Origin of the sequence: Novosphingobium malaysiense (assembly GCF_000802225.1) — a bacterium.
GTDB classification, from domain to species: Bacteria; Pseudomonadota; Alphaproteobacteria; order Sphingomonadales; family Sphingomonadaceae; genus Novosphingobium; species Novosphingobium malaysiense.
The window spans coordinates 55539-170881 of the sequence record NZ_JTDI01000004.1 but is presented as its reverse complement, the minus strand read 5'-3'; the positions used below and the strand labels follow the sequence as shown (position 1 = coordinate 170881).

102 protein-coding genes and 1 tRNA gene (1 of these 103 only partly in view) are annotated in these 115343 nt (G+C 64.4%); 75 read left to right on the top strand and 28 right to left on the bottom strand.

The features are described from left to right. Positions 1-535, bottom strand: partial view of a glucose-6-phosphate dehydrogenase gene (gene zwf / locus LK12_RS15095; protein WP_039285794.1) — the beginning only. Its footprint begins 908 nt before the window's first position; 535 of the gene's 1443 nt are visible here — the first part of the coding sequence; the start codon lies at positions 533-535; the stop codon falls past the left edge of the window. A 297-nt stretch (positions 536-832) separates the two neighbouring features. Here zwf and LK12_RS15090 point away from each other — a divergent pair, with 297 nt between their 5' ends. From LK12_RS15090 to LK12_RS15040, 11 genes are all read left to right on the top strand, one after another. Beyond that, a complete protein-coding gene (locus tag LK12_RS15090) occupies positions 833-1819 on the top strand; it encodes a sensor histidine kinase (protein ID WP_039285793.1) in 987 nt (328 codons plus the stop codon). 164 nt (positions 1820-1983) lie between these two features. Then, positions 1984-3387 carry a porin gene (locus LK12_RS15085; RefSeq protein ID WP_039285790.1) on the top strand — a complete coding sequence of 468 codons (1404 nt, stop codon included), beginning with the start codon at positions 1984-1986 and terminating at the stop codon, positions 3385-3387. Positions 3388-3732: 345 nt separating this feature from the next. After that, complete coding sequence (locus LK12_RS15080; protein WP_039285787.1) at positions 3733-5118, top strand: OprO/OprP family phosphate-selective porin; 1386 nt, start codon at positions 3733-3735, stop codon at positions 5116-5118. A gap of 238 nt (positions 5119-5356) precedes the next feature. After that, on the top strand, positions 5357-6403 hold the full coding sequence (locus LK12_RS15075; RefSeq protein ID WP_039285784.1) for a substrate-binding domain-containing protein: 1047 nt from the start codon (positions 5357-5359) through the stop codon (positions 6401-6403). A gap of 20 nt (positions 6404-6423) precedes the next feature. Continuing rightward, positions 6424-7797, top strand: coding sequence for a phosphate ABC transporter permease subunit PstC (gene pstC, locus LK12_RS15070; RefSeq protein WP_039285782.1), 1374 nt, complete (start codon positions 6424-6426; stop codon positions 7795-7797). Then, positions 7790-8677, top strand: a complete 888-nt coding sequence (gene pstA / locus LK12_RS15065; protein ID WP_039285780.1) for a phosphate ABC transporter permease PstA — start codon at positions 7790-7792, stop codon at positions 8675-8677. Before pstC ends, pstA begins: the two co-directional genes overlap by 8 nt. Positions 8678-8681: 4 nt before the next feature. Next, positions 8682-9443: a phosphate ABC transporter ATP-binding protein PstB gene (pstB, locus tag LK12_RS15060; RefSeq protein WP_039285778.1), complete on the top strand. Its 762-nt coding sequence runs from the start codon at positions 8682-8684 to the stop codon at positions 9441-9443. 13 nt (positions 9444-9456) lie between these two features. Then, positions 9457-10152 (top strand): phosphate signaling complex protein PhoU, encoded by a 696-nt coding sequence (phoU, locus tag LK12_RS15055; RefSeq protein ID WP_039285776.1) that lies wholly within the window; start codon positions 9457-9459, stop codon positions 10150-10152. Next, positions 10149-10835, top strand: a complete 687-nt coding sequence (phoB, locus tag LK12_RS15050; protein WP_039285775.1) for a phosphate regulon transcriptional regulator PhoB — start codon at positions 10149-10151, stop codon at positions 10833-10835. Before phoU ends, phoB begins: the two co-directional genes overlap by 4 nt. A 143-nt stretch (positions 10836-10978) precedes the next feature. After that, entirely contained in the window at positions 10979-11989 is a 1011-nt protein-coding gene (locus LK12_RS15045; protein WP_039285773.1) for an LLM class flavin-dependent oxidoreductase, read from the top strand. Between the two features lie 6 nt (positions 11990-11995). Continuing rightward, a complete protein-coding gene (locus LK12_RS15040) occupies positions 11996-12802 on the top strand; it encodes an IclR family transcriptional regulator (RefSeq protein WP_039285771.1) in 807 nt (268 codons plus the stop codon). Here LK12_RS15040 and LK12_RS15035 read toward each other — a convergent pair. From LK12_RS15035 to LK12_RS15020, 4 genes are all read right to left on the bottom strand, one after another. Further along, positions 12799-14082, bottom strand: a complete 1284-nt coding sequence (locus LK12_RS15035; protein ID WP_039285768.1) for a hypothetical protein — start codon at positions 14080-14082, stop codon at positions 12799-12801. The two genes, LK12_RS15040 and LK12_RS15035, sit on opposite strands and share 4 nt — an antisense overlap. Continuing rightward, positions 14079-15977 carry an outer membrane protein assembly factor BamB family protein gene (locus LK12_RS15030; protein ID WP_039285766.1) on the bottom strand — a complete coding sequence of 633 codons (1899 nt, stop codon included), beginning with the start codon at positions 15975-15977 and terminating at the stop codon, positions 14079-14081. The genes LK12_RS15035 and LK12_RS15030 overlap by 4 nt, the downstream gene beginning before the upstream one ends. 82 nt (positions 15978-16059) lie before the next feature. Beyond that, positions 16060-17130: a glycosyltransferase family 4 protein gene (locus tag LK12_RS15025; protein WP_039285764.1), complete on the bottom strand. Its 1071-nt coding sequence runs from the start codon at positions 17128-17130 to the stop codon at positions 16060-16062. Further along, positions 17127-18017, bottom strand: coding sequence for a UDP-2,3-diacylglucosamine diphosphatase (locus LK12_RS15020; protein WP_039285762.1), 891 nt, complete (start codon positions 18015-18017; stop codon positions 17127-17129). Before LK12_RS15020 ends, LK12_RS15025 begins: the two co-directional genes overlap by 4 nt. A 187-nt stretch (positions 18018-18204) precedes the next feature. Between LK12_RS15020 and LK12_RS15015 the strand changes: the two genes are divergently transcribed. Next, entirely contained in the window at positions 18205-18879 is a 675-nt protein-coding gene (locus LK12_RS15015; RefSeq protein ID WP_039285759.1) for a response regulator transcription factor, read from the top strand. Positions 18880-18888: 9 nt separating this feature from the next. On the opposite strand, the gene LK12_RS15010 is transcribed toward LK12_RS15015, so the two are convergent. The 4 genes from LK12_RS15010 to LK12_RS14995 all read right to left on the bottom strand — a co-directional run bounded on the left by LK12_RS15010 (position 18889) and on the right by LK12_RS14995 (position 24433). After that, positions 18889-19341: a YaiI/YqxD family protein gene (locus LK12_RS15010; protein WP_039285758.1), complete on the bottom strand. Its 453-nt coding sequence runs from the start codon at positions 19339-19341 to the stop codon at positions 18889-18891. 43 nt (positions 19342-19384) lie between these two features. Beyond that, complete coding sequence (locus LK12_RS15005; protein ID WP_039285756.1) at positions 19385-19957, bottom strand: TMEM165/GDT1 family protein; 573 nt, start codon at positions 19955-19957, stop codon at positions 19385-19387. 126 nt (positions 19958-20083) lie between these two features. Next, positions 20084-22762 carry a TonB-dependent receptor domain-containing protein gene (locus LK12_RS15000; RefSeq protein WP_039285753.1) on the bottom strand — a complete coding sequence of 893 codons (2679 nt, stop codon included), beginning with the start codon at positions 22760-22762 and terminating at the stop codon, positions 20084-20086. Positions 22763-22849: 87 nt separating this feature from the next. Then, positions 22850-24433: a hypothetical protein gene (locus LK12_RS14995; RefSeq protein WP_039285750.1), complete on the bottom strand. Its 1584-nt coding sequence runs from the start codon at positions 24431-24433 to the stop codon at positions 22850-22852. 294 nt (positions 24434-24727) lie between these two features. Here LK12_RS14995 and LK12_RS14990 point away from each other — a divergent pair, with 294 nt between their 5' ends. The 8 genes from LK12_RS14990 (at position 24728) to virB11 (ending at position 32645) form a co-directional block, all read left to right on the top strand. Continuing rightward, positions 24728-25105 carry a tetratricopeptide repeat protein gene (locus LK12_RS14990; RefSeq protein WP_039285748.1) on the top strand — a complete coding sequence of 126 codons (378 nt, stop codon included), beginning with the start codon at positions 24728-24730 and terminating at the stop codon, positions 25103-25105. 245 nt (positions 25106-25350) lie between these two features. Further along, complete coding sequence (locus LK12_RS14985) at positions 25351-25695, top strand: TrbC/VirB2 family protein (RefSeq protein WP_197063540.1); 345 nt, start codon at positions 25351-25353, stop codon at positions 25693-25695. Further along, positions 25695-25976 (top strand): type IV secretion system protein VirB3, encoded by a 282-nt coding sequence (locus LK12_RS14980; protein WP_039285746.1) that lies wholly within the window; start codon positions 25695-25697, stop codon positions 25974-25976. Before LK12_RS14985 ends, LK12_RS14980 begins: the two co-directional genes overlap by 1 nt. 23 nt (positions 25977-25999) lie before the next feature. Beyond that, a complete protein-coding gene (locus LK12_RS14975) occupies positions 26000-28420 on the top strand; it encodes a VirB4 family type IV secretion/conjugal transfer ATPase (RefSeq protein WP_039285743.1) in 2421 nt (806 codons plus the stop codon). Between the two features lie 5 nt (positions 28421-28425). Then, the gene (locus LK12_RS14970; protein ID WP_039285740.1) at positions 28426-29652 is read left to right on the top strand and encodes a type IV secretion system protein; all 1227 of its coding nucleotides are present in this window, start codon (positions 28426-28428) and stop codon (positions 29650-29652) included. Continuing rightward, positions 29649-30500, top strand: a complete 852-nt coding sequence (locus LK12_RS14965; RefSeq protein ID WP_039285738.1) for a TrbG/VirB9 family P-type conjugative transfer protein — start codon at positions 29649-29651, stop codon at positions 30498-30500. The genes LK12_RS14970 and LK12_RS14965 overlap by 4 nt, the downstream gene beginning before the upstream one ends. 3 nt (positions 30501-30503) lie before the next feature. Next, the gene (locus tag LK12_RS14960) at positions 30504-31592 is read left to right on the top strand and encodes a TrbI/VirB10 family protein (protein WP_039285736.1); all 1089 of its coding nucleotides are present in this window, start codon (positions 30504-30506) and stop codon (positions 31590-31592) included. A gap of 6 nt (positions 31593-31598) precedes the next feature. Continuing rightward, positions 31599-32645, top strand: a complete 1047-nt coding sequence (gene virB11 / locus LK12_RS14955; protein WP_039285734.1) for a P-type DNA transfer ATPase VirB11 — start codon at positions 31599-31601, stop codon at positions 32643-32645. Positions 32646-32707: 62 nt separating this feature from the next. Here the strand turns inward: virB11 and LK12_RS14950 are convergent, their stop codons facing one another. Next, on the bottom strand, positions 32708-34189 hold the full coding sequence (locus LK12_RS14950) for a Ppx/GppA family phosphatase (protein ID WP_039285732.1): 1482 nt from the start codon (positions 34187-34189) through the stop codon (positions 32708-32710). Between the two features lie 54 nt (positions 34190-34243). Continuing rightward, a complete protein-coding gene (locus LK12_RS14945; RefSeq protein ID WP_407938167.1) occupies positions 34244-36439 on the bottom strand; it encodes an RNA degradosome polyphosphate kinase in 2196 nt (731 codons plus the stop codon). Between the two features lie 133 nt (positions 36440-36572). Here LK12_RS14945 and LK12_RS14940 point away from each other — a divergent pair, with 133 nt between their 5' ends. The 3 genes from LK12_RS14940 to LK12_RS14930 are packed head-to-tail and all read left to right on the top strand — an operon-like array spanning position 36573 to position 43312. Further along, positions 36573-39941 (top strand): transglutaminase family protein, encoded by a 3369-nt coding sequence (locus LK12_RS14940; protein ID WP_039286095.1) that lies wholly within the window; start codon positions 36573-36575, stop codon positions 39939-39941. A gap of 3 nt (positions 39942-39944) precedes the next feature. Next, a complete protein-coding gene (locus LK12_RS14935; RefSeq protein WP_197063539.1) occupies positions 39945-42431 on the top strand; it encodes a circularly permuted type 2 ATP-grasp protein in 2487 nt (828 codons plus the stop codon). Continuing rightward, a complete protein-coding gene (locus LK12_RS14930) occupies positions 42431-43312 on the top strand; it encodes a transglutaminase family protein (protein WP_039285729.1) in 882 nt (293 codons plus the stop codon). Before LK12_RS14935 ends, LK12_RS14930 begins: the two co-directional genes overlap by 1 nt. Before the next feature lie 13 nt (positions 43313-43325). On the opposite strand, the gene LK12_RS14925 is transcribed toward LK12_RS14930, so the two are convergent. Further along, the gene (locus LK12_RS14925; protein ID WP_039285728.1) at positions 43326-43772 is read right to left on the bottom strand and encodes a hypothetical protein; all 447 of its coding nucleotides are present in this window, start codon (positions 43770-43772) and stop codon (positions 43326-43328) included. Between the two features lie 283 nt (positions 43773-44055). Here LK12_RS14925 and LK12_RS14920 point away from each other — a divergent pair, with 283 nt between their 5' ends. Continuing rightward, positions 44056-46536 carry an EAL domain-containing protein gene (locus tag LK12_RS14920; protein ID WP_039285726.1) on the top strand — a complete coding sequence of 827 codons (2481 nt, stop codon included), beginning with the start codon at positions 44056-44058 and terminating at the stop codon, positions 46534-46536. 172 nt (positions 46537-46708) lie between these two features. Here the strand turns inward: LK12_RS14920 and LK12_RS14915 are convergent, their stop codons facing one another. The 4 genes from LK12_RS14915 to ccmA form a co-directional block, all read right to left on the bottom strand. Continuing rightward, entirely contained in the window at positions 46709-47335 is a 627-nt protein-coding gene (locus LK12_RS14915; RefSeq protein WP_039285724.1) for a carboxymuconolactone decarboxylase family protein, read from the bottom strand. Between the two features lie 35 nt (positions 47336-47370). Next, positions 47371-48516 (bottom strand): sulfotransferase family protein, encoded by a 1146-nt coding sequence (locus tag LK12_RS14910; RefSeq protein ID WP_039285721.1) that lies wholly within the window; start codon positions 48514-48516, stop codon positions 47371-47373. A gap of 99 nt (positions 48517-48615) precedes the next feature. Continuing rightward, on the bottom strand, positions 48616-49275 hold the full coding sequence (locus LK12_RS14905; RefSeq protein WP_039285718.1) for a heme exporter protein CcmB: 660 nt from the start codon (positions 49273-49275) through the stop codon (positions 48616-48618). Then, entirely contained in the window at positions 49272-49850 is a 579-nt protein-coding gene (gene ccmA / locus LK12_RS14900) for a heme ABC exporter ATP-binding protein CcmA (protein ID WP_039285715.1), read from the bottom strand. The genes LK12_RS14905 and ccmA overlap by 4 nt, the downstream gene beginning before the upstream one ends. 47 nt (positions 49851-49897) lie before the next feature. On the opposite strand from ccmA, the gene LK12_RS14895 reads away from it, so the two are divergent. From LK12_RS14895 to LK12_RS14870, 6 genes are all read left to right on the top strand, one after another. Continuing rightward, a complete protein-coding gene (locus LK12_RS14895; RefSeq protein WP_039285714.1) occupies positions 49898-50188 on the top strand; it encodes a 4a-hydroxytetrahydrobiopterin dehydratase in 291 nt (96 codons plus the stop codon). Positions 50189-50293: 105 nt separating this feature from the next. Beyond that, positions 50294-50815, top strand: coding sequence for a DUF305 domain-containing protein (locus LK12_RS14890; protein WP_052223441.1), 522 nt, complete (start codon positions 50294-50296; stop codon positions 50813-50815). Then, entirely contained in the window at positions 50812-51306 is a 495-nt protein-coding gene (locus tag LK12_RS14885; RefSeq protein WP_039285712.1) for a DUF6692 family protein, read from the top strand. Before LK12_RS14890 ends, LK12_RS14885 begins: the two co-directional genes overlap by 4 nt. Continuing rightward, complete coding sequence (locus LK12_RS14880) at positions 51303-51908, top strand: c-type cytochrome (RefSeq protein ID WP_082010528.1); 606 nt, start codon at positions 51303-51305, stop codon at positions 51906-51908. Before LK12_RS14885 ends, LK12_RS14880 begins: the two co-directional genes overlap by 4 nt. A gap of 156 nt (positions 51909-52064) precedes the next feature. Further along, a complete protein-coding gene (gene katG / locus LK12_RS14875) occupies positions 52065-54326 on the top strand; it encodes a catalase/peroxidase HPI (RefSeq protein WP_231568371.1) in 2262 nt (753 codons plus the stop codon). 112 nt (positions 54327-54438) lie between these two features. Continuing rightward, positions 54439-54807, top strand: coding sequence for a c-type cytochrome (locus tag LK12_RS14870; RefSeq protein ID WP_231568370.1), 369 nt, complete (start codon positions 54439-54441; stop codon positions 54805-54807). Positions 54808-54845: 38 nt separating this feature from the next. On the opposite strand, the gene LK12_RS14865 is transcribed toward LK12_RS14870, so the two are convergent. Then, positions 54846-56060 carry an acyltransferase family protein gene (locus LK12_RS14865; protein WP_052223440.1) on the bottom strand — a complete coding sequence of 405 codons (1215 nt, stop codon included), beginning with the start codon at positions 56058-56060 and terminating at the stop codon, positions 54846-54848. 235 nt (positions 56061-56295) lie between these two features. Here LK12_RS14865 and LK12_RS23840 point away from each other — a divergent pair, with 235 nt between their 5' ends. Beyond that, a complete protein-coding gene (locus LK12_RS23840; RefSeq protein ID WP_052223439.1) occupies positions 56296-57195 on the top strand; it encodes a LytTR family DNA-binding domain-containing protein in 900 nt (299 codons plus the stop codon). Positions 57196-57394: 199 nt separating this feature from the next. Here the strand turns inward: LK12_RS23840 and LK12_RS14855 are convergent, their stop codons facing one another. Beyond that, on the bottom strand, positions 57395-58012 hold the full coding sequence (locus LK12_RS14855) for a DNA-3-methyladenine glycosylase family protein (protein ID WP_039286073.1): 618 nt from the start codon (positions 58010-58012) through the stop codon (positions 57395-57397). 107 nt (positions 58013-58119) lie between these two features. Here LK12_RS14855 and LK12_RS14850 point away from each other — a divergent pair, with 107 nt between their 5' ends. From LK12_RS14850 to LK12_RS14705, 30 genes are all read left to right on the top strand, one after another. Continuing rightward, on the top strand, positions 58120-58437 hold the full coding sequence (locus tag LK12_RS14850) for a 2Fe-2S iron-sulfur cluster-binding protein (RefSeq protein WP_039285709.1): 318 nt from the start codon (positions 58120-58122) through the stop codon (positions 58435-58437). Positions 58438-58538: 101 nt separating this feature from the next. After that, the gene (locus tag LK12_RS14845) at positions 58539-59537 is read left to right on the top strand and encodes a cysteine synthase A (protein ID WP_039285706.1); all 999 of its coding nucleotides are present in this window, start codon (positions 58539-58541) and stop codon (positions 59535-59537) included. Between the two features lie 14 nt (positions 59538-59551). After that, positions 59552-59920: a hypothetical protein gene (locus LK12_RS14840; protein ID WP_231568369.1), complete on the top strand. Its 369-nt coding sequence runs from the start codon at positions 59552-59554 to the stop codon at positions 59918-59920. A 16-nt stretch (positions 59921-59936) separates the two neighbouring features. Further along, positions 59937-60701, top strand: coding sequence for a DUF4350 domain-containing protein (locus LK12_RS14835; protein ID WP_231568368.1), 765 nt, complete (start codon positions 59937-59939; stop codon positions 60699-60701). Between the two features lie 335 nt (positions 60702-61036). Continuing rightward, positions 61037-61540 (top strand): division/cell wall cluster transcriptional repressor MraZ, encoded by a 504-nt coding sequence (locus tag LK12_RS14830; protein ID WP_039285703.1) that lies wholly within the window; start codon positions 61037-61039, stop codon positions 61538-61540. Next, the gene (gene rsmH / locus LK12_RS14825) at positions 61537-62526 is read left to right on the top strand and encodes a 16S rRNA (cytosine(1402)-N(4))-methyltransferase RsmH (protein ID WP_082010526.1); all 990 of its coding nucleotides are present in this window, start codon (positions 61537-61539) and stop codon (positions 62524-62526) included. The genes LK12_RS14830 and rsmH overlap by 4 nt, the downstream gene beginning before the upstream one ends. Next, the gene (locus LK12_RS14820) at positions 62523-63065 is read left to right on the top strand and encodes a hypothetical protein (RefSeq protein WP_039285701.1); all 543 of its coding nucleotides are present in this window, start codon (positions 62523-62525) and stop codon (positions 63063-63065) included. The genes rsmH and LK12_RS14820 overlap by 4 nt, the downstream gene beginning before the upstream one ends. Continuing rightward, positions 63062-64837: a peptidoglycan D,D-transpeptidase FtsI family protein gene (locus tag LK12_RS14815; RefSeq protein WP_039285700.1), complete on the top strand. Its 1776-nt coding sequence runs from the start codon at positions 63062-63064 to the stop codon at positions 64835-64837. The genes LK12_RS14820 and LK12_RS14815 overlap by 4 nt, the downstream gene beginning before the upstream one ends. Then, the gene (locus tag LK12_RS14810; RefSeq protein WP_039285697.1) at positions 64834-66312 is read left to right on the top strand and encodes a UDP-N-acetylmuramoyl-L-alanyl-D-glutamate--2,6-diaminopimelate ligase; all 1479 of its coding nucleotides are present in this window, start codon (positions 64834-64836) and stop codon (positions 66310-66312) included. The genes LK12_RS14815 and LK12_RS14810 overlap by 4 nt, the downstream gene beginning before the upstream one ends. Positions 66313-66314: 2 nt before the next feature. Beyond that, complete coding sequence (locus tag LK12_RS14805; RefSeq protein WP_039285694.1) at positions 66315-67796, top strand: UDP-N-acetylmuramoyl-tripeptide--D-alanyl-D-alanine ligase; 1482 nt, start codon at positions 66315-66317, stop codon at positions 67794-67796. A 16-nt stretch (positions 67797-67812) separates the two neighbouring features. Continuing rightward, positions 67813-68883, top strand: coding sequence for a phospho-N-acetylmuramoyl-pentapeptide-transferase (gene mraY / locus LK12_RS14800; protein ID WP_039285691.1), 1071 nt, complete (start codon positions 67813-67815; stop codon positions 68881-68883). Between the two features lie 14 nt (positions 68884-68897). Then, positions 68898-70253 carry a UDP-N-acetylmuramoyl-L-alanine--D-glutamate ligase gene (gene murD, locus LK12_RS14795; RefSeq protein ID WP_039285688.1) on the top strand — a complete coding sequence of 452 codons (1356 nt, stop codon included), beginning with the start codon at positions 68898-68900 and terminating at the stop codon, positions 70251-70253. Next, on the top strand, positions 70253-71449 hold the full coding sequence (locus LK12_RS14790; protein WP_039285684.1) for an FtsW/RodA/SpoVE family cell cycle protein: 1197 nt from the start codon (positions 70253-70255) through the stop codon (positions 71447-71449). The genes murD and LK12_RS14790 overlap by 1 nt, the downstream gene beginning before the upstream one ends. Beyond that, positions 71446-72705: an undecaprenyldiphospho-muramoylpentapeptide beta-N-acetylglucosaminyltransferase gene (gene murG, locus LK12_RS14785; protein ID WP_039285682.1), complete on the top strand. Its 1260-nt coding sequence runs from the start codon at positions 71446-71448 to the stop codon at positions 72703-72705. Before LK12_RS14790 ends, murG begins: the two co-directional genes overlap by 4 nt. A gap of 85 nt (positions 72706-72790) precedes the next feature. After that, complete coding sequence (murC, locus tag LK12_RS14780; RefSeq protein WP_039285679.1) at positions 72791-74212, top strand: UDP-N-acetylmuramate--L-alanine ligase; 1422 nt, start codon at positions 72791-72793, stop codon at positions 74210-74212. Continuing rightward, the gene (gene murB / locus LK12_RS14775; RefSeq protein ID WP_039285676.1) at positions 74209-75108 is read left to right on the top strand and encodes a UDP-N-acetylmuramate dehydrogenase; all 900 of its coding nucleotides are present in this window, start codon (positions 74209-74211) and stop codon (positions 75106-75108) included. The genes murC and murB overlap by 4 nt, the downstream gene beginning before the upstream one ends. Next, a complete protein-coding gene (locus LK12_RS14770; RefSeq protein ID WP_039285675.1) occupies positions 75105-76058 on the top strand; it encodes a D-alanine--D-alanine ligase in 954 nt (317 codons plus the stop codon). Before murB ends, LK12_RS14770 begins: the two co-directional genes overlap by 4 nt. After that, a complete protein-coding gene (locus LK12_RS14765; RefSeq protein ID WP_039285672.1) occupies positions 76055-76993 on the top strand; it encodes a cell division protein FtsQ/DivIB in 939 nt (312 codons plus the stop codon). The genes LK12_RS14770 and LK12_RS14765 overlap by 4 nt, the downstream gene beginning before the upstream one ends. Positions 76994-77021: 28 nt before the next feature. Next, positions 77022-78302: a cell division protein FtsA gene (ftsA, locus tag LK12_RS14760; protein WP_039285670.1), complete on the top strand. Its 1281-nt coding sequence runs from the start codon at positions 77022-77024 to the stop codon at positions 78300-78302. 190 nt (positions 78303-78492) lie between these two features. Then, positions 78493-80094 (top strand): cell division protein FtsZ, encoded by a 1602-nt coding sequence (ftsZ, locus tag LK12_RS14755; protein ID WP_039285667.1) that lies wholly within the window; start codon positions 78493-78495, stop codon positions 80092-80094. 171 nt (positions 80095-80265) lie between these two features. Beyond that, positions 80266-81990 (top strand): SPOR domain-containing protein, encoded by a 1725-nt coding sequence (locus tag LK12_RS14750; protein WP_039285664.1) that lies wholly within the window; start codon positions 80266-80268, stop codon positions 81988-81990. 195 nt (positions 81991-82185) lie between these two features. Continuing rightward, on the top strand, positions 82186-82692 hold the full coding sequence (locus LK12_RS14745; RefSeq protein ID WP_039285662.1) for a type III secretion system chaperone family protein: 507 nt from the start codon (positions 82186-82188) through the stop codon (positions 82690-82692). 47 nt (positions 82693-82739) lie between these two features. After that, entirely contained in the window at positions 82740-83561 is an 822-nt protein-coding gene (locus LK12_RS14740; RefSeq protein ID WP_039285659.1) for a pyrroline-5-carboxylate reductase family protein, read from the top strand. A 127-nt stretch (positions 83562-83688) separates the two neighbouring features. Next, positions 83689-84429 (top strand): Bax inhibitor-1/YccA family protein, encoded by a 741-nt coding sequence (locus tag LK12_RS14735; RefSeq protein ID WP_039285656.1) that lies wholly within the window; start codon positions 83689-83691, stop codon positions 84427-84429. A 160-nt stretch (positions 84430-84589) separates the two neighbouring features. Continuing rightward, a complete protein-coding gene (locus LK12_RS14730; RefSeq protein WP_231568367.1) occupies positions 84590-85333 on the top strand; it encodes a hypothetical protein in 744 nt (247 codons plus the stop codon). A gap of 127 nt (positions 85334-85460) precedes the next feature. Then, positions 85461-85536 (top strand) — tRNA-Ala (locus LK12_RS14725). Between the two features lie 98 nt (positions 85537-85634). Continuing rightward, on the top strand, positions 85635-86690 hold the full coding sequence (obgE, locus tag LK12_RS14720) for a GTPase ObgE (protein WP_039285651.1): 1056 nt from the start codon (positions 85635-85637) through the stop codon (positions 86688-86690). 121 nt (positions 86691-86811) lie between these two features. Next, positions 86812-87942, top strand: coding sequence for a glutamate 5-kinase (proB, locus tag LK12_RS14715; protein WP_039285648.1), 1131 nt, complete (start codon positions 86812-86814; stop codon positions 87940-87942). Next, positions 87939-88865 carry an NAD-dependent epimerase/dehydratase family protein gene (locus LK12_RS14710; protein WP_039285645.1) on the top strand — a complete coding sequence of 309 codons (927 nt, stop codon included), beginning with the start codon at positions 87939-87941 and terminating at the stop codon, positions 88863-88865. The genes proB and LK12_RS14710 overlap by 4 nt, the downstream gene beginning before the upstream one ends. 19 nt (positions 88866-88884) lie before the next feature. Continuing rightward, positions 88885-89850: a bile acid:sodium symporter family protein gene (locus LK12_RS14705; RefSeq protein ID WP_039285641.1), complete on the top strand. Its 966-nt coding sequence runs from the start codon at positions 88885-88887 to the stop codon at positions 89848-89850. Here the strand turns inward: LK12_RS14705 and LK12_RS14700 are convergent. After that, positions 89847-90449, bottom strand: a complete 603-nt coding sequence (locus LK12_RS14700; RefSeq protein WP_039285639.1) for a TetR/AcrR family transcriptional regulator — start codon at positions 90447-90449, stop codon at positions 89847-89849. The two genes, LK12_RS14705 and LK12_RS14700, sit on opposite strands and share 4 nt — an antisense overlap. Beyond that, a complete protein-coding gene (locus LK12_RS14695) occupies positions 90446-91681 on the bottom strand; it encodes a cytochrome P450 (RefSeq protein WP_039285637.1) in 1236 nt (411 codons plus the stop codon). Before LK12_RS14695 ends, LK12_RS14700 begins: the two co-directional genes overlap by 4 nt. A 394-nt stretch (positions 91682-92075) precedes the next feature. Between LK12_RS14695 and LK12_RS14690 the strand changes: the two genes are divergently transcribed. From LK12_RS14690 to LK12_RS14655, 8 genes are all read left to right on the top strand, one after another. After that, on the top strand, positions 92076-93836 hold the full coding sequence (locus tag LK12_RS14690) for a methyl-accepting chemotaxis protein (protein WP_231568366.1): 1761 nt from the start codon (positions 92076-92078) through the stop codon (positions 93834-93836). Between the two features lie 208 nt (positions 93837-94044). Beyond that, positions 94045-94884, top strand: coding sequence for an SDR family oxidoreductase (locus LK12_RS14685; protein WP_039285630.1), 840 nt, complete (start codon positions 94045-94047; stop codon positions 94882-94884). Positions 94885-94888: 4 nt separating this feature from the next. Beyond that, a complete protein-coding gene (locus tag LK12_RS14680; RefSeq protein ID WP_039285627.1) occupies positions 94889-96061 on the top strand; it encodes a hypothetical protein in 1173 nt (390 codons plus the stop codon). A gap of 13 nt (positions 96062-96074) precedes the next feature. After that, positions 96075-97265: a sulfotransferase family protein gene (locus tag LK12_RS14675; RefSeq protein ID WP_039285626.1), complete on the top strand. Its 1191-nt coding sequence runs from the start codon at positions 96075-96077 to the stop codon at positions 97263-97265. Continuing rightward, the gene (locus tag LK12_RS14670; RefSeq protein WP_039285622.1) at positions 97262-98290 is read left to right on the top strand and encodes an alcohol dehydrogenase catalytic domain-containing protein; all 1029 of its coding nucleotides are present in this window, start codon (positions 97262-97264) and stop codon (positions 98288-98290) included. The genes LK12_RS14675 and LK12_RS14670 overlap by 4 nt, the downstream gene beginning before the upstream one ends. Before the next feature lie 11 nt (positions 98291-98301). Then, positions 98302-98718 carry a carboxymuconolactone decarboxylase family protein gene (locus tag LK12_RS14665; protein WP_039285619.1) on the top strand — a complete coding sequence of 139 codons (417 nt, stop codon included), beginning with the start codon at positions 98302-98304 and terminating at the stop codon, positions 98716-98718. 325 nt (positions 98719-99043) lie between these two features. Continuing rightward, the gene (locus LK12_RS14660) at positions 99044-101626 is read left to right on the top strand and encodes a TonB-dependent receptor (RefSeq protein WP_039285616.1); all 2583 of its coding nucleotides are present in this window, start codon (positions 99044-99046) and stop codon (positions 101624-101626) included. A 182-nt stretch (positions 101627-101808) separates the two neighbouring features. After that, positions 101809-103032, top strand: coding sequence for a CaiB/BaiF CoA transferase family protein (locus LK12_RS14655; RefSeq protein WP_039285613.1), 1224 nt, complete (start codon positions 101809-101811; stop codon positions 103030-103032). A 6-nt stretch (positions 103033-103038) separates the two neighbouring features. Here the strand turns inward: LK12_RS14655 and fahA are convergent, their stop codons facing one another. Continuing rightward, positions 103039-104346, bottom strand: coding sequence for a fumarylacetoacetase (gene fahA / locus LK12_RS14650; protein ID WP_039285611.1), 1308 nt, complete (start codon positions 104344-104346; stop codon positions 103039-103041). 125 nt (positions 104347-104471) lie between these two features. On the opposite strand from fahA, the gene LK12_RS14645 reads away from it, so the two are divergent. Together LK12_RS14645 and LK12_RS14640 are read left to right on the top strand one after the other, a co-directional pair. Next, positions 104472-105116 (top strand): TetR/AcrR family transcriptional regulator, encoded by a 645-nt coding sequence (locus LK12_RS14645; RefSeq protein ID WP_039285609.1) that lies wholly within the window; start codon positions 104472-104474, stop codon positions 105114-105116. Positions 105117-105184: 68 nt separating this feature from the next. After that, entirely contained in the window at positions 105185-105961 is a 777-nt protein-coding gene (locus LK12_RS14640) for an SDR family NAD(P)-dependent oxidoreductase (protein WP_039285607.1), read from the top strand. A gap of 1 nt (position 105962) precedes the next feature. Here LK12_RS14640 and LK12_RS14635 read toward each other — a convergent pair whose 3' ends face one another. The 5 genes from LK12_RS14635 to LK12_RS14615 form a co-directional block, all read right to left on the bottom strand. After that, positions 105963-106418 carry an RrF2 family transcriptional regulator gene (locus tag LK12_RS14635; RefSeq protein ID WP_039286065.1) on the bottom strand — a complete coding sequence of 152 codons (456 nt, stop codon included), beginning with the start codon at positions 106416-106418 and terminating at the stop codon, positions 105963-105965. 81 nt (positions 106419-106499) lie between these two features. Next, positions 106500-107387 carry a TauD/TfdA dioxygenase family protein gene (locus LK12_RS14630; RefSeq protein WP_039285603.1) on the bottom strand — a complete coding sequence of 296 codons (888 nt, stop codon included), beginning with the start codon at positions 107385-107387 and terminating at the stop codon, positions 106500-106502. A gap of 113 nt (positions 107388-107500) precedes the next feature. Then, complete coding sequence (locus LK12_RS14625; RefSeq protein WP_039285600.1) at positions 107501-108268, bottom strand: energy transducer TonB; 768 nt, start codon at positions 108266-108268, stop codon at positions 107501-107503. 58 nt (positions 108269-108326) lie between these two features. Further along, positions 108327-108866, bottom strand: a complete 540-nt coding sequence (locus LK12_RS24950) for a CoxG family protein (protein WP_039285598.1) — start codon at positions 108864-108866, stop codon at positions 108327-108329. Then, positions 108863-110560: an FAD-binding protein gene (locus LK12_RS14615; protein WP_039285596.1), complete on the bottom strand. Its 1698-nt coding sequence runs from the start codon at positions 110558-110560 to the stop codon at positions 108863-108865. The genes LK12_RS24950 and LK12_RS14615 overlap by 4 nt, the downstream gene beginning before the upstream one ends. Positions 110561-110863: 303 nt before the next feature. Between LK12_RS14615 and LK12_RS14610 the strand changes: the two genes are divergently transcribed. The 3 genes from LK12_RS14610 (at position 110864) to LK12_RS14600 (ending at position 112389) form a co-directional block, all read left to right on the top strand. Further along, positions 110864-111133 (top strand): GlsB/YeaQ/YmgE family stress response membrane protein, encoded by a 270-nt coding sequence (locus LK12_RS14610; RefSeq protein WP_039285592.1) that lies wholly within the window; start codon positions 110864-110866, stop codon positions 111131-111133. 95 nt (positions 111134-111228) lie between these two features. Next, positions 111229-111513, top strand: a complete 285-nt coding sequence (locus LK12_RS14605; RefSeq protein WP_039285589.1) for a hypothetical protein — start codon at positions 111229-111231, stop codon at positions 111511-111513. 273 nt (positions 111514-111786) lie between these two features. After that, positions 111787-112389 carry a superoxide dismutase gene (locus LK12_RS14600; RefSeq protein WP_039285585.1) on the top strand — a complete coding sequence of 201 codons (603 nt, stop codon included), beginning with the start codon at positions 111787-111789 and terminating at the stop codon, positions 112387-112389. Between the two features lie 142 nt (positions 112390-112531). Here LK12_RS14600 and LK12_RS14595 read toward each other — a convergent pair whose 3' ends face one another. Together LK12_RS14595 and LK12_RS24670 are read right to left on the bottom strand one after the other, a co-directional pair. Beyond that, entirely contained in the window at positions 112532-113068 is a 537-nt protein-coding gene (locus tag LK12_RS14595) for a sigma-70 family RNA polymerase sigma factor (protein WP_039285582.1), read from the bottom strand. Beyond that, a complete protein-coding gene (locus LK12_RS24670) occupies positions 113061-113258 on the bottom strand; it encodes a NepR family anti-sigma factor (RefSeq protein ID WP_407938168.1) in 198 nt (65 codons plus the stop codon). The genes LK12_RS14595 and LK12_RS24670 overlap by 8 nt, the downstream gene beginning before the upstream one ends. Positions 113259-113489: 231 nt before the next feature. Between LK12_RS24670 and LK12_RS14590 the strand changes: the two genes are divergently transcribed. After that, positions 113490-115172: a CHASE domain-containing protein gene (locus LK12_RS14590; protein ID WP_039285579.1), complete on the top strand. Its 1683-nt coding sequence runs from the start codon at positions 113490-113492 to the stop codon at positions 115170-115172. Positions 115173-115343: the final 171 nt, after the last annotated feature.

The window sequence follows — 115343 nt, the reverse complement described above, 5'->3', positions numbered from 1 at the left end:
TTTCCTTGCCCAGGTAATGATCGATGCGGAAGATCCGGTCTTCGGGAAAGGCAGAGGCTACAGCATCGTTGATGACCTTGCTCGATTCCAGATCGATGCCGAGCGGCTTTTCCAGGCCGATGCGAACGTTTTCTCCGGCCAGTCCGCTTTGCTGCAGCCCGCGGATGGTGGGCTCGAACAGGCTCGGCGCGGTGGAAAGGAAGATCGAGAGACCTTCCTGCGGGGTCCCGACCTTGGCAGCGAGATCCGTAAATCCTTCGATCGTGTTGGCATCGAGCGGCTGGTAGCAAAGGCGGTTGAGAAACGTCGCCATGCCGCCGCGGCGGTTGGCCGGCAGGAACTGCTCGAGCGCCTCGCGTGCGAAGTTGCGGAACCCCTGGTCGTCGATTTCGGAGCGCGCGGTCCCCACGATCTCGATACGCGGGTCGAGCAGGCCTTCTGCGTCCAGCGCGCAGAGCGACGGCAGGAGCATCCTGCGGGACAGATCGCCTGTGGCGCCGAAGAGGAGCAGGCGATCGGAAGTGAATTTGGTCACAGAAACCTTTCCATCCGGAAGCCGCGCTCCTCCTCGCGGCTTGGTGAACGCTGACGGGACGCCCGGACGTTGCCGTCCATCTGCCCCTCGCGGTTGCAGCATAACGAGAGTGTGGGCGGAAGGCCAGCGGTCAACAGTGATCGCTGGCGCTTCGCTGCATATGTTCGTCGGCATTCCCTGCAAGACGGAATAATGAACGGGACTGCCACTGGATTGTCTCTTGAAAACCCTATGGCCGCGCTAGCAACGATCACGAAAGCGTAGCATTACGGTTGGAAACCGGGAGGAATTTTGCGCATGACTGTCGAGGGCGTCCATCTCCTCGAGCTATTGCAGACACCGGCGCTGGTCGTTTCGCGCGGGCTGGTGCGGTTCGCCAATAGCGCTGCGCAGGGACTGCTGGGCGCGCATATCGTCGGCCAGGACGTGCGCATCGCCATTCGCGATCCTCGCGCGGTGGCGGCGATTCTCAGCGAGAAGGGCGGTTCTGCCCAGGTGACGGGCCTGTCGACGGGCGGATCGGTCTGGGAAGTGGACTGCCGCGTCATCGGCCCGAACGAGCGGCTGGTCAGTCTCTATGACCTGTCCGAGCGCGTGAGCGTGGCGAAATCCCACGCCGATTTCGTGGCCAATGCCAGCCATGAACTGCGCACGCCGTTGGCCAATGTCCTCGGCTACGTCGAGACGCTGCTCAACCCCAAGGCGGGCGGAAACGAGGAAGTGCGCAATCGCTTCCTTGGCACCATCCGTCACGAGGCGCAGCGCATGCAGGCGCTGATTTCGGACCTGATGTCGCTGTCGCGGATCGAGGCCGTCAAGCACGAGGTGCCCTCTGACCGCATCGATCTGGTTGCCCTGGCGCAGGAAGTGGTCGGCGAGTTTCGCGACGGCGCGCAGGTCACGGTAACCGCCAATTGCGCCGATGCCGTGATTGCCGGCGACCGCGGCCAGCTTTCGCAGGTCCTGCGCAATCTCATCGACAATGCGCTCAAGTACGGCAAGCCGGGCGGGCCGGTGGAAGTCTCGGTCGAAGCTGCGAACACCGGCTGGGTGCTGGTGATGGTGCGCGATCACGGCGAGGGGATACCGCCCGAACATCTGCCCCGGATCACCGAGCGCTTCTATCGCGCCGACACGAGTCGCAGCCGTGCGGCGGGCGGCACCGGACTGGGCCTGTCCATCGTCAAGCACATCGTCGAGCGCCACCGGGGGCGCTTCGATGTCGAAAGTCGTTTAGGCTCGGGTACGACAGCTTCCCTTATGTTGCCGCTTAAGGAAGCTTAGCTTCTTTCTGTCAGGGTCGCCCTAATCCGTTGTCACAGCGTACGACAGCGGGACGGGGTCGGCACTTAATTTTCCTCAGTGGTGGAAGGTCTTGATCTGCGTCAGCCGCGCATGCGCGGCCCGGTGCGCTGGAAAAAACAAGGTTCACGGAAGGAACCAGACTAGTGAGGAAAACCCTTCGCATTTCAGCGGTCGCGCTGGCGGTATCTGCCGGATGGGCCCTGCCGACTCAGGCGAGTGCCACCGATGCGGCCTCGGTTCAGGAAGAACTGGCCGCCATGCGCGCGCAGATGCAGGTCATGGCACAGCGGATCGATACGCTCGAGAGCGAACTGGCCGTCGCCAACGCCAAAGCCGACGCTGCCAGTGAAGTCGCCCTGACCGCGACCGAAACCGCCTCTGCCGCCAAGGTGGCCGCCGAAAAGGCGCCGCCGGTCAAGGTGGCCTGGAAGGGCGCGCCGCAGATCGAGGGCGAGGGCGGCTGGAGCTTCAAGCCGCGCGGACGCATCCAGATCGATGCGGCCAGCTACAACGGCCCTTCGGGGCTTTCGGGCGGTGGCAACGATCATCTCGGCACGATCACCGAAATGCGCCGCGCCTGGATCGGTGCGCAAGGCACCATGGCCGGCAATGTCGGCTACCGGCTGGACGTGAGCGTCGGCGGTTCGTCGGTTTCGCTGGCCGATGCCATTATTACCTACAAGGCCGGGCGCAAGGTGAAGATCATGCTGGGCAACCAGCGTCCCTTCACCGGCTTCGAGGACATGACCGCGAACCTCTATTCCGCCTTCATGGAGCGCAGCTCGGTGAGCGAGGCCTTCGTGTTCGAGCGCCGACTCGGCCTCGCCGCGCAGTACAGCGACAAGATCCTCACCGTGCAGGGCGGCGTGTTCAGCGATACGCTCTCGACGATCAGCGACGATGCCGCGCGCAGTTGGAGCATGGATGCCCGTGTGGTCGCATCGCCGCGCGTCGCCGGCGGTATCCTGCATATCGGCGGGTCGGCGCATTACCGCGAGCAGGGTGGCTCCGTCGTCACGTCCCGCTATCGCGCCCGTCCGTTCGTTCATCCGACCAACCTGCGGCTGATAGACACGGGCAGTCTGGCATCCGACGGCGAAACCCAGCTCATGCTCGAAGCCGGCTGGATTTCCGATCGCTTCTATGCGGTCGCGGAATCGCGCTGGATGAAGGTCAGCCGACCCGGCATGTCCAATCCGACGTTCAACGGCGGCTATGTCGAGAGCGGCTATATGCTCACCGACGACAAGATCGCCTATTCGAATGCCGCCTTTGGCCGCATCAAGCCGCGCAAGGGCATCGACAAGGGCGGCATCGGCGCCATCCAGCTCAATACGCGCTACGAATGGCTCGATCTCGCCGATGCCGGCGTGATGGGCGGGCACCAGCAGACAGCCGGCCTGTCGCTGGTGTGGATGCCGACTTCGCACCTGCGCTTCTATGCGAACTATGGCCATACCTGGGTCGACGACGCCGTCGTTACCGCCAACGGCGACGGGTCCTACTCGCTGGATACGATGGCCATGCGCGCCCAGATCGATTTCTAGGCGTCTCGACGCCTGAAGGCCGTCCTGGATCGCATTCCGGAACGGCTACGTGACATCGCCCTTGGCTGGGAACCTCGGAGGAAGGGGGATTGGCTCCCTCTCCTCCGGGGGACCGCGGCCAGGGGCGATTTTGTGTTGCAGCGCCTTTCCCGCGGCCCGCGCTGCCCCTTGCCGCCATCACTGTGAAGCCGGACGCATTTAATCGTGTGCGGGCGCAGACATTGGCAATACTATATTCCGCGATATACAGTTTATTTGGGCCGGCGGAGTGTCATGTACTCGTAACAATGCAGTCATATCGGCGTCAGCGAAATGTAACCGAAGGTTCACGAAAGGACCCGAAAAGTGAGGAAAAGCATACGTATTTCGGCTGTGGCGCTGGCTGTTTCGGCCGGTTGGGCATTGCCGACTCAGGCGAGCGCGGCCGACGCCGCGTCCGTGCAGGAAGAACTGGCCGCCATGCGTGCCCAGATGCAGGCGATGGCGCAGCGGATCGATTCGCTGCAGGCTGAGCTTGCGACGGCGCAGGCCCAGGCCGAATCGGCCAATCAGGTCGCGCAGGCGGCCACCGAAACTGCAACGGCAGCCAAGACCGCCGCCGAAAAGGCACCGCCGGTCAAGGTGGCGTGGAAGGGCGCGCCGCAGTTCGAAGGCGAAGGCGGCTGGTCGTTCAAGGTGCGCGGGCGCCTGAACATCGATGCCGGCTTCAGCGACTATCCCGACTCGACCGGCCGCCAGGACGGATTCGGCAGCGAGATGCGCCGCGCACGCCTTGGTGTGCAGGGCGAAATCCCCGGCGGGTTCGGTTACAAGGTCGAAGCCGATTTCGCGGGTGGTGACGCGGAAATGGCCGATGCCTATGTCAGCTACGAGGATGGCGGTCTGGAACTGGTGGTTGGTCACCAGAACAATTTCCAGTCGTTGGAGGAACTGACCAGCAGTCTCAACACCTCGTTCATCGAACGCGCGGCGTTCACCGATGCCTTCAACTTCGAAAGGCGTCTCGGCGTGTCCGCGCAGTACAAGACCGGCGACTTCCTAGTGCAGGGCGGCGCGTTCTCGGACAACATGAACGACCTGCCGAGCCGCGATTTCAGCGTCGACGGCCGCGTGGTCTACATGCCCAAGCTCGGTAATACGCAGCTGCACTTCGGCGGCTCGGTGCATTATGCCAAGCTCGTCGAGGATGGCTCGACCGTCCGGTATCGCCAGCGTCCGTTCGAGCACTTTACCGGCGAACGCTTCATCAACACCGGCTCTTTCGGCGCGGATTCGGAGCGCGGCCTCGGCCTCGAATCGGCCGTCATTGCCGGTCCTTTCCATGCCGCGGGCGAGGCCTACTGGCAGAAGGTGTCGCGCAGCGGCTTTGCCGATCCCACCTTCTTCGGCGGCTATGTCGAAATGGGCTATTTCCTGACCCAGGGCGACTCGCGCGGTTACAAGAACGGCAAGTTCGATCGCGTCAAGCCGACCCATCCGGTCGGCAAGGGCGGTATCGGTGCCATCCAGGTCAATGCGCGTTACGACTATCTCGATCTGACCGATGCAGGCATCGTCGGCGGAACCCAGAACGGATACGAGTTCTCGGTTATCTGGACCCAGACCGCCTACACCCGCCTGATGCTCAACTATGCCCGCCTGCAGTACGACGACGCCGTCTATCCGACTGCGAGCGGCGACACGTCCTACGGCGCCAACGTCGTGGCCATGCGCGCGCAGATCGATTTCTGAACGCGTCGTTGCGGGCGGCGTCTTGCATCGCGTCCGCCCCGCGCCTAGACCCCCCGGGAAACGGCACGATCGTGCCGCTCCCCGGGGCGCTCTGGCGCCTGTCTCTGATGTGAAAATGACCGAAAACCGAGGTTTAGCCGTCAAATTCGATTCGCTCCGACAATGTCACGTCTTCGTCATGGAAGTGTCATTGTAGCCCAATAGGGGCGTACCAGAATGAAGCCCGAGGGGTATTACTATGCGATCCACCAAGACCATCATCTTCGCTGCCGTTTCCGCGCTTGCGCTCAGTGCCTGCGGCGGCTCGGGCGGGGCCGGCTCCGGCGCGCGTGACTATGTCACCGCAGTCGGTTCCTCGACCGTCTATCCGTTCGCCACGGCCGTGGCCGAGCAATACGCCAAGACCACCGGCAACAAGTCGCCGGTCATCGAATCGACCGGCACGGGCGCGGGCATGAAGCTGTTCTGCGCCGGCGTCGGCGCGCAGCACCCGGACGTCGAGGACGCCTCGCGCCGCATGAAGAAGTCCGAATACGAGCTGTGCCAGAAGAACGGTGTCACCGACATCGTCGAGATCCAGGTCGGCATCGACGGCATTGCCTTCGCGGAATCGAAGGACGGCCCGAACATGATGCTCACCCCGACCGACATCTACAAGGCGCTGGCGGCCAACCCCTACGGCGAGCCGAACACGGCGAAGACCTGGAAGGACGTGAACCCGTCGCTGCCGGCCGAGCCCATCCTCGTCTATGGTCCGCCGTCGACGTCCGGCACGCGTGACGCTCTCAAGGAACTGATCCTCGAGGCCGGCTGCAAGACCGACGACGCAATGAAGGCGCTCAAGGAGAGCGACAAGGACAAGTACGAAGAGGTCTGCCACCAGATCCGCGAGGACGGTCCCTATGTCGACGCCGGCGAGAACGACAACCTGATCGTCCAGAAGATCTCGCAGAACCCCAAGGCCATCGGCATCTTCGGCTACTCGTTCCTCGAAGAGAACGCCGACAAGCTCAAGGGCGTGCCGCTCTCGGACGTCGAGCCGACCTACGCGTCGATCTCGGACTTCAGCTATCCCGGTGCACGTCCGCTCTACATCTACGTGAAGAAGCAGCACCTCGCGCCGATCCCGGGCCTGAAGGAGTACGTCAACGAGTGGCCGAAGCTCTGGGGACCGGACGGTCTGCTCAAGAAGAAGGGCATGGTCATCTCGCCCGACGACGTTCGCGCGAAGAATGCGGAGGTCATCGCCAACATGACCCCGCTCGATCCGTCCGTACTCAAGTAAGAAGGACCTGACGGCCAGTTATGATTCTTACGGGGGTTTTCCTGGCCGTCATCGGCTTGGGTCTCGTCGGCTGGTTTGCCGCACGGGCCCGGGCACGGCTGCTGTATACCGGTCGGGGCTCGATGCATTCGATGCCCAACTACCACGGCTGGCATATGGCGCTCTGGATCATCGTTCCGGCATTGATCGCATGGGCCGCCTGGTCCGCGATCATGCCGGGACTGGTCGATTCGGTCGTCATGGCCGATCCGGCCGCGGCCTCTTTGCCGCCAGATGCCATGCACCGCGACGCGATCATGGCCGAGGCGCGCACCCTGGCGGCCAATCCCAACGCGCCCGTATTCAACGCCGAAGCACAGACCATTGCCGAACCGCTCCGCGCGGCACAGACGCGCTACGGTCTGATCGGGGCCTTGATCATCGCTATCGTCGCCTTTGCGGGCGGCGCTTTCGGCTTTACCCGCATACGTCCGGATTTCCGGGCTCGCACCCATGTCGAACGTGCCGTGCTGGGCCTGCTCCTGCTCGCCTCGCTGATGGCAATCCTGACCACGTTCGGCATTGTCGCCTCGCTGCTGTTCGAGGCTGGGATGTTCTTCAAGGACGTTTCGCCGATTGCCTTCCTCACCGGCACCCACTGGTCGCCGGGCAATGCCATCGGCACCGACATCGACGACAATTTCGGCGCGGTTCCGCTGTTCTGGGGCACGATCTACATCGGCGCGATCATCGCCATGATCGTCGCCATCCCGCTCGGCCTGATGAGCGCGATCTTCCTGACGCAGTATGCCTCGCACCGGGTTCGCCGCTGGGTGAAGCCGATCCTCGAGATCCTCGCGGGCATCCCCACCGTGGTCTACGGCTATTTCGCTGCGCTCACCGTGGCGCCGATCATCCGCGATTTCGGCGCGACGCTGGGCATGGCCAACCCCTCGACCGAGAGCGCGCTTGCCGCCGGTCTCGTCATGGGCGTGATGATCATCCCGTTCGTCTCCTCGATGGCCGACGATGCGCTGGCCGCAGTGCCGCGTTCGATGAGCGACGGCTCGCTGGCGCTGGGCGCGACGCGATCAGAGACGATCAAGAAGGTGCTGCTGCCGGCCGCGCTGCCCGGCATCGTCGCCGGTGTCATGCTGGCGATCAGCCGCGCCATCGGCGAGACCATGATCGTGGTCATGGCCGCCGGCGCCGCCGCGCGCCTTTCGGCCAATCCCTTCGCCTCGATGACGACGGTGACCTACCAGATCGTGCAGATGCTGACCGGCGACCAGGAGTTCAACAGCCCCAAGACGCTTTCGGCCTTCGCGCTGGGCTTGGTGCTGTTCATCGTCACGCTGGTGCTCAACATCATCGCCCTGCGGGTGGTGAAGAAGTTCCGGGAAGCTTATGACTAATCCGCACTGGCAATCGGACGCGGCCGCCAAGCGCATTAGCCGCCGCAACGCCGCAGAGCGCCGCTTCAAGCTGCTCGGGCTGGGGGCGATCGTACTGTCGCTCTCGTTCCTCGCGCTGCTGCTGTTCATCATGCTCAAGAACGGCCTGGGCGGTCTCGACTGGAGCTTCCTGTCGGGAACCGATTCGACCGATCCGGATACGGCTGGCGTCTGGGGCGCGACCAAGGGCTCGCTGCTGACGATGTTCGTCACGCTGCTGCTCTCGTTCCCGATGGGCGTGCTCGCCGCGATCTACCTGGAAGAATTCGCGCCGAAGAACCGCTGGATCGACCTCGTGGAGGTGTCGATCAACAACCTCGCCGCGGTGCCTTCGATCATCTTCGGCCTGCTGGGCCTGGCGGTGTTCATCAACACGCTGGACATGCCGCGCTCCTCGCCGCTGGTCGGCGGTCTGACGCTGGCGCTGATGACGATGCCGGTGATCGTCATTTCCGGCCGCAACGCGATCAAGGCGGTGCCGCCCTCGATCCGCGACGCCGCGCTGGCCGTGGGCGCGAGCAAGGTGCAGACGGTGTTCCACCATGTCCTGCCGCTCGCGCTACCTGGCATTCTTACCGGCACCATCATCGGCATGGCCCGCGCTCTGGGCGAAACCGCGCCGCTGCTGATGATCGGCATGCGCGCCTTCGTCGTTACGCCGCCGGGCGGGGTCACCGATCCTTCCAGCGTGCTGCCGATGCAGATTTTCCTGTGGTCGGACGAAATCGATACCGGCTTCGTCCAGAACACATCCGCCGCCATCATCGTCCTGCTGGTCTTCCTGCTGGCGATGAACGGCCTTGCGATCTACCTTCGAAACAAGTTCGAAGTACGCTGGTAGGGACATGACCGAAACCAAGCTTACAGCCAGAAACGTCGACGTTTACTATGGTCCGAAGAAGGCGATCGACAACGTCTCGATCGACATCGACAACGGTATCGTCACGGCTTTCATCGGTCCGTCGGGCTGCGGCAAGTCGACCTTCCTGCGTTCCCTGAACCGGATGAACGACACCATCGCCGATGCCCGCGTGACCGGCGAGATCCTGCTCGATGGCGAGGACATCTATGCCGCCTCGATGGACCCGGTAGCCTTGCGCGCGCGGGTCGGGATGGTGTTCCAGAAACCCAACCCGTTCCCGAAGTCGATCTACGAGAACGTGGCCTACGGGCCGCGCATCCACGGCCTTGCCGCAAGCAAGGCGGACATGGACGCCATCGTCGAGAGCGCGCTCACCAAGGCCGGTTTGTGGGAAGAGGTGAAGGATCGCCTGTCGGACGCCGGCACCGCCCTGTCGGGCGGTCAGCAGCAGCGCTTGTGCATTGCCCGTGCCATCGCCGTGAGCCCGGAAGTGATCCTGATGGACGAACCGTGCTCGGCGCTCGACCCGATCGCGACCGCGAAGATCGAGGAGCTGATCGACGAGCTCAAGGAAAACTACGCCATCGTCATCGTCACGCACTCGATGCAGCAGGCCGCGCGCGTTTCCCAGCGCACGGCCTTCTTCCACCTTGGCAACCTCGTGGAATATGGTGAGACCAGCGAAATCTTCACCAATCCGCGCGAGGTTAAGACCAAGGACTACATCACCGGCCGCTACGGCTGAGAAGGAAAACGCCATGGTCGATCATACCGTAAAGGCATTCGATTCAGAGATCGGTCAGCTTCGCGGCCTCGTTGCCGAAATGGGCGGGCTCGCCGAAGTCGCCATTCGCGATGCCATTACCGCGCTCACCCAGCATGACGAGACCCTGGCCAACCAGGTCGTCGCCGCCGACGCCAAGCTCGATGCGCTCGAGGCCGAGGTGGACCGCCTTGCCGTGCGCACCATCGCCCTGCGCGCGCCGATGGCCGACGACCTTCGCGACGTCATCGCCGCGCTCAAGATCTCCGGCGTGATCGAGCGCATCGGCGACTATGCCAAGAACATTGCCAAGCGCGTGAATGCTCTCGAAGGCCGCAACAAGATCGAACCCGTCACGCTGGTCCCGGCGATGGCCGACATTGCCGAGAGCATGGTGCGCGATGTCCTCAATGCCTACGGCTCGCGCGATGCCACGCTGGCAGTGGAAGTGATCCGCCGCGACCAGAAGCTGGACCAGTTCTACAACACACTGTTCCGCTCGCTGCTGACACACATGATGGAAAATCCGGCGACGATCACCAGCGCCGCGCAGCTCCTCTTCATTGCCCGCAATCTGGAACGCATCGGCGACCACGCAACCAACGTCGCCGAAATGGTCTACTATGCCGCGACCGGCGAGTATTGCACCGAACGCGATTCCCAGACCGACGATACCGGGAGTATAGCATGAACGGCACTGTGCTCGTCGTCGAGGACGACACCGCGCTTTGCGAATTGCTGACGTGGAATTTGAGCGCAGAAGGATACGAGGTCCGCTCGACCGGTGATGGCGAGGAAGCCTTGCTGATGGTGCGCGAGCAGACACCCGATGCCATCGTTCTCGACTGGATGATCGAGCAGGTTCCCGGGATCGAAGTGTGCCGCCAGATCCGCAAGGACAAGGAAACGGCGCAGGTTCCCATCATCATGCTCACAGCGCGCGGTGAGGAAGAGGACATGATCCGCGGCCTCAAGACCGGTGCCGACGATTATGTCACCAAGCCGTTCTCCCCGCGCGAGTTGCTGGCCCGCATAGAGGCGTTGCTGCGCCGTTCGCGCCCGTCGCTGGCGGGCAACGTGCTGCAGTGGGGGGATATCGAACTCGATGCGACCTCGCACCGGGTGCGCCGCGGTGGCGAGCCGCTCCATCTCGGCCCCACCGAATTCCGCCTGCTGCGCTATTTCATGGAGCGTCCCAACCGCGTCGTGTCGCGCCAGCAGATCCTCGACGGCGTGTGGGGCATGGACTCCGACATCGACGAGCGCACCGTGGACGTCCACATCCGCCGTCTGCGCAAGGCGATCAACCGTGCCGGGGACACCGACCCGATCCGCACCGTGCGGGCCGCCGGATATGCGATGGACGTGAGCTGAGGGAGGTACCCCCCTCTTTCCAACAAGCCAGATTCCCGAACGGATGGCTGGGATCGGCATTCCACTGATCGCTCCCGCGCCTTGCGGGGCGTTGACAGCACACTAAGGTCGCGCCCGAAACTACAATCGCGGGAAGAGCGTCCATGACTGGCAAACTCGGCTTCGGCTACCTCTACGATTTCCGCAATCCGGGGCCATGGCGGCGTGCGCCCGAAGAGCTCTATCGTGACGTGCTCGATGCCGTGGTGGAAACCGAGGCGCTCGGCTTCGACGGCGCCTGGGTGCCCGAGCATCACCTGGCGAGCGACGGTTACATGCCTTCGCCGATGGTGGCGCTGTCGGCGATCGCCGCGCGGACCAGCCGCATGCGTCTGGGATCGGGCATTGCGCTGGGGCCGCTCTACGAGCCGGTACGCTTCGCCGAAGACTGCGCCGTGCTGGACATCCTCTCGGGCGGCCGCCTCGCGATGGGCATGGCAATCGGGTACCGGGCCCGCGAATATGCCGCCCACGGCCTCGACTTCAAGAAGCGCGGCGCCCGCTTCGACGAGTTCCTGCACGTCGTGCGCCGGCTCTGGGATGGCGAGACCGTCGACTTCGAAGGCAAGTTCTTCAACGTGCGGGGCGCGCAGGTCAGCCCGTTATCCAGTCGCGGCCAGATACCGCTCTACATCGGCGGTTTCGCGCCCAAGGCGATGGAACGCGTCGCGAAATACGGCGACGGATATTTCGGCAATGCCGATATCTGGCCGCTCTATCGCGAGAAGCTGGAAGGCCAGGGCAAGGACCCGGCGCAGGCAAAAATCTGGATTCAGGGCCTGATGATGGTCGTCGCGCACGACAAGCAGGCCGCGCTGGACGAACTCGCCCCCTATTACCTCCACGTCAACAATTCCTACGGCGCGTGGATGAACGAGGACAAGGCGTTCGGCATCGAAGATGCTGGCATGAAGCCGATGGACCTCGATGCCTTCAAGGCCAGCGGGATCATGCAGGTCTTCACGCCGGATGAGGCGATCGCCTATTTCAACCGGCTGCTCGAAAAGGCTCCGGTGGAGCATTTCACCATGATGATGCCGCCCGGGCTTCCTGCGGAGCGCTTCCTCGAATATGCGGGCATCTTCGCAAGGGACGTGATACCGGCATTCCGGTGAGGGCAAATGAGCGACGGGGTACAGGAACCAGCGGCAATCGAGGAACGCCGGGCAGGTAGCCCGCAGTCGGTGACCCGCGTCATCCGCCTGCTCGAGGCCCTGTGTGCCAGCAATGAACCCGTTTCGCTCGCCGACCTGAGCCGCCGGCTGGGCACGCCCAAGAGCAGCCTTGCCGCCCTGCTGCGGGGTCTTGCCGACGAAGACCTCGTGGTGGCGTCGGACGGCGCCTGGCGGCTCGGCCCCGGCGCTTTCGGCCTCGGCAGCGCGCTCACCGAAGCACGCCGGCGCCTGCACAGTTCCGACCTGATCCGCGAAGGCATGCGCCGCCTGTGCGAGACCACCGGCGAGACCGTGCTGCTGGCGGTGGGCGACCACGAGGGCGACATGGTGACCTATGTCGATCTCGTCGAAAGCCGCAATGTCGTGCGCTATTCGGTGACGATCGGCGATCGCCGTCCCTTCTATGCAACGGCGGGTGGGCGCGCGCTGCTGTCGACGTGCTCGCCCGAGGCCGTTTCCTCCTATCTCAAGCGGGTGGCGCCTGAGCGTCTTGCCGAGACGACGGAAATCGATCTTGAGGCGCTGGAGCAAGCCGTCGAGCGGGCGCGCAAGGATGGCTACGCCCAGACCGTCGACCAGGCCGCGCAAGGCGTCACCGGGACCGCCAGCGTGATCCGCGATGCGGCCGGCGGCGTGGTCGGCGCGCTGGTTGTCGCGGCCCCCAGCGAACGCGCGCAGGGCCGGCTGGACCAGCTGGCACGCCAGACGCTCGAGGAAGCGGCTGCGATCTCGCGCAGCCTCGGCTTCCGCTAGAGCGCCAGCATCCTTTCCAGGCTCCGGCCAAAGCCCCGGTCCGACCACAGCGTCAGGAAATTGGTCGATACCAGCAGGAAGCCCTCGACCACCTTGTCCCGCCGGATCAGCGGATCGAACGGACCGCTCGCCTTGCCGAGATCGGGCATGCGGGCGGCCACGAGCGCGGGCAGGTCCATCATCAGGGCCAGGCCCGTCAGTGCCAGCGACAGGTCGAAGTGCAGGTCCATCAGGTCGCCGGCCAGGGCAGGGCCGTCATGCGCCGTGAACTCATCGCGGTAGTGGTCGAGCAAGCCGCCCAGTTCCGCGCGCAGGAACGCTGTGGGCGCCGCGGATAGACCGCCCCAGAGCCCCGTCGTCACGTTCATCGGCCGCACCATGCCCCAGTCGAGCAGACCGCAATGCAATGTGCCATCGGCCTCGCGCCAGAACCACGCATTGTCGATGTTGGCGTTCCAGTGGCAGACGGCGATGAAGCGGGGATCGGCCTGCAGGAACCGGCGAACGGCCTTTTCGTGCTTCAGAAAGTCACAGGCTTCTGTCTCGAGCCGGGCAAGGAAGGCGGGGGCGGCAAGCTCGGCAGGAAAGAGCTGCTCATGGCCGGCGATGAATTCGCCCAGCGCCGCTACCTTGCGTTGCAGATCGTCTTGCCCGTAGCCGATCGGCAGGTCTGCCTCGGCCACTGCCCGATCATAGGGAAACAGCGCTTCCAGCTGCGGGGAGAGCGCACCACGATGCTGGGCAGCGGCCAGCCTGCCCTGCGCCGAGACGAGGACCCGGTAGTATTCCAGGGGATCGGGAAGAAGGTGATCCATGCACTTTTCGTGCAGCGGCTCGACGGCGCCTTCGCCGAATGCGACGCGTTCGGTAACCAGCAGGCCGGTGCCGCTCTCCGCCTCGAAATCGCCGAATACCGGGCGTGGGACCGCCACGGGAAAGGCGGGCAAGCGCGACAAGGCGGCAAGGCGCACTTCGCCGTCGATCTCGGTGCGCCGGCGGTCGCGGAAGGGATCGTCGAAATCGCGCGAGAACTTGGCGAACAGCCGGCGCGGCAAATCGTCGCCCGGCTGCGCATAGCTTACGTCGAGCAGCGCCTTCTGGCCGGAGTTCCCGCCGGAGAACAGCTCCAGCCGGTCGACGGAGCGAACCCGGTTGTCCGGCGCCAGCGTGCCGTAGGCGTGCATCGCCCGCGTCAGGAATTCCTCGGGCGCCTCGCGCAGGGCCTCGACGCTTGCAGGCATGACGACGCCGGTGGCATCGCCGATGGCGGCTTGCGTCATTCCGGCTCGAACACCATCAGCACGTTGCCGGGCATCTTCGAGACGAATCCGTAGCCGGACGAAACGATCAACTGGCCGCTGTCGACGATCGGGGCTGCGCCGCCGCTCATGGCGCCGCCCTTTGCGGGCACGCCATTGACGGTCGGGACGTCCTGCACGGCATCGAAGACCCAGAGCTGCTGGCCGGTCGCGGCATCGAGCGCGCGGACGTACCCGTCGTCACCGCCGGCCAGCACCAGTTCCGGCGTAACCGTGATCGCGCCGCTGTTGCCCGGGAGGCAGAGCGGCCGGCCTTTGCAGACATCTTCGGGAGCAGGGGCATTCCACAGGACTTCGCCGGTCTTGAGGTCGAGCGCATGGATGCCGGGCGCTGCCGGGAAGGGACGCTCCACGAAGTCGGGCATGTCGCTGATGGCGACATAGACGCGGCCGCTATCCTCGGCGATGCCGAAGTGTACGCCGCCGGCCATGCCGCCGCGGCCGACCTGCCGTTTCCAGATGAGGTCGCCATTTTCTGCATCGACGGCCCAGGCAATGCCCGATTTCTGCCCGCCGATCACGTAGTCGCGGCCCTCGGCATCGGTGGCAAGGATCGGGATCGCGCCGAAATCGTAATCCGGTCCGGCATCTTCCGGGCAGTTGTCGGGATCGGGCGTGACGCAGTCGACATTCCAGGCATCGCCTGCGAGCGCCTGGAAGTGCCACTTGATGGCGCCGGTCTTGAGGTCCATCGCGACGAACGCGTCGGATAGCTCCGTTGCCGGATGCGTATAGTTGTCGCCGGTCGCGACGATGAGGTTGCCGCGCTTGGTATCGATGGCAATGCCTGCCCAGACCGGGACGCCGGATGGCCCGAGGGACTTGCCGCCGGACTGCGGCTCTGGCTTGTCGACCAGCCACTTGCGCCACTTTTCCTCGCCGGTACGGGCATCAAGTGCGAGAATGGATCCGCGGAACGAGCAGCAGACGTAGCCGGGCGTGGCTGCAGAGGCTTCCTCCAGCGACGAGATCGGGACGTAGAGCGTGCCCTCGTACAGGGCGGGGCTGGCGGTTATGACCGCAGCGGGATGCTCGTCCGCATGGACTTTCCAGACCAGCTTTCCGGTGAAGGCCTCGACCGCGTAGGCATTGCCCCGCCAATCGCCGAAAAAGGCCAGCGGCACGGAATCCGTGTCGTCTGCCGTCCATGGGGACAGGACTATGGCAGTGCGCACTTCCGATCCCGCTTCGAACGTCCAGCGCGTGCAGCCGGTTTCCCGGTCGAGCGCATAGACCTTGCCGCCATGGCTGCCGACGAAAATGGCGCCGCCGCCCAGGGCGGGCTGCGAGCGGGCGCGGTTGGCGAGAGGGAAGCCGAAGGCCCACTTGAGCTTGAGGCGGCCGATATTGCTGCGATCCAGCCCGGCCTGCTGCGTCGGGACCGAATGGGTCGCGGCAAGATCGAGGCCGGCACCGGCAAAAGCGGGCACCTGCTTGCGGTCGAAAACGGCGTGGTCGGGCGTACAGGGCGGCGGTTCGGGCAGGTCGGCCTTTGCGCTGCCCAGTTCCTGGCCGGAAAGGAACTGCGCGACCTGCTCCTTCTGTTCCTGGCTGAGAATCGATCCCTGCGCCTGCATGGCGCCATTGGTGAGCGTCGCGACAATTGCATCCGGTGTCATGTAACCTAGGATGATCCGGGCAGGGGCGCGGCCGGCGCCGGTGTTGTGGCAGGCCGCGCAGTTCGCCTTGTAGATTGCTTCGCCCTCGGGAAATTTATCCCGCTTGGGCATGACGCCCGGCGTATTGTCGACGGTCTCGCCCGAAAGCGAAGCGGGCAGGGCCACGGCCAAGGCGAGCAACAAGAACGCCAGCGCCAGTATCAGCCTGGCCGGACGCAGCGCCGGATGCGTGTGCATGAAACCCCTCTCCCGAATCCTTGTTCGGCAGATGGAACAGCAATTGCCGCGAAGCGTCAAACGATAGGGCGGCCTGCGGCCTTCAGGCCGCTTCCTTCAGGCGGTCGGAGCCGCCATTGACCGCCGAGGCGATGGCCCGCAGGAACTGGTCGGTGGCACGTTCCCACGAATAGAGCCTGCCAAGCGCGGCGGCGTCCGCGCGCTTTACTGTCAGGGCGGCGGCGATGGCGTGTTCCAGGCTGTCGTTCAGGGCGCCGCCCGGCTGCGGCATCGGGCTCTCGACACCGCGGCCATCGGTGCCGAGGATGTCCCTGGGACCTGTCACCGGATAGGCCGCGACCGGGGTTCCGCAGGCGAGCGCCTCGATGACGACGAGACCGAACGTGTCGGTCAGGCTCGGAAAGACGAAGCAGTCGGCGGCGCGATAGGCCGAGGCCAGTTCTTCGCCCGAGAGCGCACCGAGGAACAGGACGTCGGGATAGCGGCGCTGCAGGCTTTCGAGCGCCGGCCCGTCACCGACCACGACCTTGCTGCCGGGAACTTCGGCAGAGAGGAAGGCTTCGAGGTTCTTCTCCGGCGCGACGCGGCCGACGTTCAGCAGGACCGGGCCGGGCAGGGCGGCCATCGCCGGGTGCCGTTCGCCTTCGGGGCGGAAAAGCGCATGGTCGATGCCGCGGCTCCAGGGTCGGGTATGGCCGATGCCGCGCCCGCCAAGTTCCACGGCCAGGCTTCGCGTGGAAACCAGCACGGCGCTGCTCGGCGCGTGGAAGCGCTGCAGGATCGGCCAGAAGTACTCGGCGCTCAGGCCCGTGCGCACGGCGGCGTATTCGGGAAAGCGCGTATGGAACGCCGAAGTGAAGGGGATTCCGCGCGACAGGCACCATCCGCGTGCGGCCCAGCCTATGGGGCCTTCGGTGGCGATATGGACGATTTCCGGCTGCGCCTTGTCCAGCATCCGCCGGACGCCGAAACGCGGCGCCATGGCGAGGCGGATCGAGGCATAGCCGGGCATCGGCACGGTCAGGAAACGGTCGGGCGTGATCGTCTCGACGTCGTGGCCGCGCCGGGTGAGTTCATCCAGTGTCGCCGTCAGCGAGCGGACGACACCGTTGACCTGCGGGAGCCAGGCGTCGGTCGCCAGTGCCAGCTTCACGTGGCCGGCTCGACCGGTGCGCCGAGAGCAGGGACCGTCGTCGCCAGCCCGCCGGTTTCGGCGACCCAGTCGATGATGGCGACATGACCCGTGGCATCCTCGGCGAGCGCAGTGCAGCTTTCCACCCAGTCGCCGTCGTTGTAGTAGGTAATGCCGCTGAATTCGCGGATCTCGGCGCAGTGGATATGGCCGCACACGACCCCGTCGAAGCCGCGGTTGATCGCTTCGCTGGCCACGGCTTCCTCGTAGCTGCACACATACTGGACCGCGTTCTTGACCTTCTTCTTCATGAAGGCCGAAAGCGACCAGTACGGCATCTTCAGCCGGCGGCGCACGGCGTTGAAGGCGATGTTGGCGCGCAGCAGCAGCGAGTAGGCCTTGTCCCCCAGGAACGCGAGCCACTTGTGGTAGAGCACCACGCCGTCGAAGGCGTCACCGTGCGTGACCAGCAACTTACGCCCGTCGGCCGTCTCGTGGACCGCTTCCAGGGCGAGTTCGACGCCGCCGAAGGTCAGCCCCGCATAGTCGCGCAGCATTTCGTCGTGGTTGCCGGCGACGAACACCACGCGGGTGCCGCGATGCGCCATCTTGAGGATGCGGCGGACCACTTCGTTGTGGGCGTCGGGCCAGTACCAGCCCTTGCGCAGCCGCCAGCCATCGACGATATCTCCGACGAGATAGAGGGTCTGGCACTCCACCGAGCGCAGGAAGTCCACCAGCATCGTCGCATTGCAGCCCCGCGTGCCCAGGTGGACGTCTGATATCCAGATCGTGCGGTACTTGCGCTTGGGGCGAAAGCCCTTGGGATCGGGAAGGTCGAGCCACTCGGGAATGCGGTTTCCGGTGCTCGTGTGCTCTTCGAGAAGGGTATCCATTTCCGTACGCATCGCTCGGTAGCCCCCGTTGCTAGCGCTCTTCCCTATCGCATCGCGGCGTTGCGTCGGCGTGACGGTTGCGGGTCAGAATTGTGACACTGTGTTCAACAGTGAGACTTTCACAGTCCCGTCACCGATATGTCACCTATTCGTCACACTGGAAGGGCAGACAGCCTGCCGTACCAACCGGGCAGGGGCGATGCGGCGGATAGACATATTGCTGGCTACTGAGCTTTCCGGCGGGCTTGCGCCCTTCCGGCATGACGATTTCGACGTCGTCCTGCACCGCTGGACCGACTTTTCCGAACTGCCGCTGATCGAAGGCGCGCTGTGGGTCTTCATCGACTGGGTTCTGCCCGAGATGTCCGGGCTCGAACTGTGCCGCCGCCTGCGCGCCGATCCGCTGACCTCGCATGCCCATGTCACCATGGTGCTCGAGGAAGACAACATCGAGGACCGCAAGCGCGCGCTGCGCATGGGCGCGGACGACTACATGGTCGGCCCCCTGGCGCGCAACGCCCTGCTCGATCGCGTGCTGGGCGCCAATATCGGTGAATCTGAAGGCAACGGGCTGCGTGTCGTGGAGCACGGGGAACTCGCCGTCGACGTCGCCGCCTTCCAGGCGCGTTGGCGCGGCAAGCCGATCCCGCTGATGCCCAATGAACTGCGGCTCCTGCGCTATTTCATCGAGCATCCCGGTCGCGTCTTCAGCCGTGCCCAGCTCATCGCCGCGCTCGGCAAGCAGGAGCCTCCCGTGGACGAACGTACCGTGGACGTATGGATCGGCCGTCTGCGCCGCGCCCTCAAGACTGCAGGGGCGGGCAATCCGCTGCGTACCGTGCGTTCGCTGGGATACGTCTTCGACACCGTTTGAAAGCCCGCTTCAAAGCTGCCGTCGCAAGCGCACCAGCGTATCGTCGAGGCTCGACAGGAAGCGCGAGCGGTCGGCCTTGCTGAACGGCGGTGGCCCGCCGACCACATCGCCGCCCGCCCGCAGGTCCGCCATGATCGCCCGCGTGGCAATGGCGCCGCCGATGGATGCCTCGGTGAAGGGCTTGCCGGTCGGGGCGATCACGGTCGCGCCGGCCTTGAGGCAGCGGTCCGCCAGCAGGATGTCCGCGGTGATCACCACGCTCGCCCGCGAGGCTTCATCCGCGATCCAGTCGTCCGCGGCATCGAAGGCGTCGCTCACGATCTTGCGCGTGACCAGCGGATCGCGCGGGATACGCATGGCGCTGTTGCTGACGACGACCACGGGCACCTTGTAGCGCGCGGCCACCTTGTAGATCTCGTCCTTTACAGGGCAGGCGTCGGCATCGATGAGTATTCGGATCATGCGGCCCCCATAGCGGGGCCGGGCGCACTTGGCGAACCCGCGATCAGATCCACCCGGCGGTCTGCGCCAGCAGCCACAGGCCGATAGCAAGGAACAGCAGCGCCGCGATCACGCGCACGGTGGCGAGCGGCACGCGCTTGATGATCTCGTGCCCCAGGAACACGGCGGGCACGTTGGCGATCATCATGCCCAGAGTCGTGCCCGTCATCACCGGGATCACGCTCTGGAAGCGGGCGCCGAGAGCAATGGTGGCAAGCTGGGTCTTGTCGCCCATCTCGACGAGGAAAAAGGCGATGGCCGTCGCAAGGAACGGCCCGAAGCGGCTGGGCTTGGCTTCCTCGTCCTCGTCGAAGCTGTCGGGGATCAGGGTCCATCCGGCCATCACGATGAAGCTGGCGGCCACGAGATAGCGGAACCACAGCCCGTCGAGAAACGATGCCGCCTGCTCGCCTACCAGGGCCGCCAGGTAGTGGTTGGCAAGGGTCGCCACGAGGATACCGGCGATGATCGGCCAGGGGCGGCGGAACCGCGTGGCCAGAACGATGGCGAGCAGCTGCGTCTTGTCGCCGATTTCGGCGAGCGCGACGACTGCGGTGGAGGTGAGGAGGGCTTCCATGGTGATCGGGCGCCTACGCGAAACGTCTACCGTCTGCAAAGCACCAAAAAATAGCCCGACCGCATTGCTGCAGCCGGGCTGTAAAGGTGCCGTCGGGAGGGCAGGGGCCTCCCGGTGAGGAACGGATCAGAAGTTAACGGAAGCCGAGAGCGAGAACATGCGGCCCACGTCGTAGGTGTTGACGTCGATGCGTCCGGTCTCGAACTGCTGGTATTCTTCGTGCTTGCGGCCGGTGATGTTGCGAGCCTCGAACTTGAGTTCGAGTTCGGTCCCGGCCAGTTCGATGCCCTGCCGCGCCACGAAGTCGAGCGTGAAGCCCGGCTTCTCGACGACGTCGGGCTGGCCGACACCGCTGAGGCCGCGGCTGATCGCACGTTCGCTGGCGTAGTTGATCAGGAACGTCTGCTGCGACAAGCCGCCCTGCTGTTCGAGGCCGATCTGGATATTGGCGATATGCTCCGACTGACCGGTGAGCGGCGCGCCGTTGCGGAAGTAGTCGGAAGCCAGGGCCGTACCCGAAGCGCCGTAGACCTCGGTCGTGTCGGTCGGGCCGACTTTGATCTTGGACTTCGTGTACGTGTAGTTCGCACCGACGAGCAGCCGGCGGTCGGCAAACAGATCGAAATACTTCTGCAGCTCGAGTTCGGCGCCGTAGAGGTCCGCCTTGGGCGCGTTGGCGAAGCTGGTGACGAGCACGTTGCTGCCGGTCAGGAAGGATTCGATCGGGTTGTCGAGCCGCTTGAAGAAGCCGCCGATGGACAGCTTCTGCTGGGGCGCGAAGTACCATTCGAAGCGGGCTTCCGCATTGTACAGCTGGCTGTCCGTCAGCAGCGGGTTGCCGCGATAGGTGCGGTTGCCGTCCGGATCGAAGAACGTCTGGTAAAGCAGCTCGCGGAACTGCGGACGTGCGATCGTCTTCGAAGCGTTCAGGCGGACCTGCATGCCCGGCTCAAGTTCGTAGGTGAGCGTGACGGCCGGCAGGAAGTACTCGTTCTTCAACCGGGTGTCGGGAATCGCGTTGATGATGTCGGCAATCGGGACCACCCGCGATTCTTCGTTCGCCCACTCCCAGCGGACGCCCAGATCGATCGAGAGCGCATTGGTCAGCGAGCCCGAAAGCTTGGCGTACCAGGCGTGGTTGTTCAGCTTGGCGGCAAACTTGGCGCTGGTGACGTCGGTTTCGGTCACGAGGATCGAGTAGTCGACAGGCGGGTTTACCACGTTGGGATCGCTCAGGTAGAACGTGCCCGGCTGAAACAGCACATCGGGGCGCAGCAGGCCGAAGGCCGCCACGTAGGCGTTGCTGCCTTCGGCGCGGAACTGGAAGTTGCGGCGCGAGCTGACCCGGTCGTTGAGCTGGTAAGCATAGCCGACCGTGCCCGACCAGTTCAGTCCGAACTTGTGGGTCAGGTCGATGCCGGCAGACCATACGTCCTCGTCCAGCTTGGAGAAGGCCACCGTGGCATCGCCGGTCTGTCCGCCGTCGAGGTAGTTGACGTACTGATCGCCATACTCGCCCGACCCGAGACGCGAGTAGAGCAGCGAGATCTCGTACGGCGCATCGCGCTTGGAGTTCGCATAGCTGCCGCGCACGTTCAGCTCGGTGTCGGGATCGAGCTTGAACTCGCCCACGAGCTGCGTGTTCATCAGCTGCCGTTCGTACCAGGAGGTGTCCTGATACATGTAGCTGATGTTGGTATTGCCTTCCTGTTCGCCCACTTTCAGGGCGGCGCGCTTCAGGGTGTCGTGGATGTAGACGTTGGTCCAGCGAATGCGGTTCTCGCCCCACTCCACGCCCAGGCCGACCAGCGCGTTGGTGACGATGCGCTGGTTGGTGATCACCGAGCGGAAGTCACGGTCCGGCTGGTCCGGGTCAAGGCCCAGCGTACGCTGCTGGATGACGTCGCGGGTCTGCCACTTGTTGGAGTAGCCACCGGCGGCAATCACGCCGACGCGGGCAGCACCCATGTCGAAGGCCGTGCCGGCTGACACATTGCCGGAGAAGTTGATCGGCAGGTTGTTCTCGGTCTGGACAACGGCGTTACGGCCGGTGATCAGCTGGCCGCCGATAGCGCGCGCGAGGTCGCTCGAACCGTCGGACAGGATGGTACCGCTGTTGAAGTAGTCCTTGACCTCGACCGGCAGGTTGCGGTTGCCGTTGTCGTAGCCCGTCCAGTCGGTCTTGCTGCCGTAATAGGTGTAGCCGAGCTCGTTGGTGGTCTCGGTATCCCAGGTGACGCCACCGCCGATCTTGAGGAAGCTCTCATCGGGTATCGCCTTGGTGGTGAGGTTGATCACACCACCGCCGAATTCTCCGGGGAAGTTCACCGAGTAGCTCTTCTGCACCAGCGAGGAGGCCACGATGCTCGTCGGGAAGAGATCGAGAGGAACGACGCGCTTGAGCGGTTCGGGGCTCGGCAGCGGCGATCCGTTGAGCAGGGCGAGGGAGTAGCGGTCGCCGAGGCCGCGCACGAAGACGTAGCCGTTGCCGACGACCGAAAGGCCGGTGACGCGGCCAAGGGCGCCGGCGATGTCGCCTTCGCCGGTGCGAGCGATCTGCTCGGTGGACAGGACCGTAAGAACCTGCGGCGCATACTGCTGGATGTTGCGGTCGCGTTGACCCGTGACGATGATTTCGCCGCCCGGCAGAGAAACCTCGGGGGCGTCGCTTTCGTCAGAGTACTGGTCTGCGTCCTGCGCAGAGGCATCGGCGTTCTGCGTGGTGCTGTCCTGCGCCCATGCGACCGAAGGCATGGCCATGGCGGTGGAAAGCAGCAGCAGCGATACAAGCCGCGGCTTGGTCATTTGTCGTCCCCCTGGAACAATTTAGGATGCAATGAAGGGGCGGCCTGAATGGACCGCCCCTTCCGATATTGATTAAGGGCGGCCTTCTCAGGTCGTGGGAAGGGCCGTGCAGGCCGAGCCCGAACCGAAATCGGCAGTCGCGTTGTCGCAGGTCCAGCCGCGGTACCAGGTATCCGCAGCGTCCTTCACCGCACCGATGTAGTCGGTGGTGTCGAAGAAGCTGTCCAGCGTGTTGGCATCGAACGCCGGCACGCCGCTCTCGTTGCTGCCGTTCACAAAGGTGCTGGTCAGCGTTGAGGTGAACGTGTCGTCGTTGTTGGTGCCTGCGGTGAACTGGGCCTCCGTGTCGGCGGCGGTGTATGTGCCGGTGCCGAGGTAGATGGCCGAGTTACAGGTCATGACCACCGAGTCGGCGGTGATGGTGGCCGGGACCGTGCCCGAACCGTTGAGACGCAGACATTCGTTGTTGGGAACGTTGATGATGCCGTTGGCCCAGGTGATGTCCGAGTTGCCGCGGATCAGGACAGCCGCATCGTCGCTGTTCGCGTTGTCCGAGGGCTGCACGCCGGTGAAGTTGGCGAGGATGGTCTTCTGACGCGGGGTGTCGCTTTCGGCACCGTTCGAGTCGATTTCCATCAGGGCGTCGCCGTCACCGTCGCGCTGCAGCAGCAGCAGGTACTGGAAGTAGCCTTCCAGGCCGGTGTCGAGGTCGATGCTGTCGTCGTCTGCGTTGACGGCGATGTAGTGCTTGAACTTGACCTTGCCGCCGAAGAATTCGGCGCCGTCGTCCGAGCTGTTGACGCTCTGGAAGTATTCCAGCGTGGTGCCGTCGCCGATTCCCTCGGCGGTCAGCGACTGCAGTTCCGAGTTCGCACCGAGCACGAAGCCGGAGTAGCGGACCTGGAAGTACTTCATGGTACCGGCGTTGTAGCTGTTGTCGTTGCCGCCGAAGATGGCCGGGTTGGCCGAACCTTCGGTGTCACGCTCGCAGGTGCCGGCAGCGGTCGAGCCGTAGGCGCAGTCGGTGACGATGCCGCGGCCCATGAGGACGACGCCGCCCCACTGGCCCTGCGACGAGTCGTCGTTGGTCCCGACGACGTTCTGGCGGCTGGTGAAGATGATCGGCTGGCTGGCCGTGCCGACGGCGTTGATCTTGTTGCCGCGGTTGACGGCAAGCCACGCCGGCTCGGCGCCGTTTTCACCGTAGACGATCACGCCCGGATCGATCGTGAGGGTCACGTCGGTATCGGCCGTTAGCGAGCGGCCACCGCAGCTCGCGGTCGTGGTGGCGAACGGTGCTGCGGCGGTCGGAGCCGAGAAGCCGCCGTCGCAGCCCACGTCGACGCGGCCGTTGAGGCGATAGAGAACGCCGGAAACCTTCGGAAGGCTCGAGCTGACGTCCACGAGCGACGGCAGGGTGCAGACACGCCATTCGCCTTCTGGGCCCGTGATCGTGCCGCTGTCGGTCAGGCCACCGGTGGCGTTGAAGGACGGACAGCTGGCAGCCGGCGTCACGACGCCGGAAGTCGGGGTCGGCGTGGGAGTCGGCGTGGGAGTCGGATTGTTGATGGTGATGCTGCCGGCGCCCGGCGAAGAGATGTCGTCAGCGCCACAGCCGGCGAGAGCGAGTGCACTGCAGCCAACAAGCAGCAGACCGGAAATTTTCTTCACGTTGATTCCCCCGTGTTCTGGTCGGACGAGGCGGCGACTCCGCCGTCGTTGACAGCGGCATCTAGGCCGGGGGGGTGACAGTTTGTTGGCGATACGGTGACAGTAATCTTCACTTATGCGACCGAAATATGACTGCCGTGTCACAGGCGCCGATCGGCGCGCACCGACTCGCCGTTGCAGGCGGCCTTCACGCTTAAATTGCAGTTTTATGACACTTGCGTCATTTTGTTGCGAAATGCCCTGCGGTGGCGGATATTCGGTCTGCAATCGATAATCGCAAACGGGAGAGTTGCAATGTCCCTTTCAGTCCTCATGACCGCCGCGCTGCTTGGTCAGTCGGCCTTTTCGCTTGGAGTGGAAACGCCGGCCGTCGAGAAGGCGCCCGATGTCGCCTATCAGGAACTGTCCGAGGGCCAGCCCGATGCCGCGCTGCGCAAGCTGGAAGTCAGTTCCGCCGTCAGTGCGGGCGATCCTGCTGCCCTCATCAATCTCGGCTCGGCCTATGCCGCGTCCGGCAGGACGGACAAGGCCATCGCCTCCTACCGTGCCGCCATCGCGAGCCACGACCGCTATAGCCTGGAACTGGCCGACGGCTCGTGGGTCGATTCGCGGCTCGCTGCGCGCACCGCCCTGAAGCGTCTTTTGACGGCCACGGCGCGGGCTTCGCGCTGAACCTTCCGGGGACTGGCTTCGCTTGGAGTTCGAAGCATCGCGTTTCGGGCGCTTCGGTTCGCTGCCTATATAATAAAGTGAAATAGGCCTCGTGATGGGGGAAGGGCGCCGGTCGGGACCGGCGCCTTTTTCCTGCACCGGGAGCCGCGTAAAAAATTTTCAACCATAAACGGAGCGTAAATTAGCCCGTGTTATCGTCACATAGTTGTCATTACCATGGCGCAAGTGGCGATCATACGGAGGGCATGGTGATTCGTTACGCTCAGATTTCGCGCCGCAGGATTGGCGGCGCCTTCAATGTATTTCTCGCTGTTTTTGCAGCACTTTTTCCAACCTTGGCGCAAGCTCAGGCAGTTGCGCGCGATCCTGCCGGTAGCGGCCCGATCGTTGCCGCGCTGGGATGGCTGCAGGGGACACTGCTCGGCAACGTGGCGACGGCAGTGGCCGTCATGGCCGTGGCGGCCGTCGGTTTCATGATGTTGACGGGCCGGATGAACTGGCGCTTCGGCGCCACCGTGATCATCGGCGTGTTCATCCTGTTCGGCGCCGGCGCGATCGTTTCGGGTATCCAGCAGGCGGCCGTCGGCTGATGGCGCTGGCACGCTTTCCCGTGCACCGCGCTTTGACCCGCCCGCAGATGTTCGCGGGCGTGACATACAGCTATTTCATAATCAACGCGGCGGTGACGACGGAAATATTCCTCATCACCAAGAGCTTCTGGGCGCTTCCGGCGGCTCTGGCGATTCACGGCGTGGGCTACATGGCATGTCTGCGCGAACCACGGGTGTTCGACCTGTGGATCGCGAAAGTCAGCAAGTGCCCGCGCGTCGCCAACTGGCAGCGGTGGGGCTGCAACAGCTACGCGCCCTGAGCGCTGGGGCGGGAAGGACGATAATGGCCACGAGCAAGAAATCGCCGTTCAAGGGGTGGGGAGCGAAGGAAGTGCTTGTCGGCGACCGGCTGCCCTATTCGGCGCTGGTCGACGAGAACGTGCTGCTGCTGCGCGACGGCTCGGTGATGCTCTCGCTGATGGTGCCGGGGCTCGCGTTCGAGACCGCCGACACCGACGAGCTCAATGCCCACGTGGCCACGCGCGAAGTGCTGCTGCGCTCGACGCTCGATGCGCGCTTCGTGATGTACCACCACGTGATCCGCCGCCGGGTGGAGATCGAGCTCGACGGCCATTTCGAGGATCCGCTCGCCGGTCACATCGATTCGCGCTGGCGGGCCCGTACCGGTTCGGGGGCGCTCTTCGTCAACGACCAGTTCATCACCCTGGTGCGCCGCCCGGCGCGCGGCAAGGCGGGGTGGGCGGACAAGCTCTCGCGCCTGATGAAGAACAAGGGCAATGCCCCGGTCGAGGCCGATCCTGCCGACGTGCGCGCACTGCGCGCCGCCGCCAATGCCATGGTCGCCTCGCTCGGTGCCTACGGCGCGCGGCTTCTGGGCGAATACGAGGGTCAGGCCGGTCCCTGCTCGGAAGTGCTCGAACTGCTGAGCGCGCTCTACAATGGCGAAATGCGCCCGGTGCGCCGCCCGTCCGAAGGCACGGACATCGGCCACATGCTGCCCTATCGCCGGGTCAATTTCGGCATGGACGCGCTGGAACTGCGCGGCGCCAATGGCCGGGGGAGCGTCGGCTCGATCGTGAGCCTGAAGGACTATCCCGATTCGACTGCACCGGGCCTCACCGATGCCCTGCTGCGCCTGCCCTGCGAACTGGTGCTGACCGAGACCTATGCGCCTTGCGATCGACAGATCGCGCGCGAACGCATCGATCTCGCTATCCGGCGCCTGCGCTCGGCGGACGAGGAAGCCGTGGCGGAACGCCGCGAAATGACTTCGGCGCGCGATTCGCTGGGCACCGGGGCGGTCGCTTTCGGCGATCATCACCTCTCGGTGCTGGTTCGCGCCGATTCGCTGGAAGCGCTCGACGAAGTGACGGCCTCCTGCGCCGCCGCTTTGGCCGATGCCGGTGCCGTTGCAGTGCGCGAGGATGTGAACCTGGAGCCCGCGTTCTGGGGCCAGATGCCCGGCAACGAGAGTTTCCTGGTGCGCCGGGCGCTGATTTCGAGCGCGAACATGGCCTGTTTCGGCAGCCTGCACGGCTTTGCCATGGGGCAGGCAAGCGGCAACCACTGGGGCGATGCGGTCACGCTGCTGTCCACCACCAGCTCGACGCCGTTCTTCTTCAACTTCCACCAGGGCGACCTTGGTAATTTCACCGTCATCGGTCCGTCGGGGTCCGGTAAGACGGTGGTCATGAACTTCCTCGCCGCACAGGCGCAGAAGTTCGCGCCGCGCACGATCCTGTTCGACAAGGACCGCGGCGCCGAAGTCTTCCTGCGCGGGATCGGCGGCACCTACAGCCGCATCGCGGCGGGCCATCCGACCGGCTTCAATCCCCTTGCCCTGCCGGATACCGCCGCGAACCGTGCCTTCCTGCGCGACTGGCTGGGCGTGCTGCTCGACGCCAAGGGCCCCGAGGAACTGGCGACGCTCGCCAATGCCGTGGACGCGGCCTACCACAACGATCCCTCGCTGCGCCGGCTCTCGCACTTCCGCGAGCTGCTGGCCGGCGCCCGCCGGCCCGAGCCGGGCGACCTCGCTTCGCGACTCGACGCATGGATTGAAGGCGGCGAGCATGGCTGGCTGTTCGACAACCAGCAGGACCGGCTCGACCTTTCCGAGCGCGTGCTCGGCTTCGACATGACCGCGCTGCTCGAAAGCCCGCGTCTGCGCACCCCGGTGATGATGTACCTGTTCCACCGCATCGAGGAGCGCCTCGACGGTGAACCGACGATGATCCTGATCGACGAGGGCTGGAAGGCGCTCGACGACGAGGTTTTCGCCGCGCGCATCCGCGACTGGCTCAAGACGCTGCGCAAGCGCAATGCGCTGGTCGGCTTCGCCACCCAGTCGGCGCGCGATGCGCTCGACAGCAAGATTGCCACCGCGCTGGTCGAACAGACCGCGACGATGCTGTTCATGCCCAATGCCCGCGCGCGCTACGAGGACTATTGCGAGGGCTTCGGCCTCACGCAGCACGAGCTCGACGTGATCCGCACGCTGCCGGCGCATTCGCGCTGCTTCCTGATCCGCCAGTCGGACGCCTCGGTCGTGGTCCGCCTCGACCTTGCCGGCATGCCCGAAGTGCTCACGGTCCTCTCGGGCCGCGAAAGCACGGTCCGCAAGCTCGACCACCTGCGCGAGCGTTATGGCGACGAGCCCTCGGCCTGGTATCCGGTCCTCACCGGCATGCAGTGGCCGGGTGACGCCGAAGACGGCGAACTCTGGATCCAGGCGGCCGAGTAAGCGTCATGTCCAGCGCCTGCAACCAACTCACCGAAGTCGCTTCCGCCGGGGTCGCCCCGGCGTTGCGCGCTGTCGATTGCGTCGCCAACGAGATGGCGGCCAGTGCCTTCGGCCGGCTGTTCGGTGCAGGCGGCGCGATGGCGCCGGTGCTGACGATCCTGCTCACGCTCTACATCGCCTTCTTCGCCTATTCGCTGCTGACCGGCCGTTCGACGCTGGGTGTCTCGGCGCTGACCCCGCGCATGCTGCGCGTCGGCGTGGTGCTGACCTTCGCCACGAGCTGGATCGCCTATCAGAGCGTGGTGTGGAACATTGCGCTTGGCGGGCCGGACTGGATCGCGGGCATCCTGATGGGCGTGAAGGGATCGGCGACGACGATCTTCGGCGACCGTATAGACATCGTTTTCGCCGCGATTTCGGACATTGCGACCAATGGCGCCGCGCAAGGCGGTGGCGGCAACGAGCAGGCGGCTGCGGCTGCCGGCGCGGGAATGCTTACGCCCGAAACCATCATGTGGATGGGCGCGCTACTACTCTTGCTGGGCACGGTGGGTGTCCTGCTGACGGCGCGCATTGCCCTGGCGGTGCTGCTGGCGGTGGGGCCGGTCTTCGTGGTTCTGGCCCTGTTCAACGGCACGCGCGGGCTCACGGCCGGTTGGCTGCGCGGCCTGGCACTGACGGCGATTACCCCGCTTTTCGTGGTTCTGGGCGGCGGCATCACGCTGGAACTGCTGGTGCCGATCATTTCCGGTCTCGTGCAGAGCGCCAACATGGGCGAACTGGACGGGCGCGCGGCCATGGCGTTCTTTCTGGTGGCGGCGGTCCACGTCGCGCTGATGATCATGGTCGTCAAGGTCGCGGCGACGATGGCAGCGGGCTGGCGGGTATTCGGCCTTGCCGGCGAGGAGCGCGAGCAGGGGTCGCGTGGCGGCCAGTCCGCCGCTCCGGCAGCGGCCTTGCCGGCGCAGGCCTATGCCGCGCCGGCTCATCAGGCGCGTGCTTCAGGCATCGCGACAGCAGGCGCTTCGGCGATGGCCGAGGTGCCGCAGCACGACGGCGGCTCGGGCGCGCGCGCCAGTGAACGGCGCACGGTAATTACCCAGGTGAGCGGCGGCGGGATCGAACCGTTGCGCTCGGGAGACAATGCAGCGCGCACGCGCGGGATCGGCAGCCGGTTCCGCAGCGCCTCGAACGATGCCGGCAGGCTGCCGGTCAAGGAGAAGACACGATGACTCGCAAGCCGAACCGGCTGCGCGCCCTGACGCCGCTTCTGGCCCCCATGCTGCTGGCCGGCGTTGCCGCGCCGGCTCATGCCGAAGGCGCCAAGCCGGGCGACGATCGCCTTGTCCAGCATGCCTACAACGACAGCGAAGTCGTGCGGATCGATGGCAAGGCCGGCATTCAGGCCGCCATCGTGTTCGGCGACGGGGAATCGATCGAGAACGTGGCCGTCGGCGATTCGCAGGCCTGGCAGATCACGCCCAACAAGCGCGCCGACCTGCTGTTCGTGAAGCCGCTGGAAGCGACCGCGCGCACCAACATGACGGTGGTGACGGACCGCCACACCTATTTCTTCGACCTCGTTGCCTCGCCCAGGACGAAGCCGCTGTACATGTTGCGCTTCACCTACAAGGACGAGCCGCCCGCCGCTCCGGCCGCGGGAGCGGCGCTGGCCGCTCTCAACCCCATGGAACAGGCCCTGGCCACCGGCGATCCCGTCGCCGCGCCGGCCGATCCGGCGAGCCTCAACTTTGCCTGGAAGCGTACCGGTTCGGACAAGCTGCTGCCCGCGCGTGTCTATGACGACGGCGATGCGACCTATCTGCTCTGGCCGGAAAAGGCCTCCGTCCCGGCGATCCTGATCGAGAACGAGAAGGGCGAGGAAGGGCCGGTCAACTATGCCGTGCGCGGATCGACCATCGTCATCTCCGACGTGCCGAAGAAGATCATCCTGCGCTCCGGCAAGGCCAGTGCCGAGCTGGAAAACACCCAGCCCGAGCGTGTCCACACATCGGCGGCGATGGCCGCGAACACGACCAATCCTGCGGCTGCGCCTGCTGCCGCGAACGGGGGGAACTGATCCATGGCGCCCAATTCGTCCCTGCGTGAACGCCTCACGCCCGAAGGCAGCACCGATCCGCGCGAGGGCGACGGTGCACAAGTTATCGATCTCGCCACGCGCAATGTCCTGCCGCAGGTCTCGCAGCGCAAGAAGGGCGATGGCCTTGGCCTGGCCGCCGGCATCCTGATCGTCGGGGCGCTGGGCGGGCTTACCCTGTTGACGATGAACTCGGCCCGCAACGCTCCTGCCGGCGATGCCGCGCCGCAGCCTGCCGTGCCGCAGCCCGGGGCGGCGCCGGCTGCCATCGCGCCTGCGCCCAAGCCTGAACCGCGCCCCGCGGCACTGCCTGCGCCGGCTCCGGCGCCGGTTCTGTCAGCGGAGCCGACCCAGAACCCGGCCAATGCGCCCCAGTCCAATCCCTACGCCAGCCCCACGGTTGTCTTCGATGCCGGCGCGAACGGCGCGGCGCCTGACGTCGGTCCCGCCGGAGAAGGCTTCAAGAGCAGCGGCAATGCCAACGAGGACTTCGCCGCGCGCCTTTCGGGTACCGGCTCGACCGCGACGGCGGCCAGTTCGTTCGATCCCGCGACCACGGTGACGCAGGGCACGCTGATCCCGGCGGTTCTGGAAACCGCGATCGATACCGACGTGCCCGGCTACGTGCGCGCCATCGTCTCCACCGACGTGCGCAGCTTCGACGGCAAGAACGTGCTCGTCCCGCGCTCCTCGCGCCTCATCGGCCAGTACAAGAGCGGCCTGTCTGCCGGACAGAAGCGCGCCTACGTGATCTGGACCCGCCTGATCCGTCCGGACGGCGTTTCGGTGAATCTCGGTTCGCCGGCGATCGCCTTCGGCGGCGAGACCGGCCTGCCGGGCAAGGTCAAGAGCCACTTCTTCGAGCGCTTCGGTTCCGCGATGCTGCTTTCGGTCGTGGGCGGGCTTTCCTCGCTGGTTTCCAGCGGCGCCAACGTGGTGATCGGCGGCGGCCAGTCGGCCGCGGCGGCGGCGGTACAGAACAGCGCCAATGTCGGCCCCACGATCCGTGTGCGTCAGGGCGAGCCGATCCGCGTGTTCACCGCCAAGGACCTCGACTTCAGCAAGGTCCAGTGATCAGCCATGGCGGAAGTCCTTCCCTTGCAGCCGGAACGCGCCGCCGGTGGCGCAGCGATGTCTGACACAACGCCTTCCCCGGAAGTGCAGCGCAGCGTCTATCTCGATGCCTATCTCGCGCCGCTGCGGCCCTGGCTCGACCGCGAGACGGTCACCGAGATCCTGGTCAACCGCCCAGGGGAGGTCTGGGTCGAGGATGCCGCGCATCCGGGCATGCAGCGCATTGCCCTGCCGGAGATGGACAACCGGCTGCTGCAGCGCCTGGCCGAGCAGGTGGCGCGCATCAGCCACCAGGGCATCAACCGCGAGCACCCGCTGCTATCGGCCACTTTGCCGGCCTATGGGGCAGGGCAGTCCGGCGCCCGTATCCAGCTTGTCGGTCCGCCGGCGACACGCGCCAACTGGGCCATGGCGATCCGCCGCCACCGTCTGCTCGAACTGCCGCTCGATGCCTACGACCGCGGCCCGATCACACCCCCGCGCGAGGAGCCGGCCCCCGATGCCATGGCCGAGCCCATCGCCTTCCTGCGCGATGCCATCCGCCGCCGCCGCACGATCCTGATCTCCGGCGGCACCTCGACCGGCAAGACCACCTTCCTCAACGCCATGCTTTCCGAGATCCCCGAGCAGGAGCGCGTGGTGCTGGTGGAGGACACCGCCGAACTGCGCCTGCCGGGCGCCAATGGCGTGGGCCTGATCGCGGTGAAGGGCGAACTGGGCGAGGCCAAGGTTTCCGCGAACGACCTGCTGCAGGCCGCGCTGCGCCTGCGCCCCGACCGCATTGTCCTGGGCGAGCTGCGCGGCAACGAGACCGTTTCCTTCCTGCGCGCGATCAACACCGGCCACCCCGGTTCGTTCTCCACCGTCCATGCGAATACCCCGCGCGGTGCCTTGGAGCAGATCGGGCTGATGGCGATGCAGACGGGAATCGGCCTGACGCGTGCCGAGACCCTCGAGTACGCCGCTTCCGTCATCGACATCGTCGTCCAGCTCGATCGTCAGGACGGCAAGCGCGGCATCAGCCAGATCGCGGAAAGCCAGACGCTGGTCTGAGCGCTTCGGCAAGGTTTCAATGCAAGCACCGCCCGTCCTGCAACGGGGCGGAGCGGGGAGGTTCACCCCTCGGCGAGCACGTCGCTTTCGGTGCGCACGCACCACTCCAGGCCCAGCCAGTCGGCCAGCACCCTGAGGTCCTTTGTCGTGCTGTTGGCGAACAGCGGCAGGGCCGGGGGCGACAGGTTCAGCGTCAGCTGCGTGTCGTCGCGGCGCAGCGACGTCCACGCCAGCGGCTTCGGACTGCCACCGTGCAGACGGCGGCACAGGCGTACCGCAAGGCCCCAGGCGATGGCGCGGTCGAGGTCCTTCTGCTCGGCAAGGCGGGAGAACTGTTCCGGCACGGTCGTCAGACCCGAGTTGGCGAAGATCGTCATCGCCATCATTCCGCGCCCGTGCATGTCCAGGCCGATCCAGCGCTTGCGTAGCGCCCAGGTCATCGCTTCCTCGGTGCGCAGGTTGGGTTCGGTACGCATGGCGGCAAGCGCCAGCAGCGTTGAGGCCTGCCGCAATTTGCCCTCGTCGGGATCCTCCTGGCACACGGCGGCCGTCCAATCGCAGACGGCCAGGGCGTCCGTCGCGGTCACCCGCGCTCCGAGAGTGAAGCCGGCAATGCTGGCGAGCATCGGGTCCTGCGCCTGCACTTCCGGCTCGAGCTGCGCATGGAGCAGACCTTCGCGAAGTCCCCACGAGGAGAATACCAGGCGCGACGGGCGCAGCTGGGTAACCACTTCGGCCATCAGGGCGGCGGCATCGGGCAGCGTACCCAGACGTGAATTGGATATGCGCGGATCGGGATTGTCGATCTTGCCCTTGGCGAACAGGCGGGCGATCCGCAGGGCTTCCTCTCCGGTGAGTTCGAAACCGTGCGGATCGTCCACCGGCCAGTCGAGCACGCGCATCGCCTGAAGCGCGAGGGCACGCCAGGAGCCGCCGACGATGTACAGCGGCAGGTCGCCGCCCTTGTGCCAGGCAACCCGCTCCAGCCCCTCGCGAACCGTTGCGGCGAACTTCGCGGCGCCGCCGGCGCGCAGGTCGCTCAGCCGCAGGGTGCCGAAAGGCAGGGTGATGCCGCTGCCGCTGGTGCCGCGGTCGACTTCGACGAGTTCGAGACTGCCGCCGCCCAGATCGGCAACGACGCCGTGGGCGCCGGGAAAGGCCGCGATCACGCCCATTGCGCTGGCACGCGCCTCCTCCTCGCCCGAGAGCAGGCGTGGAGACAGACCGAATCCACGTACCGCATCGAGGAATTCGGGGCCGTTGCTGGCGTCGCGCGCGGCGGCAGTGGCAACGCATTCGACCGTGTCGACTTCGAGCAGTTTCAGCAGTTCGGCAAAGCGGGCGAGGGCCGAAAGCGCGGTGCGCATCGACTTGTCTGAAATCGCGCCGGTACGGCCGAGGTCCTTGCCGAGGCGCGCGTTGACCTTTTCATTGAGGATGACCACCGGCGCGCGGGGCGGGCCGTTGTAGACCACCAATCGCACCGTGTTCGACCCGATGTCGATTATGGCGCGCTTCCTGGTCGAGTGGCTGATGCCGATCATTCAATCCAGACGAATCACTGCGCCCGATGTTCCGAGCCGCCTGTCGCCCCTATGTCAGATATAGCCGCGCCTTAGCGAGAGCTTTGGCACCTTTCGTCCACTGGCAATTGCCGCACCGCGACCGGACAGGGAGGGGTTGGTCATGAAATAGCGGTGCAGGTTGAAAGGCTTATCGACCGTGCCGACCCGATTGTAGGTGCCGTCGGGATTGAGCAGCCAGCTCTGTTCGGTATCGAGCAGGTTGGCCAGCATGACCTGGCCCAGCACCTGATCGTGGACGGTCTTGTTGCGCATGGGTATCATGGTCTCGACCCGCCGGTCGAGATTGCGGCTCATGCCGTCGGCGGAGGTGATGAACACCTTGGCGCGGCGGTTGGGCAGGTGGGCACCGTTGGCGAACGCCCAGATCCGGCAGTGCTCCAGGAAACGGCCGATGACGGACTTCACGGCGATGTTTTCCGAAAGGCCGGCGATGCCGGGGCGCAGGCAGCAGATGCCGCGCACGACGAGGTCGATGTCCACGCCTTCCTGGCTGGCGGCATAGAGACGGTCGATCAGTTCGGGGTCGGTCAGCGAATTCATCTTGGCCCAGATCGCGGCCGGCTTGCCTGCCTTGGCATTGGCGATTTCCGTGTCGATCAACTCGTAAAGCTTCGAGCGCAGCGAGATCGGCGAGATCGAAAGCAGTTCGGTGCGCTTGGGTTCGACATAGCCGGTGATGAAATTGAACAGGCGGCCGGCATCGCGCCCCGCCGCGGGATCGGCCGTGAAGTAGGACAGGTCGGTATAGATGCGCGCGGTTACCGGATGATAGTTGCCGGTTCCGAAGTGGCAGTACGTGCGATACCCGCCGGCATCGCTGTCGCCTTCGCGGCGCACGACCATCGAGACCTTGGCGTGGGTCTTCCAGTCGACGAAGCCGTAGATGACCTGCACGCCCGCCCTTTCGAGCTGACTGGCCCAGAGCAGGTTCTGCTCCTCGTCGAAGCGGGCCTTGAGTTCGACCACGGCCGTGACCGACTTTCCGGCTTCGGCGGCGGTAATGAGGGCATTGATGATGCCCGACTGCTTGCCGGCGCGGTAGAGCGTCTGCTTGATCGCGATCACGTCCGGATCGCGTGCGGCCTGCCGCAGGAAATCGATCACCACCTCGAAGCTCTCGTAGGGGTGCTGGATGACGATGTCCTTTTCGCGGATCGCCGCGAAGATGTCGCCGTCGTGTTCGAGGATGCGCTCGGGATAGCGCGGGGAATAGGGTTCGAACTTCAGTTCCGGGCGGTCCTCGTCGCAGATCGCGGAGAGCCCGGAAAAGCCGATGATCCCGTCGGTCTTCATCACCAGCGCCCGGTCGAGCCCGAGCTGGGTGCGTAGCAGTTCCTCGGCCGCCGGATCGAACTTGCCCTGCAGTTGCAGAACGATCACGAGCCCGCGGCGGCGACGCTGGATCGCGGTGCGGAAGTAGCGGACCAGATCCTCGGCATCTTCCTCGATCTCGAGGTCGCTGTCGCGCAGGACACGGAAAACGCCATGGCCGTTGATGCGGAAGCCGGGAAAGAGCTGCACTGCGTGGCGGCAGATCAGGTCCTCGATGGAAATCCAGGCCGCGTCCTCGCCGGGGATGCGGATGAAGCGCGGCAGCGGCGTCGGGATCAGGACCATTTCCATCACCTGCGCATCGTCGGCTGTGCGGGTCAGCGAGAAGATGATGCCGATCCCCTGGTTGGCAACGAAGGGAAAGGGATGGGCCGGGTCGATGGCCTGCGGCGTGATCACCGGCATGATGTGCTCGGCAAAGTAGTCCTTGAGCCAGCGTTCGCGCGAGGAATCGAGCTTCTGGTCGCCGACCACGGTGATACCCTGCTCGATGAGTTCGCTCTTGAGGCCGCTCCAGATCGTCTGCTGAACTTCCTCGAGCGCCAGGACCTTTTCATGCGTGGCGGTCAGCGTTTGCGACGGCGTCATGCCGTCGATCGAGCTTTCCTCGATCTGGCGGCGAACCTGCCCGGCCAGGCCCGCGACGCGGACCATCAGGAACTCGTCGATGTTGCTGCCGGAAATCGAGAGGAAGCGCAGCCGCTCGAACAGCGGGTAGTTGGGATTGGTCGCCTCGGCGAGAACGCGCTCGTTGAAGGCCAGCCAGCTCAGTTCGCGGTTGAAATAGCGGTTGGGCAGGGCGGCAAGCTGCGATGTCTCGCAGAATTCGTCGTCACTCGAGTCGTCGCGAATATCCAGCATGTTCTCGGTTTTCACTTGGTGGCTCCTTGCATGCCACGATGACGGTTTGGCGGCAATCGCGTGCGACAGTAAGAAATCTAGCGAATTTCCCTGTGATGCAAAGTGAACATCGTTGCAGCGCAGCATTGTTTGGCGCATCATCGCTTCGATGATCAAAGCGGCTCTGCACCATCTCACGCGCTACAGCTACTCGCGGCGCATCAAGCTCGGCCCCCAGGTGATCCGGCTGCGGCCGGCTCCGCACAGCCGCACGGCCGTGCCGAACTATTCGCTCAAAATCAGCCCGCCCGAGCATTTCCTCAACTGGCAGCAGGATCCGCACGGCAACTGGCTGGCGCGGGTCGTGTTTCCCGATCCGGTCGATCACTTCTCGATCGAGGTCGACCTGCTGGCGGAAATGGCCGTCATCAATCCCTTCGACTTCTTCGTGGAGCCGGACGCGGAGGAATATCCCTTTGCCTACACCGAGGCGATGAAGGCGGACCTCGCCGCCTATTTCGAGATCGAGGACCAGGGCCCGCTGTTCGAGGAATTGGTTGCGCACCATGCCGGCTACGAAGGCCGCACGGTCGATTTCCTCGTCGATATCAACCGCCAGCTCCAGCAGCGCATCGACTATGTGATCCGCATGGAGCCCGGCGTGATGACGCCGGAGCAAACGCTGCAGGCGGGCATCGGTTCGTGTCGCGATTCCGCCTGGCTTCTGGTGCAACTGCTGCGCCGGCTGGGCTTCGCCGCGCGCTTCGTTTCCGGCTACTCGATCCAGCTCGTGGCCGACGTTACGCCCAAGGAAGGCCCCAAGGGCGTCCAGGAGGATGTGACAGACCTGCATGCATGGGCCGAGGCCTATGTCCCGGGTGCGGGCTGGATCGCGCTCGACGCGACTTCGGGCATGTTCGCGGGCGAGGGGCATATCCCGCTCTGCGCCACCCCGCACTACCGCTCGGCCACGCCGATCGAGGGGATGGCCGAGCCGGCCGAGGTCGATTTCCATTTCGAGATGGACGTATCGCGCATTGCCGAGGCCGTGCGGATCACCAAGCCGTTCACCGACGATCGCTGGAATGCGCTGCTCGACCTCGGCGACAAGGTCGATGCCGATCTCGATGCCAACGGGGTAAACCTGACAATGGGCGGGGAGCCCACGTTCATTGCCGCCAGCGATTTCGAGGCGCCCGAGTGGAACGGCGAGGCGGTGGGCCCCACCAAGGCGGCCTATGCCGACGAGCTGATCCGTCTCCTGCGCAGCAAGTTTGCCCCCGGTTCGCTGCTCCACCACGGGCAGGGCAAGTGGTATCCGGGCGAAACGCTGCCGCGCTGGGGGTATTCGATCTACTGGCGCAAGGACGGCGTGCCGATCTGGCGCGACGACAGCCTGATCGCCGGTGAAAAGCCGCTGGAGGAGGGCGGCGACCCCGATCCGGTACCGAGCATCGACGTCTCCGAGGCGGCGCGGCTGCTCTCGTCCGCCGCAGAGGGGCTGGGGCTTTCGCCCGACTGCGTGCAGCCCGTGTTCGAGGACACGGACGTTTGGAAGCAGCGCGAACACGAACTGCCGGTGAATGCCTCCCCGCTGGACCCCCGCATCGAGGACGAGGAACTGGCGCGGCGCTTCAAGCGGACATACCGCCGCGGGCTCGACAAGCCGGCGGGCTTCGTCCTGCCCGTGCAGCGATGGAACGCGCGCCAGGAACCGGTTCCCCGCTGGCGCAGCGAACAGTGGCGCGTGCGCAAGGGCATGCTGACCGCGGTTCCGGGCGATTCCGCGCTCGGCTACCGTCTGCCGCTGGGGTCGCTGCCCCACGTTCCCCCATCGGAATACCCCTATATTCATCCGCGCGACACGGCCGAGGAACGGGGGCCGCTCACCGATTTCCGCCAGCAGGTGGTCGAGCGCGGCAACCAGTCCCGCGAGGGGCTGGCCGGCCAACGTTTCGAACATGTCCCCGAACCGCAGGTGTTTCGCGAGCCGGTCGTCGAGCAGGAAATTATCGAAGGCGCGGTGCGCACGGCGATAACGGTGGAACCGCGCGGGGATTATCTTGCCGTATTCATCCCGCCGACCGAGCGGCTCGAGGATTATCTCGAGCTCGTGGCGGCGATCGAGGTCGTGGCGGAAAAGCAGAAGCTGCCTATCCGCATCGAGGGCTATCCGCCGCCGCCCGACCCCCGGCTGATCGTTCTCAAGGTCACGCCCGATCCCGGGGTGATCGAGGTGAACATCCATCCTTCCGTCTCCTGGCGTGAAACGGTGGAGATCACCGAAACGCTCTATGACTGCGCGCGCGAGGTGGGCCTGACGGCCGACAAGTTCATGGTCGACGGGCGCTCGGTCGGCACCGGCGGCGGCAATCACATCGTGCTGGGCGGGCCAAGCCTGCTCGACAGTCCGTTCATCCGCCGGCCCGACCTGCTCAAGAGCTTCGTCATCTACTGGCAGCGGCATCCTTCGCTCAGCTACCTGTTCTCGGGCCTGTTCATCGGACCGACCAGCCAGGCACCGCGCATCGACGAGGCGCGCCACGATGCGCTCTACGAACTCGAAGTCGCACTGTCGCAAGTTCCCGGACCGCAGGCCGAGCAACCCGCGCCCTGGGTGGTGGACAGGTTGTTCCGCAACCTGCTGGTGGACGTGACCGGCAATACCCACCGCACCGAGATCTGCATCGACAAGCTGTTCAGTCCCGATGGACCGACCGGCCGCCTCGGCCTTGTCGAGTTCCGCGGTTTCGAGATGCCGCCCGACGGCAAGATGAGCCTCGCCCAGCAATTGCTCCTGCGCGCCCTGACTGCGTGGTTCTGGAAGGAACCTCAGGACGGGGCGCTGGTGCGCTGGGGCACGCAGTTGCATGACAAGTTCATGCTCGGGCATTTCGTCTGGACCGATTTCCTCGACGTGCTCGATGACCTGCGCCGCGCCGGCTACGATTTCGACCCCAACTGGTTCGAGGCGCAGCGCATGTTCCGCTTTCCGGTCCACGGCGAGGTGGAAGGCGGCGGTGTGTCGCTGGAAATCAGCCACGCGCTCGAACCCTGGAACGTGCTGGGCGAAACCGGCGCGATCGGCGGCACCGTGCGCTATGTCGACAGTTCGACCGAACGCCTGCAGGTCCGGGCGACCGGCCTCGTGAAGGGGCGCCACGTCATCACCTGCAACGGCCGCCGGGTGCCGCTGACCATGACCGCTCCGGGCGAGGGCGTGGGCGGCGTGCGCTACAAGGCATGGGCACCGGCCGAATGCCTCCACCCGATGATGCCGCCGCATGCACCGCTGACGTTCGACATTTTCGACCTGTGGAACAACCGGTCGCTGGGCGGCTGCGTCTATCAGGTCGCGCATCCGGGCGGACGCAATTACGACACCGTCCCGGTGAACGACTACGAGGCGGAGGCGCGGCGCAAGGCGCGTTTCCAGGACTATGGCCATTCGCCCGGCCCGCTGCCGGTGCCGCCCGAGGAGCTTGCCGGCGAATTCCCCTACACGCTTGACTTGCGGCGTCCCTCGGGCCTGATGTGAGCCATGCCGTCCGATCAGCCCGTCAGCACCATGGAGCGCCCGTCCGGGTGGCTTGAGGGCTATCCGGTCGAAGTGGCCGGGGGCGATCTCTATGGCGATGCCGCCCAGCCGGTGGCTTCCTGCTGGAAGGCCGTCGCCGAGGGGCTGGCGGCAATTTCGGACGGCGGACCGTCTGCCGTGCAGGACGTCGCCGCACGCCATGCGGCCGACCTCGGCCTCGCCTTTCGCGTAACCGGCGACGAGGACGAACGCGCCTGGCCGCTCACCGCAATGCCGCTGATCGTCGGCGCGGCGGAATGGGCCCAGGTCGAGCGCGGTCTGATCCAGCGCGCCACCTTACTCGAACGGCTGGCAGCGGATATCTACGGGCCGCAGCGTCTCGTCAGGGATGGGCATCTCCCTGCCGCCGTAGTCGCCGGTAGTCCATTCTTCGTGCGCAAGATTCTCGGCCACGGCCCGCGACGCGGCCATTTCATCCACGTCTATTCGGTCGATCTCGCGCGCGGGGCGCGGGGGCAGTGGCGGGTCCTGCAGGACCGGGTGCGCCTGGCCAGCGGTGTCGGCTATGCACTTGAAAACCGCCTGGCGATGAGCCGTACCGCCGGCAATCTGCTGGTCGACAATCACGCCCGGAGACTGGCCGAGTTCTTCGCCCGGATGCGCGACGGCATGGCAGCGTCCTGTGAGCGGGACCTGCCCCGCATAGCCCTGCTGACCCCGGGCCGGTTCAACCAGACCTATGCCGAGCAGGCCCACCTGGCGCGTTATCTCGGCCTGCCGCTGGTGGAAGGGCGCGATCTCTCGGTGATCGACAACCGCCTCTATGTCGGCACGATTGCCGGGCCGAAGCGTGTGGATGCACTGTGGCGCTGGATCAACACGACTTCGCTGGATCCCCTTTCGTTCGATGCCCGTTCGCAGATCGGGGTCGCCAACCTTTTCGAGGCCTGGGCGTCCGGCGGGGTGGAAATGGCCAACTGGCCCGGTACCGAAGTGCTCGAATCCCCGGCTTTCGCGGCATTCATGCCGCGGCTGTGCAAGGTGATGCTGGGCGAAGATCCGATCCTGCCCAACATCGCCACCTGGTGGTGCGGGCAGGCTGCGGAAAGCGCGACGGTCGCGGACCGGTTGGATGAACTGGCATTGCTGCCTGCCTTCGGTATGCCGGTCGAGGGTCTCCCCGGCCGCCAGCCGGTAGCCGGTACCGATCTGTCGGCAGACGAGCGCAAGGATCTGCTCGAAGCCTTGCGCCGCCGGCCGATGGACTATTGCGGGCAGGAAATCGTCCATCTTTCCACCACCCCCGCGATCATCGACGGGCAGATCGTGCCGCGCCCCTTCACGGTTCGCGCCTTCGTTGCCCGCGCCGCGGATGGCAGCTGGACCGTGATGCCCGGCGGCTTCGCCCGTCTTTCATCGAGCACCGCGATGCCGACCTCTTTGATGGGTGCCGGGGATCTTTCCGCCGACGTCTGGGTCGTGGATGAAAGGCCTGCCGGCCACATCGCAGCGCCGCGCCAGGTGGAGGAACCGCCGATCTCGCGCGGGGGCGGTATTCTTGCCAGCCAGGCGGCGGACAATCTCTACTGGTTCGGCCGCTACAACGAACGCGCCGAAACCGTGGTGCGGATCGTGCGGACCCTGCTTGGCAGTTCGATGGAGGGAGACAACTTCATCGAGGCACAGGCCGGAGGTGTGCTGCCGGAACTGGCCCACCTGCTGGTTCATTTCGGGGCCATCGATCAGGCTACGGGCCGGATGGGGGCCGCATTCGTCAGCGCGAAGGCCTTGACTGAAACCCGGCTTCCGGGCGGCGTGGCGGCCTTGATGAGGCAACGCATGCAGGTCGGGATGTCACTGCGCGAGCGTTTCGCCCGCGATTTCTGGCGAATCGTCAGCCGGCCGATGCCGTCGATCGATGCCAGCCGCCCGCAGAGCATGCTCAGCAGCGCCCGATGGTTGACCGAACATTTCAGCGCACTCGCCGGACTGGTATCGGAAAACATGGTGCGCTCCGCAGCATGGCGATTCCTGCAGATCGGACAACGCATCGAGAGGGCGCAAGCGATCTGCCAGGTTGCGGGGAAGCTGGGCGATGGCGAGGGCGATGCACTCGGCGTGCTGCTCGACCTGTGCGACAGCCAGATCATCTATCGCAGCCGGTATCTCACCGGACCGATGACGAACCCCGTTCGCGATCTCGTCCTGCTCGATCCGGATAACCCGCGGGCCCTGCAATATCAGGTGGCGCAAATCGTTTCGCACCTGGCCGCCTTGCCCAGCCTGCGGGACGACAACATTCCCGAGCCGCCACTGCGCGCGGCCCGCGCGCTGATGGGCGACCTTCAGGCGTCGCTGGCCACGGACATGACGCCGCACCGGCTGCAGGAGATATGCGGCCAGCTCAATGAACTGTCGGACGAGATTTCCACCCGCTATTTCCTCCAGTTCGACCGCGAAGAGGCCGAACGGCGAACGCGGTTGCTGTAATGCGCTACGCAGTCACCCACATGACCCGTCTCGAATACGCCGCACCGGTCCGGCTGGCGCAGTTCAACGTGCGCCTGCGGCCGGCGCAGTGGCCCGGGCAGATCGTCAGCGACTATGCTCTGGCGATCGATCCGCAGCCCGTGCAGGTCAACGAGGGCGACGGCGGATACTATTTCAACGAAGCGCGCTTTTCTCTGCGCGAGCCGATCCGGCAGTTGCAGATCGAAAGCCGCTTTACCGTCGAGCGCGAAGAGCTGCCGTTCTTCATCAACGAACAGGCCGGGCCGCGCCTTGCGGATCTGCGCGAACTGGCGATGCGCAAGCCGGACCTGTCGGCGCTCGCGCCCGCGTCCTACATCTTCGCCTCGCCGATTGCCGTTCCCGAGCACGAGATTGCGATGTGGGCCGGCTCTTTTCTCGACGAGTCGATGCCGGTCATGAACGCGGGGAGGGCCCTGATGCAGGCAATCCACGAGGAGTTCGCCTTCGATTCGGGCGCCACTTTCACCGATACCGCACCGATCGAGGCATTCCGCCGGCGCCATGGCGTGTGCCAGGATTTCAGCCATGTGATGATCGTCGCGGCGCGAGCCCACGGAATTCCGGCTGCCTATGTCAGCGGGTACCTGCGCACACAGCCGCCGCCCGGGCAGGATCGGCTGGTCGGCGCCGATGCCATGCACGCTTGGGTGAACCTGTGGTGCGGCGACGAACTCGGCTGGGTCGGTTTCGATCCCACCAATGCCAAGCTGGCCGATGCCGACCACGTGTTCATCGGCATGGGCCGCGATTATTCCGATGTTGCGCCGCTGGACGGGACGTTCCGTGGCTCCTCGCAGCAGACGATGTTCTTTTCCGTCAACGTGGCCCCGCTGGACTGACGTTTCGGCCGCTTCAGGTCCGGGCGTCCCTGGCGTCGGCCGGCTCCCCCGGAAATATCCCGGCGATCGCGAGGACGGCGCCCAGCTTAGACAAGGTCTCCAACATTTCGCCCACGCTCTCCTCCGCCAGCAGCAGATCCAGCGTCTGCCGCGTCGGCTGCGCGCCGCGATCGCGCAGCGAGGTTACGAGTTCGAGGATGACCGCTTCGTGTTCCGAAACATGCGTGCAGGCGAGGGAGCAGAACGCGAAGGTTTCCAGCCCATCGCGGTTGAACAGCAGCATGGCGCGGTGGAAAGGCTGCAGGCCTCCGATCATCTTCCACTTCGCGAAAGCCGGGGCGAGCATCTGAGCCGGGCAGCGCTTGTGGCTCATCGCCGTGACCCAGGCGCGCATCGACCAGACGAGGAAACGGCATCCCTCGTCGAGAGTGTTCAGCGGGCGGTCGACGTACTGGTACATGTCCGAATCTCCGAAGGCTTGCAAATGAGAATGATTAGCATTAGCTATTGATACGCGGCTTGGCCTTGCGGTCAAGCCCCTCCCGGACCCGGCGCTTGTCATGGGGCGTCCGGTTCACTCCTGTGACCTGAACCGGGGCGGCCTCTCGACATTCTCTCCCCGTCCGCCCCGGTTCCTTTTCGGCCTTCGATCATGCGAATTACCCGCAATTCAACCGGGTAGACATTAACGTCTTGTTTTCGGCCGGCGTCCTACTGCGGAGGCTAGGGTCGAAGGACAGAAAATGTTCAAAGTGTTCACATGCGTGGTGGACCAGCACAACCACGAGCTGGTTCTGGTCGCCACCGTAATTTGCCTGATCGCCACGTTCACCGCGTTCTTTGCGTTCCTCTACGCCTTGGAGGAACGCTCGCGGCGTGCCCTGTTCGTAGGCGTTGCGGCTCTGGCGTCGGGGCTGGGCGTGTGGTCTACCCACTTCGTCGCGATGCTGGCCTACGAGCCCGGAATACCGATATCCTACGACGTTCCGCTGACGTTGCTTTCCGTCGTCGTCGCAGTGGTGATGTGCGGCATCGGCTGGACGATCGCTCTCAGCGAACGGCGTGAAATGGCAGTGCTCGGTGGTGCCGTGATCGGGGCCGGGGTGGCGGCAATGCATTACATCGGCATGTCGGCCGTACGCGTTTCGGCGGAAATGGCCTGGGACGACAACCTCATCCTGGTATCGGTCGTGCTCGGCGTTGCCTTGACGGCGTCCGCGGTCAGCATATTCCGGCGCAATCCGCAGGTCTTCCCCCTGAAGGCGGGTCTGCTTTTCTCGCTTGCCGTATGTAGCACGCACTTCATCGGCATGTCCGCTGTGACCCTTTACCCGCATGCGGTGGTGCGTACGGCAGCCCATGCGATCGATAACGAATACCTGGCCGTCATCGTTACGGCCGCCGCGTTGGTCATCATGGCGATGGGGCTGGGGATGGCTCTTTTCGACCGGCGATTGAGCGGCGAGCGGCTGGAGCAGGCGCGCGAACGCGCATCGCTGGCCGAAGAAGTCGTGCGCGGCGCTGCGGAACGCGAGAAATTGCTCGCCGAGCTCAGTCACCAGGCGGATATCACCGCAGCTGCGCTGGACAACATGGCGCAGGGGTTGGTGATGTACGATGCCGACAACCGGCTCGTCATTTACAACCGCCGCTATCTCGACTTGTACGATTGCCCGGAAGGACTGCTCAAACTCGGTTCCACCTTCATCGAGATTCGCGACGCGGTGAAGGCCCATCTCGGCGTTGCCGAGGCGGCGGTGGCCGAAACGGCACGGCCGGGCGATGCGGATTGGCTCGCCGAACGCGAAGTGGTGCTGCCCAACGGACGCATCATCAAGTACGTTCGGCGCAACCTGCCCGGTGGCGGCTGGGTTGCCACGCACGAGGACGTCACGGAAACCCGCCGCACGACCCGCCAGATCGCCTACCTTGCAGCCCACGACACGCTGACCGGCCTGCCGAACCGGACGACGTTTGCCGCACACCTGGAAGCCTACGCGAAAGCGGAGCAGCCGTTCGGCCTGTTCTCCATCGACCTCGACCGTTTCAAGGAGGTCAACGACACGCTGGGACATGCCGTGGGAGACGAACTGCTGCGAGTGACAGCAGCGCGCCTGCGGGAGTCTTCGGGCAAGCACGATATCGTGGCACGGCTCGGCGGCGATGAATTCGCGGTCATCAGCGGCGGCATGGCGGACAGCGATGCTGCGGCGGCCGTTGCGGAGAGGATCGTTGAACGGCTGTCCCAGCCCTTCGTCTTCGAAGGGCACACGGTCGTGGTCGGCGCCAGCGTCGGCATTTGCCTTTCGGCCGATAACGGGTGCGAAGCCGACGAACTCCTGAAAATGAGCGATCTGGCGCTCTATTGCGCCAAGGACGAACGCCGCGGGACCTACCGCTTTTTCGAGCCGGGCATGGATTCCCGCCTCACCGAGCGCCGCCAGATGGAGACGGATCTTCGCGAAGCGATCGCGGAAGGCCAGTTCGAGATCTACTATCAGCCGCTGCTCGACATGACCAAAGGGACGATCAGTTCATTCGAGGCCTTGGTGCGCTGGCATCACCCCCGGCGCGGTCTCATCCCGCCGGCCGATTTCATCGGTCTTGCCGAGGACAACGGGCTTATCGTCCCCATCGGCGAATGGGTCATGCGCCAGGCCTGTCAGGATGCCGCCAAGTGGCCTGATGACATTGGTGTCGCGGTGAACGTGTCGCCAGCCCAGCTCAAGCGCGGCGACCTGATCGCCATGACCATGAATGCCCTGGGCGCGGCCGGACTGGAGCCTCACAGGCTCGAACTCGAGATCACAGAGGCCGTGCTGCTTCAGGACGAGAGCGGCGTGCGTTCGACGCTGGACGGCCTTGCCGCGCTGGGCGTGCGCATTGCAATGGACGATTTCGGGACCGGCTATTCCAGTCTCAGCTACCTGCGCTCCTTCCCCTTCAACAAGATCAAGATCGACCGCACCTTTGTCGCGGAACTGGGGGGCGCCTCGGATTCGCTGTCGATTGTCCAGGCCACCATCCAGCTCTCCCAGAAGCTGGGGCTGCAGATCACGGCCGAAGGGGTGGAATCGCAGGAACAGCTCAACATCCTTTGCGCCGAGGGATGCAGCATTATCCAGGGGTATCACGTTAGCCGGCCCGTTCCGCTGGGCGAGGTTGCGCGGTTGCTCGACCACTACAACAGCGGCTCCGGACAGCCCCGGGCCGCCGTGGGATAGCGGTCCCCGATCACGGGAAACCAGGCGCAGATTTGAAGTTTTCCCCGCCTGTCCCGGTATTATCCTCAGGCTTTTCCACAGGCTGCCCTGCCTGTGTCGATCGGGCCTGGAAAGAGCCGCTCGGTGTTTTGCCGTCGAGATGGCCGCGCGGGGACCGGCAATCGATTTTACGTCAGCGATAGTCGAATCCGGGGCCCTTCGGCTGGATCTTGAGGCTGTTCTGCTGGAGCGCCGTCATCAGGTAGGAGCCGACCAGCATCGGCAGTTCGAGCATCTGCTTTTCGTCGTAGGTTTTCGCCAGCGTCTCCCACGTCGCATCGGACATGCAATGATCGGCGATCATCTCTTCAACGGCTCGAAGCAGCGCGGCTTCGTGTTCGGTCCAGCCGGCGGCGGAGGAGCCTTCGATCACGCGCTCGATCTCTTCGGGAGTGACGCCGAAAGCCTTGCCGATATCCACGTGCTCGCACCACTCGAACGGGGCGCGGGCCAGCTGGGCGATGCGCAGGATCGCCAGTTCTCGCTCCCGCGGCGGGATCGTGCCCCTGGCGGCGATTTCGAGGCCGAGCACCATCTGCGCGCGGAACATGCCGGGATGACGCAGCGTGATCAGGCTGACATCGGGAAAGGGGCGATCCTCGGGAATGTTGAAGGCGGTGCGCATGGCGTTGACCTGCTCGTGCCCCTCCGGGCTCACTTCGTCGAGCGTCAGCGGGGCGTAGCGCGGGCCATTGGCGACGGTCTGCGCCATGCGGGCGTCGGCATCGAAATCGAACTTGCCGGTAATCGGGTCTGCCATCTTGGTGCTTTCCGGGTGCTGTGTGTTGCGAGTGATCAGGCGGCCGTTTCGCTGAACGGGGCCCAGGTTTCCATGTGCTTGAGATAATCGGCGAACTGCGCGCGAACCTGATCGAAGTCGAGCCCGAACTTGGACGGGTCGGGCTTGGTCATGCGCTCGGCCTGCTGGTTGCTTTCCCACCAGGCAGTCATGGCATCGGCGAAGGCGGGGGAGACGTCCTGCCCCAGCCATTCGTAGAGCCCGCGCACCTCGCCCAGCGGATCGCGCTGCATGGCGCGGAAATGGATGTCGTAGAAACGCGCGTCGTTGCCGCGCTCGCGGAATGCGATGGCGCGGCGCATGCCTTCCGACCAGCAGCGCACGTTGAGTTCGCCGATGTAGTGATAGTCCACGTCGTCGGTGAACTTCTCGATGATGTCGGCATAGACCGTTGCGACCGAGAGCATCACGTCGGTCGGGTCGCGGTGGGTCATCACGAAGCGGGCATCCGGGAACGCCGTGTCCAGCGCATCGAGATAGAGCAGGTGCGAGGGCGCCTTGAGCCGCCAGGGCTTGGTCGGCTCGCCCCACTGCAGCAGCTTGAGCACGCGCTTTTCGTAGAGGTAGGTTTCGGTGTGATCTGCCTCCAGTTCCCAGTCTGCATAGCTGGGGATCTGGGCCATCGCCTGAAAGATCTGGCTCTTGAAGTCGAGCGCCATCAGGTCCTGGCACTCCATGGCGCCGTCGATCCCGCTCGGCGTGCGCTTGCTGTCTTTCAGGCTTTCCTCGGTGGCGCTGGCGGCAACGCCGCGGCGCGGGTCCGGGCCTTCCACCGTCGAGGGTGGGGGGCAGGGCTGCGAACTTTCCCAGACGCGCAGGTAGCGGATATCCGGATCGCTCGAGAGCAGGAAGGACAATGCAGTCGATCCCGTGCGCGGCAGGCTGACGCCGAACAGCGGCTCGCGGATTTCCTCGTCGCCGATCTCGGGATGGCGGCGGTACCAGTCCTCCACCATCAGCCGCTGGCGCAGATAGAGCAGGATGCGGTCGCGCAGGGCATAATCGCCGGTGGCGTTGAGCTTCGCCTCGGTGTTGAGCGCCTTGACCAGCCGTTCCAGCCCTTCCCGGAAACTGCCGCTGCCGAAGTCGGTCAGGCCGGTCTGGCTCTGGGCAGTGGCGATCAGATCCTTGTAGTCTTCCATCGGCTTTGCCTCTCCCGGGGAATGTGCGTCCGGCTGTTCCGGATCGGCGCGCACTATGCGGGGGGATTGGGCGGGATGCCAACCGCTGCGGCGATGATCCTACCCGCGAGCCGCCCGAACTGCCGCTCCGCCGGCAAAAGGCGCAATCGCGAGCAGGACGAGGCTGGCTGCACCCGCAAGCGCAAGACCGCTCTCGCCGCCGATGCCGAGGCTGCCCGCGCCGAAAATCAGGATCGGCACGGCCATCGGGATCACCAGCAGGCCGGACAGCGCCGCGCCGCCGCGCAGGCCGGCGGTCAGCGCCGCCACCGTCACGCCCAGCGCGGCAAGGCCCGGCGTGCCGGCCAGCAGGCCGATCTCGACAATGCGCAGCGTCTCGCCGTCGAGGCCCAGTAGCGCGGCGGCAGGGAGGGCGGCCAGCATTAGCGGCGGGCCGAAGCTGATCCAGTGGGCCAGCACGCGCACCGCGATGACCAGTTCCTCGGAAATGCCACGCAGCGCCCACTGATCGAACATGCCCATTTCGATGTCCGGTTCGACCAGCCGGTCGAGCGGGAGGATCGCCGCAAGCAACGCCGCCACCCAGATCACACCGCCGCCGGTGCGCGCCAGCAGCGGTGCATCGGGCCCGACCGCGAAGGGATAGAGCATCGCCACCGAAAGGAAGAACAGCACCGGCATCACCGCGCCGCCGCCGCGACCGCCCAGCATGAGCCGCGCCAGGTCACGCTTGAGCAGGGGGCCTATGCGTCCGCTCATGCCGCGTAGTCCGCCAGCGCCATGGCCTGCATGTGCCCGAGCCGAAACGGCTGGTGCGAGGCGATCAGCGCGATGCCGCCTTCGGCGCAGTGCTCGGCCACCAGCGTCTCGGTCAGCTCTACTGCATGGACATCGAGGCCGTTGAGCGGTTCGTCGAGCAGCCAGACCCGCGCCTTCTGCCCGATCAGCCGGGCGAGGGCGGCGCGTTTCTTCTGTCCGGTCGAAAGGTAGCGCACCGGCACCTCGAGCAGCTCCGACAGGCCCAGCCGCGCCAGCTCGTTGTCGGCCGCGCCGTCTATCCGCTGCCAGAAACCCAGCGCCCGCCCCAGCGGCAGGAGCGGGTCGAGGGCGTGGCGCTCGTCGACCATGCCGATGCTGCCCCGGGTTTCGACGTTTCCGGCGAAGGCGGGGGCAAGCCCGGCCACGATCCGCAGCAGACTGGATTTTCCGATCCCGTTGCGTCCGGTGATCTGCAGTGCTTCACCGGGCCCCAGGCGCATCGAAAGCTGCCGGAACAACACCCTGTCGCCGCGACGGCACGCGAGATCGGTCACGGCGATGGAGCACCCTTGCATGACGCCGTGCGATAAGGGAAACCGCACGCACTGCCAAGGAGAGTGAAATGGCCATCCCCCGCCTGACCGAGATCGAACGTGACGATGCCCTCAAGGGCCTGCCCGGCTGGACGCTGAGCGAGGACGGCCTCGCCATCGAGATCGAGCTGGAATTCGGCGATTTCAACGAGGCTTTCGGCTTCATGGCCCGCGTCGCGCTCTATGCCGACAAGGCCGACCATCACCCCGAATGGTTCAACGTCTACAACAAGGTCCGCGTGCGCCTCACCACCCACGACGCCGGTGGCCTGAGCGCGCGCGACGTGGCCATGGCGCAGTTCATCGACGGGATCGTATAGCCGCCCGGGAGCCTTCTCCGCATCCCGTTCGGTGGGAACTGCCGCTGCGATCGCTCGTTGCAATCTAGCTTCGCAGGGGAGCGGCCGAACGAGAGGAGGACCGCAATGGCGGAAAGCCGGCACGGAAGCGGGGGCGACGGCCCCTACTGGAAATTCATGGCGATGATCGGAACGAGCACCGCGGTGATGCTCTTCCTGATGTACCTGAACACCTACAGCATCGATCACGTGTTCTGGAGCGAGACGCGTTTCTGGATGGCTTTCGTCATGGGCGCGGCGATGATGGTTGTCATGCTGCTCTTCATGTGGGGGATGTATACCAACCCCCGGAAGAACATGATCATCCTGGGCGTGGCCGCAGTGGTGTTCGCCGTCGCGCTATGGCTGGTTCGAAGCCAGACGACGGTGACGGGTGTCGAATACATGCGCGCGATGATCCCGCACCACTCGATCGCGATCATGACCAGCGAGCGCGCCCACATCCGCGACCCGCGCGTGCGCAAGCTGGCGCACGACATCATTCTGGCCCAGCGCCGGGAGATCGCACAGATGAAGTACCTGATCGCCGACATCGAGGAAAACGGCGTACGCTCGATCGAGCGGCTGCCCGAGGAGGTGGCGCCATGAGGAGCGCCTTCATTCTTGCCGTCGCGGCGCTGTCCCTTGCGGGCTGCAACCGCAATACGGCGCTTGGCAATGACCGCGAAGCGCAACTCGATCACGTACCGAAGCCCGCGAAGATCGAAAGCGCGACCGCGGCGCTGGAGAACGTCTCCACTGCGATCATCAAGCCGGAAACCATGAGCGATGCCGACATCGAGGCGCTGGGCGGCAAGCGCGGGCGCTGCGCGGTCGTGCTGACCGAAGTGGCCTTTCCGTCGTTTCTCTATGAGCCGGGCGGTTCGGGGGCGATCAAGCTGAACGGCAAGCTCATTCCGCTGCCCTCGGCGGGCGAGAACCGTTTCGCCGACAACGGCCTTTCCGTGACGCTCAGGCGGCTGGCGGTAAAGGGCAACGCCGGCAGTCAGGGCATGGAGATGGTCGTGGTGCCACCCGGCGCCAAGGACGAGATCGGCTACCACGGCTATGTCCGGTGCTACGGAGGCGTGAAGACATGAGCGCGACCATGAAAGGCTTCATCGCCGGGGCCGCCGCCATGCTGGTCCTGCTGATCGCGATTGCGCTGCTCGTCATCCTGACGGGTAGCTACAACGTCGCCGCGAGCGATCGCCACAACCCTGTGGTGGGCTGGGCGCTCACCACCACGATGAGCAATTCGGTAAAGAGCCGGGCCGAGGATGTCGGCGCGGTCCCGGAGTTTACGCCGGCCATGATTTCCGCCGGCGCCGGGGAATACAAGGCGATGTGCGCCCATTGCCATGGCGGGGTGGGCAAGGGCCCTGCGGAATGGGCCCGGACGATACGGCCACAGCCGCCCGCGCTGGCCCATGCCGCGACCGAATGGAGCCCGCAGGAAGTGTTCTGGCTGGTCAAGCACGGCGTGAAAATGAGTGCCATGCCCGCGTTCGGTCCGACTCACGATGACCAGACCTTGTGGAACATCGCCGCCTTCGTGAAAACGTTGCCCGACCTTAGCGAGGACGAATATGCGGCCTTCGGGGCGGGCCATCACGGCGAGAAAGCATCGACAGAAGGACACGGCCATGGTGCGGACGCCGCCCACGCGACCGGTCACGCAGGGGGCGGATCGCACGACTAATGCGACGCACACACATCATGAAACTTCTGTAACTTTGTATTTCTGATCGGAAAGGGCGATTACTCTGATGAGTGCGCCCTGTTTCTCGCCATCTGTGCATCGGGCTATCTCGGCTGCAGGCGTTCATGCGCCGTTCACGCAACAGGAGAGGGTCCGATGCTCAGGAAATCCCCGAAAATGCTGGTGTCCATGCTGATGGCGACGACCGCCACGCTCATGGCCGCGCCGGCATTCGCCGAAGTCGATGCCGAAACCGTAAGCGAGGCTCCGCAGCCCACCACCACCAAGCCCGGCGGCCTTACCAACGAGGACTGGTGGCCCAGCCGTCTCGACCTCACCGCGCTGCGCCAGCACGAGGCGGTGTCCAATCCCTATGGCGCCGATTACGACTACGCGAAGGAATTCGCCTCGCTCGATCTGGACGCGGTGAAGGAAGACATCCGCAAGGTCCTCACCACCTCGCAGCCCTGGTGGCCGGCGGACTATGGCCACTACGGCCCGTTCTTCATCCGCATGGCCTGGCACAGCGCCGGCACCTACCGCGTCGGTGACGGTCGCGGCGGCTCGGACGGCGGCGAGCAGCGCTTCGATCCACTCAATTCCTGGCCCGACAACGTCAGCCTCGACAAGGCGCGCCGCCTGGTCTGGCCGATCAAGCAGAAGTACGGCCGCAAGCTCTCGTGGGGCGACCTCATGGTGCTGGCCGGCAACGTCGCGCTGGAAGACATGGGCTTCAAGACCGTGGGCTTCGCCGGCGGCCGTATCGACGCCTGGCAGCCGGACATGGTGTTCTGGGGCCCCGAGACGAAGATGCTCGGCTCGGAGCGCATGAAGGAAGGCGGCAAGCTGAAAGGCCCGCTGGCGGCCACGCAGATGGGCCTCATCTACGTCAATCCGGAAGGTCCGGGTGGCAGCCACGATCCGATCGCGGCGGCCGAGGCCATCCGCATCGCCTTCGGAAACATGGCGATGAACGATGAAGAGACCATTGCCCTGATCGCCGGCGGCCACACCTTCGGCAAGGCCCACGGCGCACACAAGCCCGACGAATGCCTCGAGGCCGAACCGACCGCGGCCGGGCTCGAGCAGCAGGGTCTCGGCTGGAAGAACAACTGCGGCAAGGGCAATGCCGAGGATACCATCACCAGCGGCCTCGAAGGCGCCTGGTCGGCGGCTCCCACGCAGTTCACCACGCAGTACATCGACAACCTGCTGAACTTCGAATGGAAGAAGACCAAGAGCCCGGCGGGCGCCACGCAGTGGATCCCCACCGATCCCGCGGCCGCCAGCCTCGTTCCCGACGCGCACATCGAAGGCAAGACCCACGCGCCGATCATGTTCACGACCGACATGGCGCTCAAGCGCGATCCCAAGTTCCGCGCCGTGCTGGAACGCTGGCAGAAGGACCCGACACTCTTCGCCAAGGCCTTTGCCCGCGCGTGGTTCAAGCTGACCCACCGCGACCTCGGCCCCGAGGCGCGCTATCTCGGCAAGGACGTGCCCAGCGAGAGCTATTCGTGGCAGGACCCGCTGCCCGAGGCCGACTATGCGATGATCGACCAGAGCGACGAGGCGAAGCTCAAGGCGCAGATCCTCGCTTCGGGACTGACCGGCACCGAACTGGTGCGCACCGCCTGGGCGGCAGCCTCGACCTTCCGCGGCACCGACATGCGCGGCGGGGCCAACGGTGCCCGTGTCCGTCTGCAGCCGCAGATCGACTGGGCGGTCAACGACAAGGCCGAACTGACCAAGGTGGTCGGCAAGCTCGAAGCGATCCGCAAGGATTTCAACAAGAGCGCTGCCGGCGGCAAGAAGGTCTCGCTGGCCGACCTGATCGTGCTGGGCGGCAATGCCGCCATCGAGCAGGCGGCCGAGAAGGCGGGCTATGAGGCTGACGTGCCGTTCACGCCGGGCCGCGTCGATGCCACCCAGGCACAGACCGACGTCGCCTCCTTCGCCTACCTCGAGCCCAAGGCCGACGGCTTCCGCAACTTCTACGCTGCGGATGCCTATGATGCCCCGGCTCCGGCACTGGTCGACAAGGCGGACATGCTGAACCTCACCGTGCCCGAGATGACGGTACTGGTGGGCGGCATGCGGGCGCTGGGCGCCAATGCCAACGGCACCAAGCACGGCGTCTTCACCAGCCGTCCGGGCACGCTGTCGAACGACTTCTTCGTCAACCTGCTGTCGATGGACACGGTGTGGTCGAAGTCGTCGAAGGCGGGCCTCTACGAAGGCAAGGACCGGGCGACCGGTGCGGCCAAGTGGACGGCGACGCCGGTGGACCTGATCTTCGGTTCGAACTCCGAACTGCGCGCCGTTTCGGAAGTCTATGCTTCCAACGACGCGGGCCAGCTCTTCGTCGACGACTTCGTCGCGGCGTGGACCAAGGTCATGGACGCCGACCGCTTCTGATGGAACGGGGAGGGCAGCCGACATGTGCGGCTGCCCGCCTTCGTCCTGAACTATCGACTATACGAACCAGACAATGAGATCATTTCTCAAGGCAAGCTTGCCCGCGGTGGCCGTGACCGCCCTGCTGACGCTCGGCGCTGTCGGTGGCGAGCCGACTGCGGCAGCGGAAGCATCCGCCGCGTCCGCATCGAACCGACCGCAGGCGTTCGCTGTCTGCGCCGGATGCCACTCGACGGAGCCGGGGCAGATGCGTCTCGGCCCCAGCCTTGCCGGCGTGGCGGGGCGCAAGGCCGGCACTCTCCCGGGCTACACCTACAGCGAAGCGCTGAAGGCCTCCGGCCTCACCTGGAACGAGGCCACGCTCGACAAGTGGCTGACGTCGCCGAAGAAGACCGTGCCCGGCACCAAGATGCCGTTCATGGGCATTTCGGATCCGGCCCGGCGCAAGCAGGTCGTCGACTACCTCCTGACCCTGGAATAGGCGCCCGAGATGATCCGGCAGGGGGGCTTGCTCGACACTTAGCCCTGCGGACAATGCGCGGCTTCGGGCAGGCCTGGCGCTACCGGCTCCGGCTTTGAAGCCGGACGGGCGGGCTGCCGGATACCGATGAAAATCCCGAAAAATCCCATCCGGCGACCGACCTCGTACGAAACGACGCAGCCGCAGGCGGTGATGGCGGTCAGCAGCGCAAATTCGGTCCAGACGCCAAGGTGCAGTTCGGTCAGGTAATAGCCGGCGACGACGGTGATCGTCTGGTGGACGACGTAGTAGCAGAAGATCGCGCCGGTCAAATAGCGCAGGGCCTTGCTCGGACGGTTGAGATAGCGCTGACCGAGCCCGAGCATGGCGAGGATGCACGTCCATGCGTAGAGCACCTGGATCGCGAGATGGGCGATGCCGCTGGCGAGGGAATCGGCGAGCCCCAGTTGCATCCAGAACGCGTTTGCCCCGTAGAGCGCAACCGCAAGAACGAGCGTCGCGGGCACCAGCCTGTCGACGGACTGCCAGAAACCGCGGTCCTTGGCGGCAAGGAACCCGATCAGCACCATCGTCAGGCGCGTCGTGTGCTGGCCCCAGTCATGGATGAAGTCGTCCGTGATCGGAAACCAGTGCATGACCGTCGCCTCGTAGACCATGAAGGGCACGATCGTCAGCAGCAGGATCATCGCCGGAGACCGCGCGTAGTTCCGGAAGGCCCGGCTGCGGGTTGCCTGCCGCAGCAGGGGCGCGAGGGGAAGAATGACCAGCGTGTAGGCCAGCAGGTAGGCGATATACCAAAGATGGTTCCACGTCGGCGTGAAGACCGAGAATTCGCCGCGCAGGTAGTGCGGATAGAATTCCACAATGCTGCCCGTGAACTCGCCTGACTGACGCAGTTGGAAATAGGTCTGCGGCATCACCAGAACCAGCACGCCGAAGAGCAGCGGCAGCCCGAGATTGAGCGATCTGGAAAGCGCGAAACGGCGGGCCGAGGGCATCTTGTCCACCGCGAAGCGCAGGGCCACGCCCGAGATGAAGAACAGCAGCGCCAGCCGCCAGGGATTGAGCGCGTTCATCAACGGCTCCGCCGCCGGCGAGGCGTAATTGCTTTTCACGTGCCAGAACCACGGCACATAGAACATGCCGACATGATAGAAGATGAGCAGGGCAAACGCGATCAGGCGCAGCCAGTCGAGCCCGTAGTGGCGCTGCTCGATATCGCTCGTGGCAGGGGAGGGCGTGATTTCGGTCATGGTCTTGCTATCCCTTCTTCAGCGGCGGGCTCGGTTCCGGGCTGACGTCGCACCGGCGCGGCGCAAGCGTCGAGCAGCAAGGGTCTGATCGCGGATGGCCGGTGTTGTCTGCGGTGATAGGGCGGCGGTCAGGGCCGATTGCCGGGCTGCAGGGGCGAATGACGGCCCGTCGAAGCTATCGTTCCCGGGTGGCAGGCGTTAACCCGGCGCGTGGACGCTTTGAGAGTGGGGACGAATGAACGGCGCGGAAGACATGCGGGATCAGGCGAGGTCGGTCTCGCCGATGCTGCAGGACCGGCGGATCGACCGGACCACCACGCTCTGGATTGCGCTGGCTTTGCTCGCCTTCCTGATCGTCGACGTTCAGACGCGCATTTACGAATTCCAACGAAACGGTGCGCCCGTTCCCATGGACCGGATACTCTTGCACGAAGTGACCGGGATCGGGGCCTACATGGCGGTAGTCTGGCTGATCGGCCGTTTGGCTGCGTGGATGCCGCCGGGGCAGGTCCGATGGGATCGTCTCTTGCCCTTCCACTTCGCTTCCAGTGTCGGGACCGCTCTTGCCGTCATCGGAATCTTTGTCGGTATCCGCAAGGTTCTCAGCCCGATCCTCCTCGGCGAACCCTATGTGTTCGATGCCGATCCGCTCGGCGGTTTCCTCTACGAGTATCGCAAGTTTGCGCTCTTCTACGTGGCCGCCGTCACGCTGTTCGCACTGCGCCGGCAACTCGCCTATCGCTCCGAGGAACTGGAGGCGGCCAGAGCCGACGCTTCCCGGTCGCACCGGATCACCCTGAAGGACGGCAGCCGCACTATCCGGGTGGAGGCGGATGCGGTGATCTGGATGAAGGCGGCGTCCAACTATGTCGACATTGCAGTCGGCGACCGGACGATTCTCGTGCGGGGAACGCTGCAGGAACTGGCCGAACAGCTCACCGCGGCGGGCGTGCCGGCGATGCGGGTGCATCGTTCCTATGTCGTGAACGGCCGCCACATCGCCGGTTGCCGGCCCGACGGGGAGGGCGGGCTGTCGGTCACGATGACGGACGACACCGAAATACCGGCCAGCCGCAGCCGCCGCGATGCCGTCGAGCGCTATCTGGCCGAGGGGCGCGGCGTGTCTCAACGATAGACGGCCGCTTTCCTACATCCCCGCTTGCCGTCACACTGCGCGCGGCACTGGTCTTGCCGCGCTCTTTGAACCGTCCATTTTGATGATGCCGTAGCGTTTTTGCGCTGCGAAAGTGTCGGCTTTCTAACAGACTGTAATCATGTCCGATTTCGGAAACTCGCCATGGCCGGTGTCGACAAACTTAGAGAAGTTTGCGGCCTTACAGCGCCGCGTTGTTGTAGCAGTGCCAGGTGAAGATCGCCGCCGAGCCGCGGTGGGGGCGCCAGTCTTCGGCGAGCTGGCGGGTTTCCTTCTCGCTGGGGCGGGCGTCCAGCTTCAGGATCTTGTGCAGACCGGCCTGCACCGCGAGGTCCCCGGCCGGCCAGATATCGGGGCGACCCTCGGCGAAGAGCAGGTAGATCTCGGCGGACCAGCGGCCGATGCCTTTGATCTGCACGAGTTCGGCGATGGCCTCCTCGTCGTCTTCGGGCAGCGCTTCGAGGTTCAGGCTGCCGGCGACCACCAGTTCGCACAGCGAGCGGGCATAGCCCTGTTTCTGGCGCGAAAGGCCGCAGCCGCGCAGCGCGTCGAACTCGGCCGCCAGCAGGTCTTCCGGCGGCAGACCTTCCCCCAGCAGCGCCTCCAGCCGCGACCAGACCGAAGCGGCGGCCGCCACGCTCACTTGCTGGCCGACGATCGTGCGCAGCAATGTGGCGTAGCCGGTAGGGCGAATGCGCGGTTCCGGATATCCGGCGATTTCCAGCGCGCGCGCCATCTCCGGTTGCGCAGCAGCGATGGCATCCAGCCCGGATCGGAGTTGGTCGGCGTTGAGGCCCATGATTTCGGCTACCTTGCAAAAGCGGGTTGCAGCCTTTAGCAGCCTGCGGCAAAAGCGCATACCGTTGCAGTTGTGATACATAGTGTATCAAAGGGGAATAGAGAGTCATGCCGCAGATCATCGTCGTCAATCAGTCGGGTGAAGAATCGAATGTCGAGGCCAGCGAAGGCCGCACCCTGATGGAAGTCATCCGCGACAACGGCTTCGACGAACTGCTGGCACTGTGCGGTGGCTGCTGCTCTTGCGCGACCTGCCACGTCCACATCGACCCGTCGTACATGGACAAGCTGCCGGCCATGAGCGAGGACGAGAACGACCTGCTCGACAGCTCGGACCACCGCAACGAGTATTCGCGCCTGTCCTGCCAGGTGCCGGTGACTTCGGCTCTGGAAGGCTGCAAGGTCACCATCGCACAGGAAGACTGAGCCACGCTCAGCAGGGCTATCGGTCCGAAGGAAGTTTGTCTTGCGGGGGGTAAGGTGCATTTCGTTTGCGCCTTGCGCCTGCACTTCCTAACTCTTCGCGCATGACTGCACCAAAGCCCAAGCGCTCCACGCTCGATCTCATCGGCAACACCCCGCTCGTCCTGCTGAAGGGGCCGAGCGAGGCCGCCGGGTGCGAGATCTGGGGCAAATGCGAATTCGCCAATCCCGGCGCCTCGGTGAAGGACCGCGCGGCGCTGTGGATCGTGCGCGATGCCGAAGCGAAGGGGCTGCTCAAACCGGGCGGAACGATCGTCGAGGGGACGGCGGGAAATACCGGGATCGGCATTGCGCTGGTCGCCAACGCGCTCGGCTACAAGTCCGTGATCGTGATGCCCGAGAACCAGTCCAAGGAAAAGATGGACACGCTGCGGGCGCTCAAGGCCGAACTGGTCCTGGTGCCGCCGACGAAGTTCTCGAATCCAGGCCACTTCGTCCACACCTCGCGGCGCCTGGCAGAAGAGACCGAAGGGGCGATCTGGGCCAACCAGTTCGACAACATCGCCAACCGCAAGGCCCATATCGAAAGCACCGCGCCCGAACTGTGGGAGCAGATGGAAGGCCGCATCGACGGCTTTACCTGCGCGGCGGGCACCGGCGGCACGATTGCCGGCACCGGGATGGGGCTCAAGGCGTTCGACGAGAAGATCACCATCGCGCTGACCGATCCCCACGGCGCTGCGCTGTACAACTACTATGCCCACGGCGAACTCAAGGCCGAGGGATCGTCGGTGGCCGAAGGCATCGGGCAGGGGCGCATTACCGCCAACCTGGAAGGGGCCCCGATCGACACGCAGTTCCGCATTTCCGACGAGGACGGCCTCGAATGGGTGCGGCGCCTGCTTTCCGAGGAAGGGCTGTGCCTGGGCCTGTCCTCCGGCATCAACGTGGCCGGAGCGATTGCGCTCGGCAAGCAATTGGGCCCGGGGTCGCGGGTTGCCACGATGCTGTGCGATACCGGCTTTCGCTATCTCTCCTCGCTCTACAATCCGGAGTGGCTCGAGGCCAAGGGACTTCCGGTCTTTCCTTGGCTGACAAGCTGAGGTAAATCCGGCTCATGGCAGGAAAGCTTCCGCCCCAGATGATCGAGCCCATTCAGTCTCCCCAGCACTTTGCCACGCCGAGCCCGCGGGAATTGCGCGCGCAGGCGGTTCATCGGTTGCAGGTGGGCCTGTTCGGGCTGTGCGCCATGCTGCTGCTGGTGGGGCTGGCAAACATCATCATGGACCGGGCGAAGCTGGCGGATACCGAAGATCCCATCCGTGACGTCGTGGCCGCAGATTCCAAGCCGAAGAAGCAGGCCACCGATCCGCTGGCCGATATCGGCGTGGTGCCTGCATCCGAGCCGAGCCCCACACCGACGCCGACCCCGATGACCACTCCCACGCCCCAGGACCTTGCCGATCCGCTGGCACCGCAGCAGTAAACCGCTGCTTGCGACCTTGGCGTCACTGACGCTGGCCGCCTGCACGCAGGGCAGCGCCACGGCGTCCGACGAAGAGGCTGGGCACGCGCTGGGCCTTTACACCAGCCTCCCGATCACCTGGGGCGAAAGCGATGATATCGGTGATCTGCTTTCGCCGGATCGGCCCGGCCACTGGGCGCTGCCTGTCCTGAAATCCGCCGGCGACTTCGTGCCGCTGGATTCGCTGGCCGATGCCGATGGGGCGATGCCGTTGCCACAGGATGCTATTCTGGTCCTTGCTCAACCGCGTCCGCTCTCGCCGCAGGAGAACGTGGCGCTCGACAAGTGGGTGGCGGGAGGTGGACACGTGCTGCTGCTCGCCGACCCCATGCTGACGTCGCACTCGAGATTTGCCTTGGGCGATCCGCGCCGGCCGCAGGACATTGCGTTGCTGTCGCCCATTCTGGCGCGTTGGGGGCTGGAGCTCGAATTCGACGATGCGCAGGCACCCGGCGAATACGCAGTCTCCTTGTCCGAGGGCGCGTTGCCGGTGAACCTGCCAGGGCGCTTCCGCCTTCTGGGGAAATCCGGGGAAGCCGGTGCGAGGGGGAAAACCGGGGACATCGTCGGAGACTGCCGGCTCGAAGCCGAAGGCGTGCTGGCCGACTGCCGCTCCGGCAAGGGCCACATCGTAGCCGTGGCCGACGCCGCCTTGCTGGAAAATCCCCCGGATTCCGCAGCGGTCGCGCGGAGGACCGTGATTCTGGAAAAGTTGCTGCAAAGAACGAGATCGGGGACGTAAGGGGATCGGTCGGTCCAAAATGGGGATATCCCGGGATCGGTGCCGTTATCCTACATCTTATTGAAAAATAACATTAAATATAAAAGCATGTATGCCGGGATGATCTAATTAGCCCTCGAAATCAGGCTTGTGGGGCGTTGGATTGGTGGATAAATTCCTTCTGATCCCCAGATTTCCCTTTTATCCCTAGTTTTCCCGTTATATGGATAGAGCCAATCGAAATGGCTGAGTCTCGCCGTATCCCGCGTGGATGCGGAACCCTTCCGCGCGGGGGCGGCGGCGGGGCGCGTGATCGGTCGTTCTCGAGACGAGGACCTAAGGGGCAAGCGGGGCAAATGGCTGGGCAGCCGGTATCATATCACGGGCAGGGCTTCTCGCTACTTCGCGACAAGAACCGCTTTGTGCTGCCGAGTTCTCTTCGTGCCAAGGTGCGGGAGTCCAGCGGCAAGGATGTGCTGTGCCTCGCCAAGTTTCCCGACTGGAAGTGTCTTGTCGGTTTCGGCCTGTCCCGCATCGACGAGTTCGAGGCGGAGCTGGATCGCGAGCAGGCACGCGCCGATGCCGCCGGCCGGCCGTTCAATCGCGTAAAGCAGGCCATGGCTCTCTATACCTTTCAGGAAGTTCCTTTCGACGGCAGCGGCCGCTTCGTGATGCCCGAGGGCATGGCGCGCCTCGCCAACATCGGCGACCAGGCCTACTTCCAGGGCGTCGGCAACGTGATCACCATCTGGAACCCGGAAGAGCTCTACAAGGAAGCCGATGATCCGGTGCTCGAGGGCGCCGTAGAGATCTGCCGGTCGATGGCAGAAGCCGAACTGGCCAAGGCGAAGAAGAAGTGAGCCGTCCTGCAACCCTGGATGAGCGCTCCCCGCACGTTCCCGTGCTCCTGGAGGAGGTGGTCTCCGCGCTGAACCCCCAGCGCGGAGACCTCATCGTCGATGCCACGCTGGGAGCAGGCGGTTATACGCGTCGCCTGCTCGACGCAGGTGCCACGGTGCATGCCTTCGACCGCGATCCCGACGCGATCGCCGCGATCCGGGATAACCCGGCCAGGTGGCCCGAACTGGCAAGCAATCCGCCCCGGCTCGTGCTTCATCCGCGCCGCTTCTCGGAAATGGCCGAGAGCATGACCGATGCCGGCGTCGAGCAGGTCGACGGCGTCGTCATGGACATCGGCGTATCCTCGATGCAGCTCGACCAGCCGGACCGTGGCTTTGCCTTCGCGTCGGACGGACCGCTCGACATGCGCATGAGCCAGGAAGGGGTGTCGGCCGCGGATTTCCTGAACGAGGCCGACGAAGCCGAAATCGCAGACGTGCTCTACCTCCACGGAGAAGAGCGCCAGTCGCGCCGGGTGGCACGTGCGATCGTGGCCGCCCGCCCGCTTGAGACCACCGGTGAGCTGGCTCGCGTCGTGCGCAAGGCGCTCGGCTACCGTCCTGGCGCACCGAAGGACCCGGCGACCCGCAGCTTCCAGGCCATCCGTATCCATGTGAACGGTGAGCTCGACGAACTCGATCAGGGCTTGATGGGGGCCGAAACGCTGCTCCGTGCGGGCGGTAAGCTGGCCGTCGTTACCTTCCACAGCCTCGAGGACCGCAAGGTCAAGCGTTTCCTGCGCGATGCCAGCGGCGCGGGGAAATCGACCTCGCGGCACATGCCTCAGGTCGAAACCGGTCCTGCAGCTACCTTCACGCGGGTTTCCAAGGCCATTCGCCCCGGCGAGGCCGAACTCGCCGCAAACCCGCGTTCCCGATCCGCGACCCTGCGTAGCGCAGAGCGCACCGATGCCCCGGCCCGAGATACCCACAGGAGTGCCGCATGAACCTGACAAGCGACCGCATTCGTTCGATTGGCTGGGCTTCGGTGCTGTGTTTGTGCGCGGCGTTGACGCTCGCGTTGACGCTTCGCGTCAACGCCGTGAAGAGCCAGGTCTACGACGCCGAGAAGCGCATCGTGTGGGTGCAGCAGGACATCGATTTCCTCCAGACCGAGTTCCAAACCCGTTCGAACCAGCAGGCGCTAAAGCAGCTCAACGATCTCGAGTTCGGTTACAAGGCGCCGGTTGCGGGACAGTATATCGAGGGCGAGCGACAGTTGGCTGCACTCGGCAAGGCCGCCGGCCCCGGTGCGCCGGAGCCGATCCGTTTTGCCAATGCGGAAAAGCCCGCATCGCAGGAGACCGGCTCCTCGCTGCTGGCAATGGTCTCGCCGGTTAGCGGCGCCACGGCGGCGGCGCTGCCCGAGGCTGGCGCGAAGGAAATCCGCAAGCGCGAAGAGGAACGCGAAGAGCTCACCCGCGATGCCGGCGCGCTCGGCAAGCGGTTGGCGCGCATCGAAGTGGCGGAGGCCGCCCAGCAGTGAACGCTCCCGCATTTGCGATAGGGTCGATCCCCACGACCGTCGCGACAGGGCGGTGCAAGCTGGCGAACGTGCGGCAGCGCACGTTGCTGGTCGCGAAGCTGCGCACGCTTTGGGTGCTTGGAGTGTTCGTGCTGGTCGGTTTCGCAGCGCTTGCCCGGATCGGCTTTCTGGGGGCGACCGGCGCCACGACCCATCGCAGTGAACTGGGCTCCTCGCTGATTCCTGAGCGCGGCGAAATCGTCGACCGCAACGGTGTCGCCCTGGCGCGCGACTTCCGGGTCTATTCGTTGTGGTTCAATCCCAAGGCGATGACCGAGGGTTCGCCGCTGATCCATTCGCCCGAGGAAATCGCCGACGGCCTTCTGCGCATCTTCCCCGACCTCGACCGCCGGGAAGTCATCGCAAAGCTCGCATCCGGCAAGCCGGGGTACATCCGGCGTTCGATCCTGCCCGAGGAAGCAAACCGGGTTCATGCCCTTGGCGAGCCCGCACTCGAATATCCGCGCGAGACGACCCGGTTCTACCCGCAAGGATCGATGGCGGCACACGTGCTGGGCTACGTCGACAGCGACGGCAAGGGCCACGTCGGCATGGAGCAGGTCTTCGACAAGCAGCTCAAAAGCATGGACGGGCGGACACACCCGTCGGTCCTGTCAATCGACTTCCGCGTCCAGAGCGCGCTGGAGGACGAACTGAGCAAGGCCATGGCGCTGAGTCAGGCCAAGGGCGCGGGCGGCGTCGTGCTCGATGTCGACACGGGCGAAGTGCTGGCGCTCGCATCGCTGCCGTCGTTCGACCCCAATCACGTCAAGCCGACCGACATGATGGTCACCGACGAAGAAGCCAGGCAGGGCGAGGTTCCGCACGGTTTCAATCGAGTCACGAACCAGGTCTACGAACTGGGTTCGACCTTCAAGCCGATCACCGTGGCTGCCGCGCTTGATGCCGGGACGGTCACCGATCTCGGGCGCCGCTGGCCGGCGAAGCCCCTACATGTCGGGCGTTTCACCATTCACGACGACCACAACTACGGCTCCACGCTCAATGTGCCGCAAGCGCTCATTCACTCGTCGAACATCGTGATGTCCGAAGTTGCCGACGAACTCGGCGGGGTGCGCCTGAAGAAGACGATGGAATCGCTCGCGATGAACGAGCGGCCAGCGATAGAGCTGCCGGCGCGCGGTTTTCCGATCTGGCCGTCGGGCAAATGGCCCCGTCTGCGCACGATGACCGTCTCTTTCGGGCATGGCCTTGCAGTTACCCCGCTGCATTTGGCCTCGGCCTACTCGGCGTTGGTCAACGGCGGCATCTGGCGCCCCGCGACGCTGGAAAAACTCGACCCCTCGGAGGTGCCGGCCGGCCGGCGCGTGTTCACCGCAGCGACCAGTGCCCGTATCCGCCAGTTGCTGCGCATGATCGTGGAATTCGGTACCGGTCGCAAGGCGGACGCGCCCGGTTTCCGCATCGGCGGCAAGACCGGGTCCGCTGAAAAGCCGGGCGTGGGCGGCTATCGCAAGCATGCGCTCATCACGACTTTCGCAGCCGCCTTCCCGATGGACCGTCCGCGCTATGTCGTGGTCGCGATGATGGACGAGCCGCAGGGCACGACGGCGACTTCGTATCAGCGCACCGCGGCTTGGAACGCCGCGCCCGCGGTGGGCCGTCTGGTTCCGCGCATCGGCCCGCTGCTCGGCATCATGCCCGACGAGACGCGGGATATCGACATCTCGGACCTCAAGCCCCTGATCCCGCAGGAGGCGAGCGAGGAATGAAGCTGTCTTCTCTCTGCGCGGCAGCCGGGATCGCTTTCGACGGTCCGGACGCGAACATTACAGGCTTTGCCATCGACCATCGCAAGGTCGCGCCCGGAACCGTGTTCGGGGCCTTTCGCGGCGCCCGCTTCAATGGTGAGGACTTCATCGCCGCCGCAATCGAGGCTGGTGCCGTCGCTGTCGTGGCGGCTCCGGACGCGGCAGTGGAGGGCGCGGTGCATTTCTCCGATGCCGAGCCGCGCCGCCTCTTTGCCCGGCTCGCCGCCCCGTTCTTCACCCCGGTGCCGGACACGCTGGTGGCCGTGACGGGGACCAACGGCAAGACGTCGACGGTCGAACTGACCCGGCAGCTCTGGCGCATGGCCGGCCAGCGGGCGGCCTCAATCGGCACGCTTGGCATCACCACCAGCGATGAGAGCGTTTCGACTGGGCTCACCACACCCGATATCGCCACGTTTCTCGCCAACCTCACGGGGCTTGCGAGGGAAGGGGTGACGCATGTCGCCTACGAGGCATCCAGCCACGGACTTTCGCAATACCGCATAGAAGGACCGCGCGTGAGCGCCGGAGCCTTCACCAACCTGAGCCGCGATCATCTCGATTATCACGCGACCATGGAGGATTATTTCGCCGCTAAAATGCGCCTGTTCGACGAAGTCGTGGTTGACGGCGGCGCGGCGGTGGTCTGGGCGGACGACGCCTGGTCGGAAAAGGCGATAGGCCATGTCCGGGCACGCGGGTTGCAGCTCTATACGGTAGGCGGAAAAGGTGAGGATATCAGGCTGCTGGGCCGCGCTCCGGGCGGGCTCGGGCAGAAGCTGGAAATCGAACATGCAGGCACGACCCGCGTGATCGACCTGCCGCTCATCGGCGCCTACCAGGCTGCAAATGCCCTGGTCGCGGCCGGGCTCGTCCTGGCGACTGGCGGCGATGCGGACGTCACGTTCGATGCCATGAAACGGCTGGTAACAGTGCGCGGGCGGCTGGAGCGGGCGGCGATTTCTCCGGTCGGTTCGCCGGTATATGTGGATTACGCGCATACGCCTGATGCTTTGGCAGCGGCGATTGATGCATTGCGTCCTCATGTGGCGGGTCGGCTGATCGTCGTGTTCGGCGCGGGCGGCGATCGCGACAAGGGAAAACGGCCGGAAATGGGCCGGGCAGCGAGCGAAGGCGCAGATATTGCCATCGTCACCGACGACAACCCACGCGGCGAAGCCCCGGCCGCGATTCGAAAGATGGTGCTGGAGGGCATGAGCACCATGATTGCGGAGGGTCGTGCGCGCGAGATCGGCGACCGCCGCGAGGCCATCGGCTCGGCCATCGCCGAGGCGCAAGCCGGGGACATCGTCCTCGTCGCCGGCAAGGGGCACGAACAGGGACAGATTATCGGCAGCGGCGACACTGCGCGCGTGCTGCCGTTCGACGATGTTACCGTGGCCAGGGAAATGGCTGGCACGCTGGGAGGTAAGTGACGATGAACGCTGTAGCCCGCATTCTCGACTGGCCGGTTGAAGCGGATGAAGAAAACCCGCACATCCTGTGGGACGCCATTTCCATTGCTCGCGCCGTAAAGGGCACGGCCAATGCCGACTTCACCGTATCGGGCGTCGAGATCGATAGCCGCGACGTGCAGCCGGGCGATCTTTTCTTCGCACTCAAGGGCGAATCCACCGATGGGCACCGCTTCGTTGAGATGGCATTCGCCAAGGGTGCGGCAGCCGTTGTCGTCGACCGGCCGGTCGATGGCCCGCACGTTCTCGTCAACGATACCACGGATGCACTCGTGCGCCTCGGAGCCGCTGCCCGGGCCCGAACCCGCGGTCCCGTGATCGGCGTCACCGGGTCGGTCGGCAAGACCGGTGTGAAGGAGATGATCTTCACTGCTCTCGACCGTGCGAGCCGAGGCGATGCGCACCGTTCGGTCAAGAGCTACAACAACCATGTCGGCGTGCCGTTGAGCCTTGCCCGCACGCCCAGCCGCACGCGTTTCGCCGTCTACGAGATGGGCATGAACCATGCGGGGGAAATCGCGGATCTGACCCGGCAGGTGCGGCCGCATGTCGCGGTGATCACGACGATTGCGCCCGCCCATATCGAGATGCTCGGCTCCGAAGAGGCGATCGCCGATGCCAAGGCGGAGATTTTCCAGGGACTGGAGGCCGGTGGTTCGGCTGTCATTCCCGCCGACAGCCCGCATTTCGAGCGTCTTCGCGACGCAGCGGTCGCGTGCGGAGCCACTGTCGTGTCGTTCGGCAAGGCTGCCGATGCCGATGTGCGCCTGCTCGATACCGTGCCCGCTATTGGCGGCGGTTCTCTCGTGACGGTCGACATGGGCGACCGCCGCGTCTGCTACACGATTGCCACGCCGGGCGAACATCACGTGATCAATTCGCTGGCGGTCATGGCGGCCGTTCGCGCGGTGAAGGGCGATCTCGGCGCGGCAGGCGTGGCGCTTGCCGAGATGGGCGGTCTGCCCGGGCGCGGCGCGCGGCTGGAAATCGACGTGGCGGGGGGCGAGCCCGACGAAGACGGTCTGCGCAAGGCGCTGCTGATCGACGAGAGCTACAACGCCAACCCGGCCTCCATGCGCGCGACTCTCGCCCAACTCGGCCGGACGCCGGCCCGCCGGCGCATTGCCGTGCTCGGGGCGATGAAGGAGCTCGGCAGTCACGGGCCGGACTACCATGCCGCTCTCGCCGGTCCGATCCGCGACGCGGGCGTGGACTATGCTATATTGGTAGGCGAAGAGATGACGGCATTGGCGGAGGAATTGGGGAAATCGGCCGGCGGCGAGCTTGGCAAATCCATGCCCTTCGCGCATTGCGCAAACGTGGGGGAAGCTGTCGATGCCTTGCGCGCGTTCGGGCTTGAACGGGACGATGCCATCCTGGTCAAAGGGTCGAACTCGGTAGGGCTGGCTTCCCTGGTGACGGCGCTAAGCAAACAGGAAGGGTAGGGGTAGCCCCCGCGACATGCTGTATCTCATTGCAGAATGGATGAATTTCGAGGGGCTGGCCAACCTCTTCCGCTACCAGTCGTTTCGCTCGGGCGCGGCGCTGATGACGGCTCTTTTCATCGGCCTTCTGATCGGCCCCAGGTTCATCAGCATGTTGAGGGTACGTCAGGGCAAGGGGCAGCCGATCCGCGAGGACGGGCCGCAGACCCATCTCGCCAAGCGCGGCACGCCGACGATGGGCGGCCTGATGATCCTTACGGCGCTGGTTCTGTCGATGGCGTTGTTCATGGACGTGACCAACCCGTTCGTCTGGGCGTGCATCGCCGTGACTGTGGGGTTCGGCGCGATCGGGTTCATGGATGACTACGACAAGGTCTCCAAGAGCAGCCACAAGGGGCTTTCGAGCAAGGTCCGGCTGTTGCTGGAGTTCGTCGTGGCCGGCATTGCCGCATGGATCATCGTCAGCCAGCTCAACACCAACCTCTATGTGCCCTTCCTGTCGGGACGGTACATTCCGCTGGGGCCATTCTATTACGTGTTCGCGGCCTTCGTGATCGTGGGGGCCGGCAATGCCGTGAACCTCACCGACGGTCTGGACGGTCTTGCGACGATGCCGGTGATCATCGCGGCCGGAACCTTCGCGATCATCTGCTACCTGGCCGGGCGCGTGGACTTTGCCACCTATCTGGGCATTCCGCATGTGCCGCGTGCCGGTGAGCTTGCGATCTTCTGTGCCGGTATCATGGGCGCGGGGCTGGCTTTCCTGTGGTTCAACGCACCGCCAGCGGCCGTGTTCATGGGAGATACCGGCTCACTGGCTCTCGGCGGCGCGCTGGGGGCCATTGCCGTTGCCGCCCATCACGAAATCGTGCTCGCCATCGTCGGCGGCCTCTTCGTGCTCGAGGCGGTCTCGGTCATCATCCAGGTCTTCTGGTTCAAGCGGACGGGTCGCCGCGTATTTCGCATGGCGCCGATCCACCACCACTTCGAGCAGAAGGGCTGGCGGGAATCGACCGTCGTCATCCGCTTCTGGATCATTTCGATCGTCCTCGCGGTGATCGGCCTTTCCACGCTGAAACTGCGGTAGGGGGCGCGCGACGCGTGATCGTCTCTCCCGCCTTTGCCGGAAAGCGCTACGCGGTCCTCGGTCTGGCCCGGTCGGGACAGGCGGCGGTCGCGACGCTGGTTTCCAGCGGGGCGCATGTCATGGCCTGGGACAGCCGCGACGAGCCGCGTCAGGCCCTGTGCGAATGGATCGATTGCGGAAAGGTGGAACTGGCGGACCCGGTAACCGCGGACCTGTCCGGCTATGAGGCCATTGTCGTTTCGCCCGGCATTCCCCTCAACCGCCATCCCGTCTCCGATGCTGCGGCGAGGGCCGGGGTGCCGGTCATCGGCGACATCGAACTGTTTGCCCTGGCGCGCGACAGTCTGCCGGAACATCGGGTGGTCGGTATTACCGGCACGAACGGCAAGTCGACGACGACTTCGCTGGTCCACCATATTCTCACCGTCGCGGGCGTGCCGGCCCGCGTGGGCGGCAACATCGGCGTGCCTGTCCTTGGCGCGGATCCGTTGCCGAAGGGCGGCGTCTACGTGCTCGAACTGTCGAGCTATCAGATCGACCTGACCTTCTCACTCGATTGCGACGTGGCCGCGCTGCTCAATATCACGCCGGATCATCTTGAACGATACGGCGACTTTCAGACCTATGCCGCCTCAAAGGCGCGTCTGTTCGAGATGCAGGGCAAGGAGCATCGGGGCGTGTTCGGCACAGGCGATCGCGAAACGCGTTCGATTGCCCGTATCGAGGCGGCCCGGCGCGAGGCGGGACTGGTGCGCCTTGTCGACGGCAGTCAGCTGGTCGAGATGCAGCGGGACTGGCCCTCATTGCAGGGTCCCCACAATCTCCAGAACGCCGCTGTCGCGGTCGCCATTGTCGAGGCGCTGGGCATCACCAAGGCGCAGTGGAAGAAGGCATTGCGCAACTTTCGCGGCTTGCCCCACCGCATGGAGCGTGTCGCCGAAGCCGGTGGCGTGGTCTACATCAACGACAGCAAGGCGACCAATCCGGCGTCCGCTGCGCCTGCCATTGCAGCCTTTCCTCCGGATCCGGAGCCGCGCATCCACTGGATCGTCGGCGGCCTGCCCAAGGGCGACGACCTCGACGAGTGCGCGCCCTATTTCGGCAACATCGCCGCAGCTTACACCATTGGCGACGCCGGCCCCCGGTTTGCCGAGATCCTTTCGCCCCATACGCGCGTTTTCCGGTCGGAAATGATGGCCGAGGCGATCCGACAGGCGATGGCAGCGGCCAAGCCGGGTGACATCGTGATGCTTTCTCCCGCGTGCGCCAGCTTTGACCAGTTCCGTGATTTCGAGGCCCGCGGTCAGGCGTTTCGCCAGATCGTGGAAGCGCTGCTCGCTCCCGACGAGGAAGAGGAGGTCAAGGCCTGATGGCCAGTGTCGCACAACCGCACGGGTCGCTGGCAGCGCGGTACAACCGCAATCGGCGTGGCCGCCTGGCCGTGTGGTGGCAGGAGATCGATCGCGGTACGCTGATCCTCGTCCTGATCCTCATGGCGATCGGCGCCGTGGCCGTCGCGGCCAGTTCGCCGGCCAGTGCGCGGCGCCTGTCCACCGCGCAGGAGAAGTTGCCGAACCTCTACTTCTTCTACCTGCACATGCGCTGGCAGTTGCTGGGCCTTGCCGCCATGTTCTGGGCATCGAGCCTTTCCAAGGACAATGCGCGCCGCTTCGGCATCCTGCTCGGCGGCGCCATGCTCGCCGCGCTGGTCCTGGTCCCGATCATCGGTTCCGAAGTCAACGGCGCGAGGCGCTGGCTGCGCTTCGGCGTTTCATTGCAGCCTTCCGAGTTTCTCAAGGCGGGCTATCCCATTCTCCTGGCGTGGGTCCTGTCATGGCGGGCCCGCGACCAGCAGATACCCGTGATTGCCATCTGCTTCGGGCTGATGGGATTTCTGGCGGTGCTGCTGATGCTGCAGCCGGACTTCGGTTCCACGATGCTGTTTTCGGGGACCTTTCTCGTTCTGATCCTGCTGACCGGCATAGATGTGAAGAAGCTGGGGATGTTCTTCGGTCTCGGCCTGGTGGGCTTGGTCCTGATGTACTTCACCTATGACAACGGCCGGAACCGCATCGACAACTTCCTTTTCGGCGGCACTGCATTCGACCAGGTCGACCTGGCTCAGCGCACCTTGCTCAACGGCGGGTGGACCGGGCTCGGCTTCTGGATGGGCTCGCGCAAGATGGCGCTCCCGGAAGCGCATACCGACTACATCTTCTCGGTCATCGGCGAGGAGTTCGGACTGCTGGCGTGCATGATCATCGTCGTGCTCTATCTGGCGATCCTCGTCCGGGTGATTCTGCGGCTGGTGGAAGAGGAGGACCTCTTCACCGTGCTCGCCGCGTCGGGCTTTGCCGCGCAGTTCGGCGGACAGGCCTTCATCAACATTCTCGTCAACCTGCAGCTTTTCCCGTCCAAGGGCATGACCTTGCCATTGATCAGCTATGGCGGATCGTCGACAGTGGCGATGTGCCTGTGTATCGGCCTGTTGCTCGCGATCACCCGGCGCAATCCGTTCATCCAGCGCGAGAAGTTCTCGCTGCGCGCCATGGGAGACATTCAATGAGTGCGGTTTCCCGCCATTACGTTCTCGCCGCGGGCGGAACCGGCGGACACCTTATTCCCGCCTTTGCGCTTGCCGCCGAACTGCACGAGCGTGGACATCACGTCGCGCTTATCACTGACGAGCGCGGGGCGGCGATTCCCGGCAAGCCCGATTATCTAACATCGCATGTCCTGCCTCCGGGGCGCATTGCGGGAAAGAACCCCATCGGCTGGATCAGGGGGGTGCGCGGCGTTCTGCAGGGCCGTTCCATGGCATTGCGCCTGTTCGAGAGCTTCCAGCCGTCCGCGGTCGTCGGATTCGGCGGGTATCCGGCTCTGCCGACGATGCTGGCGGCAAGGGCCGCCAAACTGCCGATCGTGCTGCATGAGCAGAATTCGGTGCTCGGACGGGTCAACCGCTATTTCGCGGGCAAGGTCGATGCCATCGCCACTTCGTTCGGACAGGTGGACCGGCTCGAACCGCAATACGAAGACAAGGTGACGCTGGTCGGCAATCCGGTACGCACGGAAGTGCTGAAACTGCGCGATCAGCCGTTCCCGGAATTTACCGAGGACAGCCTGTTCCGGATCCTGGTGACCGGGGGCAGCCAGGGAGCAAGGGTACTCTCGCAGGTCATCCCCGAAGGGCTGGCCATGCTGCCACCGACGATGCGATCGCGCCTGCAGGTTATCCAGCAATGCCGCCCCGAAGACATCGAAGCGGTGCGCCAGCGCTATGCCGTGCACGGGATCCCGGCCGAGCTCGCCACCTATTTCGAGGACATGGCCGAGCGCCTCGCCTCGGCGCACCTGTTCATCGGCCGCGCAGGCGCCTCGACGATTGCAGAACTGACCGTGGTCGGCCGTCCCGCCATTCTTATTCCACTACCTTATGCGATGGACGATCATCAGTCCGCCAACACCCGCGAAGTCGTTGCCTCGGGCGGTGCCCGCGTCATTCGGCAGCCCGCGATCACCACCGAGGATCCCGAGACGTACCGTGGCGACCGCAAGAACGCCTTGCTCAAGGAACAGGCCGAGATCTACCAGAAGATGGCCAAGGACGTCTGCCTGCAGATCCAGGCGATTGGCAAGAACCCGCAGACTCTCGGCAATGCAGCCCACGCTGCCTGGAACTGCGGCTATCCCAACGCGGCCAAGGATCTCGCGGATCTCGTGGAGGGCTTCGGTGCCTCGCCGATCATGGATGTGATCCGCATGGAAAAGACGATGCCCGCCACTGGCGGTGAGGCGCTGGCCAGGGAGCAGGCGCAGTGACCTTTTGGTGCGTTCGGGGCGGAAACTTTTCCACGGCGCACTTGCCGGGCCGATCGGGTCATGGCCCCACGCGCAGGGCGGTACGATGAAGGGCGTCGGCACCGACATCGGAACGATTCATTTCGTCGGCATCGGCGGCATCGGCATGTCCGGCATTGCCGAGGTCATGCACAACCTCGGCTATTCCGTGCAGGGCTCCGACATCGCCGAGAGCTATGTGGTCGAAGGACTGCGCGATCGTGGCATCAAGGTGATGATCGGGCATTCGGGCGAAAACGTGAATGGCGCGGCGGTTGTCGTCACGTCCACGGCGGTCAAGCGCGACAATCCCGAAGTCGTCTATGCGCTTGAAAACCGCATCCCGGTGGTACGCCGCGCGGAAATGCTGGCCGAACTCATGCGGCTCAAGAACACCGTGGCCGTGGCCGGCACGCACGGAAAGACGACGACGACCTCGATGATCGCCGCGCTGCTCGATGCGGGCGGGGTCGATCCCACGGTGATCAACGGCGGCATCATCAATGCCTATGGCTCCAACGCGCGCCTCGGTGAGAGCGACTGGATGGTGGTCGAAGCGGACGAGAGCGACGGCTCCTTCCTGCGCCTCGATGGCACGCTGGCTGTCGTTACCAACATCGATCCCGAGCATCTCGATCACTACGGTTCGTTCGACCGCGTGAAGGAAGCCTTCGTCGAGTTCATCGAGAACGTGCCGTTCTACGGCGCGGCGATGCTCTGCGTCGATCACCCGGAAGTGCAGGCAATCATTCCCAAGGTCCGCGACCGCCGTGTTGTGACCTATGGCTTCTCGGCGCAGGCGGACATTCGCGGCGAGAACGTCACCCCGATCCCCGGCGGCAACCGCTTCGATGTGGCGCTGCGTCAGCGCGACGGCTCGTTCCGCCGCATCGAAGGTATCGAACTGCCGATGCCCGGCCGCCACAACGTGCAGAACGCGTTGGCCGCGGTCGGCGTGGCGGTGGAAATGGGTTGTGCGGAGAAGGTCATCCAGACCGGCTTCGCCAAGTTCGGCGGCGTGAAGCGGCGCTTCACCAAGGTCGGCGAACTCGCACTGGATGGCGGCTCGGTGACGATCATTGACGATTACGGCCATCACCCGGTGGAAATCCGCGCGGTGCTTGCCGCCGCACGCGAAGGCGTGAAGGGCCGCGTGATCGCAGTTGCGCAGCCGCACCGCTACACCCGCCTGCGCGATCACATGGAGGACTTTCAGGGCGCCTTCAACGACGCGGATGTGGTCTATGCCACGCCGGTCTACGCCGCTGGCGAACAGCCCATTGAAGGCATCGACAGCGAGTCGATGGTCGAGGGCCTGAAGTCGCGCGGCCATCGCTCGGCACAGGTCATTTCCGGGCCGGATGAACTCGCCGATCGTCTGGCCGAAACGCTGCAGCCCGACGACATGGTCGTGTGCCTCGGCGCCGGCGACATCACCAAGTGGGCCGCAGGCCTCGCCGATGCCATCAAGGCGAGGAGGGCTGTGTGAGCGATCAGGCCGTTCTCCCTGCGGTTTCCGGCAAGCTGACGCCGAATGCGCCGCTGGCGCCACTCGTCTGGTTCAAGTCGGGCGGGACTGCGGAATGGCTGTTCGAGCCCAAGGACGTTGCGGACCTGCAGCAGTTCCTGCGCGAACTCGATCCGGCCGTTCCGGTCATGGCGCTGGGCCTCGGCTCCAACATGATCGTGCGCGATGGCGGCGTGCCCGGCGTGGTCGTGCGGCTGGGCAAGCCTTTTGCCAAAGTGACGAAGACCGCCGACCTTACGCTCGAATGCGGGGGTGGGGCCACGGGGATTCTCGTGTCCTCGACCGCGCGAGACAACGGCATTGCCGGTGTGGAATTCCTGCGCTCGATCCCCGGCACGGTCGGCGGGTTCGTGCGCATGAACGGCGGGGCCTATGGCGGTGAGGTCAAGGACATCCTGATCGACTGCGACGTGGTGCTGCGCGACGGATCGCGGGTGACGCTGCAGAACGCCGACCTCGGCTATACCTATCGCCATTCGGAACTGCCCGAAGGCGCCATTGTCGTCGCTGCCCGCTTCAAGGGGCGGCCCGGCGAGCCGGCAGCCATTCAGGCAGAAATGGACCGCATCTCCGCCAGCCGCGAGGCCAGCCAGCCGCTGCGCAGCAAGACGGGCGGCTCAACCTTCAAGAACCCCGATGGCCACAAGGCCTGGGAACTGGTCGACAAGGCCGGCTGCCGTGGTCTTCAGATGGGCGGCGCGCAGGTTTCGGAAAAGCACACCAACTTCCTCATCAACACCGGCGAGGCCACCAGCGCGGACATCGAGGCGCTGGGCGAGGAAGTGCGCCGGCGGGTGAAGGGCAATTCGGGCGTTACGCTCGAGTGGGAAATTCAAAGAGTAGGCAAGGTAAAGTGACTCTCCCCAAGCTCCACGTTGCAGTCCTGATGGGCGGCTGGTCGAACGAACGGCCGGTTTCGCTGATGAGCGGGGAGGGCGTTGCCAAGGCTTTGGAGAGCAAGGGGCACAAGGTCACGCGCATCGACATGGACCGCGATGTCGCGATCAAGCTCGCCGAGACCAAGCCCGATGTCGTATTCAATGCTCTTCACGGCGCGCCGGGCGAGGATGGCACCGTGCAGGGCATGATGGACCTGATGGGCCTCACTTATACGCACTCGGGCCTTGCGACCTCGGTAATCGCCATCGACAAGGAACTGACCAAGCAGGCGCTGGTGCCACATGGCATCCCGATGCCGGGCGGGCGCGTGGTCAAGTCGGCGGACATTCACGAGCGCGATCCGCTGCCGCGCCCCTATGTGCTAAAGCCAGTGAACGAAGGCTCCTCGGTTGGCGTGGCGATCGTCACCGAGGACAGCAATTTCGGCAATCCGATCGGCCGCGATACCAAGGGACCCTGGCAGGAATTCGACGAGCTTCTGGCCGAACCCTATATCCGCGGCCGCGAACTGACGACGGCGGTGATCGGCGACCGCGCTCTGCTCGTGACCGAACTGCGCCCGAAGTCCGGCTTCTACGATTTCGATGCCAAGTACACCGACGGCATGACCGAGCATGTCTGCCCGGCCGAAATTCCCGACGAGATCACGCAGGCCTGCAAGGATCTGGCCCTGCGCGCGCACCAGTTGCTGGGCTGCAAGGGCACCAGCCGTTCCGATTTCCGCTGGGACGACACGCAGGGCGTCGAGGGCCTGTTCCTGCTCGAAACCAATACCCAGCCGGGCATGACCCCGCTGAGCCTCGTGCCCGAGCAGGCCAAGGCCTGCGGCATGGACTATCCCGATCTGGTCGAGGCGATAATTGCGGAAGCCATGGCTGACGCCGAAAAGCGGAAGGGGGCCAAATGAGCACGACGATCCGCCGCAAGGCCAGGACCGCGCGCAAGTCCGCGGCGGCTCAGGGTAACAAGGCGAAGGTGCGCACGGCGAAGGCGCGTACCGGTTCCGCGCTCGACGTGGCGATGGGCTGGCTGCCGTTTTCCGAAGAACAGTTGCACCGCATCTTCCTTTTCGCGATCCTGGGCGGGACAGCCGTTCTGGCATGGGTCGTCGCCTCGATGGCCGGCGTGCCGACCATGGCCGCAATGCAGCTTGCGCAAGTCGCATCGGATGCGGGTTTCGAAGTTCAGCGCGTTGAAGTGCGCGGCGTGAAGAACATCAATGAGTTGAAGGTCTACGAAAAGGCCCTTGCCGAGCGCAATCGGGCGATGCCGCTGGTGGACCTCGATGCCTTGCGCAGCGAGTTGCTGGAACTGTCGTGGGTCAAGGATGCGCGGGTGTCGCGGCAGTTGCCCGATACGTTGGTGATCGACATCGTCGAGCGCAAGCCCAGCGCTGTCCTGCGCAAGGCGGACCATTTCGTGCTGATCGACAAAACCGGGCACGAGCTGGAATCGATCAGCCGCAGGAACGCAAACGGCAAGCTGATCGTGTCCGGCCCCGGGGCCGGCCAGCAGGTCATAGCCCTTTCGCATCTGCTCGAGGCTGCGCCTGCGCTCAAACCTCGCGTGGCGGAAGCGGAGTGGATCGGGAACCGGCGCTGGAACCTCACGTTCCAGACAGGGCAGGTCCTGGCTCTGCCCGAAGGCGAGCGGGAGGCAGCGAGCGCGCTTGTGACGTTTGCGCGTCTCGACGGCACCAACCGTTTGCTCGGCGGCAAGGTCACAGCGTTCGACATGCGGGCGAAGGACCGGATCTATCTTCGTGTGCCCGATGAAGAGGGCAAGGAACTGGCGCTCAAGGCCGCCGCGGTTCCGCACACGGCTCAGGCAGGAGAGCAGTGAAGGTGCACAGTTCGGGGGAACAGGAATAATGGCGTCGCCCAGGATCGCTCGCGTCTTCGGAGCGGTGAATATCGGCTCTTTTCGCATTTCCGCCATCGTCGCCGGCATCAACGAGGTGGGAGAGATGGTGGTGCTGGGCTCTGGGCATCGTGCCAGCCAGGGCATCAAGCGCGGATACGTCACGGACATTGCCGCCGCCACTTACGCGGTCCGCGATGCGATTGACCGTGCGGAGAAGATGGCGGACACCGCGGTGCAGAAGGTCTGGATCGGTTGCTCCGGTGCCGGGCTGGCCAGCCGCATCGACCAGTTCGACGCCGAGATCGGCGGCCGCCGCATCGAACAGGAAGACATCGACCAGTTGTTGCTGTCCGCGCGCGACGTCATCCAGCCGGACGGGCGCATGGTCCTGCACGCGCAACCGGCCCAGTATCGGCTCGACGGGGCGCACGGTGTCGGCAATCCGCGCGGCCTGCACGCAGAGCGTCTGGGCGTCGATATCCACGTGATGCTCGCCGACGGCGCCCCCATCCGCAATCTTACCGAAGCGGTCCAGAGCGCACACCTCGAAGTCGAGGCCGTCGTCGGGTCACCGATCGCTGCCGGACAGGCCTGCCTCTCGCCCGAGGAACGCGATCTCGGCGTCGCGCTGGTTGAATTCGGGGCGGAAGTTACCAATGTCGCGATCTACGAGCAGGGTCTGCTCAAGGATATGATCGCGATTCCGATGGGGTCGGCGGACCTGACCGATGCCGTCGCCTCCGCCTTCGGGATTCGCCGGTACCAGGCCGAACGGCTCAAGTGCGTCAACGGATCGGCGATCGCCAGTCCGCACGATCATCGCGAGATGATCCCGGTCAATGCGCCAGGCGAAGAGGAAACCGGTCCTCTGGCGCGTCACGCGGACGAGAAGAACCGCATTCCGCGCGCCGAACTCATCGGCGTGATCACCGGCCAGCTCGGCGTGGTGATGGAAGAGGTCAACAAGGCGCTCAAGACGATGCGCTTCACTGGCCAGCGGGGCAAGCAGATCGTCTTTACCGGCGGCGGCGCGGAGCTGGTCGGGCTTGCCGACTATGCCCAGGCTGCGCTTGGGAAGCCGGTTCGCATCGGTCGCGTGCCGCATCTCGCGGGACTGGCCGAGGCCCATATCAAGCCGGGCTTTTCGACCTTGGCCGGGCTGGTTCTGTATGCGGGGGCGGACCCTGTCGATATTCGTGCGATGGGCCGTCGCACGCAACAGACGATCAAGCTGGGCGGCCTTGGAATGGTCGGCCGAGTCTACCACGCGTTGAAGGAATACTTTTGAACTCAGCGGTTGCCGAATTCCATGATCAGGCCAGTCGTGCAGCGGTTGCGGTCGAGCGGCGCACAAGTCACGCGAGGTGGCGGTTTTGGCTGTGGACAAAGGTTTACCATGCTTTGCTTCGATGAGTCGAAGCGTGCAATCAGACTAGTCAAAGTAATTCCTTCGCGCGCCCGAGTGCCAGGAGAGCAGAATGAGCATTAACATTGGACCGCCGGCGATCGACGAGCTTCGTCCCCGGATTGTCGTCATTGGCGTAGGTGGCGCCGGCGGCAATGCCATCGCCAACATGATCGAGGCGCAGATCGAGGGTGTCGACTTCGTCGTCACCAACACGGACGCGCAGGCCCTGAACAACTCCATCGCCGAAACGCGTGTCCAGCTCGGTCCGGACATCACGCAGGGCCTGGGGGCGGGTTCACGTCCGGAAGTCGGCCGCGCGGCTGCCGAAGAGACGCTCGAAGAGATCGACCGCCTGCTCGACGGCGTGCACATGGTCTTCATCGCTGCCGGCATGGGCGGGGGCACCGGTACCGGCGCTGCGCCGATCATCGCCGAGGCCGCGCGCGCCAAGGGCGTGCTCACGGTTGGTGTGGTCACCAAGCCATTCCTGTTCGAAGGTACGCGCCGCATGCGCGCTGCCGAAGCGGGCATCGAAGAGCTGCAGAAGCACGTCGATACGCTCATCGTCATTCCGAACCAGAACCTGTTCCTCGTCGCCAAGGCGGAGACGACCTTCAAGGAAGCCTTCCAGCTTGCCGACGAAGTGCTGCAGCAGGGCGTGCGCTCGATCACCGACCTCATGGTCATGCCGGGCCTGATCAATCTCGACTTTGCGGACGTCCGTTCGGTCATGGGCGAGATGGGCAAGGCAATGATGGGCACGGGCGAGGGCGAGGGCCCGAACCGCGCACTCGAGGCCGCCGAACGTGCCATTGCCAACCCGCTGCTCGACGGCGTGTCGATGCAGGGCGCCAAGGGCGTGATCATCTCGATCATCGGCGGCGACGACATGAAGCTGCTCGAAGTGGACGAGGCCGCGAACCACATTCGCGAACTGGTCGACAGCGACGCCAACATCATCTGGGGTTCCGCCTTCAATCCGGACCTGCAGGGACGCATCCGCGTTTCCGTGGTCGCAACCGGCATCGAGCAGACCGCGGAGCAGGCCGAGGAGGCATCGCGCCCGCTCAATCTGGGGGCATCGCGTGGCCCGGTCCGGCCGACCGTACAGGCGCCGCAGCCGGCACCGGCTCCGAGCATTTCCGAAGTCCCGCCGGCTCCGCCGCCGTTCGTTCCCAGTGAACCGGAAGCAGAGCCCGAGGAAGAGCCCATGCCGGTCGCAGCTTCGGTGCCGGAGCAATACGAGCCGTCCGCCGAGCTTGAGCTCGGTGCGGGCGATGAAGTCGAAGATGCAGATGCTGAAGACGAAGTCGGTGAGGCCCCGTCGGGCAAGTATGCCAGCCTTGCCGGCCTGAGCGCATCCCGCAAGGAACCGCTGGAACTTGGCGCCGAGGAAGAGTCGGAGGATGCGAACGCGCCGGCGCAACCGGGGCGACAGGATGAACTGTTGCTCGATGACGGTCAGGCAGCTCCCGCTCCGGCCGACCGTGCGGATGCTCCGGCGCCGCGGCCGAAGCCGGTTGGCGGTGGCAGTACCCTTTTCGAGCGCATGACGAATCTTTCTCGTCCCAAGCCGACCGCCAACGAAGCGCCGGTGCAGGACGACGATGACGATGACGATAGTGCCTCGATCAGCATTCCGCGCTTCCTCGGCAGGCAGAACAACCAGTAGGCGAAGGGGGTCGGACGGGGCGGCGCGAGATATCGTGGCGGGAAGGCGCACTGCCGACCGTCTTCCGGCCCGTTCGCGTAAGGTTCATCGCACCTGTTCCAAGGAGCGCGCGTCGCGCAATGGTTCGACGATGGTAGCGAGCAAGCGGGCGCGTGTCCGCGTCAGGTAAGGATGTCTCTGGTCTTGCGGGTAAATAACGGGCTTTTCAGAACGTTCGCGGTCACGGCACTGGGCGGCGCGGCGGTCTGGTCTGCGGGCGCGTTGGCGCAGAGCGCGCCAGTCGTGTCGCAGCCCGTAGTCCAGGCCCTTCCATCGCAAGACACGCAACATCTGAACGATGCGCTTGCCAGGCTGGGCCGTGATCCGCGCAATTTCGATGCACTGGTCGATGCCGGGGATGCTGCGCGCGGTCTCGGCGACATGGATGCAGCGATTGGCTTCTATCGTCGTGCAGGTGAAATTTCTCCCGACAGTCCGCGTGTGAAGGCCGGGCTTGCCCGCGCCAACGTGATGAACGGCGATCCGATTAGCGCTATCAAGCTCTTCGACGAGGCGGCAAAGGCCGGGGCGCCGTCCGCGGAAATCGCTGCCGATCGCGGGCTTGCCTATGATCTCGTGGGAGATACGCTCGCGGCACAACGCTTTTACGCCGTGGCCCTGGCAGCAGAAGATACCGACGAAGTGCGCATGCGCCTTGCGATCAGCCAGGCAATCGGCGGCGATCAGGAAGCCGCGGAAGAAACGCTGATGCCGCTGCTTCGCAAGCGAGACAAGCCAGGCTGGCGGACGCGGGCCTTTGCGCTCGCCATCGATGGCCAGACGAAGCAGGCTGTCGACATCACCGAGACCATCCTGCCGCCGCAACTGGCGGAAAACGTCGCTCCCTACTTGCGCTACATGCCGCGCTTGACGAAGGCGCAGCAGGCTGCCGCCGCCAATCTCGGTCGCTTTCCCAGAGCCTCTGAAATTGGGCACGACGACCCCCGCATCGCTGCATATTCGCCGACTCGCGTTGCCGCCGCAGACACTGCTCTCGTTTCCAAGGGGGAACCTCTCGACGGCAATCGTGCGCGCAAGAGCGCCAAGTCAGAGAGCAAGTCGTCCAGGAAGGCTTCCCGGCGCAGCGAGACCGTGCGCAAGACGAGCCTCGCAGCCGCCGATCCGGATCGTGTCGCTCCGCCAGATCCCAAGCCGGCGATCGAAAGCACCGGTGAGCTTCCACCGCTACGAAAATCGGCGGACAGCGCGCCGCCGGTGGCAGAGCCCGCCAGGGCTGCCCTGCCCAGTACGCCGGAGCCGGCGCCGCGCCCGGCCGTTGTCCCGGTGCCGACCGCCCCGGCGACCGAAACGCCGGAGCCCGGCTTTGACCTGGCGCAGCTCCCGGCAGGACAGGCGCTGCAGCCCGGCGCTGCGACCGCGCCTGCTGCTTCCGCCCCAACGCCCACTCCTCAAGCGCCTGCGCAGCCCAGTCTTGCTGAAGCTTTCGCCAACCTCGGCAAGCCGACAGCAAAGGCTGCTCCCGCTTCGGGCGCGGTGGATATTCGCAGCATCGAGCCGGCCAAACCGGAGCCCAAGGTCGAGGAAAAGCCGAAGCCCAAGAAGCCTGCGCCGCCTGCGCATCCGAGCCGGATCTGGGTGCAGATCGGCATCGGCCGCAACAAGGACGCAATCGCTTTCGACTGGCGGCGATACACCAAGCAGGCCCCGGAACTGTTCAAGGGACGCAAGGCCTACATCACCGATCTGGGGCGTACCAACCGTATCCTTGCCGGGCCTTTCGAAAGCCGCAAGGCCGCCAATCAGTTCGTGGTGGATCTGAGGAAGGCCGGGATCGACGGTGCGCTGCCCTGGGTGAGCCCTGCCGGTCAGGTTGTCGACGTACTGCCCGTCGACTGAGCGGGTAACGCGTCGGATTGGTCCGGTTCGGCGGTGCCTTTTTTGCTACTTTCTTAAGAAACGGTTAGCCTTATCCACACGCTGTAAACAGGCTTGTGCAGTTTTGCGCAGGCGATCGTCTTCGCTGCATTGTGCTCACCCGCCCGGACAAAGCATCCATGTACCTGCAATAGCGGAGGGTTTGTGTCGGAATTTATGAGGACCGTGCAGGACGAAATCGATCGGGATGATGAGGCTGCTCCGGTGGAGATGCTCGCGTCCCTGTTCGAAGCGCGCGGCTGGGCCTTCGAATTCACGAGCGAGGATGAGATCTCCGCGGAAGTGAAGGGGGCCTGGGCCACGTATCAGGTGCAGGCGGTATGGCGGGCCGAAGACCGTGTGCTTCAGCTCCTGTGTCTGCCGGATATCCGCATCACCGACGGGAAGCGTGCTGCCGTTCACGAGGCGCTGGCGCTCATCAACGAACAGGTCTGGCTCGGGCATTTCGATGTCTGGTCGAGCGGCGGGGTGGTCCTGTACCGGCACGGCCTGATGCTGGGCGAGGATGGCCTGCTGGGCCCCGGCCAGGCGCAGATGGTGGTAGAGGCCGCGCTTGAGGAGTGCGATCGCTTCTACCCTGTGTTCCAGTTCATCCTCTGGGGCGACAAGAGCCCGACCGAGGCGCTGGCCGCAGCCATGGTGGACGCCGCCGGCGAGGCCTGATGCTTCCCGGCCTTGGCAGCGCGCCGGGGCTGTCCTAAGCGGGCGTCATGGATCGATTTCAGAACATTTTGCTCGTCGGCTGCGGCAACATGGCCGGCGCCATGCTCACCGGCTGGCTCGCGGGGGGCGTGCCAGCCTCGCATTTTACAGTGGTCGATCCCCAGAGAAGCGAAGTTCCCGCTGGCGTCACGCTGTTTCGCGAACTGCCCGAAAAGCGCTTCGATGCGATCATGCTGGGCATCAAGCCGCAGGGGCTCGACGACGTGGCACCCGCCCTTGCCGGTCTGGCAGGGCGCGAGACCGTGCTCTTCTCGATCCTGGCGGGGGTCGAATTCGACAGTCTCTTCGAGCGTTTCCCCCATGTCGGCGCGATCGTACGGGTGATGCCCAATCTTGCTGCTGCCGTGGGCAAGTCGCCGATTGCGCTCGATTCGCGCGGACTCGACGAAACCGGACGGGCAGCGGTGACTGCGCTTATGGCACCGCTTGGCACGCCGGAATGGCTGGCCGACGAATCTCTTTTCGATGCTGTTACAGCGCTTGCCGGCTGCGGTCCGGCCTTTGTCTACCGGTTCATCGATTCACTGGCCGCCGGGGCCGTGGGGCTGGGACTGGAAGAAAGCCAGGCGCAGCGCCTCGCCGTGGCGATGGTCGAGGGGGCGGCGCAGCTTGCCGCGGCCCAGGCACAGGCGGTTCCGCCGGTGTCGCCTGGCGAACTGGCCGATCGCGTGGCCAGCCCGGGCGGCTCAACCCGTGCGGGTCTCGACGTGCTGGACGAAGGTGCTGCGCTGGCGGAAGTGGTAGCGGAAGCCATGACCGCTTCACGAGACCGCAATGCGGCGATGGCGGCAGAGGCGCGCAAGCCCTGATCGCCTCTTACAATTTGTCACAAATGCCGGCGGCCGGTTTTTCTTGAAACTTTAACCGGGCGCGACGATATTGAACCTGTGCGGGGTCCGCGTTGTGCGGTTATGCCCCTGCGAAAGGGAGTTAGAAATGGCGAATTGGAACGACCCCCAGCCCCGATCGGGATTTGGTGCGTCGCCCAGCCTTGATGGACGCGCTGGTGGCCGTGCCTCTTACGATATGGGGCTGCGGCGGCATATGCTGTCGATTTACAATTACATGGCTTCCGGTGTTCTGCTTTCGGGCATCGTGGCAATGCTCTTTGCCAATTCCGGCATGGCCGAGCAGATGATCTACTCGCCGCTCAAGTGGGTGGTCATGCTTGCTCCGCTCGGATTTGTCTTCGCGATCAGCGGCGGTGCAAACCGCTTCCAGGAATCCACACTCAAGATGCTCTATTGGGGCTTCTGCGTGGTGATGGGCCTGTCGCTTTCGACGATTTTCCTGGTCTTCACGCAGGCGTCGATTGCGACCACCTTCTTCGCGACGGCCGCGGCCTTTGCCGGCCTTAGCCTCTATGGCTACACCACGAAAAAGGATCTGTCGGGCTTCGGCACGTTCCTGATCATGGGCGTTGTCGGCATCCTGGTTGCCATGCTGATCAACCTTTTCGTCGGTTCGACCGTTCTGCAGCTGGTTATTTCGGTTCTCGGCGTTCTGATTTTCGCGGGTCTTACCGCCTACGACACGCAGATGCTCAAGAACCAGTACTACCACCTGCGCGGCACCGAGTTCATCGGCAAGGCAGTGGTTCTGGGCGCTCTCAGCCTCTATCTGGACTTCATCAACATGTTCCAGTTCCTGCTGAGCTTCCTGGGCCAGCGCAACTGAGGTCCGAAAGCCTGATTTCCACGGCTCAATAGAGCTGGAAATCCTGGGTACAGACTCGACTGGTATAGATGCCCGGTGCGGTTCGTCGCACCGGGCATTTTCTTTGACGCACCGGGGCGCTAATAATTGCGTCTCGGTGATGGAGATTTAACGGGTGGAAGTGGAAAAGTTCAAAGTCCTTGGTCGCAGGTTGCCCCTGCTGGCCGGATCGGCCGTAGCCATGACGCTGGCGGTGCTTTCCGGATGCGCTCCGACGCCTGCTCCGCCGCCGCCGCCGCCGCCGCCGGTCGTCGTTATCCCGCCCATGCCCACGCCGCCTTCTGGCGCTCCGCTGGACATGACCATTCCGCCGATCGACGCCAACGGCGAACGCCATACCGTCAATACCGGCATTTCGACCTCGCAGGCGGTCTGGAACTTGCGTTCGGCCTACAACGTCGCGGCGCTCAACTGCATGGAGCCGCAGTACGCGCCCATCCTCGCCGGCTACAAGCGCTTCCTGGATGTCTACGACAAGCAGCTCGACGCCGCGAACAAGGAGATCGATTCCAGCTTCCGCGCCGGCAACAGCGCAAGGGCTGCGCTGCGTGCGCGAGAGACCTATCAGACCCAGGTCTACAATTTCTTCGCCCTGCCGCCGGTCAGTTCCGGGTTCTGCGATGCGGCGATGAACCTGACGACGGAGCTGCAGACGGTCGACCCCGGCCAGTTCAACACCTATGCGTTTTCCGGGCTCGCCAAGATGGAAGCGCCGTTCAAGTCGTTCTTCAGTGCCTATGAGCAATACAAGGCAGATTTGGCGGCCTGGCAGGCGCGGTACGGAGGCGGGTTGATTACCGTACGGCCCGATTTCGACCAGCAGGTCGAGCAGCAGTCGGGCAATCCGCAGTCCTATTCCCAGTAGGGGCAGGGTGCAAAGCGCGGGCAGAATCTCGGTTGCCCGCGCATTTTTGCTCTTTCATGGCGGAGTTGTCTTCGCTAAGGGATCGCTCCCGATGCGCCAAGTGCCGCGATCGGGATCATACTGGAACGGGGCCGTAGCTCAGATGGGAGAGCGCGTCGTTCGCAATGACGAGGTCAGGGGTTCGATCCCCCTCGGCTCCACCAGTAATTGATATTCACGCTGACCGGCCGCACATTGCTGCGGCCGTTCGCATTTTGGGCGGACATGCCTACGCCTCTGACAGCCGCCGGATACTCGACACATGCATTTTCTCGATCAAGCCAAAATCTATATCCGCTCGGGCGCAGGCGGCCCGGGCGCTGTGTCGTTCCGGCGTGAGAAGTACATCGAGTACGGCGGTCCCGACGGCGGTAATGGCGGCAAGGGCGGCAACGTGGTGTTCGAGGCCGTCGCCGGTCTCAACACGCTGATCGACTTTCGTTATACCCAGCACTTCAAAGCCCAGCGCGGCGGCCATGGCATGGGCAAGAACCGCAACGGAGCATCCGCCAAGGACCTCGTCATCAAGGTCCCGGTGGGCACGCAGATCATCTCCGACGAAGACCGCGAGACGGTGCTGGCCGATCTCACCGAAGCTGGCCAGCGTATCGTTATGCTGGAGGGCGGCTTGGGAGGCCGTGGCAACGCCAGCTACAAGACCAGCACCAATCGTGCGCCGCGCCAGCATCAACCCGGCGAACCGGCGGAAGAGATGTGGGTCTGGCTGCGTCTTAAGCTGCTGGCCGACGTCGGGCTCGTGGGCATGCCCAATGCCGGCAAGTCGACCTTCATCAACAAGCTTTCGAACACCAAGGCCAAGGTCGGCGATTACGCCTTCACGACGCTGCGACCGCAACTCGGCGTTGTCCATCACAAGGGGCGCGAGTTCGTTCTTGCCGATATTCCCGGCCTGATCGCCGGCGCCGCGGACGGGGCAGGCATCGGGGACCGCTTTCTCGGCCATATCGAGCGCTGCCGCGTGCTCGTCCACCTCATCGATATTTCCAGCACCGACCCCGTCGAGGCGATGCGGGTCGTCGAAGAGGAGTTGGGGGCCTACGGCAGCGGCCTGGAAGACAAGCCACGTCTCGTTGCGCTCAACAAGATCGATCTCGTCGACGACGAACTGGCCGGCGAATATGCAAAGGAACTGTTGAGAGCCGGGGCGGACGAAGTCTTCCCGATCTCCGGTGCTACCGGCAAGGGCATGTCGAAGCTTCTCGATGCAGTGATCGAATATCTTCCCGCTGCGACGGTGACCGAAAGGCCCGAGGGCGAACAGGAAGAACTCAACGAAAAGCCGTGGTCGCCGATCTGACCATTATCGGACGGGCCGGTTGCGAGCCCCCCATCCGTTCAGGAAACCCGATGACTTGCGCGTGGAATTGCACACATAAGCTTTCCTGAACGCGGCAATTCTCCTAGAGGCTGGCGCTCCCATGGCGATCGCTTCTCTTTCCGACCTTGCCGAAACGGCCCGCTGTCCGCTCCTTGTGATCAAGGTCGGATCGGCGCTGCTCGTGGGCAAACAGGGCGTGCGGCGCGAATGGCTGGCTGGCCTTGTCGACGAGATTGCGGCGGCGCGCGGGCGCGGGCAGCAGGTGATCGTCGTGTCTTCGGGAGCGATCGCTCTCGGTGCTGCCACCTTGCGGCTTGAAAAGGGCGGCCGCGGCTCGCTCGCCGATGCGCAGGCGGCGGCTGCCGTCGGCCAGATCGCGCTGTCAGGGCTCTGGACCGAACTGTTGGGCAATCATGGTCTCACGGCGGCGCAAATGTTGCTTACACTGGAAGATCTCGAGGACAGGCGCCGATACCTCAACGTCACGGCCACGCTTACACGTCTGCTGGACGCCGGAGCGGTGCCGGTGATCAACGAGAACGATTCGGTCGCCACCAACGAAATCCGTTTCGGCGACAACGACCGCCTTGCAGCGCGCGTGGCGCAGGCGGCGCAGGCGAGCGCCGTGCTGCTGCTGTCAGACATCGATGGCCTTTATGATCGCCATCCGACAGAAGAAGGCGCGCAGATGGTACCGCTGGTCGAAGGCATTTCGCCCGAGATAAATGCCATGGCGAGTGCGGAATCCAACTCCGGCATGGGGTCGGGCGGTATGGTCTCCAAGTTGCAGGCGGCCGAGATTGCAGAGCTGGCGGGGATATGTCTGGTCATCGGCAATGGCCAGCATGACCGGCCGGTGCAGCGCATAATCGGGCAGGGCATCGGCACCTTGTTCCTTCCGCGTCGCAAGGCCGGCGCGCGCAAAGCCTGGCTCGGCGGAAGGCTGCGTCTCAAGGGGAGTCTCGTCGTCGATGCAGGGGCTGCGGCGGCCTTGCAGCGCGGGTCGAGCCTTCTCGCCAAGGGCGTCATCGAAGTGGAGGGCGTTTTCGAGCGTGGCGATCCGGTTGCAATCGTCGACGAGAAAGGGCGCGTCCTAGCGCATGGCCTTTCCGAATACGATGCGACCGAATGCGCTGCGATAACCGGGCTGCATTCCAGCGATCAGGCCGACGTGCTGGGTTATGCCCCGCGCTCGTCTGTCGTTCATCGTGATCAGATGGCTCTCAAGTGATCGAAACGGACCAGCCAACCATTGCGCTGACCGGCGCCACGGGCTTCGTCGGTCAGGCTGTCCTCGATGCGGCCTTGGCCGCCGGTTACATGGTCCAGGCACTTGCCCGCCGCGACCAGCCCGCGCGCGAGAACGTCCGCTGGGTTAGCGGCGACCTTGCCGACACCGTGGCGCTTTCCGAACTGACTCGCGGCGCTGAGGCCACGATCCATGTCGCCGGTGTCGTCAACGCTCCCGATACCGCCGGTTTCGAGGCGGGCAACGTCACCGGGACGCTCAACCTCATCGAGACCGTCGTTGCCAAGGGTATTCCGCGCTTCGTGCATGTATCCTCGCTCTCGGCACGCGAGCCCGCCCTGTCCGCTTATGGCGCTTCCAAGGCGCGCGCCGAAAAACTGCTGATGGCCAGTCCGCTCGACTGGACGATCGTGCGGCCGCCCGCGATCTACGGGCCGCGCGACAAGGAAATGTTCGAGCTGTTCCGCGCCGCGCGGTGGGGCGTGATTCCGACGCCGAACGAAGGGCGCGCATCGATGATCCACGTCGATGACCTTGCCCGCCTGCTGGTGGCACTGGTGCCGGGCCGGGAAGACGTGTCCGGCCGCCTGTTCGAGCCGGACGACGGCAAGCCCGAGGGCTGGGGGCACTACGAAATGGCACGGGCCATCGGCTGGGCCATGGGGCGGCGGCCCAAGGTGCTCGGCCTCTCGCGCAAGGCTCTCGAGCGGTCGGCCAAGGTGGACAGGTTCTTTCGCGGCACCAAGGCGAAGATGACCATGGACCGGGCCGCGTACTTCAGTCATCCGGACTGGGTCGTCTCGCCGAAGGCAGCCGTTCCATCCTCGCTGTGGACGCCGCAGATAGAAACGCGCGAGGGCCTGAAGGCGACGGCGCAGTGGTACCGCGAGAACAAGTGGCTGTGACCGGAAAGACCCTGCGGCCATGAACCGCCTGCTCGCGCGGCTTAACATAGACCCCTACCTGCTGCTTCTCGTCGGCACCGTGGCCCTTGCCTCGCTGCTGCCGGCCCGAGGCGTGTGGGCGGGCGTTGCGGGCGGCGTGGCAGACGTCGGTATCGCGCTGTTGTTCTTCCTGCATGGCGCCAAGCTCTCGCGCGAGGCGATCATCGACGGGGCGCGGGCATGGAAGCTTCATCTCACGACCATGTCGCTGACCTTCGTGCTGTTTCCGCTCCTGGGACTGGCGGTTAAGGCTATTCCGGGCCTTGATCCCTCGCTTGCGACCGGCGTGCTCTTTCTCACCCTGTTGCCCTCGACGGTGCAGTCCTCGATTGCCTTCACGGCCATCGCGGGAGGCAATGTGGCCGCCGCAGTATGCAGCGCATCATTTTCCAACCTGGCCGGCATCTTCCTGACGCCGGTGCTGACGGCGATACTCATAACCGGCAAGCAGGGCGGCTTTTCGACCGATCCGATCATCGCGATTTCTGTGCAACTGCTTCTGCCGTTCCTGGCCGGGCATTTCCTGAGCCCGGTGATCGGAGGCTTCGTCACGCGGCACAAGCAGGTACTCGGCTACGTGGACCGGGGCTCGATCCTGCTCGTCGTCTACACCGCCTTCGGTGCTGCCGTACTCGAAGGGCTCTGGAGCCGGGTGACGCTTTCCGAGCTTGGATTGATTGCGGTGCTGTCGCTGGCGATCCTGACGGTGGTGATGGCAGTGGCCGCGACGATTGGCCGCGCAATGGGGTTTTCGCGGGAGGATCGGATCGTCCTGCTTTTCTGCGGGTCAAAGAAAAGCCTTGCCACCGGCGTCCCGCTGGCCGGCGTCCTGTTCGCACAGGCGCAAGTGGGCGCAATCATCCTGCCGCTGATGTTCTTTCACCAGATCCAGCTCATGGTCTGCGCGGTGCTGGCACGCCGCTTTGCGGCGCAGGCAGAGGCCTAACGCTTGCCGGCAGGCTCCACCTGCCGCAGCGCCCATTCGGCAAGCTGACGCGCTTCACGGTGGCCACCGCGCAGGCCCAGCGTGGCCTCGAAGCCCATGAGGTGGGCCACCCACGTCAGCGCCATGACCAGGCCGAGCGGATTGTCCGGCGCGCCATCGGGCAAGGCCATGTTCGTGGCCGGTATCAGCCGCTCCACTTCCATGGCGCGCAAGACTTCGCCGAAAGCCACCGTCTCGCGGCGGATGGCTTCATTGTGGTTCGCGAGGGCCAGGTATTCCATCGTCAGCGCCGCATCGAAGGGATCGGCGAAGCATTGCCACAGCGCATGCAGGGGGCGATCGGCATCCATCGCCTGTTCCACGCGCTCGCGCATCTGGCGGGTGCGGCGACGGTAGGCAGCCAGCAGCAGGTCGTCCATCGTGGCGAAGTAGTAATAGACCGTCTGCTGGTTGATCCCGGCCCGCTCGGCCACGCGGCGCGAGGTGACGGCTGCGTAGCCCTCCTCGCGCATGACCGCTTCCGTCGCATCGAGCAGGGCTGCATGGGTCGCGGAACTGCGCGAGCCCATCCGGCGCTTGGGCGCGATGGTGGTGTTCATGCCGGTTCGGGAGCGCGGGCGGGCGCTGGATCGAAGGCGATGGGAAGCGACTTGATGCCCCAGACGCCGGCGAAGCTGCGCCATTGGGCTGGTGCCGAATGGCGCGGATTCCTTAGCCTTTGTGCGATCAGGTGCGTTCCTTCCTCGACATTTGCCTGGGCGAGGAACTGCCCAAGGCAGATGTGCATTCCGCGACCGAAGGCGAGAGGGGCAGTGCGGTCAGGACGGTTCGGATCGAACGTCAGCGGGTCCGCGAACATGGCCGGGTCGCGCCCGGAAATACCGAGCGGAAACAGCAGCATCGTATTGGCCGGGATGGTCACGCCGCCCCAGGTCACCTCGCGCGTCGTCACGCGGTAGGTGTTGGAAGGGCTCGTCAGGCGCAGTTGCTCGCGCACGACTTGCCGGCAGAAGTCCTTGTCCTCCGCGCATCGCCGCCAGATGTTGGGGTGATCGATCATGGTGTTCATCAGCAGGGTGAGAAGGTTCTTCGACGTATCGTAGCCGGCGCCGAACAGGAAAACGAGCATCTGGCGCAGTTCCTTGTCGGTCAGGTCGCCGCGCGTATTGGAAGCGATCAGGTCGTCGAGCAGGTCGCCCTTGCCTGCGTCGGGTCCACGTTCCTCGATCAGATCGTCCACGAAGCGCCACAGGACCTGATAGGCCTCCTCGATTTTCGGCATGTCCTCGACGATCATGTTGAAGCTGGTGCCTTGCACTTCCAGCGAGGCGATGATCTCTGGCAGCTTGCTCACGTCGCCGCCGATCAGCGCGAACATCACGCGTACCGGGAAATTGGCGGCGAATTCGGCGAAGTCGAAGGATCCCTTTGGGGCCCATTCTTCGAGCAGGGCGGAAATCGTCTCCACCATCACCGGGCGCATGCGCTTGACATTGTTCGGGCCGAAGGCAGCGCTTACCGATCCGCGCAGTCTTTGGTGGTCCGGACCTTCGCGCACCAGCATCATCTCCTTCGCGAAGTCGCCCCAGCCCGTGCCCTCGGCGCCCATGATCGAGACGATCTCGCCACCGGGCATCTTGAGCGCATCGTCCATGCGCATGATCTCGTCGATGGCACGATAGGAGGTCAGCACCGGGCCGATGTTGCTCGATGCCAGCCAGGGGTGCTTGGCGCGAGCCTGCTCCAGCCAGGGGTTGGGATCGGCGGCGAATTCGGCCGTCTCGATGGGGAGATGGGCCAGGTCCAGATCGGCCAGTCGTTGTGCGCTCATGAATATGTTCCTCTCGCAACGCCACCGGTCGCATGCTTGGGACTCGGGGATTAATGCCAATCAGTTTGTTAGCATAGATCGCGCAGAAGGAAAAAAATAAAGAAATTTGGGTGTTATGAGGCAATTGCGCCAGTCAGATGATCGGCAAACGTCTGACTCGGCGAAAGCCAGTGGATTACGCATCACGAACGTTCTCAGGACATTCGCTTATGCGGCCGAAGTCCGTTTTTCAAAGAGTGGGCTTAACGGAGGGTATGTAGAACTGCGTTCATGCAGTCTTTTCGGGGCGCCAGGTGAAAGGTTGAAAACGATGTCTTACGGATCTTCGCAGGGGGGGAGTTGGTTGCGCCGGCAGTCGATTTCCCGTCGGCTTTCTCTTCAGTCGTTCGCGGCGGTGGCTGTGGCCTTATGTCTTGTCGTCACGGCTGTTGTCGGTTCGCTGCTTACGCTGCACATGACGGGCCTCAAGGACCAAACGTCGCAGCAGGCATTGTTCGCCGCCCTGCTGGAAAAGGATTTCGCGTCTCTCGAACGCGACGTTTTCCGCCACGCGGTATATGGCACGCCGGAAACGTCTGAGGGCTGGCGAAGCAACGCGCGGGATTTCGAGACATCGATCAGTGAGACGCGAGCCCATACCGACGCGCAGGAAATGGGCCATGTCGATGCCGTCAGCGCCAAAGCCAAGGACTATGCCACTGCCGTCAGCGAAGCGTTTTCGCAGGGACAGGCAAGCCCCTCCGAACTCGACCGCGTGGCTGCGATCGGCAACGAGGTAGATGACAGCATCGAGAAGATTCGCGAGCCGGTCGTCGCGCGTAGTGAGGAGGTCGCCGCCTCGCAGGATGCAATTGCCCATTGGGTGATGTTTATCACGGTTGGCCTTGCCGCCGTGGCGGGGCTTGTGTCGTATCTGATGGCCCGTGCCATCCGCAACAGCATCGGTGAAGAACTGGATTCACTGCGCAGCGCCATCGGCGCGATCGAGGCGGGCCGGTTCGATGAGACCATCGAGAATATGGACCGCAGCGATGAGGTCGGCGATCTCGCCCGCGCGGCAGCGCGCTTGCGCGACGCCCTCCGTGCGAAGGCGCAGGGTGATGCCGAAGCGCGCGAGATGATCGATCTGGTCGGCAACGGCCTGCGCTCGATGGCTGCCGGCGATCTCACCGTCGAACTGCCTCGGTTGGGCGAGGCCTACCGCCAGCTCGAGAGGGATTTCAACGCGACGGCCTTGCGCCTGCGCGAGGCGATGGAATCGGTTTCACGCTCGACCCAGGCGATCCGCACCGGTTCGATGGAGATCAGCCAGGCATCGAACGATCTCGCCCAGCGCACCGAGCAGCATGCCAGCGAGCTGGGTCACACGGCGACGTCGGTCAGTTCTCTCAGCCAGGCGCTGCAGGAGACGGCACAAAGTGCCGCAGAGGCGCACCGCAGCGTCGATGCCGCCGTTGCGGAGGCGCGTCGGGGCGGCGAAGTGGTCGGACAGGCCGTGACCGCCATGGAGCAGATCGAGAAGTCCACCGGCGAAATCGGCCAGATCATCGCGGTGATCGACTCTATCGCGTTCCAGACCAACCTCCTGGCGCTCAACGCAGGCGTCGAGGCTGCCCGGGCGGGCGATGCTGGCAAGGGCTTTGCCGTGGTTGCCAACGAGGTCCGCGGTCTCGCCCAGCGTTCGGCCGAAGCGGCCAAGGACATCCGCGAACTTATCGAGACCAGCTCCGGGCAGGTAGGCTCCGGCGTCGAGATGGTGCGCAAGACGGGCGAGGCCCTCACGACCATCATCGATCGCATCGACCTTGCCACCGAAGTGGTCACGCGGATCACCACCGCATCGTCCGAACAGGCTGCGAACCTGCGCGATACCAACGATACGATTGGCAAGATGGACGTCGTGACCCAGCAGAACGCTGCCATGGTCGAAGAAGCGACAGCCGCTGCACGCAGCCTGGCAAGCGAAGCCGATACCCTTTCGGCGCTGGTCGGAGGGTTCAGGATCGGCAGTGAAGCCTTGATCCCCCTTGCCTCGGCAAAGCCCGCATCAGGCGCGCCGAAGTTGGCCGCCGCGCACCGCGCGAAAGCCGTTCCCGTTCAATCCGGCAACGCGGCCGTCCAGATCGTGGATGATGCCGACTGGTCGGAATTCTGACCGACTGACCCGGTCGGGTTTACCATACATTATTCCCAAGGCCCCGGTCGGCCGGCTCCATGCCGGACGACCGGGGCCTTGTCATTCCTCGCCATGGCGATCCGCTCTCCCTAGCCTGCAAAGATAGTCCGTACTATCAAGTGGGAACATCGATTCTCGAACAGTGCGGCCTGCGACCGCGACCGGGTATGGGGAAGGAGAGCAAGGCATGCAGCGCCTCGACGGGCTTGGCTATCGCGACAGGACGGTGGTGGTCACCGGCGGCGCCTCGGGCATGGGCGAACAGGTCGCTCGCATACTCGGCGAACTCGGCGCTAAAGTGCATATCGTCGATATTCGCGAGCCCACGGTGTCTCACGAAGGCTTCTACAAGGTCGACCTGGCTGATTTTCCGGCGGTTCGCGAAGTGGCGGGCGCCCTGGCCGATCTGGCACCGATCGATTTCGTGTTTTCCTGCGCCGGTCTGCCGCCGACGGTGAAAGGCCCGATGTACTGCATGCAGGTGAACTACATCGGCACGCGGCACTTCGTCGAAAGCTTGCTCCCGTCGCTGCGTGATGGAGCGGGGATCGCGCTGATCTCATCGGATGCAGCTCTAGGTTGGCAGAAGAACCTGGTGCAGAGCCTTGAAATGCTGGCGATTTCTGACCCAAACGAGGCGCTGGCATGGTGCGAGGCCGATCTGGAGAAGCGGGTGCGCGACGGCTATACATCGTCCAAGGAGATGCTGGTCGTCTGGGTCCAGAACGCCGCGGTCAAGCTCGGCAACGAGCGGCGTATCCGCCTCAATGCCATTGGCCCTTGTCCCACCAAGACCGCGTTCATGGACGAACAGGGGCCGCACCTGCCCGATGGTTTCCTCGACGCCTGGCCCTATCCCTCGCTCGGCCGCATGGCCACGGCGGAGGAACAGGCCTGGCCGTTGATCCTGCTGAATTCACCGCTCAATGCCGCCGTGACCGGGGCCTTCCTGCTCACCGATCAGGGGTTTGCCAGCGGTGTCTATACCGGCGCCATCGATCCTTCTTTCATGACCGGGGGCAAGTGAAGCAATGGATATCGAACCCACCATTCTCGCCTATCTTTCCGACCTCGAAGGGGCGGTCGCTAACCTGAAGGATACCTGGCATCCAGACGACCCGGCCTACCGTGCCGACGTCTACCGTCAGACGATGACGAGCCTGTCCTACGCCTACTTCATGTACTTCCACGCCGATGCCGAGCATCCGGATTGGGCGCCGCTGTGGAATCCGGTCTACACGCTGCAACCCAATCCCGACGACATCTATGTCCAGTCGCCGATCCGCGGCGATCTCACCTACCGCGTCTCTGGCAATCGCGGCACCTGCAAGATCCTTTCTTTTACGTCACAAAAGGCCCTTTCCGGGACGGTCGATGAGCTGCCGCGACCGGGCGGGCACAACGAACTCGACACCAACGACATCGGCATCGGACTGGGCGAGGACTTCTCGATCATTTTCAGCGCCGAGCGGCCCAAGGGTTACGAAGGCCACTGGGCGCCGATCGATCCCGAGGCGCGCGGCATGTTTACTCGCTACCGCATGTACGATTGGCACAGCGAGGTCGACCCGGTTCTGTCGATCGAATGCCTCGATCCCGTACCGCCCAAGCCGCGCCTGACGCCCGAGGAGATCCTGCATCGTATCAAGGAGATGGCAAAGTTTCCTGCGAGGAAGACTAAGCTCTACTACGCGATGCAGAATGGTGTGAAGGAGCGTGTCGGCTTCAACGTCTTCGAGCCGCTGCGCATGCCTGGAGCCCTGGTTAAGCAGACCTACTGGCCGGCGGTATTCCAGCTCGAGGAGGACGAGGCGCTCATCATCGAGACCGAGATCCCGGCACGCGCGCCTTACTGGAATGTCCAGCTCAACGATCCCTACTTCAACGCGCTCGAATACGTCTATCGCCTCAGCAGTACCAACGGGGCCATGGCCACGCTGTCCAGCGACGGCAAGTATCGCGGCGTGATCGCGCTGACCGATCCGGGCGTGCCCAACTGGCTCGATCCGGCAGGCTACAAGGAAGGCGGCATCTACGGCCGCTGGTATGATTGTGACAGCGAGCCGGTGCCGACGATTGCGCGCGTGAAGCTGGCGGATCTGCGCGAGCATCTTCCCGGCGACACCCCCGTAGTGACGCCAGAGCAGCGCGCCGAGGAGATTCGCCGCCGCGTCGTGGCCTGCCAGCGCCGGCGGCGGTGGTGAAAAGGAGCCGGTTATGGACCTGAGCTACGATCCGCCAGAAGCCTTCCGCCACGCGATCGATCAGCTGCATGAGGTCGTCGCTGCTGAAACCGGCCTCACCGATTTCGGCCCCGATGACTATCTGCGGGGTCTGAAGGTGCTGCTGCAATCCATGGACTATGATCCGCATTTTTCCGAGACCGGAAGGCGGGTGGCCTGGGGCATGGTGATCGGCGTGCTGCGGGGCAGGGCGCAGGCCTACGCCTCGATGAAGGCCAACCCCGGCTTCGCTGCGGCCCCGATTCTTGCACCCGTGGTCATCACCGGCGTGCCACGCACGGGAACCACGGCGCTGCACCGGTTGCTGGCCGTCGATCCGCGCTTTCAGGGGCTGCAGACATGGCTGCTCGACAGTCCGATGCCGCGTCCGCCCATCGAAACCTGGAGCGAGTACCCGGAATTCCGCAAGACCGTGGAGCAACTCGAGGCGCAGTATGCAGCGGCACCAGATGCCAAGGCGGCACACTACCGCGCGGCCGAGGAAGTGCACGAATGCTGCATGGTGCTGCGTCAGTCGTTCGTCTCGAACTTGTGGTCCTGTGGCTGGTCGGCGGCGACCTACGACGCATGGTGGCAATGCCAGCCCGAAGATGCGGCCTATCGGCACTACGCAAAGTGCGTCCAGCTCATCGGCATGAACGATCCGGACAAGCGCTGGCTGCTCAAGAATCCGGGGCACATCGAACACCTCGACCTGCTCTTTGCGGTCTTCCCCGACTCCCGGGTGATCCAGACGCACCGTGATCCGGCCAAGGCGGTGCCCAGCCTCGTCTCGCTGCTGATGAACCTCAACACCATCATGGAGGGCGACCGGCCGCAGCAGCGCGCGGAAAACCTCCTGCAGCGCGAGGTTGCCAAGTGGGCCCATGCCGTGCGCAAGGCCGACTGCGTGCGGGAAAAGCATCCGGGGCAGGTGCTCGATGTGATCCACGCGGATTTCCATGCGCGTCCCATGGATACGCTGGAGGAGATCTATGGCTTCATCGGCATGGATATCCCCGAGAATACGCGCGCGGCACTGGCGCAGCGGATCGAGGAAAAGCCTGAACTGCAGCACGGCGTCCACCGCTACTCCATCGCCGATTTCGGCATGACCGAGGAAGAGGCGCGCGCGCCGTTCGGAGACTATATCGAACGCTACGATCTGGTGGAGAGGAAACGATGAAAGCTGCGATCTATCCGGGCGAGGGCAGGTCCATCGTGATCGAGGACGTTGCCGATCCGGTTCCCGGCCCCGGCGACTTGCTGATCCGCGTCGACCGTTGTGGCATCTGCGGTACCGACCTTTCCTTTACCAAGGGCGGCATGTGGGACTACGGCAGCGGCGTCCAGTTCGGTCATGAATATGCCGGCGAAATCATCGAGGTCGGCAGCAAAGTCTCGGGCTGGAAGACGGGAGAACGGATTGCCGTTCTGCCCTCGGTAGCCTGCGGGACCTGCTCCTCGTGCACGGCGCACGGCAACAACGTCTTGTGTCAGGAAAGTCCCGGGACGGCGATGGTGGGTTTCGCGGAACTGGCGAAAGTGCCGGCCAGTGTCGCCACGCGGCTGCCGCAGACGCTATCCATGGCGGACGGGGCATTGATCGAGCCTCTGGCGATCAGCCTCTACGGCACCAAGATGGCGCATATCCAGCCCGGCGACAGCGTGGTGGTGCTGGGCGGCGGCACGGTGGCGCTTTATGCGATCTACTGGGCGCGGCGACTGGGGGCGGGCCGCATTGTCGCCATGTCCCGCTCTTCACGCCGAAAGGACCTGTGCCTGGAAATGGGCGCCGATGCCTTCGTCGCTTTCGGCGACAAAGAGATTGGGGAGGTTCAGGAAATTCTCGGCGGCCCGCCGCGAGTCGTGCTCGAATGCGTAGGGGCGGAAGGCATGCTGATGAAGGCCGTGATGCATGCCGCACAGTTCGGCCGGATCATTTCGCTCGGCTTCTGCACCGTCCCGGATCCCGTGATCCCGGGCATGGCCAGCTACAAGTGCGTTTCGATGCAGTTTGCGGTCGGGTACTCGATGAAGGAGTTCATCTACATCGCCGAACAACTCGATCGCGACCGTATCCGCGGCGCCGCGACGCCCGATCCCAAAGCCATCGTCAGTGACAACATCGGCCTGACGGACATGCCCGCCATGTTCGAAACCTTGCGTGGTCCCAACAACGAAACGAAAGTCCACGTGCTCTGCAATTGACGGAGAGGCATATGGCAGAAAGCCCACGCGACAAGGGGTTGGCGCTCTTTGCTGAGATCTATGGCGAAGACATGGCCCGCACTACGCGCGAACATATGGAATCGAATACGGCCTTCGGGGCCAAACAGACCGAATGGACGATCGACTTCGCATTCGGTGAGGTCTGGTCCCGCGACGGTCTGGAGCGCAAGATGCGCAGCTGTGCGGTTCTGGGCATGCTGATCGCAAGCCGGGCATATGACGAGATCGTCTATCACACCAGGATGGGCCTGAAGAACGGTCTCACCCGCCAGGAGCTTGAAGAGATCTTTTATTCGGCAATCCCCTATGCCGGCTTTCCTGCCGCGCAATCCGCCAAGAAGGCGATGCTCGAAGCGTTTGCCCAGATCGATGCGGAGACGGCGCGGTCACAACCTCCCCCCAGGTGAGGGAAGGGCTTGTTTCTGCAAGCAAAATCCGCCCTGAACATGTATACTCTGAACGGGAAATTGCTCTCCTGAGAGGGGCATTTGTGAGCTTCTGCGGATCATAAATACTGTCCTTTCCCCTGTTTTTCCGAGCGCCTGTGGCCGAAATGCTACAAGGTTAGACGGTTGTCTATTTGTATACGAAATTGCGTGTTTTTGAATTGACGAATAATTATTCGTCACTGTAATGCGAAACTGAAAAACATTCGTTTCGATTCCGAATAATGCGGAACGAAACAGCCGCCGGGGGGCGGCAAAGTTTTGGGGTAACCAAGGGAGGGAGTGCATGAAACATCACCACAGGACGATTCTGCTTGCCGCAAGCGCGCTTGGGGGATTCTCCGCCATGCCGGCGTGGGCGCAATCGTCGGATCAGCAAGGCGCGAACGACATTATCGTAACGGCCCAGCGCATCGAACAGCGCCTGCAGGACGTGCCGGTGTCGATCTCGGTCTATAATCAGGATACGCTCGACAACAATAACGTGTCGAACATCAAGGATATTGCCGCGTTCACGCCCGGCCTTCAGGTCAACAACCGGTACGGCGCGGACAGCACCAACTTCTCGATCCGTGGCTTCACGCAGGAGCAGCGCACGACGGCCACGGTGGGTGTTTACTTTGCCGACGTCGTCGCACCTCGCGGTTCGGGCGCGTCGTTCGGCGGCGATGGCGCCGGTCCCGGCGCCCTTTTCGACCTTCAGAATGTGCAGGTCCTCAAGGGTCCGCAGGGCACGCTGTTCGGCCGTAACTCGACTGGTGGTGCCGTTCTGCTCGTGCCGAAGAAGCCGACCGACCTGCTGGAGGGCTATGTCGAGGCGACCGCAGGCGACTATGACCTGATGGGTCTCCAAGCGGTGCTCAACGTCCCCCTCTCAGATACGTTCAAGCTTCGCTTTGGCGGTGAACGCAAGAAGCGTGACGGCTATCTGCGCAACATCGGCAACCTGGGCGACGGTCGGTACGGCAACAAGGGGATGGGCAATCTCGACTACATCACCCTCCGTCTGAGCGCTCTGGCAAATCTTACGCCGGAGCTCGAGAACTACACGGTTGCAACCTACACCCATTCTAAGAGCAACGGGGTGATCCCGAAGATCATCGAGGCGTTCCCGGGTGTCTACGCATCGGGCCTGTTCCCCTTCGGCGACCTGGCGACCGCGCAGTACAACCGTGAGGCGGAATACGGACCTTGGACCGTGTCGAACCGGCTGCCCGATTCCGCATCGGAAATCGAACAGTGGCAGATCATCAACACCACGACCTGGCTGGCCAGCGACAGCCTGACGGTCAAGAACATCCTGTCCTACGGCGAATTCCTGGGCGAGACGAATCTCGACCTGTTCGGCACCTATTTCCTCGATCCCCGGGTGCCCTATGGATCGGAGACCTCTGGTAGTCAGGTTACCGGCTTTGCCTTCACCCATATCAATCCGTTCACGGGCAAGACCAATGCCCAGTCCACGTTCGTCGCCGAACTCCAGTTGCAGGGCCATCCCAGCGGTGGGCGCCTGACCTGGCAGGCAGGTGCCTATGCGGAGATCAGCGATCCGCTCGGCAAGTCGGGCGTGCAGACGGCCACGTTTTCGGCCTGCAACGATATCGACACCTATGACTGTTCGTTCCAGTTTATTCCGCCTCCGACTTCGCCGGCTGGACTTTTCTCGCTGGGGTCGATCAATGGCCAGCTTTCGCGCACCAAGTTCCGCGACTATGCGCTTTACGGCCAGGCCAGCTATGACATTACCGACAAGCTGAAGTTCACTGCCGGTATCCGCTACACCTGGGACAAGCAGACCACCGATGTGCAGCAGTTGAGGCCGATTGCGGCTGCGGGGATATTCCGCTGCGGCGCGCCGATCGGCGTCTCGAACACCTCGGGCACCACGGTGACGGCGACGACAGAGTTTCCGATCGAGGATATCTACGACGGCTGCCATGACATCCAGAGCAAGTCCAGCAAGGCGCCGACCTGGTTGCTCGGCCTGGACTACAAGCCGATCGAGGACGTGCTGCTCTATGCCAAGTGGACGCGCGGTTACCGTCAGGGCGGCCTGTCGATCTTCAGTCCCGACACGACGCAGCCCTACGAGGAGGAAAAGGTCGACACCTACGAAATCGGCGCGAAGACGAGCTGGTACGGTCCGGTCCCGGGCTCGTTCAACATTTCCGGTTTCTACAACGACTTCACCAACCAGCAGCTGCTTTTGGGTGTCCAGGATATCGAGCCGAACTTCGACGAAAATGGCAACCTGCTTCCGACCGCACCGCCGAGTGCATCCATCGTCAACTCGGGGTCCTCTACCCTGAAGGGCTTCGAGGCCGAACTGAACCTGCGCCCCTTCGAGGGCATGCGGCTCAGCGCGGCCTACGGGTACCTGAAGACCAAGATCAAGGAACTCGTCGCCCCGACGTTCGCGCCGGGATCTCCCTATGATACCGTCACCCTGCCCAATGTGGGCGACCCGATCCCGAACGCGCAGCCGCACAAGCTGACGCTGTCTGCCAACTACACGCTGCCGCTGCCGGAATCGGTGGGCGACATCACGTTTGGCGGTACCTTCATCTACACCGGCAAGTTCCGCTCGGTGGCGGACGGGGCGGATGGCGTTGCCGTCGTCGACGGGGAAACGGTCGTCTACTCGTCTGACGGCGCCGGCATTGTTCCGGCTACCAAGGTCCTGAACCTGAATGTGAACTGGAACAACGTCGGCGGCATGCCCATCGACGCGGCCCTGTTCGTGACCAATGTCACCAAGGAAGTCGTCTACCTCAACATCAACGAGAACACGAGCCGCGGCTTCCGTTCGGCGCTGCTGGGCGAACCGCGCATGTGGGGTCTTCGCCTCAAGTATCGTTTCGGCCAGTAAAGCCGGCGATCCCCGTCGAAGTCCAAGGAGGCGGGCCCCGTTTCAGGGGCCCGCCTTTCGTTTTCTCCCGGTAAATCACGCTTGCTAAACCAAGCGCTTGCTACGATTGGCGGGCGCGGCTATCGTCCCGGCTCGATGGAACGCGGCGATTGACCGCGTCGCGACCATTGGGGAGAGCGGGAATGTTTGCCACGCAGGTATTCAAGGGCGTCAGGGTTCTGGAACTGGCGCAGTTCGTGTTCGTGCCGGCGGCCGGCGCCATCCTGGCGGATCTCGGCGCCGACGTGATCAAGATCGAGATGCCAGAGGGCGATCCCTACCGCCGGCTCAAGATCTCGGACGGGCGCCAGACCAAGTCGGCCAACCTGGCAATGGAACTGAACAACCGGAACAAGCGCTCGATCGCCATCGATCTCAAGAGCGAGGAGGGGCGGGACCTGTTCCTGCAACTCGTCGAGACGGCAGACATCTTTCTCACCTCGATCCGTCCCGGTGCCCTCAAGCGGCTGGGGCTCACGCTCGACGTGTTGCGCGAGCGCAATCCCCGGCTGATCTATGCCCATGGCAACGGCCTCGGTTTCCGCGGCGAACAGGCGGATCGCGCCGGCTATGACGCATCGTGCTTCTGGGCGCGGGGCGGATTTGCCCACTTGCTCTCGATGCCCGGCCAGCGCCCGACCCGGCCGCGCCCGGCACTCGGCGACCATGCCGGCGCGATGAACGTGGCATTCGGCATGGCCTCTGCCCTGTTCCATCGCGAACGGACTGGCGAAGCCACGACCATCGAGATCTCGCTACTTTCCTCGGCCATGTGGATCCTTTCGGCCGATGTCACGATGGGCGCGGCGCTCAGCGACGAGCAACTGGCCAAGCTGGCCAATCCCGGCCGCCATGCGCTGACCAGCGCCTATGAGACGGCGGATGGACGCTTCCTGCAACTCATGTTTCTCGATCCCGAGCGCTACTGGCCGGAACTGTGCCGGCGCACGGGGCGCGACGATCTTCTCGAGGACCCGCGTTTTGCAACCGTGGAGAGCCGCGTCGAACATGGAGATGCGCTGCTGGCCGCGCTCGACGAGGCTTTCGCATCGCGCACGCTGGATGAATGGCGCGAAGCCTTTGCGGACTGGGATGCGCCTTGGGAAGTCATCCAGAACCTGCGCGAACTGGTTACCGATCCGCAGGCCGCAGCAAACGACGTGCTGTTCGATGTCACGGTGGAGGACGGCACGCCGGTCACCATCGTCTCGGGCCCGGTTTCCTTCGGAGGCAGTCCGCTGCCGCCAGAGCCCAAATGTGCCCCGGCCATGGGCCGGGACACGGCGGAATTGTTGCGCGAACTGGGCCTTTCGGATGATGCCATTGCCGACTGCGCGCAGCGGGGCGTGGTGACCGGCGTCGCCTGAACGCGCCTAGGTGCGGGCCGGTGACACCGTCCCGCGGCATTCGCCAAAGCCGATCGAGACCGCGCCGTCTGCCGTAAAGTGTCCGGCGAGCGCGAGCTCGTCTCCGTCTTCCAGGAACGTGCGGGTCTCGCCCGTGGGCAGTTCGACGGGTTCCTTGCCGTTGCGGGTGATTTCCATGAGGCTGCCCTGCGAGCCGTCCTCGGGGCCCGAGATCGTGCCGCTGCCGAGCAGGTCGCCGGTCTGCATCTGGCAGCCGTTGGAAGCGTGGTGCGTCACCATCTGCGCGATGGTCCAATACATGTTGCTGGCCGCGCCATGGCTGAGGCGCAGCGGCTCCATGCCTTTTTCGCGCATCGCCGCGCTGGTCAGGAAGACGTCGAGTTCGAGTGACAGCGCGCCTTCGCTCTGGTCGGCCTCATCCCAAAGATAGGGCAGGGGCCTCGGATCGCCTTCGGGGCGTGCCGGCTGCGCGCGGCGGAAGGGCGCGAGCGCTTCCATGGTCACTATCCACGGCGAAACGGTGGAGAGGAAGTTCTTGGCCAGGAAGGGGCCCAGCGGCTGGTATTCCCAGGCCTGGATGTCGCGCGCGGACCAGTCGTTGAGCAGCGTGATCCCCGCGACGTGGTCGAGGGCTTCGGCGATCGGGATCGGCGAGCCGAGATCGTTGCCGACAGCCATCCACACGCCCAGTTCAAGTTCGTAGTCGAGCTTGGCGATGGGGCCGAAGGACGGGGAATCGGCGGTCGGCGCCTTGGTCTGGCCTTGCGGGCGGATCACTTCGGCCCCGGTCGGCCGGATTGTCGAGGCGCGACCGTGATAGCCGATCGGCACGTGCTTGTAATTGGGCAGCAGCGGATTGTCCGGGCGGAACAGACTGCCGATGTTGGTTGCGTGGTGGATACCGACGTAGAAATCGGTGTAGTCCCCGACGTGCGCCGGCAGGTGCATTCGTGCTTCGCTCTGCGGGACGAGCAAAGGCTCCACTTGTGCCTGTTCGGTGGCGTTCTTCGCCAGCAGTGCCGAAACGCGCCGGCGCAGTTCGCGACGCGGTCCGGCACCGAGGGCCAGCATGGCGTTGAGCGAAGGGGAGTCCGCCGCACTCGCCGCCTCGCGGGCTTCGCCTTCCAGCAACCCCGAGAGGACCAGTGCGCGCAGATCGACGATCATGTCGCCTATGGCGATACCCCCGCGCGGATTGTCGCCGTTTCGCGAGAAGATGCCGAGCGGAAGGTTCTGGATCGGAAAATCGGCATGCCCGTTTGCACTCTCGACCCAGGATTCGCGTGCCGGGTCGTGGGTTTCATCGATGGTCATGGCGGGCAACCTCTTTGTTAGTTTCCTTGGGAGCCGGTGGTCCTATAGCCTGAAAACCGCCGGGTCACGCGCCGGTTCCTTTGTTAACTTGCCCAAGTCAATCGGTTGCAGCTAATCAAGTGTCTATGACAACGAAAACACAGTCGCAGCGCAAGGCTTCCCGCCCCAAGGTTAAGCCCACAATCGCGCGCATCCGGGTCGCAGCGCGCAAGGTCTTTTATACCAAGGGATTCTTCCCCGCTTCCGTGGAAGAAATCGCCGAAAAGGCAGGCGTCAGCCGTGCGACAGTTTATCTCTATTACCGCAGCAAGGATGAAATGCTGCTCGACCTGATGCGTCAGGATCTGGAATATCAGCTCGAGATCTATGCCGAACTGGTGACGGTGAAGCGCCTAAGCCTGTCCTCGGTGCGCAAATGGATCGTGCGGCTGCGCGGAGAGCAGGAAGAGCGCCGCAATTCGCTCAATTTGTTCTGGGCTGGCGCGAACCTGCAGACCGATATCCTGGACCCGGTCTACCGCCATCACGACAACATCATCGCTACCCTTGGCCGACGCTTTGCCGGCTTCGATCTCGATGCCCTGCCGCGCGACGAGCGCGAAGCGCAGCGCATCAAGTGCTACATGATGCTGTTCATGATCGAGGGGACCACGGTGCAGATCACCGAGGGTGGCCCGGGTCCCAACGTCAAGATGGCGATCGATCAACTGGCCCGCACTCTGCTGCACTTCCTGCAGCACGGCGAAGCGACGACGTCGCCTCCTGACTAAGTTGCTCCACGGCGCCCCTTGAAGGTGCGCCGCATACTCCGCATGAGGAGGCCGAGAGGGAGGAACCGTTGAAACCACCATATGAGAATGCCGTTGTCGTCGTGACCGGCGCCTCGACCGGCCTTGGACGGGCGATTGCCGTGGGAGCGGCCGATCAGGGCGCGAAAGCAGTCCTGATCAACTATGCCAGCAGCCAAGGGGAGGCGCAGGAGACCGCGCGGCAGGTGCGCGAACACGGGGCCGAAGCGGTCATCGTGCAGGGAGATGTCGCCAGCGACGCCGACTGCCAGGCCATCGCCGCTGCGGCGGAACCGTTCGGGCGGATCGATGCCCTGTTCTGCAACGCGGGGAAGACGACGCGGCCCGCCCATGCTCACCAGTTGGATAAACTTTCGGCCGACGATTTCGTTGACGTCTATCGCGTCAACGTAGTCGGCACATTCCAGACGGTCCGGGCTTGCCGCGACCTGCTGGAGAAGTCCGACCGGGCGGCCATCGTCGTTACGTCCTCGGTGGCCGGGGTGACGGGTAACGGCTCCTCGATGGCCTATTCCGCTTCGAAGGCGGCGCTCAATACCATGGTTCTGACGCTGGCGCGGGGGTTGGCACCGAAGATCAGGATCAATTCGCTTGCCCCCGGCTTCATCGACACCGGCTGGTTCGACAAGCTGGGGCCGCATCGAGACAAGATTCGCGAATCCGTAATCGAGCGCACCCCGCTGCAGGTTGCCTCTACGCCGGGGGATATCGCCGGAACGGCGCTTTTCCTGGGATGTGAGGCGGCAAACCGGGTGACTGGCGAAACCCTGATAGCCGATGCCGGCCTGCGCATGACCGGGGGCTGACCTAGCCGGGCAGGCCCTGCGCTTCAGCGTCCTCGGCCACGGGTGCCAGTTCGATCTGGTCCGACAGGCGCACGCCGTCGAGCAGTTCGGCGGTGGCATCGCGTACCTGCAGCATCAGGGCCCGCGTGCGGCAGTCCTTTTCCTCGACGCAATTCTTGCAGGTTTCGTGCGCAAAGCGGCTGGCGCAAGGCACAAGTGCGAGCGATCCGCGCATGACCCTGATCAGGTCGCCGTATGTGATGTCGATGGGAGAAACGCCGAGCCAGTAGCCGCCGTCCTTGCCCCGCTGTGAAGCGACAATGCCAAAGCGGGCAAGCTCGGATAGGATCACGGTCAGGAACTTGGCCGGGATGTTCTGTGCATCGGCAATCTCCGCGAGCGGAATGGGGCCTTTGCCATGCCTGTCGGCAAGGTGCTGCATGGCCCGAATCGCGTAGCGGGTTTTCTGAGAGAGCATGGCAGGGGCTATCTCGCGAAAGACGATCGCCGAGCCATGCTCCCAACCGAGCGGCGCCGTCAAGCGCCACCCGGACCTTTCTCAAGCAATCTGGTAGATTCTCTCGACATTGGCCTCGTCGGCCTTGTGGCCCGGCTTTTCCTTGCCGGCGATGGTGGTGCGGTGCATCACGCGCCCTTCGTCCGTGTAGGGCACCACGCGGTGCATCACGCCCTGGTTGTTCCAGATCACCAGGTCGCCTTCCTTCCACTTGTGGGTGTAGACGAAATCGGGCTGGGCGGCCCATTGCTGCAGGCGGGCGAGCAGGGCGCGGCCATGGGGGCCGGGCATGCCGACGATACCATCCGCATGGGTGCCGAGCAGAAGCGACTTGCGGCCGTCCTCGTGCGTCCACACCAGCGGCTGTTCCATGACGGCGGCCATGGCCTTGTACCGCGCCCGACGCTCCTCGCTGGGGTGGCCGTGAACGGGGCGTACTGCCGCTTCCACGCAGTGGACTACCGTGAGATCTTCGATCTCCCGTTTCTCCTCTTCGGGAAGCTTTTCCCAGGCGGCATAGAGATTGGCGAACTCTGTGGCGCCGCCGGAAGCCGAAAGCTTGCGTGCGGAAAGGACGGTGGCCTTGGGCAGGGGCTGGTCGATGGTGATGCCGTCTATGTGCCAGAAGAACGTTCCGAGCACGTAGTCGGGCTCAGAGTTCAGCTTGCGGTCCAGCGTGATCTTGTAGACGTCTGCCGTTTCCGCATCCGAACCGGGGACCTGCCGGGTGAAGTTCACGCGATCGCCCAGCTTGTCGGTGAAGGCGAGTTGCAATTCGTCGGAGACGTTGATCTGCGGGAACACCAGTACGCCGCGCTTCTCTAGTTCGGAGCGCACGGTTTCGATCGTCTCTTCGTCGAGCAGGTGGTCCGGCGAAACGTGGACAATGCCGCCGATCTGCGGCTTAACGGGTTCTACGGTAATGGACACGGTCTTGCGCTCCTCTCCCAAGGATTATGCTGTACAGGTGTACAGCTTGCGCGTCCGGAGGCCTCTTGTCCATCGGATAATTGCACCATGGCCTTCGTCAAGGCGATCAGAGCTTATCGGTCCGGCTCGTAATCCCATCCGTGGGTTTCGGTCATCACGAAGGGTACGGGGCGCCCATCCGGGCCGCGCGCGGGCTTGAAGCGGAAGCGATCGGTGATGCGGGCGCACGTCTTGCGGTCGAACTCGGGAAAACCGCTGGATAGCAGCACGCGGCAGTCGCTAACGCGTCCGTCGACGCCGATTCGGTAGCGCAGGCGCACCACGCCGCCATGGTGACGCCGCAGTTCCTTGGGAATTTCCCAGTAATGCAGCTTGCCTGCGATCTGCCGCGGATAGGTCGCGAGATCGCCGCGCCCGAATCCGGCTCCCGAACCGCTGCCGCCGGATCCACCTCCACCTGTGCCGCTTCCTGCACCGCCAGTTCCTCGCCCGGCCCCGTCGATCTTGGCCGTGCCCTGGTTGGCGGCTGATCCAGTTCCGGCCTCGGGGGCAGTGGGCACGGGGGGAGGGGGGGGCAGCGGTGGCTGCCTGGGCGGGGGCAGCACGATCTGTGCAGCCTCGTTCTTGCGGGAAGCCGGGGCGGGTTCGTCGCGTGGCGCGCCTGCCTTTGCGGAGCTCGGCTTGGACCTAGGGGGCGGCGTGGGTGTCGGAGAGGGGGCAGGCGGGGTGTTGCGCGTGGGCAGGATGGTCTCGAGCGCGCGTTGCGGCGCGTCGACGCTGGGAACGAACGAGAGTCCCAGAACGAGCGCCACCGTGCCCCCGGCAACTATGGCTGCAGCGGCCATTGCGGAAAGCGTCTGTTCCTTGCGGGATCTGCGCACGTTTCAAGCCTTCCTTGCCCCGTTTCGAAAACGGCCGGCACAGGTCCCGGTTTCCGGGTCAGGCTTTGAACAGTCCCTTGAGCCAGTTCAGAAGACGCGTGAACCACGAAGGGCGGTCCCTTGTGGCAGTGGGCGCCTGGCCAGGCGCTGCAGTACCTGCCTGCGCCTCGATCCTCGCCTTGAGCTCCTCGGCAAAGCCCTTGGCGAACTTGGGAAGTACAGGGCCACCCATGGCTTCCCACATCGGCGCCATCGGGCCGGAGCCACGCACCTGTACGGCAAGGTCCACGTGAGTGAGGCCGTCGGGCGTCGCGGCTGCCTCGTAGGAGCCGCCGCCTTCGACTGGGTCGCCCTGCAGCTTGAAGGTGAAGTCGACCCGTTCCGGCCCGGCCCAGCGCTCGACATGCACGGCGACTTTCACCGTGCGTACCATGGCGCCGACGCCGATCTTGAGGACCCAGAGCGAGTTGTCCTCGTCCTCAATCTGGCACGACTGGTAGCCTGGCATGATCTCCGCCCAGCGCTCGACGTCCTTGGCATAGGCCCATGTCACGTCGATGGGCGCGCGGATGGTGACGGTCTGGCGTGTCTCGATCAAAGCCCGAGCCTTTCCGCTTCCTTGGCCAGCAGGTCGCTGGGTTGTCCGGCAGCATGTTGTGCTGCAAGCCAGCCGTAGGTCATACCGCGCGCGTTGGAGATACCCGATTGCATCACCGCGCCGGTCTCCATCCGCGCCATCGAGTTGCCCGCGACGTAGAGGCCCGGGATCGGCTCGTCCTGCCAGTTCAGGACGCGGCCGTGCTCGTCGGCGAGAATGCCCGCCGAGGGAATGCCCGAGCCGCCGATGCGCTTGAGTTCGATGGCATAGAACGGTCCCTGTTCGAGCGGGCCGAGCACCGGGTTGGGCTTGTTGTTCTTGTCGCCGCACATCCAGAAGCTCCACGGCTGCTCGCCGCGCCCGAATGCCGGATCGCGGCCTTGCCGGGCCCCTTCGTTGAAGGTCGCCACGGTTTCCTCCAGAGCCGCGGCATCGATGCCGAGTTTGCGCGCCAGGTCGTCCAGCGTGTCCGCGATGCAGCCCAGCCCTTCGGGCCAGTCCATGCCCGGCAGGATCGAGCCGATCGGATACTTTGCGCGCGCCTGGCTGTCGAAGATCATGTAACACGGCATGTTGGGATGGGATTGGGTCAGGCCGTCGATCTGGTCGATCTTGTAGTAGAAGGAGCGGTAGAAGGCCTCGTTGCCGAAGCGTTCCCCCGCTTTGTTGACCACGATGATGTGCGGCTGGCCGATGATCTGCAGCGCGCTTCGCCACATCGGATAGCCCTCGGGATCCTCCTCGCCGGGCGATATGAAGCCGAGCGAGGTGACATCCGGCACGCGGGCCGTGCGGGCGCCCAGGGGCCCCGTAAGCCGGAAATTCGCGCCATCCACGGCCGAAATCGTCACGATGGTGCCGAGTTCGAGCTGCTGGCCGATGGTCTTGTTGTAGTCCTGACGGCGCTCGTAGCTCGAAACGGCGACCAGCACGCCCTTGCTGGCGCGGATGTTGATGTCCTTGCCGTCCTTCTGGGCGCGCACGCCGGTAACGCGCGATCCGTCCGCATAGATCTCCACTGCGCCTGCGCCGGTCATGATGTTCACGCCGCTATCAAGCGCGCCCTTGACGAAATAGGCGACCAGACCGCAGCCCAGGCAGCGTTCGTCGTTCTCGATACGCTGCGCCATCTTCGCAAAATCCCAGTGGATCATGTTGGCCACGCCGCCGCCTTCGTCGATGTCGGCGTGAGTCATCCCATAGGGCATCTGCGAGAGGCGGGTCTTTTCCGCCCAGTCCCCAAGCGACTTGCCGGGGAAGGGCTCCACCTCCAGCATGCGCCCCTCGGGCACGCCGTCGTTGCTGACCTGGTAATAGTAATCCGGGCAGCCGCGGATCGGCATCATCTTCAGGCCGATCTTGTCCTCGAACCACCTTAGCGCGGCAGGGGCGCTGGCCGTGAAGTTCAGAATTGCGGCATCGCTGCCGTAATCCATCGACAGCCGCTTGAGGTAGCGAAATCCGCTTTCGACGCTGTCCTCCACGCCGATCTCTGCGGCATGGTGATTGCCAGCGACCCAGACTTCCCCCATCGAGAGGGCAGTGACGCCGCCGACCTGATCGGCCTTTTCCAGCACCATCGCCTCGAGCCCCATTTCGCGGGCTGTGATTGCGGCGGAAAGCCCACCGATACCCGATCCGATAGCCAGAAAATCCGTTTCGACGTCCCAGGCCTGTGGCTCGTTTCGCAGCATTCTTGGCATCCTTTTCCAGCGGCATCCGCGGGCATTTTCCCTCGCTCGGGGAGATTCACCGCTCGCTATGTCTAATTAAGCACCTTTTACGTTTCAATGTCTTTTTTTCACCAAAACACAGGCGACTCTTTAGCGTCTAGGTCATTTTAGAGCACCTGATCAGTTTCAAATGTGCGGTCTCGGCGGGAATCCGTGCTGGTCGTTCCCGAGCGCTCGTGCTGGCTACCGGCCAATTCGTCGTCGCGGAACCATGATGCGGTCAATCCGTTATTCGCTGCAACAGAGACAAATGGAGAAGTTACTATGACTCTTCTGCTTATCCTGCTCGTCGGTGGCATCATCGGCTGGCTCGCTTCGATCCTTATGCGCACGGATGCACAGCAGGGCATCCTCCTCAATATCGTCGTCGGCGTCGTTGGTGCGCTGATTGCCGGCATCATCGTCAATCCGTTGATCGGCGGCGTGCCGATTACCAGCGGTTCGTTCGATCTGCTTTCGCTTTTCACTTCGTTCCTGGGTGCAGTCATCCTGTTGGCGATCGTCAACCTGTTCCGTCGCGGTTCGATGCGTTGAGCCGATTCGGCAGGTAACCACGGCGCGTGGGAGGTTTGTGCGTCCTTCCTTCAAAAAACGCACAACTCGTTGAACAGGGAAAAGGAAATTCCGGGATGAAAGCCATTACCGTGCCGCGTCTCGCGATGCTGGCCGCGGCAGCGGGCGCGCTAGGGCTCGCTGCCTGCAACGATCCTTCCGACGATGCGATCGAGCAACGTGCGGACGCGGTGGAAGAAGCATCCGATGCGGCCGCTGACGCCCTGAACGATCAGGCAGACGAACTGGATGGCGCCGCAGAGGACGCCATGGAAAGCAAGGCGGATGCTGTCGAACAGGCCGGCGAGGACAAGGCGGATGCCTTGGAAGAAAAGGCCGACGAGGTCGAAGATCAGAACTGATCGCGTTGTCCGGTCCTTCCCAAGCCCCTTGCGGGGAGGGCCGGCAACCGGGGAGAGGATGGCGGGAACCCCGCCATCCTTTTTCGTGTTGTGAGAGGGGTGGAGCCCGTGCCGTGGCTCGATATACGAGCTCGCAAACAAATTGACACTTTTGAACGCTTGAATTGTCCGGTCAGAACACAGACATACGTGGCTCGCACCCGGCGCCTTCGGGACAAAGTCCACGAGAAGCGCCGTCATCAAGCGTTCGTTAACCAGAACAGGAACTTTGCCATGACCATTGCCCTGATGCCGCTACCCTATGCGCAGGACGCGCTTGAACCGCACATCTCGAGCAAGACGCTCGAGATTCACCATGGCGCGCACCACAAGACCTACGTGGACAAGCTCAACGCTGCGATCGAGGGCACCGATAACGCGGGCAAGTCCGTCGAGGAAATCGTCAAGTCGTCTTCTGGCGGTCTGTTCAACAACGCCGCGCAGACCTGGAACCACGGGTTCTACTGGCAGTCGCTCTCGGGCGAAAAGACCGAGCCGAGCGAGAGCCTTGCCACTGCCATCAAGAACGATTTCGGATCGATGGACGCGTTGCTCGAAGCGCTGAGCAACGAGGCGGTCACCCATTTTGCCAGCGGCTGGGCGTGGCTGGTCGTCGACGGCGGCAAGCTCAAGGTCATGTCGACCCACGACGCGGGCACCGCAATCACCTCGGACGTGAATCCGCTTCTCACGATCGACGTCTGGGAACATGCCTACTACATTGATCAGATGAACAAGCGTCCGGCCTACGTGAAGGCGGTGCTCGAGAACCTGATCAACTGGAAGTTCGCTTCCGATAACTTCGACCGCGGAACCCCCTGGACCTATCCAGCCTGAGACCGGCAATCTCCCGGTGCGGGCCGCGCCCGGCCGCAGCGGGACAGCTATTGAGAGAAAGCCGCCTTGGGGCGGCTTTCTTTTTTTTGTGCGTGGTAGGGAAGGGGACTGCCCATTCGTGGAGCGGCCGCGACGCCCGGTCCTATCTGGCCCCCGCCTTGAGGGCATCGGGTTCCTGGTTGAGGGTCTTGGCGAGATCGGCTCGGGCGCGCGCGACGCGACTTTTCATCGTGCCGATCGGGCACCCGGCAATATCCGCGGCTTCCTCGTAGCTGAACCCTGAGGCGCCCACCAGAAGCACGGCCTCGCGCCGTTCGGGAGCGAGCCCCTGAAGCGCGGTTTCCATGTCATCCAGATGCAGCGGACCTTCCTGGTCTGCGTCCATGACCAGCATGCGCTCGGCCACGCCGTCGTCGATGTCGGTCTGACGCTTGTTGCGGCGCAGTTCCGACAGGTAATGGTTGCGCAAAATGGCGAAGGTCCAGGCGCGCATGTTGGTGCCTGGCTCGTACCGTTCTCGTGCAGTCCATGCCTTGATGGCGGCTTCCTGGACGAGATCGTCCGCAAAATCCGCTCTACCGGAAAGTCCGCGGGCAAAAGCGCGAAGATGGGGGAGCACGGAAAGCAGTTCCTTGCGGAATGCCTCGTCGGCGGCGCTCGGCTTGATCCGCTCAGGCATCGTCGCTGTCATCCAGCTTTTTCAGGAGATCCTGAAAGCTGTCCGGCAGCGGCTCATCTACCACGGAGTTGTAGAGCTTTCTCAACCCCGAGGCCCAGCCAGGTTCGCCGTCCTCTTGCGACTTGCGGACGTCGGGCGGGAAGCCCTTCACATTCCCGGAATGTTTTCGTCCATTGGGTTGGTTCAACACAAGCTCCCTTTCGCCGACCACCCTTGCTGACAGACCTTGGGGCGGTCAAGCCCCTCTACCCGCGTCGCAAACACGCACTCACGGGCCAGTCGACACCAAGGCACACGAACATTTGTCAGATGGGAACATTTCACTGGCTTCAAGGTTCCCCTGTTTGCAAAGAGTTGGCATATGGGCGCCGCGGCGTATCGGGTCGCCGGTCGGCGGGTCCAGGAGAGTGAATGGTGCGGGGTGATTGACCAGGCTTTGCTCGACAGGGTTCAGAAGCAGGCGTGGATTCACAAATACCCGCGTGGCTGGCCTTTCCTGCTTTTCCTTATTGCCAGCATCACCACGGCGGTCTCGGTCATGGCCATCGAGCGGGCCGACCGGCAAACTCGCCAGGTTGAACTCGATCGCAATCTGACCGAGACCGCCTCCGCGCTGCAGCGCCGGATTACCGAGAACATCGCCCTGCTGCGGGCCGGAGCTGCGCTGTTTGCGACCCAGGAGGATGTGACCCAAGACCAGTTCAGCGAATTTGCCGACGATCTTCAGGGAGACGGCAAGCTTTACGGGTCATTGGGCATGGGATGGGCACCGCTGGTGCCGGTCGATGATCTCGTGCCGCTGGAAGTGAAGATTCATACGGAGGGCCGGCCCGATTTCGTGACATACCCCCGCCCGGAACCCGACGACGTCTACGCCACGCCGATCGTCTACCTTCAACCGGCAACGCCGGACAACCGCCGCGCCCTTTCCTACAACATGTTTGCGGATCCCGTGCGACGGGCGGCGATGGAGAAGGCCATGGAACTGGGCAGGCCCGTTGCTTCGGGCATGGTCCACCTTGTCCAGGACAGACATCGACCCGACGCCGCGGGCTTTCTCATATACATGCCTGTCAAGTACGCGGGCAGCAGCAGGGGCAGTGTGAAGGGCTTTGTCTACAGCCCGTTCCAGGCAGAGAGTTTTCTGAATTCTGCAAGTGAACTCTATCGCAACAACGGGATCGAGGTGGCGATTTACGACGATCACGTCGCGCCTGAAAACCTGATGGCGGAACGCCGCGTAGAAGGGCGGACCGGCACCACGATGGAACGGCGGATAGACGTGGGCAATCATTCGTGGGTCGTCGAAGTCAGTGACAAGCAAGGGGGGATTCTTTCGCCCCTGTCCCGGATCACCCTGTTCTTCGGGGCGATTGCCTCTCTCATGGTCATGGCGATCGGTCGTCTCATCACCCGGCGCGCGGCTGAAGACCGACGCGTGCTCGACTGGTTGACCAGTCAGTCCTCCATTCGCAATTCGCTGACACGTGAGCTCAATCACCGCGTCAAGAACACGCTGGCAAATGTCCTGTCGATCGCGGCGCTGACGCGCCGCCGTGCCACGGATATCGACGACTTTACCGAAAGCCTCACGGCGCGCATCCGGGCGCTCTCGGCAACGCATGACCTGCTTTCACAATCCGACTGGGGCAATGCTGCTATCGGCGACATCGTCCGGTCCGAATTGGCGCCCTACATGGAGGGCAATGAAAGCCATGTGGAAATGGCGGGCCCAAGCATCAAGCTTGCTCCGAACGATGCGATGTCGCTCGGACTGGCTATTCACGAGCTGGCGACCAACGCGGCGAAATACGGTGCTTTGAGCACGATAGAAGGGTGCATCCACGTGGATTGGGAACTGCTTTCTCCCGAGTGTGCCGAAATCCGTTGGCGGGAAGAGGGCGGACCGCCGGTGACCGAGCCGCAAAAACGCGGTTTCGGCCGCGATCTCATTGAAAAGATCGTCGTTCACGAACTGAAGTCCGAAGTGGATCTGAAGTTCAATCCGGGCGGGGTCGAGTGCAGCCTCAAAGTACCGGTCCGCGCGGCCCGGGAATTTACTCTCAGGGCCGAGAAGGCCGCGAAAGCCGATCTGGAGACGTAAATTTTTCTGGCGGCTGACGTTCTGCCTTTTGGCTCGAAGCAAGGGTGCCGCTCGCGGGTCCGGTTGCCGTCGGCACCATTTTTAATCGAGACCGACCGGCGACGGGTTTTGGTCGCGAGCGAAACCATCTGATAAATATGTAGAAGCACGTATGTGCGGCTTGCAGCAATG

Bases quoted from the DNA above. Each gene is read 5' to 3' on its own strand.
- LK12_RS15090 (WP_039285793.1), top strand. From the start codon at position 833: ATGACTGTCGAGGGCGTCCATCTCCTCGAGCTATTGCAGACACCGGCG.
- LK12_RS15075 (WP_039285784.1), top strand. From the start codon at position 5,357: ATGCGATCCACCAAGACCATCATCTTCGCTGCCGTTTCCGCGCTTGCG.
- pstC (WP_039285782.1), top strand. From the start codon at position 6,424: ATGATTCTTACGGGGGTTTTCCTGGCCGTCATCGGCTTGGGTCTCGTC.
- pstA (WP_039285780.1), top strand. From the start codon at position 7,790: ATGACTAATCCGCACTGGCAATCGGACGCGGCCGCCAAGCGCATTAGC.
- pstB (WP_039285778.1), top strand. From the start codon at position 8,682: ATGACCGAAACCAAGCTTACAGCCAGAAACGTCGACGTTTACTATGGT.
- phoU (WP_039285776.1), top strand. From the start codon at position 9,457: ATGGTCGATCATACCGTAAAGGCATTCGATTCAGAGATCGGTCAGCTT.
- phoB (WP_039285775.1), top strand. From the start codon at position 10,149: ATGAACGGCACTGTGCTCGTCGTCGAGGACGACACCGCGCTTTGCGAA.
- LK12_RS15045 (WP_039285773.1), top strand. From the start codon at position 10,979: ATGACTGGCAAACTCGGCTTCGGCTACCTCTACGATTTCCGCAATCCG.
- LK12_RS15040 (WP_039285771.1), top strand. From the start codon at position 11,996: ATGAGCGACGGGGTACAGGAACCAGCGGCAATCGAGGAACGCCGGGCA.
- LK12_RS15035 (WP_039285768.1), bottom strand. From the start codon at position 14,082: ATGACGCAAGCCGCCATCGGCGATGCCACCGGCGTCGTCATGCCTGCA.
- LK12_RS15030 (WP_039285766.1), bottom strand. From the start codon at position 15,977: ATGCACACGCATCCGGCGCTGCGTCCGGCCAGGCTGATACTGGCGCTG.
- LK12_RS15020 (WP_039285762.1), bottom strand. From the start codon at position 18,017: ATGCGTACGGAAATGGATACCCTTCTCGAAGAGCACACGAGCACCGGA.
- LK12_RS15015 (WP_039285759.1), top strand. From the start codon at position 18,205: ATGCGGCGGATAGACATATTGCTGGCTACTGAGCTTTCCGGCGGGCTT.
- LK12_RS15010 (WP_039285758.1), bottom strand. From the start codon at position 19,341: ATGATCCGAATACTCATCGATGCCGACGCCTGCCCTGTAAAGGACGAG.
- LK12_RS15005 (WP_039285756.1), bottom strand. From the start codon at position 19,957: ATGGAAGCCCTCCTCACCTCCACCGCAGTCGTCGCGCTCGCCGAAATC.
- LK12_RS15000 (WP_039285753.1), bottom strand. From the start codon at position 22,762: ATGACCAAGCCGCGGCTTGTATCGCTGCTGCTGCTTTCCACCGCCATG.
- LK12_RS14990 (WP_039285748.1), top strand. From the start codon at position 24,728: ATGTCCCTTTCAGTCCTCATGACCGCCGCGCTGCTTGGTCAGTCGGCC.
- LK12_RS14985 (WP_197063540.1), top strand. From the start codon at position 25,351: ATGGTGATTCGTTACGCTCAGATTTCGCGCCGCAGGATTGGCGGCGCC.
- LK12_RS14980 (WP_039285746.1), top strand. From the start codon at position 25,695: ATGGCGCTGGCACGCTTTCCCGTGCACCGCGCTTTGACCCGCCCGCAG.
- LK12_RS14975 (WP_039285743.1), top strand. From the start codon at position 26,000: ATGGCCACGAGCAAGAAATCGCCGTTCAAGGGGTGGGGAGCGAAGGAA.
- LK12_RS14970 (WP_039285740.1), top strand. From the start codon at position 28,426: ATGTCCAGCGCCTGCAACCAACTCACCGAAGTCGCTTCCGCCGGGGTC.
- LK12_RS14965 (WP_039285738.1), top strand. From the start codon at position 29,649: ATGACTCGCAAGCCGAACCGGCTGCGCGCCCTGACGCCGCTTCTGGCC.
- LK12_RS14960 (WP_039285736.1), top strand. From the start codon at position 30,504: ATGGCGCCCAATTCGTCCCTGCGTGAACGCCTCACGCCCGAAGGCAGC.
- virB11 (WP_039285734.1), top strand. From the start codon at position 31,599: ATGGCGGAAGTCCTTCCCTTGCAGCCGGAACGCGCCGCCGGTGGCGCA.
- LK12_RS14950 (WP_039285732.1), bottom strand. From the start codon at position 34,189: ATGATCGGCATCAGCCACTCGACCAGGAAGCGCGCCATAATCGACATC.
- LK12_RS14940 (WP_039286095.1), top strand. From the start codon at position 36,573: ATGATCAAAGCGGCTCTGCACCATCTCACGCGCTACAGCTACTCGCGG.
- LK12_RS14935 (WP_197063539.1), top strand. From the start codon at position 39,945: ATGCCGTCCGATCAGCCCGTCAGCACCATGGAGCGCCCGTCCGGGTGG.
- LK12_RS14930 (WP_039285729.1), top strand. From the start codon at position 42,431: ATGCGCTACGCAGTCACCCACATGACCCGTCTCGAATACGCCGCACCG.
- LK12_RS14925 (WP_039285728.1), bottom strand. From the start codon at position 43,772: ATGTACCAGTACGTCGACCGCCCGCTGAACACTCTCGACGAGGGATGC.
- LK12_RS14920 (WP_039285726.1), top strand. From the start codon at position 44,056: ATGTTCAAAGTGTTCACATGCGTGGTGGACCAGCACAACCACGAGCTG.
- LK12_RS14915 (WP_039285724.1), bottom strand. From the start codon at position 47,335: ATGGCAGACCCGATTACCGGCAAGTTCGATTTCGATGCCGACGCCCGC.
- LK12_RS14910 (WP_039285721.1), bottom strand. From the start codon at position 48,516: ATGGAAGACTACAAGGATCTGATCGCCACTGCCCAGAGCCAGACCGGC.
- LK12_RS14905 (WP_039285718.1), bottom strand. From the start codon at position 49,275: ATGAGCGGACGCATAGGCCCCCTGCTCAAGCGTGACCTGGCGCGGCTC.
- ccmA (WP_039285715.1), bottom strand. From the start codon at position 49,850: ATGCAAGGGTGCTCCATCGCCGTGACCGATCTCGCGTGCCGTCGCGGC.
- LK12_RS14895 (WP_039285714.1), top strand. From the start codon at position 49,898: ATGGCCATCCCCCGCCTGACCGAGATCGAACGTGACGATGCCCTCAAG.
- LK12_RS14890 (WP_052223441.1), top strand. From the start codon at position 50,294: ATGGCGGAAAGCCGGCACGGAAGCGGGGGCGACGGCCCCTACTGGAAA.
- LK12_RS14885 (WP_039285712.1), top strand. From the start codon at position 50,812: ATGAGGAGCGCCTTCATTCTTGCCGTCGCGGCGCTGTCCCTTGCGGGC.
- LK12_RS14880 (WP_082010528.1), top strand. From the start codon at position 51,303: ATGAGCGCGACCATGAAAGGCTTCATCGCCGGGGCCGCCGCCATGCTG.
- katG (WP_231568371.1), top strand. From the start codon at position 52,065: ATGCTCAGGAAATCCCCGAAAATGCTGGTGTCCATGCTGATGGCGACG.
- LK12_RS14865 (WP_052223440.1), bottom strand. From the start codon at position 56,060: ATGACCGAAATCACGCCCTCCCCTGCCACGAGCGATATCGAGCAGCGC.
- LK12_RS23840 (WP_052223439.1), top strand. From the start codon at position 56,296: ATGAACGGCGCGGAAGACATGCGGGATCAGGCGAGGTCGGTCTCGCCG.
- LK12_RS14855 (WP_039286073.1), bottom strand. From the start codon at position 58,012: ATGGGCCTCAACGCCGACCAACTCCGATCCGGGCTGGATGCCATCGCT.
- LK12_RS14850 (WP_039285709.1), top strand. From the start codon at position 58,120: ATGCCGCAGATCATCGTCGTCAATCAGTCGGGTGAAGAATCGAATGTC.
- LK12_RS14845 (WP_039285706.1), top strand. From the start codon at position 58,539: ATGACTGCACCAAAGCCCAAGCGCTCCACGCTCGATCTCATCGGCAAC.
- LK12_RS14840 (WP_231568369.1), top strand. From the start codon at position 59,552: ATGGCAGGAAAGCTTCCGCCCCAGATGATCGAGCCCATTCAGTCTCCC.
- LK12_RS14830 (WP_039285703.1), top strand. From the start codon at position 61,037: ATGGCTGGGCAGCCGGTATCATATCACGGGCAGGGCTTCTCGCTACTT.
- LK12_RS14820 (WP_039285701.1), top strand. From the start codon at position 62,523: ATGAACCTGACAAGCGACCGCATTCGTTCGATTGGCTGGGCTTCGGTG.
- LK12_RS14810 (WP_039285697.1), top strand. From the start codon at position 64,834: ATGAAGCTGTCTTCTCTCTGCGCGGCAGCCGGGATCGCTTTCGACGGT.
- LK12_RS14805 (WP_039285694.1), top strand. From the start codon at position 66,315: ATGAACGCTGTAGCCCGCATTCTCGACTGGCCGGTTGAAGCGGATGAA.
- mraY (WP_039285691.1), top strand. From the start codon at position 67,813: ATGCTGTATCTCATTGCAGAATGGATGAATTTCGAGGGGCTGGCCAAC.
- LK12_RS14790 (WP_039285684.1), top strand. From the start codon at position 70,253: ATGGCCAGTGTCGCACAACCGCACGGGTCGCTGGCAGCGCGGTACAAC.
- murG (WP_039285682.1), top strand. From the start codon at position 71,446: ATGAGTGCGGTTTCCCGCCATTACGTTCTCGCCGCGGGCGGAACCGGC.
- murC (WP_039285679.1), top strand. From the start codon at position 72,791: ATGAAGGGCGTCGGCACCGACATCGGAACGATTCATTTCGTCGGCATC.
- LK12_RS14765 (WP_039285672.1), top strand. From the start codon at position 76,055: ATGAGCACGACGATCCGCCGCAAGGCCAGGACCGCGCGCAAGTCCGCG.
- ftsA (WP_039285670.1), top strand. From the start codon at position 77,022: ATGGCGTCGCCCAGGATCGCTCGCGTCTTCGGAGCGGTGAATATCGGC.
- ftsZ (WP_039285667.1), top strand. From the start codon at position 78,493: ATGAGCATTAACATTGGACCGCCGGCGATCGACGAGCTTCGTCCCCGG.
- LK12_RS14750 (WP_039285664.1), top strand. From the start codon at position 80,266: ATGTCTCTGGTCTTGCGGGTAAATAACGGGCTTTTCAGAACGTTCGCG.
- LK12_RS14745 (WP_039285662.1), top strand. From the start codon at position 82,186: ATGAGGACCGTGCAGGACGAAATCGATCGGGATGATGAGGCTGCTCCG.
- LK12_RS14740 (WP_039285659.1), top strand. From the start codon at position 82,740: ATGGATCGATTTCAGAACATTTTGCTCGTCGGCTGCGGCAACATGGCC.
- LK12_RS14735 (WP_039285656.1), top strand. From the start codon at position 83,689: ATGGCGAATTGGAACGACCCCCAGCCCCGATCGGGATTTGGTGCGTCG.
- obgE (WP_039285651.1), top strand. From the start codon at position 85,635: ATGCATTTTCTCGATCAAGCCAAAATCTATATCCGCTCGGGCGCAGGC.
- proB (WP_039285648.1), top strand. From the start codon at position 86,812: ATGGCGATCGCTTCTCTTTCCGACCTTGCCGAAACGGCCCGCTGTCCG.
- LK12_RS14705 (WP_039285641.1), top strand. From the start codon at position 88,885: ATGAACCGCCTGCTCGCGCGGCTTAACATAGACCCCTACCTGCTGCTT.
- LK12_RS14700 (WP_039285639.1), bottom strand. From the start codon at position 90,449: ATGAACACCACCATCGCGCCCAAGCGCCGGATGGGCTCGCGCAGTTCC.
- LK12_RS14695 (WP_039285637.1), bottom strand. From the start codon at position 91,681: ATGAGCGCACAACGACTGGCCGATCTGGACCTGGCCCATCTCCCCATC.
- LK12_RS14685 (WP_039285630.1), top strand. From the start codon at position 94,045: ATGCAGCGCCTCGACGGGCTTGGCTATCGCGACAGGACGGTGGTGGTC.
- LK12_RS14680 (WP_039285627.1), top strand. From the start codon at position 94,889: ATGGATATCGAACCCACCATTCTCGCCTATCTTTCCGACCTCGAAGGG.
- LK12_RS14675 (WP_039285626.1), top strand. From the start codon at position 96,075: ATGGACCTGAGCTACGATCCGCCAGAAGCCTTCCGCCACGCGATCGAT.
- LK12_RS14670 (WP_039285622.1), top strand. From the start codon at position 97,262: ATGAAAGCTGCGATCTATCCGGGCGAGGGCAGGTCCATCGTGATCGAG.
- LK12_RS14665 (WP_039285619.1), top strand. From the start codon at position 98,302: ATGGCAGAAAGCCCACGCGACAAGGGGTTGGCGCTCTTTGCTGAGATC.
- LK12_RS14660 (WP_039285616.1), top strand. From the start codon at position 99,044: ATGAAACATCACCACAGGACGATTCTGCTTGCCGCAAGCGCGCTTGGG.
- LK12_RS14655 (WP_039285613.1), top strand. From the start codon at position 101,809: ATGTTTGCCACGCAGGTATTCAAGGGCGTCAGGGTTCTGGAACTGGCG.
- fahA (WP_039285611.1), bottom strand. From the start codon at position 104,346: ATGACCATCGATGAAACCCACGACCCGGCACGCGAATCCTGGGTCGAG.
- LK12_RS14645 (WP_039285609.1), top strand. From the start codon at position 104,472: ATGACAACGAAAACACAGTCGCAGCGCAAGGCTTCCCGCCCCAAGGTT.
- LK12_RS14635 (WP_039286065.1), bottom strand. From the start codon at position 106,418: ATGCTCTCTCAGAAAACCCGCTACGCGATTCGGGCCATGCAGCACCTT.
- LK12_RS14615 (WP_039285596.1), bottom strand. From the start codon at position 110,560: ATGCTGCGAAACGAGCCACAGGCCTGGGACGTCGAAACGGATTTTCTG.
- LK12_RS14610 (WP_039285592.1), top strand. From the start codon at position 110,864: ATGACTCTTCTGCTTATCCTGCTCGTCGGTGGCATCATCGGCTGGCTC.
- LK12_RS14605 (WP_039285589.1), top strand. From the start codon at position 111,229: ATGAAAGCCATTACCGTGCCGCGTCTCGCGATGCTGGCCGCGGCAGCG.
- LK12_RS14600 (WP_039285585.1), top strand. From the start codon at position 111,787: ATGACCATTGCCCTGATGCCGCTACCCTATGCGCAGGACGCGCTTGAA.
- LK12_RS14595 (WP_039285582.1), bottom strand. From the start codon at position 113,068: ATGCCTGAGCGGATCAAGCCGAGCGCCGCCGACGAGGCATTCCGCAAG.